Genomic DNA, 113017 nt, shown 5'->3' with positions numbered 1-113017 from the left:
CGGCGAGCAGATACAGCGGGATGGGCGAGAACGAGAACCGTCCGGCGAAGCGGCCCAGCAGCCCCAAGCCGAGGATGATGGCACCGAACTCGATCAGAAAAACCGCGGAGGTGTGCACTGCCGGTTCACTCCCGTCCGAGTATCGCCGCGGCCGCCTCCACGCCCTCACGGGTGCCGATCACGATGAGGATGTCCCCGCCGGCCAGCCGGAAGTCCGGCGCCGGCGACGGGATCGCTTCCGCCCGACGCAGCACGGCGACGATCGAGGCGCCGGTCTCGGTACGCATCTGCGTCTCGCCGAGCAGCCGTCCGTTCCAGTACGAGCTCCCGGACAGTTCGAGGCGTTCGGCCACCAGGCCAAGCTCGGTGGTGGACAGCAGGTTCGGGCTGTGATGCGTGGGCAGCAGGGCGTCCACCAGGGCCGCCGCCTCCTTCGGCGTCAGATGCACGGACAGGGAGCAGGCGTCCGGGTCGTCCGTGCGGTACGCGCTGAACGTCCGGTCGCCGTCGCGGTGCGCGACCACCGAAAGCCGGCGCCGCTCACGTGTCGTCAGGTCGTAGCGCACCCCGATCCCCGGCAACGGTGTACTGCTCAGGCGTGGTGTGCCCATGGCTGGTCCCCTGTCCGATCCCGTACGTACGTGTCCACGGGGCTGTCTACGCCCCACACACGCACCGTACGCAACCCACATGAAGGCCGGCGCCCCTGGGCGGAACGCCGGCCTCCACGGTCAGCCGGTCACTTCGATCTTCCCGTTGGCCGTCTCCGCGGATACGGCCGTCTTGCCCGCCGTGATCCCCTTCAGCAGCTCGGCGAGGTCAACTCCCGTGGTGGAGCTGAGGAGTTCCATGCCCTGCGCGACATTGTCGGCGACCGTACGCGACAACTGGCTGGCGCCGTCCGTCGAGATCACCGTCATCTTGTCCACCGCGGAGAGCGGCTCGGAGGCCTTGGCGACGACCTGCGGCAGCACCTCGACGAGCATCTGGAGCACGGCCGCGTCGCCGTACTGCGCGAACGCGTCCGCCTTCTTCCGCATGGCCTCCGCCTGGGCGGCACCCGTCGCCCCGATCGCGGCGGCCTCCGCCTCACCCTCCAGCCGGACCGCCTCCGCGATCGCCGCACGCCGGGACCGCTCGGCCTCACCCTGCCTGAGGCCCTCGACGGCCTCCGCCTCGGCCAGCGCGGAGCGGCGCTGCTTCTCGCCCTCACCCGACAGCCGCGCCCGCTCGGCCTCCGCCTGCGCGGCCGCGATGGCGGCCAGCCGCTCGGCCTCGGCCTGCTTCACGCGGGCCACCCGCTTGGCCTCCGCCTCCTGCTCGGCCTCGTACCGCCGGGCGTCGGCGGGCTTACGTACCTCGGTGTCGAGCTGACGGTCCTTCAGTGCCGCCTGGCGCTCGGCCACCTTCTCCTGCTGGATCAGGACGTCCTGCTGACGAGCGGCCTCGGCAAGCGGACCTGCGGCGTTGGCCTGCGCCGCCGCCGCATCCGTCTCGGCCTTGATCTCGGCCTGCTTCAGGGCGAAGGTCCGCTGTGCGATCGCGATCTCCTCCTCCGCCTTCAGCCGCGCCTGCTCGGCGGCCCGGCGGGCCACGGCCTCCGCGATGTCGGCCTCCTGCTTGGCCCGCGCGGCCTCCGGACGGCCCAGGTCCTCCAGGTAGGAGCCCTCGGTGGTGATGTCCTGGATCTGGAAGGCGTCGAGCACCAGGCCCTGCCCGGACAGGCTCGCCTCGGCCTCCTCCGCCACCTGACCGGCGAACGCGGCCCGGTCCCGGATGATGTCCTCCACCGACATCCGGCCCACGATGGACCGCAGCGCGCCGGAGAGCACCTCCTGGGTGAAGCCGACGATCCCGTTCTGCTGCATCAGGAACCGCTGGGCCGCGGCCCGGATCGAGTCCTCGGAACCGCCGACCTTGACGATGGCGACGCCTTCGAGGTTCGCCTTGACACCGCGCAGCGTGACCGCGCCGCGCACCGAGATGGGGATGTGCCGCGAGGACAGGTCGAGGGTGAACTTCTGCTGCACGAACGGCACGACGAACACGCCGCCGCCGACCACGACCTTCTGGCCGCTGTTGTCGGTGAAGATGCGGCCGGTCTCCGGGTCGGTGGACTTCTTGCCGCGCCGCCCGGTGACGATGAACGCCTGGCTCGGCCCGGCCACCTTGTAGCGGGTGACGACGACGAGCGCGAGCAGCACGAGGAGTACGACGACTCCGACGACGGCTATGAGGACTGGACTCATGATGAATTCCCCCCTGCCGGCCCCGTGGACGGCAGATCGGTGCGTACGAATGATGTGCGGGGTGTGGGGTGTGCTGCGTGGAGTGTGGTGTGCGGGTCAGCGCTCGACCGGGCGGACCTTCACCGACGTCGTCGACAAGGTCGCCTCGACCCAGATCTCGGCGCCCCGCGCGATGGGAACGGCGCTCTTGGCCGCGTACTTCACCGGCTGGCCCGCGAGATACACCAGCACCTCGCCATAGCCGTCGGCCGGGATCGCGGTGACCACGGAGCCCGAGGAACCCACCAGGTCTTCACTGCGCGGGGTGACGTCGGGATCGTCCCGCATCAGGGCCCGGCTGAACCTCCAGGTCAGCCAGCCCGCCCCGGCACCCGCGCCGACGCCCACGGCAGTCGCAGGCCCGGCGCCGAGCCCGGTTGTCCCCAGGACGATCGCCCCCGTGAAGCCGAGCATCGACACGAACCCGGCGATCACCGGCAGCGACAGCAGCCCGTCGAACAGCCCGTCCAGCACCCCGACCCCGTCGAAGATCCCTTCCAGCACCCCGTCGAAGACGAGCGCCAGGACGAGCAGAACGATCCCCGCGATGCCGAGACCGAGAAAGAAGGTCATGCGGTACGCCCCCCGTGTCCCCCGCGTACGCCGACCACCTCGGCGTACGGAAATCATCTCAGGCATGTGCCCCATCGCACACTGCCGTACTCCGGCAATCTTTACGCCGTCTTGATGCCGGTTCCGGCCCATGTGCAGGGGGCCGGCCGCGGGCCAGGATGACGGGGCAGGAAACAAGGGGAGCACGGGGGAGCTACGGGGGACGGATACGGGCCCCGGTGCCGGGTGTCGAGGGGGAAGACACCAGCACCGGGGCCCAGCCCTGTGCCCTGTTCCGGCAGCGAACCACTCCCTGGCGGTTCACCCCAGCCGCGTATGCGTTAGAAATTAGAAAGGCGTCAAGGGCTGATGACGTATCCGGGGGTGCTGATGGCGGGGCGGGACGTGCCCGAGGAGTATCTGGACGGGCTCGCCGCCATCCTCGCGGACGCCTCCGCGACCGGCCGCCGGCTGACCCGCGACGAACTCGACTCCCGCCGGGCGCTGGGCGAACGGGCCGCCGAGGCCGGGTACGGGCTCCGCGCCCTCGTCGGCGCGCATCTCGCCGCCGCCCGCGCCCACTGGCCGGCCGCGAACCTCGCGTCCACGGACAGTGTGCTGGCCGCCGTCGAGCAGACCGTCGACGCCTTCGCGGAGGGTTACGAGCGGGCCCAGCGTCAGGCCGTACGCCAGGAGGAGGCGGCGCGGCGGGAGTTCATCGACGACCTGCTGTACGGACGCAGCGACCTGGGCCGGATCGCCGAGCGCGCCGAACGCTTCGGGCTGCGTCTCTCGCACGCCCACGCCGTCGCCGTGGCGCAGGGCAGGGCCGGGTACGACGAGGGGGACGCCGTCTCCCGCGAGGTGGAGCTCGCGCTGATCGGCCGGTTCGGCGACCGCAGCATCCTCGTGACCACCAAGGACGGGCGGCTCGTCTGTATCGCCCCCGGCGACCAGGACGAGGTCCTCGCCTTCTTCGCCAAGCAGGCGTACGCGGCGACCGACGGCGGTCAGGTCGCCATCGGCCGCCCCCAGCCCGGGCCCGGCGGGGTCGTCCAGTCGTACGAGGAGGCCCTGAACGCCCTCGACCTGGCCGAGCGCCTGGAACTCGACGCCCCCGTACTCCGCGCCGCCGACCTCCTCGTCTACCCCGTCCTCACCCGCGACCGCCAGGCCATGGCGGACCTGGTGCTCAATGCTCTGGGCCCGCTGCAGCAGGCCCGCGGCGGTGCCCGGCCCCTCCTTGACACCCTCACCGAGTACTTCGCCTCGGGCTGCGTCGCCGCGGAGGCGGCCCGTCGGCTGTCGCTGAGCGTGCGGGCCCTCACCTACCGGCTGGACCGGATCCACCGGCTGACCGGCGCGAATCCCGCGGACCCGGTGCACCGGTACACGCTGCAGACGGCGGTGATCGGGGCGCGGCTGCTGGACTGGCCGGAGAAGGAGTTCTGAGTCGGCGTTTCCGAGCGGGGTTCGGGGGGAGTCGTCGCCCCTCGGCCCCGTACGGCAGGATTCGGCCATGACCGAGCGAGCCACGACCGAGCGCGACCGCCCCATCCGCGTCCTGATCGCCGACGACCAGGACATGGTGCGTACCGGCTTCCGTTTCTTCCTGGACGCGCAGCCGGACATCACGGTGGTCGCCGAGGCGGCGGACGGGGAGCAGGCCGTCGCACTGGCCCGCGAGACCCGGCCGGACGTGTGCCTGCTCGACATCCGCATGCCGAAGATGGACGGTCTGGAGGCGACGCGGCTGCTGGCGGGACCGGAGGTCCCGGACCCGATGCGGGTCGTCGTGGTGACCACCTTCGACCTCGACGAGTACGTCTACGGGGCCCTCCGCGGCGGAGCCTGCGGCTTCCTCCTCAAGGACTCCGGCCCCACTCTGCTCGCCGAGGCGGTACGCGCGGCCGCGGCGGGCGACTCCCTGGTGTCCCCGTCCGTCACGGTCCGCCTCCTCAAGCACGTCACGGCCGCCACGGCGACGCCCGCCCCGGCCGCACCGCCCCCGGCGAAGCCCCAAGAACCGCTCACCGACCGCGAGTTGGACGTCGTACGCCTGGTCGCCCTGGGCCGCACCAACGCTGAGATCGCCGCCGACCTGTACGTCTCCCTCTCCACGGTGAAGACCCACTTGGCCAGCGTCCAACTCAAGCTGGTTGCTCGGAACCGTGTCGAGATCGCGGCGTGGGCCTGGCAGACGGGGGTGGCCTCCGCCGGTTGAACGGGTGCCTCCAGGGGTGGTGGGTTCGGTCCGTTGGCGACTGCGGGTTGAGTGTGGCTGGTCGCGCAGTTCCCCGCGCCCCTGGGTGGGTGGGGGGTGCGGGGTCGTGGGCCGGTGCGTCAGCCCGTCGCCAACAGGGCATACGGCCCTGGCCTGGTACACGGTGCGGGTTCTCCGAGACCGAAGCTACGCGACGGGCATACGACGCACCGGCCCACGACCCCTCCCGCCGGGGGGAGGGTGCCGGTTCGTTGGGGTGCGGGCTTTTCCGGGGTCCGGGAAAGCCTGGGTCTACTGGTGCGCCGCCGCAAGTCTGTGGGCTGATCGGAGCCCTGGTGAATTCGCCCTGAATTTCGGTAAGTTGACCGTACTTGACCCCGCCCCGCCAAGGGAGCCCCAGTCGTGCCCCAGCAGCAGAAGACCTTTCGTGCCATCGATGTCGGTGACGGCAGCGATGGGGTCTGGGTCGCTCATACGCAGGCCCTGTGGCCGGCCGCGGACGGGTGGCTGACCGAGGAGAGCAAGACCCCGGAGGGAGCGGCCCGCGCGCGGGAGTTGTTCGAGGTCCATATGCCGGAACTGGTACCGGTACTCGACCGGCTCGCGGCCGGGCTCGACCGCCCCAGGGGCGAAACCTTCCTCACTCTCGCCGGCATACGACCGTTCTTCGCGGGCTGCAGCCAGATCGGAGTCGGCGGCACCCTCATGCGCAACTACGACTTCGACCCCGCCGACTGCGAAGGCACCATCGTCGCCTCCCACTTCCTCCGCCCCGTGATCGGGATGCAGGACGCCGGCTGGGGTCTCCTGGACGGCATGAACGACGCCGGGCTCGCCGTCTCGCTCACCTTCGGCGGACGTTTCGTGCACGGCCCCGGCTTCGCCATCCTCATCGTGCTGCGCTACCTCCTGGAGACCTGCGAGACGGTCGACGAGGCCGTCGACAAGCTGCGTACGATCCCGATCGCCATCCCCCAGAACGTCACCCTCGTCGACGCCGACCGCGCCATGACCGTGTACGTCGGCCCCGACATCCCCCTCACCGAGGCTCCGGACGCCTGCGCCACCAACCACCAGCACCTGCCGGTCTCGGACGAGCAGGAAGAGCAGAGCCGAACCCAGGAACGCCTGGCCACGGTCCGGGCGGCGGGTCCGGACCTCCCGGCACTGCTGAAGCCACCGCTGTACAACTCCGCGTACGACACGGGCATGGGCACCGTCTACACCGCCCACTACCGCCCCACCGAGGGCCAGGTCACCTACCACTGGCCCACCGAAAGCTGGGACCAGTCCTTCACCGACTTCACTCCGGGGACGCGGACGGTGACCATGGGACGGGCGGAATGACGCCGTCCGGCTCATGCCCCACGGGCACGGGAACTGGCATACGTACAGACACGGCCGTTCGTACGGACATAGGCGTACGTACCGACACAGCGGTACGTCACGACGCCGTGCCGCTCGGCATCGTCCGCGCCGGAGCAGGCGGCGCATCTGTCGTCGGCGTAGGCGCGGCTCCCACCACCGCGACCACCGCCCCCGGCTCGATCCGCCTGTACAGCCACTCCGCGTCGCCGCGGCGCAGCCCGATCCAGCCCGCCGTGCTGTCGTAGTTGCCGGGCGCCTTCTCGTCCAGGGTGAAGGCGACGATGTAGTTCGTACGGTTCTGGGGGGTACGCAGCTGGATCACCCAGGGCGTCTTCGTCTCGTACCCCCGCCCGAACCCGAGCGTGTCGGCGGGCAGGACGGCGACCTTGTACTTGCCGGTGACCGTCATACGGCCCGTCGGCGTGGGCGTCTTGGCCGCCCCCGCGGAGATGGGCAGGACGCGTCCCCCGACGACCAGTTCACGCCGCGAGAGGTTGACGGTCGCGGCGGGCACCGAGCCGGCGACGGACGAGGGGCCCGGTGCCTTCAGCGTGGCGGCGGGCGGCGCGGGCGGCCTGGAGTGGCCGTCCTTTCCGCCGCCGTCCTTTCCGCCGACGAACGCCATGCTCAGGACCAGGGACACGGCCGCCACCGCGCCGGCACCGACCGTGGCGAGGGAGGCGTGACGGCGCCGTCGGCGGCGTACGGCACGGCGGCGGATCTCAGCGCCCGGGACAGGCAGCGGGGTCTCGTGGTCCTCGGCCAACTCATGGAGGGTGCGGGCCAGTTCGCGGTGGGGCTCGGCGGGCGGCCGGGGCTCATCGGACACGATCGTCCTCCCTCTCAGCCAGTTCGTCGGCCTCGCTCAGCCACCGCGCCAGCGCCGCGCGGCCACGGGACAGCCGGGCCTTGACGGTGCCCACGGGCGCACCGGTTTCGGAGGCTACCTGCTCGACGGTGAGGTCGCACAGATGGTGCAGTACGACGGCCCTGCGCTGCGCCTCGGGCAGCGCCCTGAGCGCCTCGACCAGCGCGGTGCGCTCGGGCCCCGGCCCCGGCATGTGCTCCGGCGGCGGATTGCGGCGCACGAGTTCCAGCCAACGCCGCGCCCGCCGCCAGCGGCTCACCGCGAGTCGCATCGCGACGGTACGGATCCACGCCTCGGGAGCCCCTTCGGCCAGGAACTCCCGCCGCCGGTCCCAGGCACGTACGAACGCCTCCTGGACGACGTCCTGCGCCTCACTGTGGTCCCCGGTGAAGGCGTAGAGCTGGCCGGTCAGCCGCGGGAACGCGGCGGCGTAGAACGCGTCGAACTCTTCCTCGGTCATGCCCCCCGCCGGAGTCTGCGGGACGCCGTGCGACCCGGTCGTCCCTGCCGCGTGTACGGGTCCCTGGGTCGGGTGTACGGGTCCCTGGGTCGCGTACATCGAAGCACAACACGGGAGTCGGCCGAGGGGTCAGCCGGGGGTCGGCCGGTTTCAGCGCTTCTCGTACGGGTTCGAGGGCTGGTCGACGCGTTGCACGGAGGTGGCGTTCAGGACCGGGCGGGCCTCGTCCGAGCCGGGTGTGCCGGTGCGGTGCCAGGTGCCGGTGACCGTGACCCAGGTGTCGCGGGCGGGGGCTTTCGCGCCGCGGACCTGGACCTTCAGGGGCGCGGCGTCGGCGGCGCAGCAGTTGACGAAGAGGCGGGCGACGTACCACCTGCCGTCGTCGTCCTTCGTCACGAAGCCCGTCAGCCGGAGGGTGCGCCCCTTCATGGACGCGCCGCTGTCCCACTGCGCGCGCGACGCGAACGAGTTCAGGGTGAGCTCGACCGGGTCCCCCGCCGGGAGCTTCGGGAAGGTACCGACGCCCTGTGCCGCGACCTTCGCCTCCTCGCGCTCGGCGCTGTACGAGCCGAGGGCGGGCGGCGGGTAGAGGAGGAGGGCGAGGGCGGGGGCGGCGAGGAGCCAGGCGATACGGGGGCTGCGGCTGTGGTCGTGACCGTGATGGTCCTCGTGCCCGTCCTCACCCTCATGGCCATGGTCGTCGTCGCCGTGATCACGACTGTCGCCGTCACCGTTCTCACGCCTGACGAGGCCCAGCACGCCGAGCACGACCAGCAGCACCCCGGAAATGATCAGATACGGCCGCAGCCCCTCCTTCACATACCGCAGATACAGCTCGCTGAAGAGGGACACCCTCAGCAACGCCGCCCCGCACAGAAGCAGCAGCACCCCCTGCGTACGGAACCTCATAGCAGCCACCACCCCACACCCACACTGCTCGCCACGGCCACGACCCACGTCACGGACGAGAACCGGATGGCGAAGGCCCGCCCGAAGGTACCCGCCTGGAGGGCGAACAGTTTCAGATCGACCATCGGCCCGACCACCATGAACGCGAGCCGCGCGGTCGGCGAGAACCCGGTCAGCGAGGCCGCGACGAAGGCGTCGGCCTCGGAGCAGACGCACAGCACGACGGCGAGTACGGCGAGCAGCAGCACCGACAGCCAGGGCGAGTCGGTGAAGAGGTCGAGCACGGAGCGCGGGACGAGGATGTTGAAGGTCGCCGCGGCCGCCGCGCCCAGTACGAGGAAACCGCCCGCGTGCAGAAAGTCGTGCTGCAGCCCGTCCCGGAACCCGCGCCACCCGGTAGGGGACGTGCCCTTGCCGGTCGTACGCCGCCGGGGCAGCCACTCCTCCTTCCCGAACCGGACCCACAGCCACCCCATCACCACGGCGGTGCCGAGCGAGGCGACGAGCCGGGCGCCGACCATGGCCGGGTTGCCCGGGAAGGCGATGGAGGTGGCGACGAGCACGACCGGATTGATGGCGGGCGCGGACAGCAGAAAGGCCAGCGCGGCGGCGGGCGCGACACCGCGCCGCATCAGACTGTCGGCCACGGGCACGGAAGCGCACTCGCACCCGGGAAGCACTACCCCGGCCGCCCCCGCGACGGGCACGGCGAACGCCGGTTTCTTCGGCAGTACGCGGCTGAAGACCCGCTCCGGCACGAACGCCCCGATCGCCGCCGACACCGTCGTACCCAGCAGCAGAAACGGCATCCCCTGCACGGCGATGGCCGTGAAGACGGTCCACCAGGCCCCCATGGCGGGCGTCGCGAGATCGAGCGCGAACATCGGCCCGAGCACGGACCCGACGGTGACGATCGCAACGAGGGCTACGCCCCCGACGACGACATACACGAACCCCCGCACGGCCAACCGCACCCCGTCGGCCAGACTCCCTCGCTCCTCCACGCCCCTTGCTTCCCGCCTCGCCCAGTCGTACGTCCGTACCTCCGTACGTCCGGGCAGATTAACCGGTGCCGCTGTGCGGACACCTCGGTGCCTTGGTGTCAGGCGCGCGCCAGTGTGCCCGCGATCAGCGTGGCGACGGCGTTTTCCAGGGTGGCGCGCAGGTCCAGGCGGAGCGCGATCAAGGTGGGGTCGGCTTCGTAGGCGGCGAGCGCGCTGGCGGAGGGCCGGCAGTAGCTCGAGAGGGTGCCGGCCAGGACCAACGTCATCATGGCCACCGTCCGGGCGCCGTCGCCGAGTTCCGGCACGTACTGGCGGATGAGGTCTGCCGTGGCCGTGATGCCGGCGACGGCGGACCGCTTGTGCCGCACCACGACGTCGACGGACACGTTGTGCTCCAGCACATTGCTCTGGGCGTTGACGAGATCGAGCAGCACCGTCTGGCGTGCGAGGGACGCGCTGAGTACCGCGGCCACCTGGTCGCCGCGCTCACGCGCCGACAGGCGTGGGTCGACACCCTTGGCCAGTTCGTCCGGCACCTCCGCCAGCGCTCTCGCCATGGCGCGCTCCAGCAGTTCGAACAGCACCTCCTCACGGGACTCGAAGTAACGCAGCACGTTCGACTTGGCCAGCCCGACCCGCCGGCTCAGCTCGTTCAGGCTCAGGTCGGCCACCGGCATCTCGTCGAGCATCGCCGCCGCCGTGTCCAGGATCGTCTGGCGCCGGATCTCGCGCTGCTCCTTGCTGCGTGCGCGCTGGAATGTCATGCGTCCCAGTTTACAAACCAGCGGTCTCTTGACAGCAGACCGTTGGTCTCTTACTGTCGAGGCCATAAGAGACCGACGGTCTACAAGGAGACTGACATGAAGTGGACCGAGCGTGACATCCCCGAGCAGAAGGGCCGGGTGGCGGTCGTGACCGGCGCCAACACCGGCCTCGGCTTCGAGACCGCCCGTGCTCTGGCGGACCACGGGGCAACGGTGGTGCTGGCCGTGCGGGACGTCGACAAGGGCAGGCAGGCGGCCGCCCGCATGTCCGGTGACGTCACCGTGCAGGAGCTGGACCTGACGTCACTGGAGTCGATCCGCGCCGCCGCGGCCGACCTGCACGGCACGCACACGGGGATCGACCTGCTGATCAACAACGCCGGTGTGATGAACCCGCCGAAGCAGATCACGCGCGACGGGTTCGAGCTGCAGTTCGGCACCAACCACCTCGGCCACTTCGCGTTCACCGGACTGCTGCTGGACCTGCTGCTGCCCGTGCCGGGCTCGCGGGTGGTGACGGTCAGCAGCGTCGCCCACCGCATCCGGGCCGCCATCCACTTCGACGACCTGCAGTCGGAGCGGTCCTACAGCCGAGTCGCGGCCTACGGGCAGTCGAAGCTGGCGAACCTGATGTTCACCTACGAGCTGCAACGCCGCCTCGCCTTGCACGGCACCACGATCTCGGTGGCCGCACACCCGGGTCTGGCCAACACCGACCTCATGCGCAACTCCCCCGCCGTGCTGCGGGTGATCGCCCCCGTGATCGCGCCCTTGATAAGCCACAAGCCGGACATGGGCGCACTGCCGACCCTGCGCGCGGCCACCGACCCCGACGTCCGCGGCGGCCAGTACTACGGCCCGGACGGGATGGGCGAGTACCGAGGACACCCGAAGGCCGTCGAGTCCAGCCCGGAGTCCCACGACCGGACCGTCCAGCAACGCCTGTGGACCGTCTCCGAAGACCTCACCGGCGTGAAGTTCCCGGTCTAGGCCTTGGGGAGGGCCGGCGTCTCGCTCATCAGGTTGGCGTGGCTTTGTCGTCACACGGGCCGGTGACGGCAAAGCCGGGGCCACCGGAAATCCAAACCGGCCAGCAGTGCCGGATCCCACACCTGCGGAGCCGGCGCGAGGGCGAATCCGCGGCCCGGGCGGCGCGCGCGTGGGCACGCCATGTCCATGTTCTCCCTGGGGTCACCTGTGACCGTTGCGGGGCAGTTCGGCGTGCCGTACCGCGTCAGAGGCCAGGGCGATGGCCACGCCCAGGCCGGCGAAGATGCCGCAGCCGACGAACACCGGGGCGGCGCCCCAGGCTCCGATGGCGGCGCCGACCAGCGGGTAGCTGAGGGGCGCGAGACCGACCATGGTGAGCATGACGACGGAGGTGACCCGGCCGAGATAGGCCGGGTCCGCCGCGGTCTGGATGAGGGCGTTGTCCAGGCTGCCGAAGACGCCGGCGTTCAGCCCGATGACCGCGGCCAGCACCACGGCGAGCCACAGGGTCGGCACCAGTGCGATCGTGGCGGCGCCCGCGCAGGCCATGAGCAGCGTCCCGGCCAGCATCAGGCCGGCGCGCGGCAGCCAACCGGCGATGGCGAGCAGTGCGGCGCTGGCCGCTGCTCCTGCACCGAAGCCGCTGACGATCCAGCCGTAGCCGGAAGGGCCCCAGCCGCGTTCGGCGTTGAGGAGCACCATGCCGACGTTGAGGGTGCCGATGAGCCCGAGTTCGCAGACAGCGCCGACGGCGACGAGCGGGCCGATGAGGCGGTGGCGGCGGATGTAACGCAGCCCGTCGAGCAGGTCCTGTCGCGCGGTGCCGGGCTCCGGCTGCTTCTCGTCGCGCGGCCCGAGGGGCCGTATCCGTATCGTCAGCAGGAGCGGCAGGGACAGTGCGATGAGCAGGCCCGCGACGGTGAAGGCGGCTGCAGGTCCACCGAGTCCCATGGCCAGACCGCCGATCGGCGGGCCCGCGATCTGGCTGAGGCGCATCGACAGCGAGCGCATGCCGGTGACCCGGGCCAGCTGATCCGGGCTGGTGATCCGCGGCGGGAGGGCACCGACAGCGGGTACGAACAGTGCGTCCACGGCGCCGAAGACGAGCGCCACCGCGACCAGGATCCACAGAGCCGGCGCCGTCAGTGCGATGCCGGCGGCCACCGACAGGATGAGGAGACAGCGCAGCGCGTCACTGCCGAGAATCACCCGACGAGGGTCGAACCGGTCGGCCACCACGCCACCGCCGAGCATGAGTAACGCCCGTGGTAACGCCCCTGCGGCCATGACGAGACCGACTTCGGTGGGACCGGCGGCCTTGTGGGCGGACCAGCCCAGGGCGACGAAGTACACGCTGTCGCCGACGAGGGAAGCGGTGTATGCGGTGAGCCAGCGCAGCACGTTGCCGTCGCGGTAGGCCGGTGTGGTGGCGCGTTCGGACAGGGCTGTCTCTGCGGTGGCCATGGAAGGCTCCAGTGAGTCGGGGATACGGCCGGGTCAGGGCCGGAAGGGGAAGCCGTAGAGGTGCACGGACACGTGCTCGCGGTCCTCGGTGTCACCGGTCGCCTTGGCGGCCTTGCCGCGCTCCCGCCAGCGCCGGGCCAGCGCCTCGAGCTCGTCGCTCATCTCGGCGAGTTCAGCCGGAGTGAGGTCGAGCAGCCACTCGGAGCTGAAGGACGCGTCAGTCCACGCCTTACCCCAGGCGGACTTCTGATCGAGATACGCGCGGTACTGGGCGACGCGGGTGTCGAAGATGCCGCGGGTCACCGCGCCGACCGCGGCGGCCCCCTCGGGCGTGTCCGCGAAATCCGAGTCGCGGAAGCCCCAGCCCTCCTCGGACGCCACCTTCCACCACCGCTCGCGGCCGTCGGCGCCCTGGCCGCTCGCCTGGGTCACGAAGCCGTGCTCGGCCAGCTTGCGCAGGTGGTAACTGACCAGCGACGGCGTCTCGTCGACATGCTCGGCGAGCTGAGAGGCGGTTGCGGTGCCCGCGGCGTACAGCATCCGGTACAGCTGCATCCGCAGCGGGTTCATGAACGCCCTCAACCGCGACAGCTCGGTGATCTGCTCAGGCTCGTGCTTCGGTCGCATGCTCGCACCGTAGATGTGAAGCGAAAACTTCGCAATAATGCCTTCAGGTTTCCGCTCGATGAGCTCGACGAGAAGGACCGGCTCCGCACAGAGGCCCGCGACGACCGTCGTCGCCTTACGAGAGCCCAGTCAGGGCGAGGAACCTGCCGCCAACGGTCTTGAGGACCAGGCGCGATCGGTCATGGGGTCTACGCGTCGGCGCCGTACGTCCCGTACTCCGGAAGCCCCGTCGACTCGTAGACGAGGATCGTCAGGCCGCCCGGTGTCGTCTCGTTGCTCAGGAGTCGTAGGCCCGCCGGGGCGCCGCCGTCCGGGAACAGGCGGCGGCCGGTGCCTACGACGACCGGGGCGATCGCGAGGCGTAGTTCGTCGATCAGGCCGGCGGCCAGCAGGGACTGGCCGAGTCGGGCGCTGCCGTGGATCTGGAGTTCGCGGCCGGGCTGCAGCTTCAGTTCGGCTACCTGGGCGGGGATGTCGCCGGAGAGGATCGTGGTCGGGTTCCAGTCGGCCTTGGTGAGGCTGTGGGAGGCCACGTACTTCGGCAGGCCGTTCAGGATGGCGGCGGACGGGTGCTCGGTCATCTTCGGCCAGTCCCGCGCGAAGTTCAGGTACGTACGGCGGCCGAACAGGAACGCGTCCGCCTGCCCGAGCCATGTGCCGGCCAGTCGCTCGAACTCCTCGTCCAGATGCGGCACGAACCAGCCGCCCTGCGTGAATCCGTCACTCGTGTCCTCATCCGGGGCACCGGGCCCCTGGGAGACGCCGTCCAGCGACAGGAACTCCTGCAGTACCAGCTTCATCGCGCACCACTCTCTTTAGGCAGGGGGCCGCCAACCGCCCCCTCTCCCTTATTGACCTGGTGCCGCGCGGAAACTCATCGGTCCGGGAACCGGAGCCCTCACTGATGCGGCCCCGCCGCCCCCGCGCTGATCAGGGCCGCGCAGGCGACGACCGCGGCGCACAGGGCTGTGAGGTAGCGGACCGAGACATGGCGGGCCGTGACGTGGAGCGCCGAGACATAGCGTGTGGACATGCGTCGGAACACGGCGACAACCTCGCATCGTCAGTGCGTTAAGTGAGGGCAATCGTAGGTTTAACGCGCAACTTAACGTAGGGCGGAACGGACTCCGGGGCAAGAGGGGTCGTCAGTCTCCTGCCCGCTTCCCGCGAGCACTAACTGGCTTGCCACAAGCGGAAGTTGACTTGTCAGTAGCGGTAAGCCGACGCCGGCTCCGGCGCACCCGTCGCTTTGACGCATCCGCTGCCTTGGCGCATCCGCTGCTTTGAGGGGTGGGGTGGGGTAGGTGTGCGCGCGGAAATGTGACAGGTGGGGGTGGGAGTGTCACATTTCCGCGACTACATGCCGGGGGGCTAGAGGGAGGTTACGAAGGCGGAGAAGGCGTCGGGGGTGACGGTGAAGGCTCCGCCTTCGGGGTTCTTGGAGTCGCGGACGGCGATGTGGGGGGTTAGGCCGGCGACCTCCACGCATTCGCCGCCGCTCGTTCCGCTGTACGTCGACTTGCGCCACTCGGCGTTGCCGAGCGGGGCGCACTCGACGCAGTCACCTCCGGTGTCGCCGCTGTAGCTGGACTTACGCCACCGCACGCCCGTCAGGTTCCGGTTGGTGCCCATAACGTTCCTCCATTACGCGCGCGATCAGCGCCGCCGAGTCCTTCACGGAGAGGGCAGCGGCCTTCAGATGATCGTAACGGAGCGCCCCCTCTTTGAAAGCACGCGAGTCGGCTGTCATGTGCCCTTGGACGAAGTCCTCGGTGTAGACGAGATCCGGGTCGTCGTCGAAGCGCAGGAGGTTGAACGAGCCCATCTGTCCCGGGTGTTGGCCCACCTCGAAGGGCAGTACCTGGAGCTGCGTCCAGCCGTCCTTCGTGAAGTCCAACAAGCGCGCAAGTTGGTTCCGCATGACTTCACGGCCACCGACCTCCTGGTGCAGCACCGCCTCGCTCAGCACCACCCACAGCAGCGGAGGCTCATCCCGCGCCAGGATCCGCTGCCGATCCAGCCGAGCCGCGACCTTCGCATCAAGGTCCCCTTCACTCCGTACACCCAACACGGCTCGCGCGTACTCCTCCGTCTGCAGAAGCCCGTACACCAACTGGCACTGATACGTGGAGAGGAAAGTCGCCCTCGCCTCCATGTCCGCGTACGGCTGGAACCAACTCGGCAGCTGTGATCGCAGCACCAGCCCAATCAACCGCGAAAAGGCGCCCTCCGTCTCCAGCGCCACATCCACCCGCTCGCTGAACTCCCGCGTCGGAACCTTGTGCGCCGTCTCGATCTGCCCGATCAGGGACCCGGTGCAGAACACCGCGGCACCCAACTGCTTCTGGTTGAGCCCCGCCGCTTCGCGGAAGCGGCGCAGTTCCGCGCCGTAGTAGTCCAGCGGACTCGCGCTGGGATCGAGGTTGCGGATATTGACCATGGGGCGCCAACTCCCAAGTGCACACGGCACATCGTTTCGTTCCGGGTGTAGCCGAGCGTAATCGGATCACTCCACTCTGGTGGCGTGAATCATGCAACTGACCTTCCAGAGGCGGGGCTTGGCGCCAGGTATGGCGGCAGCTTCACCGTCGGTGACCATTCGGCCCGGCACTTGCGCCGCGTTCTCCGGGCGTACCTGATGGCATGGCAGATGCCCGAACTGATCGACGCGGCGGGCCTCGCGCTCACGGAGCTGGTCGCGAACGTCGTACGGCACGTACCGGGGCGACGCTGCTCACTGCTGATGCTGCGGCAGCCGGAGGGGGTGCGGGTGGAGCTGACGGACGCCTGTCCCTCGCCGCCGTTGTCCACAGCTGTGGACGAACTGGCGGAGGGTGGCCGGGGGTTGCTGATCACCGAGGCGGTGACGGACCGGTGGGGCTGGCAACCGTTGGCGGACGGGCGCCCCGGCAAGACCGTGTGGTTCGAGTGCGACGCCAAGGCACGGACATGAAGACATGACCGTACGCTGCAACTTGTGACCTCTCCCGCCGCCCGTACCGCGCTGGACCTCACCGGGGATCTTCCGCTCCCCGCCCTTGAGGACTTCTACCGCGACCTGCACCGCAACCCGGAGCTGTCCCTCGCCGAACACCGCACGGCGGCGAAGCTCGCGGAGCGGTTGCGGGCGGCCGGGTACGAGACGGCCGAGGGCGTCGGCGGTACGGGGGTGGTGGGGCTGCTGCGCAACGGCGACGGGCCGACCGTTCTGCTGCGCGGCGACATGGACGCGTTGCCGGTCGCCGAGGAGACGGGGCTGCCGTACGCCTCCGAGACGCCCGGCGTCATGCATGCCTGCGGGCACGACCTGCACGTCACCTGGCTCGCGGGCGCCGCGTCCGCGCTCGCCGACGGGCGCGACACCTGGTCCGGCACGCTGCTCGTGGTGGGCCAGCCCGCCGAGGAGACCGGCATGGGGGCGGCGGCGATGGTCGGGGACGGGCTGTACGAACGTTTCCCGCGCCCCGACGTCCTGCTCGCCCAGCACGCGACGCCCGGGCCGACCGGGCTGTACGCGCACTCGCCCGGCCTGATCATGTCCGCCGCGACGGACGTCGACATCGTCGTGCACGGGGTGGGCGGGCACGGGTCCCGGCCCGAGGCGACGGTCGACCCGGTGGTGACGGCGGCGTACATCGTGACGCGTCTGCAGACCGTCGTATCAAGGGAGTTGGCGGCCCGCGAGTCCGCCGTCCTGACGGTCGGACGGATCGAGGCGGGCACCCGCCACAACATCATCCCGACCGAGGCGCACATCGCCCTCAACCTCCGTACGCAGTCCGCCGACGTACGCGACCGGATGCTCGCCGCGATCCGCCGCATCGCGGCGGGCGAGTGCGCGGCGGCGGGCTGCCCTCGCGAACCCACGGTCACCGTCGGCAGCAGCTTCCCGGTCACCGTCAACGACATGGACACCGACCGCCGCATCGCCGCCGTCCACGGCGAGGTCTTCGGCGCGGGCACGGTCCTCGACTTCGGCCCCGTGATGGGCAGCGAGGACTTCCCCTTCCTCGCCGAGGGCGGCCTCCCGTACGCGTACTGGTTCGTGACGAGCACCCCCACCGACGTATGGAACGCGGCGGCCACGGCCGGCGACCTGATGCAACAGCTCGCGGCGGTACCGAGCAACCACAGCCCGCACTTCGCGCCCGACCTGGGGACGGTGGGGCCGGGGGTGCGGACGTTGGTGTCGGGGGCGCTGGAGATGCTGGCGGGGCGGTGACCTCGCGGGACGGTGACCCGGAAGGCTTCACCGCCTTCGCTCAGTCAGCGATGTCGACTCCGTAACCGCGTGCCAGGGCACCGAGCCCATGGTCATAGCCCTGGCCGACAGCGCGCAGGCGCCACAGCGGACCTCTGCGGTAGATCTCCGCGAGCAACATGGTGCGTTCGGTTGTCGCGGCGTCCAGGGTGGCCCGGGCGAGTGGCGCCCCGCTGCTGCCGGGGGCCGCACCGATCTGGATCGCGCCGGCCGTCCCGAAGGTGGTGGCGCTGTCGATGGCCGCGGCGACGACGACCTTGCGGGTCGCGGGCGGCAGGGATGCCAGGTCGAGGGCGATGGTCTGTTCGGCCGGACCGCCGGTGAGGAGCCGCACGGTGCCGGCGGTGCTCTCCGGGGCGCCGTAGAAGATGAAGTCCTCGTCGACGGTGACCTGTTCGTCCTCGTCGAGGATGAAGGCGACGACGTCGATCTCGCAGTCGACCTGCGGAGCCCAGCTCGCGGTGACGTACCAGTCGGGTGCGGGTGTGCCGTGCGGCATGGGCAGGTCGATGACGCCGCCTCTTGGCATCACCTGTGGGTCTTGTGCCCGGCGGACGGCCGCCGTGCCCTGGTCGGCGGCTGTCGGTGCGGTGAGCCAGTGTGCGTCGTGTACGGGGAGTTCAAGGGCGGTGATGCGGTTCATGCGGCGGTCCTTCGGGCCGCCGACGAGAAGGACGACGTCGGTGACGCTGGCCGACAGGTTGATGGCCGCGGATCCGCCCAGCTCGACGACACGGGTACGGGCCGCGACGGCGTCGGCATGGACACCGCCGAGCACCAGTACTCGGCGGCCCCTCAGCGGCTCGTTCGAGGTGGTGACCGGGTTCTCGTTCGCGGGCAGGCGGGGAGCGGGATCGGATACGCCGGGGGAGAGCGCTGGGAGGACGGGCACGGCCGGGACGGGTGCGGCCGGGACGGGTGCGGCCGGGACGGGTGCGGCCGGGACCGGTGTGGCCGGGACCGGTGTGGCAGAGCCTGTGGTGGATACGGGTGCCTCGGCCGGGACTTGTGTCGTGGCCGACGTGGCCGACGTGGCCGGCTCCCTCACCGGTGCGAGCACGGCGGCAGTGGCAGCCGTCGCCTCATGAGCTGTCCCGGTCCGTACGTCGGTCAGTAGCCGCAGGAAGGTGTGCTCATCGATGACGGGCACGCCTTCGGCGATGGCACGTCGGGCCTTTGCCGAATCGGACGCCGGCTCGTTGGTGACGAGAGCGCTGGTGTGCCGGCTGACGGTCGTCATCATGTTCAGCCCGGCGGCAACAGCCCGCCCGACCAACTCCGCCCGGGCGTGGGCGGTCTCACCGGTGATCGCGATCTTCATCCCCTGCTGGAGCGGCCCGCCGGGAACCAGCCGTCCCGGGTTCCGGTACGCGCAGGGCGTCTTGGACGGCTTCGGCGTGAACTGGGATTCCGCCCGTGGTGGGCAGGCCACCAGCGGCAACGGCAGATCGAGCCGTGCCGCCTCGCGCAGCGATGCCCGCAGGATCCCTGCCAGCACGCGGGTGTCGTCCAGTGCGTCATGCGCCTTGACCTGCGGTACGCCGTAGTGCGCGGCGAGGGTGCCCAGTTTCATGTCGTTCGTCGGCGGATCCACCTGGCGGTTGAGGGCCAGGGTGCACAGCCGCTGCGACACCGGCAGCCACATCCGCGCACGGGCGAACTCGTGGGCCAGGAAGTCGTAGTCGAACTGGGCGTTGTGGGCGACCAGGACCCGGTCCTGGAGCATCGCGCCGATCCGCCCGGCGACCTGGTCGAAGGTCGGTGCGCCCCGCAACCGCTCGGGCGTCAGCCCGTGCACGTCCACCGGTCCCGGGTCGCATCCGGGGTTGAGCAGCGTCGAGAACTCCCCGGTCTGCTCGCCGTCCGGACCGATGGTCACCACCGCGACGGACAGCACCCGGTCCCGCCTGGCAACGAGCCCGGAGGTCTCGACATCGACCAAGGCCCAGTCGTGGGCGTAGTCACTCATAGCGGATACGCCGAACGAGGCGGAAGCGAGAGTCATGGCGCCAAGGATGATGCGCTATTCACCATTCCTTCAACCCGTATGCCGTTTTGCCCCGCTCTGGAGGGACGTTGTGCCATGCCGGCCACGAAGAGACCGCACGCAGGGCCAGGACCCCTGTCGCAAAAAGCGCGAACACACAGGGAGAGGATGTCCTCCACGCGCTCAAACGAGCGATGACTGAACACCGCAGGGAGAACTGCTCACGCCGTACGCACAACACCCTGGGCGGACCACAGGCCCGCCGACCGACTGCCACGATCGTTCTGTGACTTGGTGCGGGCCAGGCGACAGGACTCCGTTCCCTGCCCGCCGGATGGGACGAAGTGGACCATTACGGCGCGACGGAGTAGCTGAGGTCCTTCGCGGTGAGCGAGGCAGGCGCCAAACGCAGCCACATCGTGCCGCGTTCGCCCGGATCGTCGTGCAAGTAGTGCACGAAGCGCGCGTCCCACTGAGTTTCGTCTGCTCCCAAGTAGCGGGCGAGCTTACGCCGCCCCCTCGGCACGTCGAAGGGCACGAGCTCGGCCTGACCCCGAGCGATCACCTGCAGGACGCGCCCCGTCGCGAGATCGCATTCGTCCACCACGAGAGCGACGCTCGGATCCTCCTTCACGCGGTCGAACAACCGCGCCCATGGCCCTGTCAAGGTCCAGAAGGCGCCCTGTTCCCAGAGAAACCAGACAGGGCGCACCGTCGGCCCGCTCGTCGCGATGCGAGCGGTGAGCGGCTGCTGCAGGAAAGAGTCCACATCAAAGTCACGAGGTGCCACAGCTCCAATCTTCTGATGCCGCCAGTCACTTGACCACCGACTTCCGACCTACGACCAGGGCCCCGTGCACACGACGCACGCGGAGGCGGCGCGATGGATGAGCAGTGGAGGAAAGGCCCCTTCGACGAGAAGTTGCTCGACTGAGCCATCGGCTGAGCCTGAGCTCTTGGCCCGCTTCTTACGGAGCCGTGACGTGCCGGGCGCGGAAGCGTCGTTCGGCGGGGTGCGGGCCTAGCGTTCCCGTTATGCGAGTACTGGTCACCGGCGGAGCCGGGTTCATCGGGTCGGCGGTTGTGGCGGCGCTTCGGGCGCGGGGGCATGAGGGGGTCGTCTACGACCTCGTGTCCGGGGGCGATGTGCGGGACCGGGACGCCGTGGGGCGGGCTCTCGACGGGGTGGATGCCGTGTGTCATCAGGCGGCGATGGTGGGACTGGGGAAGGGGTTCGAGGACGCGGCCGCGTATGTGAGCAGCAATGATCTCGGGACCGCTGTGCTGTTGTCCGCGATGGCGGACGCGGGGGTGCGGGAGCTGGTGCTCGCCGGGTCGATGGTGGTTTACGGGGAGGGGCGGTACGAGTGTGCGCGGCACGGGGTCGTACGGCCGGGGCCTCGGGATGTCGCCGATCTCGACGCCGGGCGCTTCGAGCCCAACTGCCCTGTCTGCGCTGCAGAGTTGGCGCCGGGGCTCGTGGGTGAGGACGCTCCCGTCGATCCCCGGAACGTGTACGCCACGACCAAGCTCGCCCAGGAGCATCTGGCCGCCTCCTGGGCCCGTGCGGTGGGCGGGCGGACGGTTTCGCTTCGGTACCACAACGTGTATGGGCCGGGGATGCCGCGTGACACTCCGTACGCCGGGGTCGCCTCCTTCTTCCGGTCCGCGCTGGCGCGTGGTCAGTCGCCTCGGGTCTTCGAGGACGGGGGGCAGCGGCGGGACTTCGTGCATGTGCGTGATGTGGCCTCCGCCAATGTGCTGGCTCTGGAGGCCCTTTCGGACGCGGCCCCGTTCAGGGCGTACAACGTGGGCAGCGGGGATCCGCACACCGTGGGCGAGCTGGCCGCTGCGCTGGCCGCCGCCCATGGAGGGCCTGCGCCCGTCGTCACCGGGGAGTACCGGCTCGGCGACGTACGGCACATCACGGCGGATTCGGCGCGGGTGCGCGGGGAGTTGGGGTGGAAGCCCGAGGTGGGGTTCGAGGAGGGGATACGGGAGTTCGCCACGGCGGCGGGGCTGAGGGATCCCGGCTGACGAGGTAACGACCGGGTCGACCGGGTACTTCGTCAGCCCACCTGCTGCCCCACCTGCTGCGTCGTCCCGAGTTGCTCCAGACGCTGGTGTACGTGCTGGAGCGCGCCCTCGCGACGGCCCGGTACGCGTGCGCGCAACTCGGCGAGGGCGGCGCCCAGTTCGCGGGCCGGGCCCGCATCGGCGATACGGCCCCACTGGTGGTGGGCCCGGTCGACGGCCGCCTCGACGCCGGGTGCGTCCGAGGGCTGGCCCGCGCCGAGCCGTACGTCGGCCACGGCCAGCCAGGTCCGGCAGCTGCGCACGGCGTCCCCGGCGAACATGGCCAGGTCGGCCCGCACTTCCATCCAGTGCACGACCTCGTCCGAACCGGGCCCGTACGTACGCAGCGCGTCCTGCTCCCAGTGTGCGGCCAACCCGTCGGCGTCATCGTGCTGTCCGGCCTCCACGGCGGAGGCGATCTCGGCGTGAGGGTCGGAGGAGTCGGAGGGGGCGGATGCCTCCGGCGGCGGGGCAGGCGTCTCCGGCGGCGCGGCGGCGGGGACGAAAGGCGCGGGCGCCTCCGGCGGGGAAGCAGCGGGGAGGAAGGGCGCGGGAACGGCGGGGGCAGGCATGAAGGGTGCGGGCTCCGCGGCAGCGCCCGCATCCCGCGCCGCAGCCGGCTCCGGCACCGCAGGCGCGGAGGACATTGCAGCCGCGGCCGTGCCCGGCATCCCGCCGGGCTCCGGCACCGCGAGCGCGCCCGGCATCGCGCCCGACCCTGGCACCGTAGCCGCGCCCGGCATCACACCCGCCCCTGTCGCCCAAGACTCCCGCATCGCCCCCGACTCCACAGCCAGCACGAGGTCCCGCCGGACGGCATCCGGCTCCTCCCCCGACACCCGTGTCAGTGCCTGCTGGTGCAACTGGGACGGCGCCGGGCGGTGCCCGCTGCGCAGGATCGTCGCGACGGACTTCATGTACGTCGGGACCGCGAGCGTCCGCCGGGGCGGGGGCGGGGCGATCCGTCCGTACAGCCGGGCTCCCGGGCCGACGGCGAGCGGCTGCGTGATCAGGTGCTGCCAGGTCTCCGCGTCGGTGTGGAGGTCGACGAACACCGTTGTGCTGCCGGGGGCGCGCAGCCGCAGCTCCTCGCGGATCCAGTGCCAGGGGAAGCCGGTGTAGCGGACGGTCGACGGGGTCGTACGGGCCAGGGCCAGGTGCGGAAGCCGTTGGCGGCGGTCGAGTTGGAGCTGGCCGGTGAGGAAGACCGTCAGCGGGCCGGGAGCCGTCGCGGCGGCGCGCAGGCGGGTCAGGACGGCCTGGGGCTCCAAGGGGTCGGCCAGTTCGACGACGTTCGCGGTGTCCGCGCCGGAGAGCACCGCGGGCGCCACCGCCGCGAGCACGGGAAGCACCGACGCCGCGTCCACCAGACACCCCTTGCCCGCCGGCGAAGCCGCGAGCAGCAGCACCGTTCCAGGCATCGTTCCCGCCCCCTCCCCATCGATCAGCACGTCAGCACCGTAACCGCTGCGCGTGCAAAGCGGGGACAGAGGGAGCCATGGGAACCCGAAGACGGTGGATTCGAGCAAGCGGACGAAGTCCCTCACCCTACCTGCGGGTACGTGTGACCATGGGTGCGCCTGTGAAGCTTTGAGGTCTCAAAAGTCAGCAAAGGAACAGGACATGACCAAGCCTGTCCCCAACTCCCCCACAACCGCTGTCTCCTCGCCCTCCGCCCCCTCGGGCGCCGCCCCCGCCACCCATCTCCTCGTGGTGGAGGACGACGTCGGCGTCCGCGACGTGCTCACCATGGCCCTGGAATTCCTCGGCTTCGAGGTGACCTGCGCAGCCACCGGCCACCAGGCCCTGCGTCTCGTCACACGGCGCATCCCCGACCTCGTCCTGCTCGACGTCAACCTCCCCGACCTCGACGGCTTCGAGGTCTGCCGGACCCTGCGCGAACGGGACCTCACCATGCCCGTGCTGTTCCTCTCCGGACGCAGCGGGGTCGACGACCGGGTGCACGGACTGGACGTGGGCGGCGACGACTTCGTCACCAAGCCGTTCGAGCTGAAGGAGGTGGCGGCCCGTATCCGCGCCCTGCTGCGCCGCACTGCCGAACGGCCCACGCGGCGCCGCTGTCTGAGCGTCGGTCATGTGCAACTCGATCCCGACGCACACCAGGTGTGGGCGGCCGGGCGCCCGGTCCGGCTCACTCCCACCGAATTCGCCCTGCTGCGCTATCTGCTGGAGAACTCCGACCGGGTGCTGACCCGCTCCCAGATACAGGAGCGCGTCTGGAACCACCGCGACGAGAGCTCCGGCATCGTGGACACCTGCGTCTACTACCTGCGCCGCAAGCTGGGCGACCAGGACCAGTCACTCATCCGTACCGTCCGCGGTGTGGGCTACCGGCTGTCCGCGGCCTGACCGTCGAAGTCCACGTCGCGCCGCAACCTTCATCAAATCCTTATCCCGTACGGAGCGGTTCCGGATCCGCGCTCGCTTCACTGGGGCCGCGGCCTCCGCTCGGGGCTGCCTCCTTTGTTTCCCACCCCCACAGGGAGCACAGCAGCATGTCCTCCGTACGGAAAAAAGTCGCGGCCGCCCTGGGCTCCGCGATCGCCCTGGCCGCCCTCGTCGTGGCCACCCCCGGCACCGCCATGGCCGACCACGAGGAGCAGCCGACCGTCGCGCAGCTCCTCGAGCAGTGCAACAACGGCACGGACCGGTGCGAGTTCCATGTCGAGTCGGTCGAGAAGTACCTCGGCCCGGAGCAGCGGGTCACCTCCGACGCGTACAACTGCACGAGCGTCAACCAGAACCTGTCCAAGACGTGGTCGGACACCACGACGACCGGCACCTCGACGACCCAGACCATAGAGTTCGGCGGGGCCTTCGAGGCCTTCACCGCCGGGTTCAGCAGCGCCACCGGGAAGACCTGGGAGAAGTCCCACACCGAGACGCACACCGAGAGCCTGTGGGTCGGCCCGCACAAGAAGGGCTGGCTCACCCACCGGGCGCACATGGTCAGGTCGCACGGCTACTACCAGCTCAACTTCGGCGACCGCTACTACGGCCACTACATCTGGTACGTCAACGACGTGACGATGACCGGCATCGACCCCGACAACACGTACGGCGAGAGCCCTGTGTTCCGCGAGGCGGAGACAGGCCCCGGCGACTGCTGAGCACGCGGGCGAGATGACAGTTCCCCGCGCCCTGTGAGGGGCGCGGGGCTGTATCGATGTGCGGCTCCGCCGCGATGCACGACGGGGGAGCGGCCAGCCACGACGCAACGGGCCCGCAGCCTGCGAACGACCCGCATTCCTACGCCTCGACGGTCGGCAACGTCACCTCGAAACGACAGCCCCCCGACACATTTCGTACGATCGCCCGGCCCTGGTGGGCCTCCACGATCCCGCGCACGATCGCGAGCCCAAGCCCCGCCCCCGCCGGAGGCGTACGCGCATGGGTCCCCCGCCACCCCGTATCGAAGACGCGGGGAAGGTCCTCCTCGGGAATCCCCCCGCAACCATCCGTCACCGACAGCACAACCCCCTCCGGCGACCGGTGCGCGGAAACGGCCACCGTCCCATCAGACGGCGTCCGCCGAATCGCGTTGACCAGCAGATTCCCCAGTACGCGACTCATCTCCTTGCCGTCGACCTCCACCGGCACCGGATCGATCCCGGCCCCCACCAGCCGCACACCGTGCTCACGGGCAAGCGCGTCCGCCCCCGCGAGGGCGTCTCCGACGAGGTCGTACACCGACATCCGTGAAGGGCTGAGCGCCAGCGCGCCGGCGTGGATGCGGGACAGTTCGAAGAGATCGCCGACCATGTCGTTGAGCCGCTCGACCTCGGTGCGGATCTGCCGCAGATAGCGTTCCGGCTCCGCCGCGACCCCGTCCTCCAGCGCCTCCGACATGGCGCGCAGTCCGGCCAGCGGGGTGCGCAGGTCGTGGGAGATCCAGGCGACGAGTTCGCGCCGGGAGGTCTCCAGGGCGCGTTCGCGGTCCCGGGACTCGTGGAGCTTCGCGCTGGTGGCCGCCAACTCCCGGCTCAGTGCGTCGAGTTCGGCGGTCGCGTGCCCTGTTGGCGCGGCGAAGTCACCGCCGTCGCCGAAGGAGCGGGCGGCGAGCGTGAGCGCCCGACTGCGGGCGACCACCCAGCGGCCCAGGAGCATCGCCGTCGCCAGGGAGACCACGGCCGCCATCGCGACGACCGTCGTCACGACGGTGAGGTCGTGATCGTTCAGGAACATCGCCTGCGCCACCGCCAGTGTTCCGGCGAGCATCGCGGTCACGGCGACGGCGGTGACCACGGACAGCGAGACGGTCAGGGACCGCCGTCGGACGAGCCACAGCATGAGCGCCCCGAACAGCCCGGCGGCCGCCGCTCCGAGGAAGGCGAAGAAGGCGATGAGGAGTATGTCCTGCATGGGGGGTATTTCCTCCATGGCGATCATCAGCCCTCCCCTCCGTCGGAAGCACCGGCCGCGTCGGCACCAGTCGCGTCAGCACCGGCCGTGTCGAAGCGGTACCCCACCCCCCACACCGTCTGGATCAGCGCGGGCCGCGCCGGATCCGTCTCGATCTTGGCGCGCAGTCTGCGGACATGGACGGTGACCGTGGAGAGGTCGCCGAAGTCCCAGCCCCAGACCTCGCGCATCAGCTCCTCACGGCTGTACGCGTGTCCGGGGTTCCGCAGGAAGAAGGCGAGGAGGTCGAACTCGCGGACGGTGAGGGCGAGTTCCGTACCGTCCTTGGTGGCGCGGCGACCCTCCGGGTCCACACTGAGTCCGGCCGCGCGCAGCAGCCCGCGCGGCTCGGCGGAGGGCCGGCTGCGGCGCAGTACGGACTCGACGCGCAGGACCAGCTCGCGGGGGCTGAACGGCTTGGTGACGTAGTCGTCGGCGCCCACCTCCAGGCCGAGGATCCGGTCGTCCTCGTCGCCGCGGGCGGTCAGCATGATCACGGGTACGGGCCCCCGCCCGCGCATCCGGCGGCACACCTCAAGGCCGTCCATGCCGGGCAGCATCAGGTCCAGTACGACCAGGTCGGGCCAGTGCGCGGTGGCCTGCGCGAGCGCGGCGGGGCCGTCGACGGCACGGTCCACGACGTATCCGGCGCGGTCGAGGTAGCCCGAGACGATCTCGGCGACGGTGGGGTCGTCGTCGACGACGAGGACGCGGGTCCCGGAGTGGCCGTGGTTGTCGTGCGGCTGCGGCTGCGGCTGGTGCATGTCGTCAGGGTCGCACCAGGGGTGCGCGGATGTCCTGCCCCGCTTCGTCCGTCCTTGATTCGTAAGGAGATGCGGGCGGATTGCGAGGCGGCGGACCGACGTCCGTGTTTCGTAAGGAGCCACTGTCTGTTATGTCCGCTTCACGTTCGTACTGTGAAAGCCGTGTATCCCAACCCCACCACGAAACCCGACGTCGATGTCGTCCTCCCGTGCCTGAACGAAGCCGCCGCGCTCCCCTGGGTGCTGGCCCTCATCCCCGAGGGCTGGCGCGCGCTCGTCGTGGACAACGGTTCCACCGACGGCTCCGCCGACGTGGCCCGCGACCTCGGTGCGAGAGTCGTCCACGAGGAGCGGCGCGGTTTCGGGGCGGCCTGCCACGCGGGGCTCGTCGCCGCCACCGCGGACATCGTCTGCTTCTGCGACTGCGACGCCTCGCTCGATCCGTCCCTGCTCGTGCCCTTCGTACGCGAGATCCGTGACGGCGAGGCCGACCTGGTGCTCGGGCGACGGCGCCCGCAGGGCCGTGGCGCCTGGCCGGCACACGCCCGCGCGGGCAATCTCGCACTGTCCCGGATGCTCCGCCGCCGCACCGGCGTACACCTGCACGACCTCGGCCCCCTGCGCGCCGCCCGCCGCGAGGGCCTCCTCGGCCTCGGCCTCACGGACCGCCGCAGCGGCTATCCCCTGCAGATGGTCGTCCGCGCCGCCGACGCCGGCTGGCGCATCGCCGAGCACGACGTCCCGTATCTGCCGCGCACCGGCACCTCCAAGGTCACCGGCACCTGGCGCGGGACCTGGCACGCGGTACGGGACATGCGCCGGGTGCTGACGGAGCCGGCGTACGCCATCAGCCAAGGCCCCGGCCAAGGAACCGCCCATGGACCCTTCCAAGGAGGAGCCCACCGATGACCACCCTGCTCGTCATCGCCAAGGAACCGCGACCCGGACGCGTGAAGACCCGGCTCACCCCGCCGTACACGCCCGAGGAGGCGGCGGCGCTCGCCGAGGCCGCGCTGGCCGACACCCTGAGCGCGGTGCTCGCGACGCCCGCGGACCGGCGGGTCCTGGTGCTCGACGGGAAGCCGGGGCCATGGCTGCCGCCCGGCGTCGAGGTGGTCCCGCAGTGCGCGGGCGGGCTCGACGAACGGCTGGCCGCGGCGTTCGCGGACTGCGCCGGACCGACGCTGCTCATCGGCATGGACACCCCGCAGGTGACCGCCGAACTCCTCACGTTCGGGACCGACTTCACGGACTGCGACGCCTGGTTCGGGCCCGCGGAGGACGGCGGCTTCTGGGCGCTGGGGCTCGCCTCGCCCGACCCCGCGCTGCTGCGGGGCGTACCGATGTCGACGCCCACGACAGGAGCCGTGCAGCGGGCCCGGCTCACCGCCGCCGGACTGCGCGTACGGGATCTGCCGCGGCTGCGGGACGTCGACACGGCGTACGACGCCTGGCTGGTCGCCGAACAGGTCATGGTCCAGAGGCAGGGCAGCCGGTTCGCGGCGGAGTACGAGCGGGTGGGGGCGGGCGTGCGGCGAGCAGGCGTGGAGCGACCGGACGTCGAGCGATCGGTCGTGGGGCGATGAGCACGGTGAGCGCGACGAGTACGAGTACGAGTACGGCGACCGCGTGGTGCGTCGACCCGTACGCGGACGCCCTCCGCGACGGGCGCGGCCCGCTCTTCCTGCGCCGTACCGACGGCTGGCTGCTCCCGCTGGAGGTCGAGCGGTGGTGTGCGCGGGCCGACGCCGCCGATCTGTCGGCGTTGCGGCGGTGCGAAGGAGCCGTACTGGATGTGGGCTGCGGACCCGGGCGGCTGGTCGCGGCACTCGCATTGCGGGGGCGGACCGTGCTCGGGATCGACGTCAGCGAGGCGGCCGTCGCACACACCGTCCGGCTCGGCGGGCAGGCGTTGCGCCGGTCGGTGTTCGAGCCGTTGCCGGGGGAGGGGCGCTGGGACACGGCGCTGCTCATCGACGGGAACATCGGGATCGGCGGCGACCCGGACGCCCTGCTGCGCCGGACCGCCCAACTCCTCGCTCCGGGCGGTCTGTTGATCGCCGAGACGGCGCCCGTGGACATCGACGAGCAGGTACAGGTTCATGTCACCGACGCCCAGGGAGCCGCAGGAACCCCGTTCCCCTGGGCCCGGCTCGGCAGCCGCGCCCTGCTGAGGCGCGCACGCCGGCTCGGCTGGCGTACAGACGGTACGGCCGGTCAGTGGACGGCGGACGGCCGCTGCTTCGTGGCCCTGCGCCGCGCCCGCACCGAACGGATCAGCATCCACAGTGCCGACACCCCGAACAGCGCGGCCGTCATCAGCAGCCAGCGGGCCAGGAACACATCACCGGACGAGCCGGTGGACGCCTCGTAACGCCGCTCCACCCGCCCGCTGATCAGCGGGAACCACACCAGCAGCAGAAGTCCGGACAGGGCCGCCGGGACGCGCACGAACATCAGCCACTCCCGGCGCCCGACCACCCCGAGCGCCGCCCCGACGACCCGGTCGGCAACGGCGTACAACGGCAGCAGCACCAGGTCGTGCAGCAGCGCCGCCCCGACCATCCACATCAGTACACCCCACCAGTCCCCCGCGAGCAGCTGTACGCCGGCATACGCCACGAGCGCGAACGAGCAGGCGAGGAGCAGGAGTTGGAGAGGGCTCTCGCCGTACCAGCGGCGCCACCGGTTCCGTGCGCTCGTCATTCGTCCGTGCATTCGTACGCGCATCGCAGGGCTCCTCACAGGTCTCCGAACGTCAGCCGGGCCACCCACTTGGTGTTCAGCACTCCGGGCGCGGCGGGGACGATGATGCGCGCCGGGTAGCCGTGGTCAGGGGTCAGCGGCTCGCCGTTGACGTACAGGGCGAGCAGCGAGCGTGGGTCGCGTACCTGGTTGTCGCGCAGGGCGGCCCGCCGGAAGGAACCCGCACGCTGGAGCGACTCCACGAACAGATCGGGCGCCTGGCCCCGGTCGTACCCCGCCAACTCCGCCAGATCCCGCAGCCGTACGCCCCGCCACCACTGGTCGCCCGTCGACCAGCCCTCCACACAGGCGATGGGCAAGGCGGCGCTGTACAGGGGCAGTTCATGGAGCTGAGCCCGGCTGAGACGGACCGTACGTCGCCCCTCGACGACGAGCCGCCACGCCTCCTCACTCGTCTCGGTCGCCCGGATCCCCACGGCCGCGGCCGTCTTGTTGATCTGGAAGCCGCCGGGTCCCGGGCCCGGCTCCGGCCCGCCGTGCGGCGCGAGAATCGCCGTCCGGCGCAGCGGCCCGTCGAAGTTCTGCCCCGCGGTCGTGGCGAGCAGGAACAGCGAGGAGCCACCGACGAGTTGGAGCGCTCCGCGCCGGGAGACGGTCGGCGCGGCGGGCCGGGTCGATACCAACTCCCCCTGTTCTTCCCTCTGTTGGATCTGTTGGCTCTGTTGGTCCCCTTCGCGTTGCCGGATGTTACGCAGCACCGTCGGCGTCTTCAGCACCGTGTGCGCGACGAAGGCGGCGAAGAACACCCAGGCGCCGTAGAAGTGCAGGGGGTAGAAGGAGCCGGGGAAGAGGTAGTCCAGCTGGACGTTCAGCACACCCGTCACGAACTCGAACAGCGCGCTTGCGACCAGTACGAGCAGCGAGAGCCGTTCCAGCGCGTGGCCGAGCGAGCGCGCGGGCGGCAGCTCGAAGAGCTTCGGAATGACCGACCACAGCTTGGCGAGGAGTACGGGGATCAGCGCGATGCCGAGCGTGACGTGCGTGCCCTGGTTGAGGCGGTACAGCCAGGGCGGGTCGGTGGGCCAGGCGAAGAGGTAGAAGCCGAGGAGGCCCTTGTCCGGGGTCTTGTCGTTGACCGGCGAGAGGTTCGGGTTGTACGCGGCGTACGACACGAGGCCCGTCACGAACAGGACGGTGAGCCCGGCGAGCAGCACGACACCGAGCAGCGAGGTGAGCCGAGGGCCGCGCAGAGGGCTGCGCCAGAAGGCGGGGGAGGTGGGGAGCCGTTCGCTCATGCCCCGACGGTAGGCCGGTACGGGCGGGCCGAGAGGGGCTGGACTCATGACGAAACGCTGACGTCCTTGCTGGCCGGGACGCTACGAGGTGGCTTCCGCCCTAGCGTTTCCGCTGTGAACCGTGACCTTCGCCGTGACCTGTACGCCGCCGGGGCCGCGGTGCTCCTCTTCGCCACGGCCGCCGTCGTAGGCCACGCCATCGAGAACTCCGCCGGCTCCCTACACCTCGCCTGGGCGCCGCTGTACGCCTGGTGGTCGCCGCAGGTGGGGCCCGGCACTCCGGCCGCGATCACGCTGGCCGCGGCGGTGATCGCGTACGGCCCCGGTCTCGCGGCCCGCCTGCCGTGGCGGGCGCTCGTGCCGGTGACCTGGTTCGTCGCGATGGCCTGGACGTGGTCGCTCGCGCTGATCGACGGCTGGCACTACGGCATCGAGCGACGGCTCACCACGCGCTACGAGTATCTGACGGTCATCGACCGCTTCGACGACATCGGGGCCACCCTGCGCGGCTTCACCCAGCACATCCTGATCGACTCGCCCGACCACTGGCCCCCGCACATCGCCGGCCATCCCCCGGCCGCGACGCTCACCTTCGTCTGGCTGGACCGTATCGGCCTCGGCGGCGGGGGCTGGGCGGGCGTCTTCTGCATCACAGTCGGCGCTTCCGCCGCCGCGGCGGTCATCGTCGCCGTACGCGCCCTCGCCGACGAGACGCTGGCCCGCCGGGCCGCCCCGTTCGTCGCCCTGGCCCCGGCGGCGATCTGGGTGGGGGCGTCGGCGGACGGCTACTTCGCGGCGGTGGCGGCGTGGGCGGTGGCACTGCTGGCACTGGCGGCGACCGGCGCGAACAGCGCGCTCGCCTTCGGCTCCGGACTACTGCTGGGCCTCACCGTCTATCTCTCGTACGGCCTGACCCTGTTCGCGATCATCGCCGCAGCCGTGCTCCTGCTGACCTGGCGGCAGTGGCCGCTCACCCTCCTCATCCCGCTACTGGCAGGCGCGGCCGTCGTCCCCGCCGCCTTCACCCTCGCGGGCTTCAACTGGTGGGAGGCGTACCACCTGTTGGTCGAGCGCTACTACCAGGGCGCGGCCGCCATCCGTCCGTACTGGTACTTCGTCTGGGCCAACCTCGCGTGCACGGTGCTCCTCGTGGGGCTGGCGGGGGTGGCGGGCCTGCGCCGCACGTTCGCGACCGTGTCGGCCGCTGTCCGCCGCCTGCGCGCCGGCACCCCGACCACCACCGACCGGCTTCTCGGCCTGGTCCTCGCCGGCCTCCTCATGGTCCTCATCGCCGACCTCTCCGGCATGAGCAAGGCCGAAACGGAACGCATCTGGCTCCCCTTCGCCTTCTGGCTGCTGCCCGCTACGGCGCTGCTGCCGCGGGGCGGGCAGCGGGGGTGGCTCGCCGCCCAGGCGACGGTGGCGCTGGCGGTGAACCACCTGTTCCACACGGGGTGGTGAGCGCTGGGGTTTTCGTTCCCCAAGCCCATCCTTTCCCGAAAATGATGGCCCGCCGGTTGCCGTGGCACAGCGCGAGCAGTGCCCCAGGCACTTTGATGCGGCCGTCCCGCTGCGGACAGTTCGCTTCATTGCTGCATTAGCGATGTCGTTAATTAGAGCAGGGGGTTCCAATGGCACGCGTCTGTGTTTATCGGTACGACGAAGTCGACGGCGTACCGCTCCGTGAGGTTGACGGATGGTTCGATACCGACCAGGCCAAGGCCGCATATCCGGAGGCGGTGCGCGAGGAGCGACCGACCGTACGCCGCTGGAGGGGCGGGAGGGAGAGCGTCACGCGGGCGGTGCAGGAGAGGCTGTTGCGTACGGCCGGGGATCGCTGGGTGCTGGAGACGGCCCCGATCCGCAGGGAACAGGCGGTCCGTCAGTGGCTGTCTGGCCGCCGGCGCCCTGCGCCCGCTGAGCTACGCGGACGCGCTCGAGCTGGACGAGGACGACGAAGGCGCGGACTGAACGCCCACATCGGGTGACGCGGGCATATCAGGTGGCCGGGTGCTCGGAAATCGCAAGCGCCGGTAGGGGAGCTGATGTCAGGCTGCCTGATATGTCCGACTAAGCCTTGATTGATGCGGCCGACCTGGCGGCCTGCTCGATCTTCGCGCGGTAGGCGGCACGGGCTTCCTCGTCGATCTGCTTCTCGTGTTCGGCGCGCAACCCGGTCCGGCCGTCGAGGCCCTCGCGCAGGATATCGGCGTGCCCGGCATGCCGGATGGACTCGCCGAGGACGTGGACCATGACGGCGAACAGGTTCGTGTTGGAATAAGGCTCCGGCCACCACGGCACGTGGCCGGGGGCATCGAGGGGAAGCTCGTTGATCGTCGCGTCCGAGTGTTCCCACGTGCGCCGGTAGAACCCGACGATCTGATCGCGGGTCTCGTCCTCGGTCGCCCACTGATCGCTGCCGTCGGAGTCCTGCCACCGGGACAGCGGTTCCGGGGAAGGGCGGTCGAAGACCTCGCCGAAGTACCTGGCCTCGACGGTGGCCACGTGTTTGACCAGGCCGAGGAGGTTGGTCCCGGTCGCCGTCAAAGGTCTGCGGGCGTCGTATTCGGACAAGCCGTCGAGTTTCCAGAGCAGTGCCTCGCGGTCCCGCCGCAGTCTCCCGTGCAGGTTGTCCTTCGCGAATTCATCGATCATGCGGCATGAGCCTTCCATGGGCTGTTCGTGGTCTCAAGATCCCGTACGTGGTCCGCAACGGCTGGCAGAGCCGAGGCTTGGGACTCCTTACACAATGAGCTACCGGGAATGACTGTCTGTCAGAGAGGCGTGGGGGTGGGGGTGGGGTGCGTGACGGCACGCGGCCGACCCGACCTGCGACGGTTACGACGGTTACTGCGCAGGAGAACTACACGCATGCTGTTCGGTGCCGTTCTCTGATCCCGTTGAGTAGCTCGGGACGGGGACCGGGGAGGTGGGCGGGTGCCAGGTGAGAATCCAGCCGGCGGTAAGCACCGCCGCGCCGCCTGCCAGGGCGATTGCGCCGCCTGTTCCGATGCCTGCGGCCACCGAGCCGAAGCAGGCCGGCCCGACGCCCTGCAGCGTCATGCTGCCGGAGCCGAGCAGACCGAAGGCCTGACCCTGGCCTTCTTGCGGCAGGGCGTCCAGGAACGGCCGTTGCAGGCCGAGACCGTAGGCGAATCCGAAGCCGCAGAGCAGCAGCAGACAGGACGAGACACCCACTCCGGGCTCGGCGGCGAAGCCGACCAGCGGCAGTCCCATCAGCGCAATCAACGGGACCACCAGTCGCTCCCGGGTGGGTGGCCGCAGCAGTCGACCCACCAGCAGATCACCGGCCAGCATGCCGACCGGCAGACAGCCCATCAGCACCGCGTACCAGCCGGGCGCGAAGTGGCGTCCTCCCGCGTAGGCGACGATCAGGCCTTCCGCGCCCGCTATGAACGCGACGGGTAGCCACTGGGCCAGCATCAGTCGTCGCACCGTGTGTTTGCGCAGCAGCAGGCCTGCACCGTGCAGGCTTGCCCGGACGGCCCCGCCATCGCCCCGAGCGCTGCCAGGTGTGCCGCCGAACTCTCCCGGCTCCAGCCGGGGTAGCCCGATGCGGATAGCGAGCGCGCAGCCGAGGTAGAGGGCGGCGCTGACCGCGAGCGCCCGGCGCGGGCCGAGTACCGCGACGACCGCACCTCCCAGCGCCAGACCGAACAATTGCGCGCCGGAGGCAGCGATGTTGTTCAGTGAACGGCCCAGCACATAGGCGTCGCCCTCCAGCCACTGCGCGACCAGTCGACTCGACGCGCCGCTGAACACCGGTGTGGCGAGGGCGACCAGCGCCACGACACCGAGGCTTGCCGCGATCGGCATCCGCACCAGGGCGAGCAGCAGGGCGGCGGCGCACGTCAAGGCGTAGCCGCCGGTGATGAGCGCGCGGGGCGGCAGTCGGTCGGCCAGTGAGCCCAGCAGCAGCGAGCCGAACAGCTGCGGAATGAAGCCGATGCCGAAGGCCAGTGCGCTCAGCAGCGCGGAGCCGGTGGCCGAGAAGACCAGAACCGAGAACGTGGTGATCCGCAGCGCGTCCGCAGTGATCGCGACGGTGCGGGTCGAGAAGAGCAGCCGGAATCGTGGCTCGGCCAGCACCTCCCGGTAGGTGGCACGGTGGTTGCCCTGCGCGGGTCCGGCGGTCGGGGTCATGACGCGCAGCCTCGCCGTGCGCCCACGCCACTCACCAATGATTCGTCGCTGGACGAATCGGAACAGACGTCCCGCGGTAGCCTCGCAGGGTGCTGCGCTTCGAAGTCTCCGTCGATGACCTGCTGCGCAGCCGCTTCGCGCTGTCGCCCGCGATGGACCTCTGCTTCCTGCTGCGCTCGCTCGCCGGCCAAGACAGGCCGCTGCCGCGAGCCTGGGCCACCCGACTCATGCCGGCCTTCGAACGGCTTCGCCGCGAGACCGAACTGAACGCCGCCCTCGCCCTGCACACCACGCAATCCGGACCGAACTTCGTCGCCCCGCCCCCGCGCCGCCTCAACCAGACCTGGGCAGACGACCTGGCCATGATCCGGGCCACACCATTGGAAGCGGCCCGCCACGAAATCGCCACCAACGCGACCGGCCCGTCCGCCCGTGATCCCCGCGTACGCGCAGTGCTGGACTCCACGGACGCCGTCTCCAGGATCGCCGAGGCGATGGACCAGGCGTGGCACGAACTGCTCGCCCCGGACTGGCCGCAACTGCGCGCGATCTGTGAGCGCGACGTCGTGCACCGGGTGGGTATGATCGGCGAACACGGATGGGTCACGACCATCGAGAGCCTGCACCCGAGCATCGCCTGGCGCGCCGGCGGTATCGAGATCGGCCACTTCCCCCAAGTCGGAACAGTCCTCCTCGCCGGCGACGGGCTCCTGCTGATCCCTTCGGTCTTCGTCGGGAATATCGCCGCCCACCTGGAAGACCCCTGGCCCAGAACCTTGATCTACCGTGCCCGCGGCACCGCCGCCCTGTGGGGCGAACAGGAGACCGTCCCCCAACCGGACGCGCTGACCGCTCTGGTCGGCCGGGCCCGAGCCCGGCTGCTGTTGGCGCTGGACGCCCCGGCCAGTACCAGCCACCTCGCCCGAAGTCTCGCCATGGCACCCGGCGCGGTAGGAGACCACCTCGCCATCCTGCGAGGCGCGGGGCTGCTCGTCCGCGCCCGGTCCGGACGGTCGGTGCTCTACCGGCGCACCCCGCTCGGCGAGGCACTGGTCGCCGGTTCGGGCTGAGGGCTCAGATCAGCACTGCTTTTTGAGGCGCCGCCAGCAGATGATTGCGCAGCCGAGGGTGAGGAAGGCCTGGTGGATGCCGGCGCGGATTTCCCATCAGACGAGCCTCATCCGAGTGCAGAAGCTGGACGATCGGCAGCTCGCCATCGTGCTGTGCGCACTGATCGCCCTGTCTGGCCGTGACGCGATCGCGGTCGGGACCCGAGTATGAGCGCCATCCGATGGCAACACTGCGACGCAGGCAGCGGGAGCGGACACATGCAACTGGCTGCCGACAACCGCACGTACCACCGTGAACAGGCCGCACAGCGCACCTACCTCGAGCACCTCAGCACCTGCCGCAACCAACGAGTACGGCTGGCCGCCGGGCTCAAGGGCGGACTGGTGAGACCGTGACGGCCGGCCTTCTACTCGTCGGCCTGCGGGATCCGGACGACCGCGGTCCCTCCCTCCAGGTCCACTGTTGTGCGGTTCGGCGGCGCCCCGTCTTCCTCGTCGTCCCGCATCACCAGTGCCGACTGCCGCTCCTTGAGTTCGTTCTGCTTCCCGGGCGAAAAGCTCGCATGGAGCTGCTCGAACCCGGTCGCCGATATCTGGCCCTGCCGGGCGCTGTTCCGCCATGGCAGCAGTCCGGCCCGCCCGGCATGGAGAAGCAGCTGATCCACGAAAGCCACAACGGTCAGCAGGATGACCAGTCCGGGCAAGGTCACGAAAACGACGAATTCCATGCCCCGAGTATCCGGGCCAGGGGCCAATGCCGACAGATCCCGCACCCCCGCACTTCGGGGGCGCGGGGCTGGGACATATACGGCGACGAGTCCGCAGTCGACAACGAACCCGACCCGCACAACCAGCGGAGCGCCACCGCTCCGACTTGCCCGCCCCGTCCCCCAGGTGTGCTCTGGAGGCAGGGGCGAGGAGAGAGGAGTGGGGTCATGGCTCACGCAGCGTCACGCACCGCGCGGTGGCACGGCAGCCCCATACAGCTCGCGACGAAGCTCACCGCCCCCGTGCTCGGCGGGATCGTCTACGGCCTGTGGGCCGCCGCGATCGGGCGGGACGCGGGGCCGATCACCGGCTGGAACGTCCTGCTCGGCGTCGTGGCCGCGGTCGCCTTCGTGGCCACGTACCTCGGGCTGCGTCTGCTCGGCACGCACCTGCCGCGCGAGCTGCGCGCCGCCGCGTGGGCGGGCTTCGCGGGTGTCGCAGTCGGGTTCCTGCACGGCCTCACCGGCTCGAGCGTGCTGCGGTCGGCGGCCGTGGCGTTCGCGGTGGCGGCGGGCGCGTTCGTGGTGGTGTTCTACCGCTTCTACACGACGGAGGGCTGACCGGAGACCGAGGGCGACCAAGGCAAGGAGGACATGATCTGACCTATACGCCCTCTACCTTCACGGCATGACTTCTTCCAGCGACCGAGGGCCGGAGGACCACCCGGGGACGGCCCTGGGACTAGGACAAAAAGCCCACGACGGATCCAGTGCCGAAATCTACGATGAGTTTGCTGCCCGGTGGGGGTCTACATCTCAACGACAGCTCAGCACTCGTAGAGGACTGGATGGGGCGGACATGAAAAGCGATCACCTTGCCGGAGGTGGGCCGGCCATCGAGACCGCCGGCCTGGTGAAGACCTTCGGCGACAACCGCGCCGTGGACGGCGTCGACCTGCGCATCGAGAGGGGCACGGTGTACGGCCTGCTCGGTCCGAACGGCGCGGGCAAGACGACCACGGTACGGATGCTGGCGACCCTGCTCCGCCCCGACGGCGGCGAGGCCCACGTCTTCGGCCACGACGTCGTACGGGAGGCGGACGCGGTCCGCAGCCGGGTCAGCCTCACCGGGCAGTACGCCTCGGTCGACGAGGACCTCACCGGCACGGAGAACCTCGTACTGCTGGCCCGCCTGACGGGCCACAGCAAGAAGGCCTCGTACGACCGAGCGGCCCAACTCCTCGCCGCCTTCGGTCTGTCGGAGGCGGCCGGCCGCCAGGTGAAGCACTACTCCGGCGGTATGCGGCGCCGTATCGACATCGCCGCGTCGATCCTCAACACCCCGGACCTGCTGTTCCTGGACGAACCGACGACGGGCCTCGACCCGCGCAGCCGCAACCAGGTCTGGGAGATCGTCCGGGCGGTCGTCGCCCAGGGCACGACGGTGCTGCTGACCACGCAGTACCTCGACGAGGCCGACCAGCTGGCGTCCCGGATCGCCGTCATCGACAAGGGCAAGGTCATCGCCGAGGGCACCAAGGGCGAGCTGAAGGCCTCGGTCGGCGCGGGCGCCGTGCACGTACGGCTGCGGGACGCAGAGAAGCGTCCCGACGCCGAGCTCCTGCTCAGGCAGGCCCTCGACGCGGACGTACAACTGGAACCCGACCCGGTGGCTCTGACCGCCCGGGTCGGCGGCAACGGCGGGGCGAACGGCGTCGGCCCCTCCGAGAAGGCCTCCCGGGCCCTCGCCGAACTCGCCCGCGCGGGCATCATCGTCGACAACTTCTCGCTGGGACAGCCGAGCCTGGACGAGGTGTTCCTGGCCCTCACCGGCAGCCCGACCGACCACGACCGGACGACCGACGAGGCACAGACGAAGGAGGCCACGGCATGAGCACCGCGACCCAGACCACCGAGAGCACGGAACTCGCCCCGGTCCGCACCGAAAGCCTGGCCGAACTGCTCGTCGCCCGGGAGCGGCCGCCGCGGCCGAACGCGCTGCAGACCTCGCTGACGTTCGGCTGGCGGGCGATGCTCAAGATCAAGCACGTACCGGAGCAGCTGTTCGACGTGACGGCGTTCCCGATCATGATGGTGCTGATGTACACGTACCTGTTCGGTGGTGCCCTGGCCGGCTCCCCCAGCGAGTACATCCAGTATCTGCTGCCCGGCATCCTCGTGATGTCCGTGACCATGATCACGATGTATACGGGCCTCGCGATCAACATCGACATCGAGAAGGGCGTCTTCGACCGCTTCCGTTCCCTGCCGATCTGGCGGCCGTCGACGATGGTCGGCTATCTGCTCGGTGACGCCCTGCGCTACACGCTCGCGTCGATCGTGATGCTGACGGTCGGCCTGATCATGGGCTTCCGCCCGGACGGCGGTTTCCCCGGCGTGGTGGCGGGCGTGGTGCTGCTGATCGTCTTCTGCTTCGCCTTCTCGTGGGTGTGGACGATGGTCGGTCTGCTGATGCGCACGGAGAAGGGCGTGATGAGCGTCAGCATGATGGTGCTGTTCCCGCTGACGTTCCTCAGTGACATCTTCGTCAAGCCCGAGACGATGCCGGGCTGGCTGCAGGCCTTCGTCAACAACAACCCGATCACGCACGTCGCCTCGGCGGTCCGCGATCTGATGGGCGGCTCCTGGCCGACCGAGGAGATCGCGTGGACGCTGGGCTGGGCGGCGGTGTTCGTGGCGGTGCTCGGACCGGTGACGATGCGGCTCTACAACCGAAAGTGACAGCCGGCCGGGGTGTCCCCCGGAAGAACGCAATCCACGTCCGGATGCAGTCACCCCGGCCGTGCCCCGATGGCTACGGGGCACGGCCGGGGTTCTTTCTTGAGCTGTGGATAGAGTCGGTGTTCGGAAAGTCCTCTCGGCGGTACTGATCGTCCTCGGTTGCCTCCTCGTGCCGCTCGGCGGGCTCTCGGCGTGGGCGAAGTACGAGATCGGCGACACCCGGCGGTACGTCGCCACGATGGGGCCGCTCGCCACCGGGCCCGATGTGCGCGGGGCGGTCACGGACACCGTCACCGACAGGATCATGGCCAAGGTCGAGGCCGGGCCGCTCGAGGACGAGTTCCGGCGGTTCGTGCACGAGGCGGTGCTGTCCTTCACCGGTACGCCGGCCTTCCGCACCGCCTGGGACACCGCGAACCGGGCCGCGCACGACGCCGTTCTACGGGCCCTGCGCGGCGAGCACGACAACACGGTCACGCTCGATCTCGCGCCCGTCACACAGCAGCTCAAGGACCGACTGGCCGCCGACCGCGTGCCGCTGGCACACCGCATCCCCGTCACACACACCGAGATCACGGTCCTCGAGGGCCAGGAAGTGGCCACGCTCCGGCGGGGTTTCCGCATGCTGGAGTTCGCGGGTTTCTGGCTGCCGCTCGCGGCGGTGGCGCTGGCCGTCGGCGGCATCCTCCTTGCCGTACGCCGCCGCCGCGCGATCATGGCGACGGCACTGGGTACGGCGCTGGGCGCCGCCCTCCTCACCCTGGCGACCGCGGTGGGCCGCGCCGTGACCCTCGCCGACCTGCCGCCCCACGTCTCCCGCGACGCGGCGGCCACGGTCTACGACGCCCTCACGTCCACGCTCCGCACGGCGGCGTGGACCATCCTCGTCCTCGGCCTCGCGGTGGCGGCGGCGACCTGGCTCACGGACCGTGTCGCGCGACGTCGCGCACGATCCGCAGAGCCTCCTCCAGCACCGGCACGGAAACAGACGCGAGCCCGAGCCTGACGGCGTCCGCCGGGGAGCCCGGCATGGTGGTCGGACGTGCGGTTCGGGCGCGCTGGGCCTGCGTGCGCTGGGGCTCCACAGCGAACGCCCGCCCCGACGTGAGCGCCACCCCGCGTGCCGCCACCGCAGCCGTGAACGTGTCCGCGCGCCAGGGCGGCGGCAGCTCCCACCAGGTGTAGTACGCGTACGGATCGGCCCGTACCGCGAACTCCCCCAGCCACTCCTCGACGAGCCGCTGCCGCGCCCGTGCGTCCGCCCGCTTGGCCGCGACGAGCCGCTCGACCGTCCCGTCGCCGATCCACCGCACTGCGGCCTCCAGCGCGAACCGCCCAGCCGTCCACCCGCCCGACCGCAGCGCCTCGGCGACCGTGCCCACCCGTCCCGGAGGCACGACGAGGAAACCGACCGTGAGGCCGGGGGCGACGCGCTTGGACAGCCCGTCGACGAGGTATGTGCGCTCGGGGGCGTACGAGGCCAGGGGAGTGGGGCCCGCCTGGCCGTCCTGGAGGAAGGACCAGATCCGGTCCTCGACGACAGGAAGGTTCAACTCCCTCAGGGTTCCGGCCAGTTCACGCCTCCTTCCGTCCCCCATCGTCACGGAGGTGGGATTGTGGAGCGTCGGCTGGACGTACACGGCGGAGAGCGGCGCGGCGCGATGGGCGGAGGCAAGGCCGTCGGCCCGCATTCCTTCCTCGTCCATGGGGAGCGGTACGAGCGTGATGCCGATCCGTGCGGCGATCTCCTTGACCAGCGGATACGTCAGCGCCTCCACGCCGACGCGTCCTCCGGGCCGTACGAGTGAGGCGAGGGCGCCCGCGATGGCCTGGCGGGCGTTCCCGGCGAAGAGGACCCTCTCCCGGTCGGGCCGCCACCCCGGACCGCCCAGCAACCCGGCTACGGCCTCGCGCGCGGCGAGCGTGCCGGTGGCGGGCACCGTACGCGTGGCCTCGGCCAGCACGTCGGCCCGCAACAGGGGCGCGAGCCCGACGGCGAGCAGCTCCGACTGCCCTTCCGCGAACGGGTAGTTGAGCTCCAGATTGATACGGGGCCCGGCGGCCTTGTCCTGTTCTTCCCCCTCCTCCTCGGCCAGCGCCCGCCCCGACGGCACCGGCCCCGCCCGTACGAACGTCCCCCGCCCCACCTCGCCGACCACAAGGCCTCGCCGCACCAACTCCGCGTACACGCGCCCGGCCGTGGACCCCGCGATACGGCGCCGCCGCGCGAACACCCGCTGCGGCGGCAGCCGTTCACCGGGCTTGAGCCGCCCGGTGAGGATCTCCTCGGCCAGCCGGTCGGCGATCCGCCGGTAGTCCTCCACGCGCGCTCATCTCCCATCACCCTCGGGATTGCACCGAGGGCAAAGTTCTCATTGCACCGAGTAGTCGATGCCGCCTAGGGTCCACTCATGGCTCCCTTCCTCGCATACGAGGACAAAGGCGCGAAACTCTCAACCCCCCTGCCCCTTGTCCTGATCCACGGCCACCCCTTCGACCACACGATGTGGACACCGCAGGTGAGCGCCTTCTCCCCGACGCGCCGGGTGATCGCCCCGGACCTGCGCGGTTACGGCGCCTCGCCGGTCGTCCCCGGCCTCACGCCGCTCTCCACGTTCGCCGAGGACATAGCGGCCCTCCTGGACGAACTGCACGTGGAGCACTTCGTCCTCGGCGGCCTGTCGATGGGCGGCCAGATCGCCATGGAGTGCTACGCCCAGTACCCGGACCGCATCCGGGGCCTGATCCTGGCCGACACCTTCGCCTCCCCGGAGACTCCGTCCGGCAAGAAGTCCCGCAACGAGATGGCTGACCGACTCCTGAAGGAGGGCATGCGCGGCTACGCGGACGAGGTCCTGCACAAGATGGTCGCGCCGTACGCCGACGCGTCCGTGGCCGCTCACGTCCACGGCATGATGACCGCCACGGCCCCGGCGGGCGCGGCAGCGGCCCTGCGGGGGCGGGCGGAACGGCCCGACTACCGCGACCTGTTGACCCGGGTCACGGTCCCGTCCCTGGTGGTGGTGGGCGAGGACGACGAATACACCCCCGTCTCGGACGCGAAGACGATGGCCGAAGCGCTCCCCTACTCCACGCTCCACGTCATTGCTCGGGCGGCACATATGCCGAACCTGGAACGTCCGGGGGAGTTCAACGGGGCGCTGGCGACGTTCTTGGGTCACGTCGACGGCTCTGCTTGAGCGGGGCGGCTGGCGGCTCCGGGAGCGCCCCTTCAGGGGCGCGGGGAACTGCGCGACCAGCCACAACGAACCCGCACCCGCGCACGATTCCAACCCCCCACCCCGCTAGGCGCCCCACCCGCCGGAGGCAGCGGGGCCTGGGGCGCAGCCCTCAGTTTCGGGAAGGGGCGGGCCCGGGGAAAGGAACCCTCCCCCCACCCACCCCGTCTTTGAGGGAGGATCCAGGCAGAACGGAAGGTGCGGACTTTGGGTACTGCTACGGCTGAGGCGGACGAGTGGGCCGATGCCCCGGTGGCGCGACGGCCCGGGCGTGCGGCAGGCGCCTGGATCGCCGCCCTGCTGCTCCTCGGCGTGAGCATCGTCGTAGGGTGCCGGATCGCCGACACGGACGGCATCACCCCCGTACCGCAGGTCATCGCGTTCCTGCCCTGGCTGCTCGCCCCCACCGGCCTCGCCCTTCTCCTCGCCGGCCTCGCCCGCTGGCGCGTCGGCCTCGTGTGGGGCGTGCTCGCGGCCGCGGCGATCGCCTGGTTCATCGAGCCGTACGGGAAGACGAGCGAGCCGAAGGGCACCCCGGTCGCGGAGCTGCGCGTGCTGACGTCGAACGTCGAGTTCGGTCAGGCCACCGACGAACTGATCGAGATCGTACGGAGCGAAAAGCCGGACCTCGTCTTCGTCGAGGAGTGCGAGGTCACCTGCGACGAGAAGCTGACGCGGGCCTTCCGGGCGGAGGGGGCCAGGGAGACGTACCCCTACCGCCAGGCCGTGGAGGGCTACGGCTCAGACGGCTCCGTCATCCTCAGCCGGTACCCCCTCAAGCCGGCCCCCGGCGTCAAGGGCACCATGGGCATGCCCGGCGCGATCGCCGATGTGAAGGGCCGCGAGGTGAGGGTCCAGCTCGCCCACCCCATGCCCCCGCTCCCGGCCCACGTGGACGACTGGCAGAGGGAACTGGACGCGCTGCGCGACTACGCCGCCGCGGACAGGACCCGCCCCACCATCCTCGCGGGCGACTTCAACGCCTCCCAGGACCACGCCGCGTTCCGCCGCATCCTGGACACGGGCCTGCGCGACGGCGCCCGCCTCACCGGCGAGGCCCGCACCCCGACCTGGCCGGCCCGTACGCTCCCGGCCTTCGGCACCCAGATCGACCACATCCTGGTCTCCGAGGACTTCGCGGCGGACAGATCCCGCTTCCTGGACCTGAAGAACTCGGACCACCGCTCCCTCCTCCTGGACCTGACCCTCCACGAGCAGGACTGAACGCGGTGTGGGCCGCCCCTCTGCAGGAAGGGCGGCCCACACACGTACACGTCAGAAGTTGACGTTGAGCTCAGACGCCGATGTCGCGGCCGTCCTTGCGGTACACCGCGACCACCGACGGGCGGACGTACGTGCCCGGGCCGTCGGGCCAGGTGCTCGCGGGGTTCTCGACGGTGGCGTCGTCGATCTCGCCCGGGTGCTGGACCGAGACCAGGACGCGGCGGTCCTGGACGATCGGGCCGCAGGTCTCGGCACCGTTCGGCATGGTGAGGAACTGCTTCAGCTCACCGCGCCGGTCACCGCGCGTAGCTACGCCGAACAGACCGTCGTGGTAGCCGAGTTGGGCGCCGTCCGTGGAGATCCACAGGTTGCCGTACCGGTCGAAGGCCACGTTGTCCGGGCAGGAGATCGGGCTGACCTTGTCCTTCGGGAAGCCCGCGAAGTAGGTCGCCGGGTCCTTCGGGTCGCCCGCGACGAGGAACAGCGACCAGGCGAAGCTCGTGCTCTCGGGGCGGTTCCAACGCTCGGTGAGCTCGAGGACGTGGCCGTGCTTGTTGGCGTTGCGCGGGTTGGCCTCGTCGGCCTTGGCGTTCGTACCGACACCGCGGTTGGAGTTGTTGGTGAGGGCGACGTACACCTTGCCGGTGTGCGGGTTCGGCTCGATGTCCTCGGGCCGGTCCATCTTGGTCGCACCGACCTTGTCACCGGCGAGGCGCGTGAAGACGAAGACCTCCTCGGCGGTCATGCCCTCGACGTGCGAGACGGCACCCTTCGCGGTGGCGGTGGCCAGCGGTATCCACGTACCGCTGCCGTCGAACTCGCCGTCGTTCGGCAGCTTGCCCGTGCCGTCGATCTCGATCGCCGGGGAGTCTCCGGTGAGCTTGGCGACGTACAGCGTGCCCTCGTCGAGGAGCGTCAGGTTGTGCTCGCGGGCCCGGCGGCTGTGGCCGTGGGCCATCCGCTTGCTGCCGACGAACTTGTAGAAGTAGTCGAAGCGCTCGTCGTCGCCGGTGTAGACGACCGGGCGGCCGTCGTGCGTGAGGCGGACGGTCGCGCCCTCGTGCTTGAAGCGGCCGAGCGCGGTGCGCTTGCGGGGCGTGGAGGTGGGGTCGTACGGGTCGAGCTCGACGACGTAGCCGAAGCGGTGGACCTCGTTCGGCTCCTTGGCCACGTCGAACCGCTTGTCGAACAGCTCCCACTTGCGCTCGGAGGCGGCGGTGCCGATGCCGTAGCGCTTGTCCGTCGCCCGGCTGCTGTTGGCGAAGTACTGGTTGAAGTTCTCCTCGCCGTGCAGCGTCGTGCCCCAGGGGGTCTCGCCGCCCGCGCAGTTGTTGAGCGTGCCGAGGACCTTCGTGCCGGTCGGGTCGGCGGAGGTCTTGAGGAGGTCGGAGCCGGCGGCCGGACCGGTGACCTTGAACTCGGTGGTCGCGGTGACGCGACGGTTGAGGTGGTGGCGGGGTACGGGGGTGAGCTTGCCGCTCTTGCGGTCCTCCTCCACCACGACCACGGACAGACCGTGCGCCGCCCAGGCGATCTCGACCTGCTCGCGGGTGGGCGCGGCGTCGTCGTAGCCCTTGAACATCAGGATCTCGTCGGTGTACTCGTGGTTCGCCACGAGCACCTGCCGGCCGCGCTCGCCCGGCAGCGGGAGCAGGCCGAGGTAGTCGCAGTTGTAGCCGAACTGGCCCGACTGCGCCTTGGCGCTCTGCTTGTCCGGGTCGAAGGCGGGGGCGCCGCGGAGGATGGGCTCGCCCCAGCGGATGACCACGTTCTGGGCGTAGCCCTCGGGGATGGTCACGGTGTCGGCGGTGTTCGGCGCGACGGGCGTGAACCTCAGGCCGCGTGCTCCCTTACCGCCCTTGTTGTACGAAGCCGGGGTCGCGCCCTCGGCGGTCTGCGCGACGGCTTCCGGGGCGCCGGCGCCGACGACCGCACCCCCGGCTGCCGACGCGACCGTCACCACGGCGGCGGCGCGCATCATGGAGCGGCGGCTGAGCGCACCGGCGATGACATCGCCGACGTACTCGTTGGTGGTGGTGTTGGGCACCTCGTGGAAGCAGGCGTCACCACACCGGAATCTACAGGTCATCGCCGAACGGCCACCGGGGTGTGAGCCGGTCGAGCCGATCAGTGGCAGCAGGTTGCGCACGGTCCCTCCCAATATTTCCTGGGTCGGGCGTGACGCTAGGGGCACGCGCGTTCGGCCACACTGCCTTCAGGTGAACGAGGAGTGAACGTGGGGGAGTTGATGCGGCTTTGATACGGCGTTGACGTCTGCGGTCCGGCTCAAGGTGGGGTCGAGGCCCGTTTGAAGGTCCGACCCTGAAGTAGATCTTCCAACCTGGCGGCTAACCTTACGTGTCCGTCCTGGCCAGGGATTGACGGAAAGACCTCATGCGAAGGGTTGCGCACATGGGCATTCTCAACCTCCTGCGAAACGCATTCGGAAAGTCACGCAAGGGGCGCACCTCCGAGGGTGCCGACGTGCCTGCGGCAGCTGAGCAGACGCCTCCGGTGGCTGAACGGGCGACTTCGGCTCCGGCAGCGGAAGCGGAGCGGTCGGCTTCGGTCCCGGCTCCGGCGCCGGAGCGGGCGTCCGAACCGGTGTCGGTGTCGGTGCCTGCGGCGGCTGAACGGTCGGCTTCCGCGCCGGAGACTTCGGTGCCGGCATCGGCGGCTGAGCCCAAGGGGTCGGCGGTGGACGACCTGGTGTCGGCGGCGTTCGACAACGTGACTGTGCCGGTGCCTGCGGCGCGGGAGCAGGAACGTGAGGCTGAGCCGACGCCTGCGGCGGCTGAGCCGGAGGCGGAGCCTGCCGCGGAGAAGGCCCCGGTGACAGAGGCGGAGCCCGAGGTTGAGGCTGTCGCCGAGGAGCCGGTCGTCGAGCCGGAGGTCGAGGCGGAGCAGACGCCTGCGGCGGCCGAGGTCGAGCCGGAGCCTGTGGCGGAGAAGGCCCCGGTGACAGAGGCGGAGCCCGAGGTTGAGGCTGTCGCCGAGGAGCCGGTGCCCGAGGCGGCTCCTGAGCCGGAGCCTGCGGCGACTGAGGCGGAGCCCGAGGTTGTCGCCGAAGAGCCGGAGCCGGTCGTCGAGCCGGAGCCCGAGCCCGTCGCGGCCGAGGTGACTCCGGAACCCGAGCCGGAGGCCGAAGCCGAGCCCGCGCCTGCGCCCGCCGCTGAGGCGACACCGGCACCCGCTCCCGAGCCGGAGGCTGAAACCGAGCCCGCTCCCGAGCCGAAGCCGGTCGTCGAGCCGGAGCCCGCCGCGGCCAAGGCGGCTCCGGAACCCGAGCCGGAGGCCGAGCCCGAGCCGGTCGCCGCTGAGGTGACTTCGGAAGCCGTCCCCGAGCCCGAGCCGGTCGCCGCTGCGGCGACACCGGCACCCGCGCCGGAGGCAGAGCCGGTCGCCGCCGAGGCGGCACCGGAAGTCCTGCCCGCACCCGAGCCGGAGGCGGTCGTCGCAGACGTCAGCCCGGGGCCCGAGCCGGAGCCTGCCGCCGCCGAGGTGGCACCCGAAGCCGAGCCGACCCCTGTCGCCGCCCAGGCGGACGAGCCCGCGGCCGCCGACGGCGATCAGGCCCCACAGGGGCCACCCGCACCCGACAACGAATCCGCCACGGGTGGTGCGGGTGGGAACGACAAGGCCGAAGGCGAAGCCGAGGCCGTCAAGACCGACGAACCCGCAGCCGGAGGCGAAACCGTTCCGGCCACCCTCCTCACCGCCTACAACGCCGCCCGCGAAACCCTCACCACCCGCAACCTCACCGGCACGACCGCCAAGGTCTACCTCGTCCTGGACCGCTCCGCGTCCATGCGCCCGTACTACAAGGACGGCTCCGCCCAGGCCCTCGGCGAGCAGGCCCTCGCCCTCGCCGCCCACCTCGACCCCGAGGCCAAGGTCCACGTCGTCTTCTTCTCCACGGAACTCGACGGCACAGGCGAACTCACCCTCACCGACCACGAGAACAAGATCGACGACCTGCACGCAGGGCTCGGCCGCATGGGCCGTACCAGCTACCACACGGCCGTCGAAGAGGTCATCAGCCACTACGAGAAGTCCGCCACCACGGACCCCGCACTCGTGATCTTCCAGACGGACGGTGCCCCGGACGCCAGAACCCCCGCCACCCAGTCCCTCACGGACGCGGCGAAGAAGCACCCCGCCGTCTTCTTCTCCTTCGTCGCCTTCGGTGACCCGGAGAACAAGGCCTTCGACTACCTCCGCAAGCTCAAGTCGGACAACACGGCCCACTTCCTGGCCGGCGAAACCCCACGCGAGCTGACCGACCAGGAGCTCTACGAGGGCGTACTGGCGAACTGGCGCCCGTAACCACCCCACCCCGCACCACCCGGGCCGTCCGCTTCCCACCCCGAAAAACGGGAGGCGGGCGGCCCACCCATGTCGGCTACGATTTCAAAGTTCCATAGACGACCCCACATTCGCCGTCGTCACCCTCTGTAGCGACCCGGGAGCAACCCGCAATGGCTCGACACCTCATCACCAGCGCCCTTCCGTACATCAACGGGATCAAGCACCTGGGCAACATGGTGGGGTCCATGCTCCCGGCGGACGTCTACTCCCGGTACCTGCGCCAGCGCGGCCACGACGTCCTCTACATCTGCGCGACCGACGAACACGGCACCCCGGCCGAACTGGCGGCCAAGGAGCAGGGCATCCCGGTCGACGAGTTCTGCGCGCAGGCGCACGACGCGCAGAAGGCGGTGTACGACGGCTTCGAGCTGGCCTTCGACTACTTCGGCCGCAGCTCCTCCCCGCAGAACCGCGACATCACGCAGGAGATCGCCCGCGAGCTGAAGGCGAACGGCTTCATCGAGGAGCGGGCCATCCGCCAGGTGTACTCGAACGCCGACGGCCGCTTCCTTCCCGACCGCTACATCATCGGCACCTGCCCGCACTGCGGCTACGACAAGGCCCGCGGCGACCAGTGCGAGAACTGCACGCGCGTACTGGACCCGACCGACCTCATCGAGCCGCGTTCGGCGATCAGCGGCAGCAGCGACCTGGAGATCCGCGAGACGAAGCACCTCTTCCTCCTCCAGTCGGCGCTGGCCGGCGAGGTCGAGGCCTGGGTCGACGAGCGCGCCGACAACTGGCCGGTGCTGGCTTCCTCGATCGCCCGCAAGTGGCTGACGGAAGGGCTGCACGACCGCGCGATCACCCGCGACCTGGACTGGGGTGTCCCGGTTCCCGCCGACACATGGCCGGAGCTGGCCGCCGACGGCAAGGTCTTCTACGTCTGGTTCGACGCCCCGATCGAGTACATCGGCTCGACGAAAGAGTGGGCGGACGAGGACCCGGAGAACCGCGACTGGCGTTCCTGGTGGTGGGAGTCGGAGACGGACGTCCGCTACACGCAGTTCATGGGCAAGGACAACGTCCCCTTCCACAGCGTGATGTTCCCGGCGACCCTGCTGGGCACCCGCGCCCCGTGGAAGAAGGTCGACGTCATCAAGGCCTTCAACTGGCTGAACTACTACGGCGGCAAGTTCTCCACCTCGCAGCAGCGCGGCGTCTTCACCCACGACGCCCTCGACATCCTCCCCGCCGACTACTGGCGCTACTTCATGATGGCGAACGCCCCCGAGTCGGACGACGCGTCGTTCACCTGGGAGCACTTCACGGCCACGGTGAACAAGGACCTGGCGGACACGCTGGGCAACTTCGTCAACCGCGTGCTGTCCTTCTCCCGCAAGCGCTTCGGCGACGACGTCCCGGCGGGCGGCGAGCCCGGCGAGGCGGAGGCCAGGCTGGGCGAGCAGATCGCCCGCCTCCTCGCGGAGTACGAGGAGCAGATGGAGGCCATCCAGTTCCGCAAGGCGACGGCCGCACTGCGCGCGCTCTGGTCGGCCGGCAACTCGTACCTCGAGGAGAAGGCCCCCTGGCTGGAGATCAAGACCAACCCGGAGGGCGCGGCCCTGACCCTCCGTACGGCCATGAACCTCATCCACCTCTACGCGGTCATCTCCGAGCCCTTCATCCCGTCCTCGGCGAAGGCGATGCGCTCGGCGTTCACACTGCCGGACGACACGGCGGCCTGGGTCACGCCGGAGGAGGCCCACGCCCTGACCTCCGTCCCGGTCGGAACTCCCTTCACGGTCCCCCCGGTCCTCTTCGCCAAGATCACGGACGAGGACCTGGAGACGTACAAGGAGCGCTTCGGCGGCGCAGCGGAGTAACCAGCGCAAGGGCCCGGTCACGTCGTACGACGTGACCGGGCCCTTGCGTTTGAAGGATCAGCTTCCTGAGGCGTAGGTGACGAAGTCCGCCCACGCGTCCGGGGCCAGCGCCAGCTGAGGGCCTTCGAGGTTCTTGGAGTCGCGGACGTGGATGGTGCCGGGGGTGGTGGCGACCTCGACGCAGTCATTCGGGTTGCTGGTGTCGCTGTAGCTGCTCTTGAACCAGCCCAGCGCCACTTCGACGCAGGAGTCGCCCTCGTTGCCGCTGCTGTAGCTGCTCTTGAACCACTTCAGCTCGGAAGCGTCTCCGATGGAGACCTTGCGGATCATGTTTCTCCCAGCAGTTGCTCGATGAAGGCCAGCGATTCCCTCGGCGGAAGGGCCTGAGCTCGGATGGTGCCATACCGCAACTCAAGGATGCGGAGCTGTTTCGGATCGGAGGTCGGCCGACCGTTGAACGCGCCATCGGACCGCCCCACCGCCTCCCGCCGCAGCTTCAGCTGCCGTCCCACGGTCGCGATGACCGCCACACCCCAGTCGTCGTCCGGGTCGACCTCCCAACCCGGCTCGTCCTCCTCGCTCTTGAGCCGTCGTACCTCGCCATCCACCGACATACCGCGCCCCTCCGTCGTACTTCCGTGCCGCAACGCCCATACCCGTACGGCCGGTTCCGACGGCCCGGACAGCAGTGGACAAGCTCCGGACAGTCACCGTACGTACCGGCTTCGTCACTGTTCACGGTAAACATGCACCGCCACGCTCGGTGATGTGAACAAGGAAAACGCCACCCAACTCCACGCCCCCGCCCGCCACTTCAGCGTCCTGCTGTCGCCCACCCCACGCGGCGCCCGCCTCGCCCGCCTCCTCGCCACCGAGTGGCTGCGCACCTGGGACCTGCCGTACGGAGTCGCCGACCGGGCCGCGCACGTGGTCGCCGAACTCGGCGCGAACGCCGCCACCCACGGCCGCGTCACCGGCCGGGCCTTCCGCCTCGCGCTCCTGGCCCGCAGCGACATGCTCCGCATCGAGGTGACCGACACACGCGGTGACGACCTCCCCCGCCGCCAACCACCCACCCCCGACACCGAGTCCGGACGCGGCCTGCTCCTCGTCGAAGCCCTCGCGGACCGCTGGGGCGTCGAACTGGGCCCCGCCCCCCGCAAAACCGTCTGGGCCGAACTCGACCTGACACCGGCACCGCACTCACCGGAACCTGGCGCCGTGTGCTCCGGTGGGCCTGGCGCTCTTCCCAAAGAACCACGAGAGGGAAAGAAACCCCACCAAACCCCACCCCTCCCTCCCACAGCCCCCGCTCACTCGCACGAGTGAACATCGCCAACTCAGCTGGCTTTGGGACGGGTTGCCTGCTCTACGCTCAGCGCGACAACAGCAGACATGCGACGGCCCCCGCCGGGACTGGCATCCCAGTGCGAGGGCCTGACCACCGAGGAAGAAGACCCCTTCCTGATGGATACGCAGAACCCTAGCGTGCAGCCGCACGCCCAGACCCGTACCACGGGCAAAAACCACCCACACCGCAACGTCCCCGCGGGCGGCGTGATCCACGACAACTCCCGCCACACCACTCGCTTCACGGTGATCGGCAACCACCTCGCCCAGCACCCGCAACTGTCCGGGCTGGCCATCGGACTCGCCGTCCACATCCAGTCGCTCCCCACCGGTGCCCGTGCCGACATCAAGACCCTCGCCGCCCGCTTCCCCGAGGGCCCCACCCGCATCGCCGCCGCCCTACGCGAACTGGAAACCCACGGCTACCTGCGCCGCACCCGCGAACGCACCGCGACCGGCCGCATCGTCACCCGCACCGTCTCCTGCAACCAGCCCGGCCGGCACGCGAACGCATCCGAACACCGGGACGCGACCGAACCCGGGGACGCATCCGACGACGCACCCGACTCCGACGACGCCCCCCAACCCCCGGCCGCCCGCCGGGCCGGACCCCCGGCCAAGCCCCCGGCCCGACGGGCGGCCGAACAGCGCAAGAAACCCCCACGCCGCGCCCTGCCCGCCGTACCCCAGCCCGCGTACACCTCCCCAGCCCTCCTCCAGACAGCCATCGATCTCCTCGCCGGCCTCCGCCGCGAAGACCCCCGCCTCCTCCTCTCCGCCACCGACGCCGAACACCTCGCCCCCGGCGTCGCCGCCTGGCTGGAACGCGACCTCACCCCCACCGCCGTACGCCACGCCCTGACCACCGACCTGCCACCCGAACCCCTCTACCGCCCGGCCGCCCTCCTGGCCCACCGCCTCACCGCCCAACTCCCGCCCCTGCCTCCGTACCGCGCCCCCGAATCACCCCCGTCCGTCAAGCACCCCCTCCGCAACTGCGACGGCTGCGACACCGCCTTCCGCTCCCCCGAACCCGGCACCCGCTGCCGCAACTGCACCGAGCGCCAGGCCCGGCCACCCGCCCTCACAGCCGTCTGACGGAACGCCACAGGCTCACCCCTGCGGGTGAATATCACCAACTAGGCCTCTTTCAGGGCGTGTTACTGCCCTACGCTCGCCACAGAACTTGCCTATGGCATGTGCCACGAACGACTTCCATCAGCTTTCCGTCCGCCCGTTCACAGGGAACCCTCATGGTCAACTCGCCCCACGAGGCGATGCACCGCATCTTCCAAGACCACCCGGGCCTCTTCTCCGGGGTGTCCAAGGTGCTCGGCGTCCACTTCACCCCTCCCACCTCGGTCACGATCCTGCCGACCGATCTCACCGAGACCCAACCGCTCGAACGCCGCGTCGACACGTTGCTGCGGCTGGAGGCGGAGGATGAGGAGCCGCTTCTCCTCGCCGTCGAGGCCCAGGGCAACAAGGATCCGCACAAGCCCGCGAGCTGGGCGTACTACGCCTCGTACCTGCTCACGAAATACCGGCTGCAGCCGATGCTCCTGGTCGTCTGCCAGGACCGGGCGACCGCCGAGTGGGCAGCGCGCCCGGTCACCTTCGGGCCTCCCCAGTGGCCCCTGCTCACCCTGCGCCCGCTCGTCGCGGGCCCGCACAACATGCCGGTGATCACCGACCCTGACGAGGTCCACAAAGACCTCGCCCTCGCCACACTCTCGGCCATCACCCACGGCAAGAACCCGGACATCGAAGCCATACTCAAAGCAGTGACGGCCGTTCTGCAGGACACTCCGGACGCCGTCAAGAACCCCGTAATCGAAATCATCTTTCAAGGCCTGGGCAAGCTGCCCGCCGCAGCACTTTGGAGGAAACTGGTGGCCGTGGACCTTTCTTTCTACAAGTCGCCCATCTTTGAAGAAGCCCGCGACGAAGGCCGGAAGCAGGGCCGGGCCCAGGGCCAAGCCGACGACATCCTGGACGTCTTTGAGGTGCGCGGCCTCGACGTCCCCGAAGCAGTCCGCGAGCGCATCACCAACTGCGACGACCCCGAGACCCTGCGCCAGTGGCTCCGGCGGGCCGTCATCGTCAGCTCCGCCGACGAGATCTTCACGGACGAGTAGCCACGGAGGTCGGTGGAGACCCCTGCCCGACAGCGGTACTCGCGGTCGGGCAGGGCCGGGCGCAGAATCCGGCCGAGGACTCTGGCCAGGGCACCCTCTGGAGGACAGACACCATGAGCACCCAGGCCGATCACGAACATGAGTTGATCCCCCGCCCCGAACCAACTCCTGATGCCTTGCGCGCCGCTCTCGCCGTCGTCGACCCCGGTCGCCTGAAGGAGATGCAGAACACGAAGGACGAAGCCTTCGCCAAGGCCGTCGAGTGGCAGTCCCTGAGTCCTGTACGGAGCTGGGTCCTCGCCTGGGCCAGGGACGTCGAGATCGCCCGCCGTCCCGAGCTGTCCACCCGCCATGCTCGTGCGAAGAGCAACCTGGAACACGACGATCCCGTCGTCGCACAGGAAGCCCTGCGGGAGCTGAGCACCGTTCTGGACGAGGCCATGAAGGCAGTACGCGAGTGAGCTGGAAGTGGGAGTATGCCTTCGACGCGGAGGAAGCCGCCCGCACCGCTGCTTCCCCTCCTACTCCGTCGAAGTCAGCACGCCGATCTTGTCTATGCGGTGTTCGGGGTTGCCCTTGTCGTCGCGCCAGAAATTTCCGGCCGCGTCGTCCTCGGGTGTTGCGCAGGTGGAAATGGTGATCATGGCTTCGGTGGGCTGGCGGCCCGGGTGGCCCGGGACGGCGGCTCGTTGTTCGGCCAGGGAGCGCTCGGAGCGGAAGGATGTGCTTCTGGTGTCGGTGATCTCGTACTCGTAGACCGTGCCGCCCGATGTGACGGTCACCGAGTCGCCTTTGTCGAGGGCTGGGAGGTCGCGCAAGGGGCCGCCTGCGGAGAGGCGGTGGGCCGTGACGAGGTAGTTTCCGATCTCGCCTGGGCCGACGCCGCCGCGGCTGCCGTACGGGCTGGCGGCGACGCCCTCGTTCTGGATCCTTGTGCCCGGCCAGTCGTCCGTCGTGCCCTCGTAGGGGACGACGCGCAGGTTCTTGAGGCCGATCTCCGGGATGGTGAGCGACGCCGTCTGGGTCCGGGTGCTGGGCTTGGAGGGGGTCGGTGTGGGAGAAGGGCTGTCCCGTGAGGGCTCGGCGGGGGTGGTCGTCGGCTCTGCGGTGGTGGACGGCGGGCTCGGGGCACGCGCATCGGCGCCCGCCTCCGCGCCGCCGGTGGAACAGCCGACGAGCACGACGATGACAGCGCTGGAGAGCGCGACGGAAAAGACTCGGGAACGGGACATGGCACTCGGACCGATAGCCGGGACTCAACACAGAGAACAACGCCCAGAACGGAACAGGCGTTCCCCTGGAGTCGAAGCTCACGGCCTCCGCTGCAGAAGGCCAGCGTGAAAAGCGTGAACACCCGGAGGGAGCATGCCCTCCAAGAGCTCAAACGAGCGAAGCGTGAGCACTCTCCGGGAGAGTGCTCACGCTTTTCGCAACCGGTGCCCTCGCAGAGGCGATCAGCACGAGGTCAGTTACGAGGTCAGTGAAGAACCCCCGCGCCCGTCGTCTTCAGCAGCTCCGTCGGCAGGCTCTTCGCCGAGGTCTGGAGCCCGGCGGTGAGCGTCGGCTTCCAGTTCACCGTCGTCTTGATCTTCTTCGACGACGCGGAGTTGTACGCGGCGACGATATCGGTCGTCTTGCCGTTGACGAGGTTGCCGGTGCCGGCGATCGAGCCGGTGCCGTCGCCGCTCAGGAGCTTGGCGACCTTGGCGCCGGACGGCAGCTTCCAGGCGTTGTGCTCAGCGACGACCTGGGCCTTGGCGCGGGAGTCGATGCTGTACTTCGGCTGGTAGCCGTTCAGCGTGCCCGTGTCGTAGAGGTTGTTGTAGAGGTGGATCTGGCCGATACGGGCCAGGGGGGCGCGCTGGACGACGCCGTTCCAGACGTTGTGGTGGATCGTCACGCGCAGCTTGCCCTTGGTGTCGGAGTCGCTGCTGCCGATCAGCATCGTCTTGTCGTGGCAGGTGAAGACGTTGCGCTCGACGGTCACCAGGTCGGAGCCGTTGGTGATGTCGAGGGCGCCGTCGTGGATCTGGTACTTGCGGCCGAAGTACGTCTTCAGCGACTTGTCGAAGTTCGGCGCGTCCGTGAACGTGTTGTGGTCGGCCCAGACGTTCGTCGCGCCGCGCAGGGTCACCGAGTCGTAGTTCGAGTTCCACTCACCCGACGAACCATCCGTCGGGTCCCACTGCGGGAAGCAGTCCTCGGTGGCGGAGAAGGTGAGATTGCGGATGATGACGTTCTTCACGTCCTGCACCTGGAGGCTGCCGCCCTTGATGCCGGCATTCGTGCCCGGGACGCCCACGATGGTGGTGTTGGCGGGCACCTTGAAGACGATGTTCTTCTTCTGCTTGGCCTCGGCGGCCTCGCGGGCGTTCTCCTGGGTGCCGGACGGCATCTTCTTGCCGTACGTCTTCGGGTCGTACGCCTTGAGGTAAGCGGCCAGCGAGTAACCCGTACCGGCGGCGTAGTCGGCGCAGCTGCTGCCGCCGTTCGCGTCGATCGTGCCCTTCACCTTGATGATCTTCGGCGTGGAGTCGGTGCCCTTGCCCAGCACCTTCGCCAGCTGGGCGCGGGTGCTGACGGTGTAGACGTGCGCGGAGTCGGCCTTCGAGCCGCCCGTCGTACCGGAACCGCTCGCCGCCCAGCCGTCCTTGGCGGGCAGCGACTGGCGGGCCAGCTCGACGGGGGTCGCGTTCGCGTTCATCACGAAGGGGATGGCGCCGAGACCGGCGGCCGCCACGGCAGCGGCCGAGACCAGCGCGGTACGTCTCCGGCCGAGGGACCGGCGGTGGGAGGGGGATGCCACGAATGAGTCCTTACGGATGGTTCGGGTGCACGCGATGCGGAACGTGCACATGGTCCGTGGAGGCCCGGTGAAGGGCTTCCGACTCATCTGTGGTCACGGGCGACGGAAAGGTTGCCGCCAAGCAGAGGCAAGTAGGGGAAGACAGGCGGGGGTTGACGGTCATTCACACGCGTGCTCCCTCGCCTCTCGCCTCACCGCCGGCCGAAGCCGCCCTCCGGAGCCTCGCCCGCCGTCACCGTCGCGATCTCCTCAGCCGAGCCCAGTTCGCCCGAGGCCGCCAGGCCTCCCGTACTGGCGCCCGAGGTCTTGCCGCCCGCGTGGATCGCGTACTCCTGACCGCTCTCGATCCCGTCTCCGGAGTAGACGACGTTCTGGATCGACTTCGAGGTGACGTACGAGGCCACGACCTTGCCGTCCGCGTCGACGACGTGCAGGGTCGTGCCCGCCTCCACCGTCGAGTCGAGCGTGGCCGAGACCCAGCCCTGCTCGGACTCGCTGTCGGGGGCGACCGCCATGCCCGCGCTGCCGGCGGCGAGGAGGGTGCCGCCGCTGATGGTGAAGCTGCCGTTGACGTCGAGGGCGCCGTTGCCGCCCTGTTCCGGGCCGTTGACGACGACCGTGCCGCCGGTGATCTCGGCGGTGCCGTTGGAGTCGAAGCCGTCGCCGTCGGCGTTGATGACGAGAGTGCCGCCGGTGACCTTCGCGGTGTAGTCGCCCGCCGACTCACCACCGCCGCCACCTCCCCGGCCGCCCTGCCCACCGCCGCTGTCCGACGTGGTCGTACCGCCCGACGCGTTGATGCCGTCGTCGCTTGACGTGACGGTCGCCGTGCCTCCGCTGACCGTGATGTCCTTCCCCTCGAGTCCCTCGGTCGACCCGGTGACCTTCAACTCGCCCTTGCTGACGACCAGATCGCCCTCCGCGTGTACGCCGTCGTCCCCGGCCGAGACGGTGACGTCGGCGCCGCTGATGTGCACGGCCGCGTCGCTGTGGACGGCGTCGGCGGACGAGTCCACGTCGACGGTGCCGCCCTCGAGAACGGTGATGACTCCCGACTTCAGCCCGTGCGCGGAGGTGTCGTCGGCGGCCTCGCTCGTGACGTCCTGCTTCCCGCCGGTGATCACGAGGTCGGAGGCCGCGTCGACACCGTCACCCTCGGCGGTCACGGTGACCGTGCCGCCGTCGACGGCGATGTAACCGGCGTCCGCGTCCTCGGAGTTGTCGGCCTTGAGCCCGTCGCCCTTCGCGGTGACGGTGACCTTGCCGCCGCCCACGACGAGGTAGTCCTTGCCCCGGATTCCGTCGTCCACGGCGTCGACCGTGACCGTCCCGGAGGCGATGACCAGGCCGTCCGCGCTCGCGATCCCGTCGTTGCCGTTGCCGTGCACGGTGAGCGTTCCGCCGCCCGCGACGGTGAGATCGCCGGCGCTGTAGAGGGCGGCGTTGGCCTCGGCGTCCTCGGCGTACGAGTCGGTGTCGCCGAGCGTGTTCTCGCTGCCGTCGGCCAGGACGACCACGACCTTCTCCGCCGCGGTGGCGGCGATCGCCGCGCCGGAGGAGCTGGAGATGTCGACGCCGTCGAGGACCAGCTTCACGGTCGCGTCGGGGGCGTTGACGACGATCTGCCCGTCGCCGAGACTTCCGCCGATCCGGTACGTACCGCCGGCGGTGATGGTCACCGTGGCCCCGTCGACCGTGACCCCGTCCCCCTCGGCGGAGGCGGAGTCGCCGTTCAGCTCGACGTCCACGGCCTCGGACTCGTCCCAGTCCGTGTCACCGTCCTCGGCGTGGTCCGCCTTGTTGTCGGCGAGGACGGCGGCGGCGGTCTGCGTCCCGTCCGCCGCGGCGCCCGACGACTCGGCCGAGCTCGAACCCGAGCCGGAGCCGGAGGAGGAGCTGTCGCTGTCACCGGACGAGCACCCGGCCAGCACCGCCGTGGCCAGCGCCATCGAGGCGAGGGCGCCCGCCGCCTTCGTACGAAACAGCCGTGCCGTTCTCATCTTCGTGCTTATGCGAGTCTTCTTGTTCATACGCGTCTTCTTGCTCATACGAGGCTCCCGTGGAGTGCGGTGGGAAAGTGGCGCCGCAGGACGGGCAGCCAGCGGTTGGCGGGGAGTTCGGGGCGCAGGGCGGCGAGCCCGGTGCCGTACTTCGACACGGGACACGGCCGGTGCCCCAGCGACCAGAGCAGCCGGTCGGCGCCCGAGCCCGCCCGGCCCGACTTGGTCTCGACGATGGCCCGGTCATCGGTCCTGAGGGCGGTGCCGTCGGGCAGGGTCCAGGTCAGCCCGGTGTCGACGGTGAGCCGGCTCCCGGTGGCCGGGAAGAACAGCGTCGTACGCCGGTAGAACGTGGTGAGCGTGGGGACGAACAGGAAACCCCCGGAGTTGATCCCGGCCTCGGCGAGCACCGTGTCGGCATACGCCCGTGCCTCGCCCCCGAGCCGCCGGAAGTCCCCTTCGTACGGAATGCGCTGCTTGACGGTGGTGCCGCGCGGCCCGCGCGTCTTGATCTCGAAGAAGTGCTGACCGGAATCGAGATACGTACGGATGCGGAGCTTGAACCGTCGCCTGCGGCGACGCGCGGCTGCCAGATATCCGTCCATCCCGGGGGTGTCGAAGTAGACGGACCGGTATCCGAACTCCCGCTGTCCGCCGCCCATTTGGAGCACCCGGACGTCATCGTCCAATCCCGCGAGCACGAACGGCAGATCGGCGACGGGCAGCATGTACTTGCGGTCGAAGCGGGTGAGCAGCCCGGCCCGCTCGACGAGTTCGTCCAGCCCGATCGGCGGCAGCGCGGCCACGACGGGATCGACGGAGGTCATGACCGAACCTCTTGCGCGGAAGGCGACTTGAGCTCCTCGGGAAGCCGCGTACCGGTGCCGGACACGACGTACCGGACCTCGACGCGGGTCGTGTCGTTGACGAGATCGAGGTCCTTCACCGACAGGTTCACCACCCGCCCGCCGAGCAGCACTTCGAGGTGCGAGCGGAGGGCGTCCTCATCGGTGTACGCGGAGTCCAGGCGCAGGCTCTGCTGCCGGTGCCGCGGGAACAGCCGGGGGTGGTCGCCGACGTACAGGGTGAGGACGATGAGCGCCATCAGCGCGGTGTTCAGCACGTTCACCGTCTCCGGCAGCCCGGCAAGCAGGCCGATGGCGAGTGCGGAGAAGTAGTACGCGATCTCGTGCTGCGCGATCTCGTACGACCGCAGCCGGATGATCGACAGAACCCCGAACAGCCCCATCCCCAGGCCGATCCCCACCGAGGCAGAGCTGAGCGTCATCGCCACGGCGAGCACGCCGACGTTCACGCCGAGGAAGGCGGTGACCAGGTCCCGGCGGTGGTGACGCGGGAAGTACACGGCGAAGGTGAGGACGGCTATGGCAACCAGGTCGGCCCCGACAAGTACCAGCTGCTTCATGGCCGTTGCCTCTTCCCGGGTCTCTCGTCGTATGCGGTGGGTTCGCTCATGGACACGACGATCCGGGGGCCGGCTGTGAAGTTCCTTTGGGTTGCCTTAAGGCGGCTTGAGAAGTACCGGCGAGCGCGGCGAGCGCGGCGAGCGCGGCGAGCGCGGCGAGCGCGGCGAGCGCGGCGAGCGCGGCGAGCGCGGCGAGCGCGGCGAGCGCGGAAAACCGTTCGCTCGCGGAGCCGTGGGCAGGAATCATGCGCCCATGCCCTCCTACGCCGGACCACCGACCTCCACCGTGCACGTGCCCGCGCCGATCGCCGAACTGGCCGGAGACCGGCCGCTGTTGCCCGTGTGGCAGAACCAGCTGGGCGGGCTGACCTTCCGGATCGGCGACGACCACGGTCAGGGGCGGCTGTTCGCCAAGTGGGCGCCGGCGGGGTCCGGCCTGGACCTGGGCGCCGAGGTGGAGCGGCTGCGCTGGGCCGGGGACTTCACGCCCGTACCTCGGGTCCGGGAGCACGGAGCCGACGAGGAGGGAGCCTGGCTCGTCACGTACGCACTGGCCGGCGAGAGTGCCGTCAGTCCCCGGTGGCAGGCGGATCCCGCCACGGCGGTACGTGCCCTGGGAGCGGGGCTACGGGCCCTGCACGACCAACTGCCCGTGTCCGACTGTCCGTTCAGCTGGTCGGTCGACCACCGTCTGGAACATGCCCGGCGAGCAGGCATCAAGACACCCACGGCCCTGCCCGACCCGCCGCCGGTCGACCGCCTCGTCGTCTGCCACGGCGACCCCTGCGCCCCGAACACCCTGCTGCACGAGGACGGCTCCTGGTCCGCTCACGTGGACATGGGCGCTCTCGGCCTCGCCGACCGCTGGGCCGACCTGGCCGTCGCCACCTGGAGCACCGAGTGGAACTACGGCCCGGGCTGGGACGACACCCTCCTCGACGCGTACGGCATCGCTCCGGACCCGGCACGGACCGACTTCTACCGGCTTCTTTGGAGCGTTACGTGAGCTCGAACGGGCCCGGAACCAGGGGAGGGTTCCGGGCCCGTGGTGAGTGGGCCGTACGTCCGTCAGCTCGCCGGAGAGGAGACCGGCGTCAGCTCGCCGAAGCGGACGCCGAGGCTCCCGGCTGGACGGAGTCGCCCGTGCCCGTGTTCGTCGCTTCCGGGTCCACGCCCACCGTGATGGTGCCGATGACGCCCTTGGCGATGTCGCCCTTCTTGTACTTCAGCTTGAGCAGACCGCCCGTCGTGCCGCTCTGGTCGTAGATCGTGTCCTCTTCGAGCGTCGTGCGTTCCGTCGTCGACGTCGAGTACGGCTCGACCTCGGCGGAGGCGAGCACGGACTCCTCGTCGAAGAAGAACTGGCCGGTGTGGCAGGTGTTGCCGCCCTCGTAACCGGCGTCGGTCCACTCGCCGCCCACGTGCACCTTGGTGTGGATGTGGACACAGCGACCCCGGTACCAGCCCGGGAAGATCGTCTTGAAGGTGACGAAGCCCTGCTTGTCCGTCCGCCAGGTGCCGCGCAGATAGCGCTCGTCGTCGGTGGGCTCCTCGTGCACGCCACCGCCGCCGCCCTCCGGCGGGGAGCCCGTCGGCGTACCGGACGGGGCGTCGGAGGGGGTGCCGCTGGGCGGCGTACCGCCGCCACCGCCACCGGTGGAGACGTCCTCGTAACCGGAGTAGATGCCCAGCGCGTCGCAGTGCCAGATGTCGACGGCCGCGTTCCGGATCGGCTTGCAGCTCTCGGAGTCGATCACCTTGATGCGGAGGGTCATCGGGATGCCCTCCTTGTCCTCGGTGATGTCGCGGCGGATCTTGTCCGCGTCGATGTAGTACGGACCCTCGGTGGTCTCGGAGGTGAGCTTGTAGCACTCCTCCGCGGCGCTGCCGACGGCCTTCGCGGTGGCACCCTTGCCCGTGCCGGTCGTCTGGCCCGCGTTCGCGTTCGCGGCGATACCACCGCCGACGCCCACCGCGGCCACCGCCGCGCCACCCGCCACGATGACCTTGCGTCGCGTCAAGTTCCGTTTGTGCTTTGGCTGTTGAGTCTTGTGAGGCTCGGTCCCAGTCATGGGCAGGACGTTAGGGACGGCACCTGTCAGCAACATGGGTACGGACTGTGCAATTCCACGGGACTCTCACAGGTTGCCCGCACACGCGAAAGCGGCTCGGAACCGACGTCGGTTCCGAGCCACACCGCGCCCCTAAGGAGGCCGCAGGCCTCTTAGGGGCGCGGGGAACTGCGCGACCAGCCACAATGAACCCGCAGCTTCGAACTGCCCTCCCAGCGGAGCTACTTCGGCTGCGGCTTGCGCACCGAAAGGTGCAACTCCCGCAGCCGCGCCTCCTCCAGCTCCGTCGGCGCGCCCATCATCAGGTCCTGGGCGTTGCCGTTGAGCGGGAAGGCGATCGTCTCGCGGATGTTGGGCTCGTCGGCCAGGAGCATCACGATCCGGTCGACGCCCGGCGCGATGCCGCCGTGCGGAGGGGCGCCGAAGCGGAACGCGCGGAGCATGCCCGCGAACTCACGCTCGACGGTCTCCGCCTCGTAGCCCGCGATACCGAAGGCCTTCAGCATGATGTCCGGCTCGTGGTTCCGGATCGCGCCGGAGGACAGCTCGACGCCGTTGCAGACGATGTCGTACTGCCAGGCCAGGATGTCGAGGGGGTCCTGCGTCTCCAGGGCTTCCATTCCGCCCTGCGGCATCGAGAAGGGGTTGTGGGAGAAGTCGATCTTCCCCGTCTCCTCGTCCTTCTCGAACATCGGGAAGTCCACGACCCAGCAGAAACGGAAGACGTCCTCCTCGAAGTGACCCGCGCGACGAGCGGCCTCCACCCGCACCGCGCCCATGATCTTCGAGACCTCGTCGAACTCGCCCGCGCCGAAGAACACCGCGTGACCGGCGGCGAGAGACAGCCGCTTCGTCAGCTCCGCGACGTTCTCCTCCGTCAGGAACTTCGCGATCGGGCCGGTCAGCGAGCCGTCCTCGGCGACCCGCACCCACGCCAAGCCCTTCGCACCCTGCGAGACGGCGTAGTCACCGAGCTGGTCGAAGAACTTACGGGGCTGCGAGGACACGTCCGGCACCGGCAGCGCCCGTACGTGCTTGCCCGCGAAGGCCTTGAACTCCGAGCCCTCGAAGATGTCGGTGATGTCGGCCAGCTCCAGCTGGGCCCGCAGGTCCGGCTTGTCGGAGCCGTACTTCAGCATCGCCTCACGGAACGGGATCCGCGGGAAGGGGGAAGTGACATGGCGGCCGTTGCCGAACTCCTCGAACAGCTCCGTCATCAGCTGCTCGATCGGCTGGAACACGTCCTCCTGCTCGACGAAGGACATCTCCACGTCGAGCTGGTAGAACTCGCCCGGCGAACGGTCCGCGCGCGCGTCCTCGTCGCGGAAACAGGGCGCGATCTGGAAGTAGCGGTCGAAGCCGGAGATCATCAGCAGCTGCTTGAACTGCTGCGGGGCCTGCGGAAGGGCGTAGAACCTGCCCGGGTGCAGACGGGACGGGACGACGAAGTCGCGGGCGCCCTCCGGCGAGGTGGCCGTCAGAATCGGGGTCGCCAGCTCGTTGAAGCCGAGGGTCGTCATCTTGTTGCGGATCGCGGAGATGACCGCCGTACGCAGCATGATGTTGCGGTGCATGCGCTCGCGGCGCAGGTCCAGGAAGCGGTACTCCAGGCGCCGCTCCTCGTTCACACCGTCCTCGGTGTTGATCGTGAAGGGCAGCGGGGCGGCGGCACCGAGCAGCTCGACCTCGCTCACCTCGACCTCGACCTCACCGGTCGGCAGGTCCGGGTTGATGTTCTCCGCCCCGCGCGAGACGACCTTGCCGTCGACGCGGACGGTCGACTCCTTGGAGAGCTTGTCCAGCGCCTCGTACGCGGCCGTGCCGGGGCGAGCGACCAGCTGCGTGATGCCGTAGTGATCGCGCAGATCGATGAAGAGGATGCCGCCCAGGTCGCGCCGATTGTGCAGCCAGCCGCTCAGCCGGACGTCGCTGCCGACGTCAGAGGCGCGGAGCTCGCCGCAGGTGTGGGACCTGTACCGATGCATCGTCGTTCATCCAGTCTTCGCGGATCGGGGTCTGTGTGTCACGGCCTGTATGTCACGGCCCGTGTTGTCACGGTCTGTGTTTCACGTGAAACACAGACCCAAGCGTACCGGGGAGCCCAAGCCCGCCTCCCCACCATTACGAGCGGGTCACGACCATCACGGGCCGGTCACGGTCCACCTCTCTGAGGGGTGGCCTTTCTCCCTTTGGTGGCTTCTCACGATCACCTCTTCCTACAGTGTCCCAATGCGCACTGGTGAGCCCCTGCCCGCCGTGGGGGACGTCCTGGCCACCCTCGCGACCGGCCTGTGGCGTTGGGACAACGCGGCCGAACTGGTCACTCTGGATGCCGAGGCCGCACGGCTGCTCGGACTTCCCGCCGAGCCGATGACGCTCACGGAAGCCGGCGCCCGCGCCCGCTTCCACCCCGTCGACTGGAACGAGGTCAAACCCGTCGTCCAGCTCGCCGCCTCCGAGGGCACCATCGCCGAACTCCGGATGCGGGTCATGGACGACCAGGGCCGCGTACTGCGTACGGTGCGCAGCCGCTCCAAGCCGTCGTACGACACCGAATCGCGCTCCTACCAGCTGGTCGGCACCCTCCAGGAGGTCTCCGAGCCACCGCCGGGCGCCGCCGCCCGCACGGCCGTCACCGGCGACTGGCGCCGCTCGCGCGAGGCGTTCCTGCTGGACGCCGGGCGCGCACTGGCCGAGGCGCGGTCCACGGCGGAAGTGCTGCGGGTCGCGGCCGGCCTGTCGATGCCCGGGTTCTCACCGGACGGACTGGCCGTCTACGGCACGCAGGGCGACCGGCTGACGCTCATCGGCCACCACGGGCACCACTCCGACGACGAGGGCCCGTTCTCCGCGATGTCCATGGAGACGGACCATCCGGCCGCGGAGGTCGTACGCACCGGCCGTGCCGTCTATCTCTCCTCCCCGAGGGACTACCGGAAACGCTTCCCCGCCTCCTGGCCGTTCGCCCAGGGCTTCGGGCGGCAGTCGTGGGCGTTCCTGCCGCTCGTCGTCGCGGGCCGCACGATGGGCGCCTGGATGGCGGCCTTCACCTACCCCGTCTCCTTCACGCCCGACGAACGCTCCGTCCTCACCACCGTGGCCCGCATGCTCGCGCAGGCCCTCTCGCGCGCCGGTACCGCCGAGTCGGAGCGCGAGCTGACCGACGGCCTCCAGCGCTCGATGCTGCCCAACCTAGGGCCGCAGATCCCGGGCATGAGCGTGGCCGCGCGGTACGTGCCCACCGGCGGCGGGCTCCAGGTCGGCGGCGACTGGTACGACATGATCCCGCTCCCCGGAGGCACCTCCCCGGCCAAGCCCGGGGGAGGCAGATTCGCCCTCGTCATCGGCGACGTCCAGGGCCATGACGTACGCGCCGCCGGATTGATGGGCCAGCTGCGGATCGCGCTCAGGGCGTACGCCTCCGAAGGGCACCGCCCCGACGCCGTACTGTCGCGCGCCTCGCGGTTCCTGTACGGGATGACGTCCGACGAGGAGGCCGCCGACCTGCGCTTCGCGACCTGCCTGTACGTGGAGGTCGACCCCGCGACCGGCGTACTGGACATCGCCCGTGCCGGGCACCCGGACCCGGCGATCCGGATGGCCGACGGGACCGTGCTGACCCGGCCGACCGCGGGCGGACTGCCGCTCGGCATCGACCCGGACGCGGACTATCCGACGACCCGGCTCGCCCTGGAACCCGGCGAGACCATGCTGATCTGCACGGACGGGCTCATCGAGACCGGCGGGCACGACCTCGACACCGGCTGGCTCAGGATCCGCAAGATCCTGGAGAGCCACGACGGCGAGCAGAGCGACCTGGAGGCGCTGGCCGACGCACTGGTCCAGGCCGTGCACGGGCCTTCCTCGCACCACACGACCGGGCCGCTCGTGGACCGCCGCGAGGACGACATCGCCGTCCTGCTGCTGTGCCGGCAGGGGGAGGGCTGCGGCTGCGGCGACCAGCCGGCGGCACGGACGTCCGTACGCCGCACCGTGCTGACCGTCGCACAGGACGAGCCCGAGCGGGTCGCGGACACCCGCCAGCAGCTGAGAGAGCTGCTGCACGACTGGGCCTCCGAGGACCAGGTCGACTCGGCGGTGCTGCTGGCCTCGGAGATGGTCACGAACGTACTCGTACACACGGACGCCGACGCGCTGCTCGTCGCCGAGATGACGGGCGAGGCGGGCTCCCGCCGGATCCGGGTCGAGGTCACCGACCGCAGCGACGCCCTGCCCCACAAGCGCCAGCCCGGAGAACTGGCGTCCTCCGGGCGGGGCCTGATGCTCATGGAGCTGCTCTCGGACGCCTGGGGAGTGGACCCGCGGGGCGAGGGCAAGAGCATCTGGTTCGAGCTCTACGAACCGGACGGCGCCGGGAAGCCCGAGACGATCACCGGTACGTGATCACAGGTACTGGCCGTCGTCGGCGCCTGTCGCCGACACCGGCCGCACCTTGACCGCGACGACGTTGGAACAGTTGACCAGCACGGTCCCACTGTCGACGCCGTCACGGCCGTTCTGCTCGAAGCGCAGGGTGTGCCCCTGCTCCAGCGCCATGGTCACGCTGTCCACCGCCGACTCCAGCGACTCGAAGTCACGGCTCCTGACGGCCAGCGGCTCCCCGACGACGGGATGGAACACGAGGTGGAACTCCGGATTCTCCTGCGCCATGCCCGTCGTCCTTCCGTTCCGTACTGTCAGAGACCGCCCTCGGCCATCCCGTGCACGGCCGGAATCGTACCCAGCCGTCCCTTCTGGAAGTCCTCGAAGGCCTGCTGAAGCTCCTCGCGGGTGTTCATCACGAAGGGCCCGTAGTGCGCCATCGGCTCACGGATCGGCTGCCCGCCCAGGAGCGCGACCTCCAGGTCCGGGGTGTGGGAGTCCTGCGTCTCGTCCGCGCGGATGGTCAGCGAGGAGCCGGTGCCGAAGACCGCGGTCTGGCCGCTGTGGATGGGCCGACGGTCCGTACCGACACTGCCGCGCCCGGCGAGGACGTACGCCAGACCGTTGAAGTCCTCGCGCCAGGGCAGCGTGAGCTCGGCGCCGGGCGCCACCGTCGCGTGGATCATCGTGATCGGCGTGTGCGTGATGCCGGGCCCCTGGTGACCGTCCAGCTCACCGGCGATGACACGCAGCAGCGCGCCGCCGTCGGGGGTGGTGAGGAGCTGCACCTGGCCACCGCGGATGTCCTGGTAGCGCGGGGCCATCATCTTGTCCTTGGCAGGCAGGTTCACCCACAGCTGCAAGCCGTGGAACAGCCCGCCGGACATGACCAGCGACTCCGGCGGAGCCTCGATGTGCAGGAGCCCCGAGCCGGCCGTCATCCACTGGGTGTCACCGTTGGTGATGGTGCCGCCACCACCGTTGGAGTCCTGGTGGTCGAAGATCCCGTCGATGATGTACGTGACGGTCTCGAAGCCTCTGTGCGGGTGCCACGGGGTCCCTTTCGGCTCCCCTGGCGCGTACTCCACCTCGCCCATCTGGTCCATCATGATGAACGGGTCGAGGTACTTGTAGTTGATCCCGGCGAACGCACGGCGGACCGGGAAGCCCTCGCCCTCGAAACCGCTCGGCGCGGTGGTCACGGCGAGTACGGGACGCGCCACGGCCTCGGCCGGCGCCACCACACGGGGCAGCGTCAGCGGGTTCTCGACGGTCACTGCAGGCATGTCGGTACCTCCTTGTGTTCCGAGATTAGTTGATTCTTGAACTTCCTGCTACCCAGAACAGAGAACGCCCGGAGGGAATTCCCTCCGGGCGCGCACGGTGTCGGGGCACGTCAGCCGTACATTCGGCGCATCGCGAAGTCGACCATCTGCTCGACCGCCTTCGCGTCGAAGACCATGCGGTGCTCGCCCTCCATGTCGAGGACGAAGCCATAGCCGGTGGGGAGCAGGTCGATCACCTCGGCACCGGTGATCACGAAGTACTTGGACTCCTTGCCGGCGTACCGGCGCAGCTCCTTGAGCGAGGTGAACATCGGGATCACGGGCTGCTGGGTGTTGTGCAGCGCCAGGAAGCCGGGGTTGTCACCGCGCGGGCAGTAGACCTTGGACGTGGCGAAGACCTGCTGGAAGTCCTCGGCGGAGATCGCCCCCGTGGTGAACGCGCGCACCGCGTCCGCGAGCGAGGGCGGCGACGGCTCGGGGTACAGCGGCCCGCTCTGCTGGCCATACCCACCGGGCTGGGGCGGCGGCTGAGGCTGCGCGTACTGCTGCTGGCCGGGGCCCGCGGTCTGGTCGTAGCCGTACATGGGGGTCAGAGTAGCCGGTTGCCTCCGGCGGTTGGGCGGGGTGCCTCCGGCGGTTGGGCGGGTGGGTTCGTTGTTGAGTGCGGGTTGAGTGTGGCTGGTCGCGCCGTTCCCCGCGCCCCTAGGTGGGTGGGGGTGCGGGGTCGTGGGCCGGTGCGTCAGCCCGTCGCAGGGCGGGCATACGGCCCTTAGCTGGTACAGGGTGCGGGTTCTCCGAGACCGGAGCTAAGCGACGGGCATAGGACGCACCGGCCCACGACCCCTCCCGCCGGAGGGAAGCTGCGGGTGGTTGGGGGTGCGGGCTTCCCCGGGGAGCTGCAGGCTTTTGCTTTTAGGGGCGCGGGGCTGTGACGTATGCGGCTCCGCCGCGGGGCGCGACCAGCCACGACGTGCCCGCACTCGCTCACGAACCGAACCCACCACAAACCCACCCGCCCGAACCCGGAGGGTTACCTCACACTTGAGCCGCTAGGGGTTGATTCTTATTACCCACGGGTAGCATCATCGTGGCTGTTTGCTGTACACGAACCTAGGTCTGAGGAATCACCAACCTCACCCGATCCCTTAACGGAGCCGTCGCCATGGGGCACTACAAGTCGAATCTCCGCGACATCGAGTTCAACCTCTTCGAGGTGCTCGGGCGCGACAAGCTGTACGGCACCGGCCCGTTCGCGGAGATGGACACCGAGACCGCCAAGAGCATCCTCGAAGAGCTGACCCGACTTTCGGAGAACGAGCTGGCGGAGTCCTTCGCGGACGCGGACCGCAACCCGCCGGTCTTCGACCCGGAGACCAACACCGCGCCCGTACCGGACAGCTTCAAGAAGAGCTACAAGGCCTTCATGGACTCCGAGTACTGGCGGCTCGGCCTGCCCGAGGAGATCGGCGGCACGACCGCCCCGCCGTCCCTGATCTGGTCGTACGCGGAGCTGGTTCTGGGCGCCAACCCGGCGGTGTGGATGTACTCCTCCGGCCCGGCGTTCGCCCGCATCCTCTTCGACGAGGGCACCGAGCAGCAGAAGCACATCGCCCAGATAGCCGTGGACAGGACCTGGGGCTCGACGATGGTGCTCACCGAGCCCGACGCGGGCTCGGACGTGGGCGCCGGGCGCACCAAGGCGGTTCAGCAGGAGGACGGCTCCTGGCACATCGAGGGCGTCAAGCGCTTCATCACGTCCGGTGAGCACGACATGGAGGAGAACATCCTTCACTACGTGCTCGCGCGGCCGGAAGGTGCCGGTCCCGGCACCAAGGGCCTGTCCCTCTTCCTCGTACCGAAGTACCTCTTCGACTTCGAGACCGGCGAGCTGGGCGAGCGCAACGGCGTGTACGCGACGAACGTCGAGCACAAGATGGGGCTCAAGGCCTCCAACACCTGCGAGATGACCTTCGGCGACCGCCACCCCGCCAAGGGGTGGCTGATCGGCGACAAGCACGACGGCATCCGCCAGATGTTCCGGATCATCGAGTTCGCCCGGATGATGGTCGGCACGAAGGCGATCTCGACGCTGTCGACGGGTTACCTGAACGCCCTCGAGTACGCCAAGGAGCGCGTCCAGGGCCCGGACCTCGCGAACTTCATGGACAAGACCGCCCCCAAGGTCACCATCACGCACCACCCGGACGTGCGCCGCTCGCTGATGACGCAGAAGGCGTACGCGGAGGGCATGCGCTCCCTCGTCATGTACACCGCGTCGATCCAGGACGAGATCATGGTCAAGGAGGCCGCGGGCGAGGACACCGCCGCCCTCGAGGCCCTGAACGACCTGCTTCTGCCGATCGTGAAGGGCTACGGCTCCGAGAAGGGGTACGAGCAGCTCGCGCAGTCCCTGCAGACCTTCGGCGGCTCCGGCTTCCTGCAGGAGTACCCGATCGAGCAGTACATCCGGGACGCCAAGATCGACACTCTCTACGAGGGCACCACCGCGATCCAGGGCCAGGACTTCTTCTTCCGGAAGATCGTCCGCAACCAGGGCGCGGCGCTGAACTCGCTCGCCGAGGACATCAAGAAGTTCCTGGCGCTCGGTACGGGTGGCGAGGAGCTGTCGGCCGCCCGCGAGCAGCTCGCCAAGGCCGCCGTCGAGCTGGAGGCCATCGTCGGCCTGATGCTCACGGACCTCGCGGCCACCGAGCAGGACGTCAAGAACATCTACAAGGTCGGGCTCAACACCACCCGCCTGCTGATGGCCTCCGGTGACGTGGTCGTCGGCTACCTGCTGCTGAAGGGTGCCGCGGTCGCGGCCGAGAAGCTGGAGACGGCGCCGGCCAAGGACAAGGCCTTCTACACCGGCAAGATCGCCGCGGCCAAGTTCTTCGCGGCGAACGTCCTGCCGGGCGTCACCGGTGCGCGCAAGCTCGCCGAGGGCACCGACCTGGAGCTGATGGAGCTCGACGAAGCGGCCTTCTAGGAACGCTTCCGTACATACGAGGCGGCCTTTCCAGGAGCGTTTACGCCCATACCGGAGCCGTACCGGAAAGTGACCTTCCGGTCGGCGGTCCCCTCCACATACCCCTTACGAGGGCCCGTTCCCCATCGCCGGGAGCGGGCCCTCGTACGTCGTTAAGGTGAACCCATGCGCACACCCCCACGCTTCGATCGCGGCCATACCGACGACCTCATGTCCTTCCTGACGGCCAGCCCGTCGCCGTATCACGCGGTGGCGAACGCGGCCGAGCGGCTGGAGAAGGCCGGCTTCCGGCAGGTCGCCGAGACGGACGCGTGGGAGGGGGCGCACGGCGGGAAGTACGTGGTGCGCGGGGGCGCGATCGTGGCCTGGTACGTGCCCGAGGGCGCCGAACCGCACACGCCCTTCCGGATCGTCGGGGCGCACACCGACTCCCCCAACCTGCGTGTGAAGCCGCGGCCGGACAGCGGTGCGCACGGCTGGCGCCAGGTCGCGGTCGAGATCTACGGCGGCCCGCTGCTCAACTCCTGGCTGGACCGGGACCTGGGCCTCGCCGGCCGGCTCTCGCTGCGCGACGGCACGACCCGCCTGGTGAACATCGACCGCGCCCTGCTGCGAGTCCCCCAACTCGCCATCCACCTGGACCGATCGGTCACCTCCGAGGGCCTCAAGCTCGACAAGCAGCGGCATCTCCAGCCGATCTGGGGCCTCGGCAACGACGTACGCGACGGGGATCTGATCCGTTTCCTGGAGCAGGAGTCAGGGCTGGCCGAGGGCGAGGTCACCGGCTGGGACCTGATGACGCACTCCATCGAGCCGCCGTCGTACCTGGGCCGGGACAAGGAGCTGGTCGCCGGCCCGCGTATGGACAACCTCCTGTCCGTGCACGCCGGTACGGCCGCGTTGGCGGCCGTCGCGACCTGCGATTCGGCCCTCCCGTACATCCCGGTGCTCGCGGCGTTCGACCACGAGGAGAACGGCTCGCAGTCGGACACGGGGGCGGACGGTCCGCTGCTCGGGAATGTGCTGGAGCGTTCGGTGTTCGCGCGCGGCGGTACGTACGAGGACCGGGCGCGCGCCTTCGCCGGCACGGTCTGCCTGTCCTCCGACACGGGCCACGCGGTCCACCCGAACTACGCCGAGCGCCACGACCCGACGCACCACCCGCGCGCGGGCAGCGGCCCCATCCTCAAGGTCAACGTCAACAACCGCTACGCCACGGACGGTTCGGGCCGCGCGGTCTTCTCCGCCGCCTGCGAGAAGGCCGCCGTACCCTTCCAGTCCTTCGTCTCCAACAACTCGATGCCCTGCGGCACGACCATCGGCCCCATCACCGCCGCCCGCCACGGCATCAAGACGGTCGACATCGGCGTGGCCATCCTCTCCATGCACAGCGCCCGCGAACTGTGCGCCACGGAGGACCCGTTCCTGCTGGCGAACGCGTTGGTGGCGTTCCTGGAGGGTTAGTTGGGACAGTTCTCCCCGAGCTTCCGCATGAAGTGAGTGCTCGCCTCCGCATGGCCGGTCCGGCGGAGGGTACCCGGCCCGGGTCCGCAACAGCCGTTGAAGACGGACAGCACAGGGAGGCCGGACTCATGGGTCTTGGTGGTTGCATCATTCTGATCGCGGTGGGGGCCATCCTCACGTTCGCGACCGACTGGGACATGCAGGGAGTCAACCTCGACCTGGTCGGAATCATCCTGATCGTCGTCGGCCTGATCGGCGTCGCGACGTTCAGCAGTGTCGCCAAGCGCCGGCGTGTGGTGGTGCCGCCCACGACACCGGTGATCGACGAGGAACGGCACCACAGCCGCCGGGACGGATACAGCGACGGTTACGGCATCTGATCGCCACTCCCTCGACCGCCGGCCACGGCACCGTTCGGTGACGGGTCAGGCCAGCGCGTGCCCCGTAGTCGCGTCCACATGGTCCGGTACCTCGTCGTGGCGGTCGCCGACGGTGGAGGTGCCGGTCGGTTCGAGGACGAGGATCTCGGTGGGGACGGGAGCGTACGGCTTGTGCTCGGTGCCGCGCGGGACTGTGAAGACGGCGCCCCGGGGCAGGACGACCGTGCGCTCGCCGGCCGGTTCGCGCAGGGCGATGTGCAGTTCGCCGTTCAGGACCAGGAAGAACTCGTCGGTGTGGTCGTGGACGTGCCAGAGGTGCTCGCCCTCGACCTTGGCCACGCGGACGTCGTAGTCGTTGACGGCCGTCACGATTCGGGGGCTCCACGTTTCCGTGAAGGAGGAGAGGGCCGTTTCCAGCGAGATGGGTTCCATGGGCTCATCGTGCGGGGTGGTCCCGGCGTCGCACGAGTGCTAGGAATCGCATATGCCGCAAGGATCCTCGCACTGTCCGCACAAGGTCGCCGTGATCGTGGACGAGGGCACCAACCCGTTCGAGGTCGGTGTCGCCACCGAGCTGTTCGGGCTGCCGCGGCCCGAACTGGGCCTCCCCGGACCGCTGTACGAGGTCATGCTGTGCACACCCGCGCCCGAGGTGCGGATGAACCACGGATTCTTCACGGTGACCGGTGTGCACGGCCTGGACGTCGTCGACACGGTGGACACCCTCGTCGTACCGGGCCGGCCCGACAACGTCGTACCGCGCGGGCCTGCCGTCCTGGACGCCATCCGGCGCACCCACGCCCGCGGGGCACGCATCATGAGCTTCTGCACGGGCACCTTCGCGCTGGCCGAGGCCGGTCTGCTCGACGGCCGCCGGGCCACCACTCACTGGATGTGGGCCGCCGCCTTCCAGGAACTGCACCCGAAGGTGCTGCTGGAGCCGGACGTGCTCTTCGTCGACGAGGGCGACGTCCTGACCGCCGCGGGCAGCGCGGCCGCGCTCGACCTCGGGCTGTACGTCATACGGCGCGACCACGGCGCCGAAATCGCCAACATGGTGTCCCGCCGGCTGGTGTTCGCCGCTCACCGGGACGGCGGACAGCGGCAGTTCGTAGAGCGCCCGGTGCCGGACGTGCCCGACGAGTCGCTGGGGCCCCTGCTGGCGTGGGCTCAGGAGCGGCTGGGCGAGCCGCTGACGGTGGCGGACTTGGCGGCGCGTGCGGCGGTCAGCCCCGCGACGCTGCACCGGCGCTTCCGCACCCAGCTCGGTACGACTCCGCTGGCCTGGCTGACAGGGGAGAGGGTGGCGCTGGCCTGCCGACTGATCGAGCGGGGGGAGGAGCGGCTGGACGTGGTGGCCGCCCGGAGCGGGCTGGGGACGGCCGCGAACCTACGCGCGCGCGTGCGACGCGAGACCGGGCTCAGCCCATCGGCCTACCGGCGGCGTTTCGGACCGGCCGCCGGGGAACCGCTGCATACATGAAATTCCTCGTACGCGACCGGCTCCTCGGCATCGGTGACGACTACTGGATCGAGGACGACCGCGGCAACAAGGTCTTCCTCGTCGACGGCAAAGCCATGCGGCTGCGGGACACCTTCGAGCTGAAGGACACCCAGGGGCGCGTCCTGATCGACATCCGCCAGAAGATGTTCGCCCTGCGGGACACGATGGTGATCGAGCGGGACGGCGGGCCGCTCGCGCGGATCAGACGCAAACGGCTGTCGTTGCTGCGCAACCACTACCGGGTGGCCCTGGCGGACGGCAGCACGGAACTGGACGTCAGCGGCAAGATCCTCGACCGCGAATTCGCCATCGAGTACGACGGTGAGCTGCTCGCCGTCATCTCCCGGCGCCGGCTTCACGTGCGGGAGACGTACGGCGTCGACATCGTACGGGAGGACGCGGACCCGGCGCTGCTGATCGCGGTGGCGGTGTGCGTGATCCATCTGGCCGAGAAGGAACGGGAGGACTGAGAGCCAACGGGAGGACTGAGAGCTAACGGCCAGGGGGCTCCAGCCCCAGCATCCGGTCCTTCAGCGCCGGGAACTGATCCCTCGTCACGCCCACCTTCCCCGGGTCGAACTCCACCGTGAGCACCTCCTCGTCCGCGCCCGCCTCCGCCAGTACCTCGCCCCACGGATCCACCACGATCGAGTGACCGGCCTGCGGAACTCCCGCATGCGTACCGGCCGTTCCACACGCGAGGACGTAGGACTGGTTCTCCACCGCGCGGGCCTGGGCCAGCAGCGTCCAGTGGGAGCGGCGGCGTTCGGGCCAGCCGGCGGGGATGACGAGGGTTTCGGCGCCGGCGTCGACGAGGCGGCGGAAGAGCTCGGGGAAGCGGAGGTCGTAGCAGGTCGCCAGGCCGAGCGTGGTCGACGGCAGTCGTACGGTGACGACATCGGCGCCCGCGCTCATCAGCACCGCCTCGCCCTTGTCGAAGCCGAAGCGGTGGATCTTTCGGTACGAGGCGGCCAGTTCGCCGGAGGGGGAGAAGACGAGTGAGGTGTTGTAGAGGAGGCCGTCGGGGTCCCGCTCGGGGATGGAGCCCGCGTGCAGCCATACGCCCGCGTCGCTCGCCGCCTTGGCCATCACCTCGTACGTCGGCCCGTGCAGCGGCTCGGCCTGAGTCCCGAAGGACTCGTAGGCGAACGCCCCCGTTGTCCACAGTTCGGGCAGCACGACCAGATCGGCACCGGCCTGCTCGCGGACGAGGGCGGCCACACGCTGTCGGCGCGCGTCGATCGATTCGCCCCCTTTGCCGTCGTATACACCGATCTGGATGAGGGAGGCGCGCACACTACCACCGTCCTGGCATTCGACCCGCGAAACGGGCCTACGATCGTCACACGAAAGCACTGCCGGGGTGCCTTGCAGCAGCGTAACTTAGCGGTCCAAGACACCTATGCCCGCGCACGAACCGCCCGAGGGGTCCCGTGAGTCTCCATCCCAGTCTTCAGAACTATGCCGACGCCTGGACCCACTCAGTGGAAGCGATATCCGAGCTGGTGCAGCCGCTCGTGGAGGGTGAGTGGAACCGGCGGACCCCCTGCCCGGGCTGGTCGGTCCGCGATGTGGTCTCGCATGTGATCGGTATGGACTGCGAGATGCTCGGCGACCCGCGCCCGATCCACACGCTGCCGCGCGATCTGTACCACGTGTCGAACGAGCACCAGCGGTACATGGAGATGCAGGTCGACGTACGCCGTCACCACACGGCACCGGAGATGACGTCCGAGCTGGAGTACACGATCATCCGCCGCAACCGGCAGCTGCGGAACGAGTCGCGCGAGCCGCACGCCAAGGTGCGCGGTCCGCTGGGCTCGGAGATCACCCTCGAACAGTCCATGCGGTACCGCGCGTTCGACGTCTGGGTGCACGAGCAGGACCTGCGCGCCGCGCTCGGCCGGCCGGGCAATCTGGACTCGCCGGGTGCGTACATCGTGCGGGACGATCTGCTCGCCGTGCTGCCGAAGGTCGTCGCCAAGGAGGCGGGCGCGCCCGCGAACTCCGCGGTCGTCTTCGACGTGCACGGACCGGTCGACTTCCTGCGCACGGTCCGCGTCGACTCCGAGGGCCACGGCACGATAGACGGCGCCGTCTCGCTCGGTCCGGCGGCCACCCTCACGCTCGACTGGGAGACGTACTTCCGGCTGGCCTGCGGCCGGGTCACCGTCGACTCGGTGGCGGACCGCATCAAGACGGAGGGCGATCCGGAGCTGGCGGCGGCGATCCTGCGGCACTTCGTGGTCACGCAGTAGCGCACGCATCGGCGAGGGCCGCGGGTGCGCCGGACGCCTGAGCGGGGATCGGGCCCCGGCGGGCGCGGGGGTGTTCGCCTCGTGGCCCGCCGTCAGGCTGTCGCACACCTGGCCCGCGCCGTACCGCGAAGGGCAGTTACGAAGAACCGCCACGCGTCACGCGGGCACGTGCACCGTCTCCACCCGGCTCGCGACCAGCCGTTCGCGCTCGCGGCGGGCGGCCTGGCGGCGCAGGCGGAGGATCTGGCCGAGGCCGAGCGCCTGGAGCACGAACACCGTGGAGAAGGCGACGCCGTAGTCGTCACCGGTGGCGTCCAGCAGCGCACCGATCGCGAACAGCGTCGTCATCGAGGCGACGAAACCGCCCATGTTCGTGATTCCGGAGGCCGTGCCCTGACGCTCGGGCGGGTTCGCGGGGCGAGCGAAGTCGAAGCCGATCATCGAGGCGGGGCCGCAGGCGCCGAGCACCGTGCAGAGCACGATCAGCAGCCACATCGGGGCATGGTCGGCGGGGTATGCGAGCGTGGCGGCCCAGACGGCCGCCGTCGACAGCACCGTGCCGAGCGCCAGCGGAAGCCGTGCCGCGTGGTGCCGGGCGACGATCTGCCCGTACACCAGGCCGATGGCCATGTTGGAGAGCACGACCAGTGTCAGCAGCTCACCGGCCGTCGCCCGCGAAAGACCCTGCGCCTCGACGAGGAAGGGCAGGCCCCACAGCAGCAGGAACACCATCGCCGGGAACTGCGTGGTGAAGTGCACCCACAGCCCCAGCCGCGTCCCGGGCTCCCGCCAGGACGCGGCGATCTGCCGGCGCACATACGCGGCGCCGTAGTGCGGGAACGGCTCCGGCTCGTGTCCCTCGGGGTGGTCCTTGAGGAACAGCAGCATGAGTACGAGGACGAGGACGCCCGCGAGCGAGCTGCCCGCGAAGGCCGCGGTCCAGCCGACGCCGTGCAGCAGCCGGGCCAGGACGAGCGTCGAGACGAGGTTGCCCGCCATGCCCACCAGGCCCGCCATCTGCGCGACCATCGGGCCGCGCCGGGCCGGGAACCAGCGCGCGCCGAGCCGCAGCACGCTGATGAACGTCATCGCGTCACCGCAGCCGAGCAGCGCGCGAGCGGCCAGCGCCATCCCGTACGAGGGCGAGAAGGCGAAGCCCAGCTGACCTGCCGTGAACAGGACCACGCCGATGGTCAGCACCTTCTTGGTGCCGAGCCGGTCCACCAGCAGGCCGACGGGTATCTGCATGCCCGCGTAGACGAGGAGCTGGAGGATCGAGAAGGTGGACAGCGCGGAGGCGCCCACGTCGAAGCGGTCGGCGGCGTCGAGTCCGGCCACCCCCAGGGACGTACGGAAGATGACCGCGACGAAGTAGACGGCGACGCCGACGGACCAGACGAGGACGGCCCGGCGGCCGCCGGGCGGATCGCCGGGGAGGGCAGCGGTCGTGGAGCGTCCCCCAACGGTCATCGGACCTCACCCCGGGCGAGGTTGGAGAACCAGCTGACGTGCCGGTGGACCAGGTCGACGGCCGCCTCCGCGTCGCCGGAGCGCAGCGCTTCGAGGATCTCGCGGTGCTCGGTGAGCGTCTTGGTGACGCGGTCGGGGTGGGCGTGCATGACGGCGACGCCCATACGCAACTGCCGGTCGCGGAGCTGGTCGTAGAGCCGCGAGAGGATCGCGTTCCCTCCACTGCGGACGATCTCGGCGTGGAAGCAGCGGTCGGTGACGGCGGCTGCCGCCAGGTCGCCGGCCTCGGCCTGCTCCCGCTGCTTCTCCAGGAGCTGCGTGAGGCGCTCGATGAGCGCGGGCGAGGCCGGCACCGCCTTGCGGATCGCGTGCTCCTCGACGAGCTGCCGGGTCTCCACGACATCGGCGATCTCCTGCGCGGAGACGGGCAGGACCAGCGCGCCCTTCTTCGGGTAGAGCTTGATCAGCCCCTCGACCTCGAGCTTCAGCAGCGCCTCGCGCACGGGGGTTCGTGACACCCCGACCGCCTCGGCCAGCTCGCCCTCGGTGAGCAGCGTTCCGCCCTCGTACCGGCGCTCCAGGACGCCCTGCTTGACGTGGGCGTAGACGCGTTCGGCGGCGGGAGGTTGTTTGGCGGGCGGCTGCTTGGCTGGTCCGGACACGGTGTCGGTCGATGTCGGGGAGGGCGCTGCAGGCATGCGCACAGCATAGATACAACACGTACGCATCGTCGCGGGCCGTCCAGGATGCGGACGTGTGGCGTCAATGTGGACCCCGCCCTACGAGCGGTACATCCATCTGTGCTACTTACGTGTCATACGTGTCGCAGGAGACGGCGACTCGCTCAAGCGACCGCCCATTCAGGGCATTTGAGGCACTCAACGCAATCGGGGTACTCGACTTGAAAACCGGCATCAAGGGCGTACGGTTCCGCAGAGCTGCCGCCGTGGTCATGACCACCGGAGCCATGTTCGCGACCGGAGCCCTCACCGCGGCGCCCGCAACGGCCCTCACCGCGCCCACGATCGCCGCCAAGGGCGGCTACGTGATGAACAACGGCACGGCCAGGACGCTCTACACGAAGGCCGCGGACACCCGCCGCTCCACCGGCTCGACCACGAAGATCATGACCGCGAAGGTCGTACTGTCGCAGCCGAACCTCAACCTGGACGCCAAGGTCACGGTCCAGAAGGCGTACAGCGACTACATCGTCCAGAACAACTGGGCCTCGAACGCCAAGCTGATCGTCGGCGACAAGGTAACGGTCCGTCAGCTGCTGTACGGGCTGATGCTGCCGTCCGGCTGCGACGCCGCGTACGCGCTCGCCGACAAGTTCGGCTCCGGCACGACGCGGGCCGCCCGCGTGAAGTCGTTCATCGGCAAGATGAACAAGCAGGCCAGGGACCTCGGCCTGGCGAACACTCACTTCGACTCGTTCGACGGCATCGGCAGGGGCGCGAACTACTCCACGCCGCGCGACCTGACGAAGATCGCCAGCAGTGCGATGAAGAACTCCACGTTCCGCTCGATCGTCAAGACGAAGTCGTACACAGCGAAGACGACGACGAGGACCGGCGGCACCCGCACGATGGCGCCGTGGACGAACACGAACCCCCTCCTCGGCACCTACACCGGCGCCATCGGCGTCAAGACCGGCTCCGGCCCGGAGGCTGGGTACTGCCTGGTCTTCGCCGCCACCCGCAACGGCAAGACGGTCATCGGCACGGTGCTCGCGTCGACTTCGTCGACGAGCCGCGCATCGGACGCGAAGAAGATGATGAATTACGCCTTCGCGCGGTAGAGCGCTCGCTCTTGGAGGCTGACGTCAGAGCGTCGGCTCCAGAGGTACGACGGAGAAGGCCCGCCGGCGCCTACACGGCATGCTGCGGGCCCTCTCCGAACCCCGGCGCCGGCCAGCGGCGCCGGGGCCACCCGTTTCTGAACGCAGGCACTCACGCAGGGCGCGGCGGAACGGCGTGAAGCTCCACCGGGATTCACGGACTCACCGCCCGGGCCAGGGGACACGTAGATCCGAGCGGCGATCTCCACCGCCCGTTCCAGGCTGTCGACCCCGGTCACCCGGTATCCGACCAGGAACTGTTCGTCCGGTCGGTACGGCCCCTGGCAAAAGGGGCGCCGCAATCCGAACTTGCGGCGCCCCCTTCATCGTTGGACCTACCCGGTCGACAGCCTCACGCCCAAGTGATCAGCCGCTTCGGCTGCTCCAGGATCGCCGCCACATCCGCCAGCACCTTGGAGCCCAGTTCGCCGTCCACCAGACGGTGGTCGAAGCTGAGCGCCAGCGTGGTGACCTGGCGGGGCTTCACCTTGCCCTTGTGGACCCAGGGCTGGAGCTTGATGGTGCCGACGGCGAGGATCGCGGACTCGCCAGGGTTGAGGAGCGGCGTACCCGTGTCGACGCCGAAGACTCCGACGTTCGTGATCGTGACCGTACCACCCTGCATGGCAGCGGGGGATGTCCTGCCCTCGCGGGCTGTTGACACCAACTCGCCGAGTGCCTGCGCCAGTTCGGGCAGGGTCTTGGTGTGGGCGTCCTTGATGTTCGGGACGATCAGGCCGCGGGGGGTGGCCGCCGCGATGCCCAGGTTCACGTAGTGCTTGAGCACGATCTCCTGGTTCGCCTCGTCCCAGGACGCGTTCACCTCGGGGTTTCGCTTGATTGCCACCAGGAGGGCCTTGGCGATGAGCAGGAGGGGGTTCACGCGCAGGCCCGCGAGGTCCTTGTCCTGCTTGAGCTCCTCGATGAGCTTCATCGTGCGGGTCACGTCGACCGTCACGAACTCCGTGACATGCGGTGCCGTGAACGCCGAGTCGATCATCGCGGTCGCCGTGGCCTTGCGGACGCCCTTGATGGGGATACGGGTCTCACGGGCGCCTTCGTGCGACACCGCCGCCGGTGCCTGCGCCGGTGATGGAGCGGCTACAGGGGTCTGCACCGGCTCGGGAGCCGGGGGCGCCGACGCCGCGTACACGTCCTCGCGCGTGATGACCCCGTCCGGACCGGACGGGGTGACCGTCGCCAGGTCCACACCCAGGTCCTTGGCCAGCTTGCGCACCGGCGGCTTCGCCAGAGGACGGCCCACCGGAGACGGGCGGTCCACAGGACTCGTGTGCCCGTTCAGCTCACCCTGGACCGCAGCCGCCGCCTCGGGCTGCTGGGCCCGTGCCTGGGCCTGGGCCTGTTGAACCGGAACCCCCTTACGGGGACGCCGCTTCGTCGACGCCTCGGCCACGCCGTACCCGACCAGGACCGGCTTGCGCCCCTCGGGCTTCGGCGCCTGTGGTGCGGGCGGAGCCGGAGCCTGAGCCGGAGTCTCGGCAGACGTCTCGGACTCCGCGACCGAAGGAGCACCACCGGCCCCACCGGCCCCGGCATCCCCACCGCCCTCGTCGACCGTGATGATCGCCGTGCCCACGTCGACCGTCGTCCCCTCGGGGAAGCGAAGCTCCCGCACCACCCCGTTGTACGGAATCGGCAGCTCGACGGCCGCCTTCGCCGTCTCGACCTCGCAGACCACCTGCCCGTCCGTGACGGTGTCACCGGGCTGGACGTACCACTTGAGGATCTCGGCTTCGGTGAGTCCCTCGCCCACGTCGGGCATCTTGAACTCCCGCACGGACGCTTCCGTCATCGTCGTCACGACCCTCTCCTCAGTACGCCAGCGAGCGGTCGACGGCATCGAGCACCCGGTCCAGGCCCGGCAGGTACTCGTCCTCCAGGCGTGCCGGCGGATACGGGGCGTGGTAGCCGCCGACCCTCAGGACGGGTGCCTCCAGGTGGTAGAAGCACCGCTCCGTGATACGCGCGGCGATCTCCGCTCCGGAGCCGAAGAACACCGGGGCCTCGTGGACCACGACCAGGCGGCCGGTCTTCTGGACCGAGGCCTGGACGGTGTCGAAGTCGATCGGCGAGACCGAGCGCAGGTCCAGGACCTCCAGCGACTTGCCCTCCTCCTGGGCGGCGTTCGCGACCTCCTGGCAGACCTTCACCATCGGGCCGTACGCGGCCAGCGTCAGGTCGCTGCCCTCACGCACCACACGAGCCTTGTGCAGCGGCCCGGGGATCGCCTCGGGGTCGACCTCGGCCTTGTCCCAGTAGCGCCGCTTGGGCTCGAAGAAGATCACCGGGTCGTCGCTGTGGATGGCCTGCTGCATCATCCAGTAGGCATCGCTCGCGTTCGACGGCGAGACCACCTTCAGGCCCGCCACATGCGCGAACAGCGCCTCCGGGGACTCGGAGTGGTGCTCGACGGCGCCGATTCCGCCGCCGTACGGAATACGGATGACGACCGGCAGCTTGATCTTACCGAGCGCTCGCGCGTGCATCTTCGCGAGCTGCGTGACGATCTGGTCGTACGCCGGGAAGACGAAGCCGTCGAACTGGATCTCCACCACCGGGCGGTAGCCGCGCAGCGCCAGGCCGATCGCCGTGCCGACGATGCCCGACTCGGCGAGCGGGGTGTCGATGACCCGGTCCTCGCCGAAGTCCTTCTGCAGACCGTCGGTGACACGGAAGACACCGCCGAGCTTGCCGACGTCCTCGCCCATGATCAGGACCTTGGGGTCGGTGTCGAGGGCCGTACGCAGCGATTCGTTGATCGCCTTGGCCAGCGCCATCTTTTCTGCCGCCATCGCTACTCGCCCTCCCCTTCCGCAACGAACGACGCCTGGTAGGCGGCGAACTGGGCCCGCTCCTCGTCGACGAGCGCGTGCCCGTCCGCGTACACGTTCTCGAAGATGGCGAAGTGGTCCGGGTCCGGCATGGCACGTACCACTTCGCGCACTCGCCTGCCCAACGCCTCGCTCTCGGCTTCGAGTTCCCCGAAAAACCCCTCATCCGTGTCAGTTTCGGACGCGAGATAGCTGCGCAGGCGCTGGATCGGGTCCTTCGCCTCCCACGAAATCCGCTCGTCGTCGTGCCGATAGCGGCTCGGGTCATCGGAGGTGGTGTGCGCGCCCATGCGGTACGTGAACGCCTCGACGAGGGTGGGTCCCTCGCCCCTGCGGGCCCGCTCCAGGGCCCATTTGGTGACGGCCAGGCAGGCCAGTACGTCATTGCCGTCGACGCGTACGCCCGGGAAGCCGTAGCCCTGCGCGCGCTGGTAGAGCGGGACGCGGGTCTGCTTCTCGGTGGGCTCGGAGATCGCCCACTGGTTGTTCTGGCAGAAGAACACCACGGGGGCGTTGTAGACCGCGGAGAAGGTGAACGATTCGGCAACATCGCCCTGACTGGAGGCGCCGTCTCCGAAGTACGCGATCACGGCCGAGTCCGCGCCGTCCTTGGCCACGCCCATCGCGTAGCCGGTGGCGTGCAGGGTCTGCGAGCCGATGACGATCGTGTAGAGGTGGAAGTTGTTGCTGTTGGGGTCCCAGCCGCCGTTGTTCACGCCGCGGAACATGCCGAGCAGATTGGTCGGGTCGACGCCGCGGCACCAGGCGACGCCGTGCTCGCGGTAGGTCGGAAAGACGTAGTCGTCGTCGCGCAGGGCCCGCCCGGAGCCGATCTGGGCGGCCTCCTGGCCGAGCAGTGAGGCCCACAGGCCCAGCTCGCCCTGGCGCTGCAGTGAGGTCGCCTCGGCGTCGAAGCGGCGGGTGAGCACCATGTCTCGGTACAGACCGCGCAGCTCTTCGGGGGTGATGTCGGCGACGTACGGGTCGTACTCGGCGTGCTTGACGCGCTTGCCCTCCGGCGTCAGCAGCTGCACGAGCTCGGTGCTCGGGCTCGGTGGCTTCTTGGCGCTGGTGCGTTTCGTACCGGCGCTGCGTCGCGGCTTGCGCGCGGCAGTGCTCTCCACGGTCACGTGTGCTCCTCCGTCGGTCCGGCCCCCCGGGATTGCCGGGTGACCAGTGCGGCTCGCCTGTTCCGGTACCCGTGCACGGGTAGGTGCCCTCGGCCGGGAACAGGCGTGACAGGTGCCCCGGCGAGCGCCCTGCAACAGGCACGTTACCCAGTGCCCCACACCTGTGGGAAACCCCTCCTGACCTGCATTTTTGCTTGGATATCCAAGTAACCTCTAGTTCGGATTTCCTAACAGTTCGCGCAGGTCGGGAACAGCCGCTGGTCACAGCCTTGCAGGGGGCCGGAACACCGGCACGTTATCCCGGTCACCCTGGGGACGGGAAGAGTTCGCCTCGGTGGAGCAATGAGCGCACTTGTGGCCGAGCGGGGACGCCATCCAGCACCATCCAGAACCACATGGACACCGTCTGTGACAAACGCAAGGTCAACGGCATGTCCCGTGCCCTAACATCTGGCGCGTGCCGCGCTCATCTGTACTCCCCGCTCCCTCCCCCGCGCCCCCACTGGGCGCCCTGCTGCGGCGCTACGCCGCCGGGAGCCCCCTGGCCTGCGAACCCGTCGACCAGGGGCTGCTCAACCGCGGCTACCGGCTCGCCACGACCCGCGGCCGGTACTTCCTCAAGCACCACTTCGACCCCGAGACCGCCGACCCGGCCGCGATCGCCCGTCAGCACCGCGCGACCCGGCGCCTAGCCGACCTCGGCGTCCCGGTGGCCCCGCCGCTGGCCGGCACCGACGGCCGTACGGTCGCCGTCATCGGCGGCCACGCCTACGCACTGCACCCCTGGATCGACGGCCGCCACCGCGACGGCGCCCAGCTGACCGAGGAGCAGTGCCGGCGCCTCGGGGCGCTCCTGGGTGTCGTACACGCCTCCCTGGAGCGGGTGATGCCACGGCGGCGGGCCGAGGCCCGGGCAGAGAGCGCCGATCCCGCCGACGCCTTCGCGCTCATCGACGACCTGCTCGCCCGGGTGCGCCGCCACCGCCCGCCGGACGCCTTCGACGAGCTGGCCCGCCACCGGCTCCTGGAACGGCGGGCTCTCCTGGAGCGGCACGCCGACCGGCGCCCGCCGCAGGGCGGTTCGGTCGGCTGGGTGCACGGGGACTTCCATCCCTTCAACGTGCTCTACAAGGGCGATGCTCCCGCCGCGATCGTCGACTGGGACCGCCTCGGCGTCCAGCCGCGGGCCGAGGAGGCCGTACGCGCTGCGGTGATCTTCTTCGTACGTCCCGACGGTGCTCTCGATCTGGCGAAAGTGCGGGCCTACGCGCGCGCGTACCGGCGTTCCGCGCATGCCGGCCCGGTCGAACTCTCGGCTGCCGTGCACCGCGTGTGGTGGGAGCGGCTCAACGACTTCTGGATACTGCGCTGGCACTACGAGCGCGGGGACACCCGCGCCGACCCGCAGTTCCCGGCGGTTTCCGCGCTCGCCGTGTGGTGGACGAAGGAGTACGCGGCGGTCTGCGAGGCGTTCGTGGGGTGAGGCGCGGCCACAGGGCACGCGCGCGTGGAGCCTGCCGAACGGCACGCGCGCGTGGAGCCCGTTTTCGGGCCGCACGCGCGCGTGGAGGGTGCTTCGGGATCGGTTACTGCTCGCCCGGGTCGCCGACACCACCGACGGCGGCATCCGACGGATCATCCGTCGGCTCGACAGACGGATCATCCGTCGGCTCGACAGACGGATCATCCGTCGGCTCTGTCGGCGTGGACTCCGAGGGCGTGGGCTCGCCCGTGGGTTCGGTCGGCTTCTGCGTCGGCTCCTGAGTCGGGTCGTCCGTCGGCTCGAACGTCGGCGGCGTGTAGTCCTGGTCACCGCCAGTGCCGGCGCCGTCGTCCTGCGTTTCCTCTTCCGTCGCCTCGGACGAAGGGCTCTCGCTCGGCGTCGGGTCCTTCTCGGTCTGCGAGGTCGTCGGCGACTGCGTGGTGCCGCCGTCCCCGTCATCGTCGCCGCCCTTGTTCTGGAGGGCCAGCGCGACGCCCGCCGTGATGGCGACCACCGCGAGTACAGCCAGGATCCACAGCTTGCCGCGCCCGCTGCCCCGGTTGCCGTTGCCCGCGAAACCCCCGTCGTCGCCGCCCGAGCCGCGGTTCGGCAGGATCGGGGAGGGGATCTGCGTGGTGCCCGAGTCGCTGTGGTGCGGCATGACGTTCGTACCCGCCATGCCGATCGCCGGGGTGCTGCCGCTCTCGTGCATCATCACGGGACCGGTGTTCCAGTTGCCGCCGGTGTGGCTGCCCTGGTCGTACAGCATCTGCAGCGCGTACTGGACAAGCCCGCGCATCTCCTCGGCGGTCTGGAACCGGTCGTCCGGGTCCTTCGCGAGGGAGCGCATGACCAGGCCGTCCAGCTCCGGCGGCGCCACGTCCGAGGCTTCGGAAGGGGGCACCGGAATGTCCTGGACGTGCTGGTAGACCACCGACAACGGGGTCTCACCCGTGAACGGCGGCCGCAGCGAGAGAAGTTCGTACAGCAGACAGCCCGTCGCATACAGGTCGCTGCGGTGGTCGACGGCCTTGCCGAGCGCCTGCTCGGGCGAGAGGTACTGGGGCGTGCCCATGACCATGCCGGTCTGGGTCATCGTCGACTGCGCGCCGTGCAGGGCGCGCGCGATGCCGAAGTCCATCACCTTCACCGCGCCCGCGTTGGTGATGATCACGTTCGCGGGCTTGATGTCACGGTGCACGATGCCGTGCTGGTGCGAGTACGCCAGCGCCTCAAGAACACCGGAGACGATGATCAGTGCCTGCTCGGGCCCGGGTGCCTCGGCGTTGAGCAGCAGATCGCGGATCGTACGGCCCTCGACGAGCTCCATGACGATGTACGGCACGGTGTTGCCGGCGATCACGTCCTCGCCGGAGTCGTAGACCGCCACCACCGCATGGTGGTTGAGGCCCGCCACCGACTGGGCCTCGCGCGTGAAGCGGGCCTTGGACACCGGGTCCTCGGCCAGGTCGGAACGGAGCAGCTTGACCGCGACCGTACGCCCCAGGCGTACGTCCTCGGCGGCGAACACCTCGGCCATGCCGCCCCGGCCGAGTCTGCTGGTCAGCCGATACCGGCCGTCCCCGACAAGCCCGCCGTTACCCCACATGTCCGGCGCATCTGACATACCGCCGCCAGTCGCCTCGGGGTCGGACGGGCCCTGAGCGCGCTGCTGCTGTGCCATCAGTCCTCGCCGTCGTTTCACCCGCGTCCGCGCGGTGGTTGTTACCGTCTCCAACGGGCCACGCTACAGCCTCCACACGAGGCTCCGGTCCGAGATGGACGGGTCATGAAACCCGTAGCGGGTCTCCGGGTGCAAATTCTGTGTACCGGCCGCACGTCACCTGTAACGCTTCCGCGACTCTTCTTTCGCGTACGGTCACGGATCGGGCACCGCGCTTGACGTGTCAGTGCCCTCGGGCAGACTTGGCCGGGAATGGACAAAGGATCACCGGCCGCGGGAGCACGCCAGCAGCTTTGGTCCGCGCGACGGCGCACGCCGATGGGGGACGCAGAACATGAGCCAGGACGGCGCACAGGGCCGGTACGCGGGGCGTGCGGTCGCCGGCGGCCGCTATCAGCTGCGTGATCTGCTCGGCGAAGGCGGCATGGCCTCGGTCCATCTCGCATACGACTCGGTACTCGACCGACAAGTAGCGATCAAGACACTTCACACCGAACTGGGACGCGAACAGGCCTTCCGCGAGCGCTTCCGCCGCGAGGCCCAGGCAGTGGCCAAACTCACGCACACGAACATCGTCTCGGTCTTCGACACCGGCGAGGACGATCTTGGTGGCGTGATCACTCCGTACATCGTCATGGAGTACATCGAGGGCAAGCCGCTCGGCTCCGTCCTCGAGGCGGACATCGCGCAGTACGGCGCGATGCCCGCCGACAAGGCCCTGAAGATCACCGCGGACGTGCTGGCGGCGCTGGAGATCAGCCACGAGATGGGCCTGGTCCACCGCGACATCAAGCCGGGCAACGTCATGATGACGAAGCGGAACGTCGTCAAGGTGATGGACTTCGGCATCGCCCGCGCCATGCAGTCCGGTGTCACCTCCATGACCCAGACCGGCATGGTGGTCGGCACCCCGCAGTACCTCTCCCCGGAACAGGCGCTCGGCCGGGCCGTGGACGCCCGCTCCGACCTGTACTCCGTCGGCATCATGCTCTTCCAGCTGGTCACCGGACGACTGCCGTTCGACGCGGACATACCGATCGCGATCGTGTACGCGCACGTCCAGGAGGAGCCCGTCGTGCCCTCCTCGATCAACCGCTCGCTGCCACCGGCCGTGGACGCGCTGATCGCCCGCGCCCTGAAGAAGAACCCGAACGAGCGTTTCCCGAGCGCCGAGTCGATGCGTGACGAGTGCCAGCGCGTGGCCCAGTCGCTGCACACGGCCGCGCCCAGCATCGTCCCGGGCGCGCAGACGTCGAGCGGCGCCGGTGTCGGCTCCGCGGTCTTCCCGCCGGTCGACCCCGCGGCACCGGGCCCGGCGGGGAACGTCCAGACGCCGTACACACCCGGTCCGTATGGCCCGCCGACCCCCTCGCCCGCGCCCGCGCCGTACTCCCCGGCCTACGGCTATCCGCAGCAGGGTGGCTACGCCACGCCTCCGCAGACCGCGGCGTACTCCCCGCAGCAGGGCCTGTCGACCCCGCCGCCGTACACGATCTCCCCGCAGCAGCCCTCGGCCCCCTCCCCGGGCGGCGGCGGCCGCAAGAGCAACCTGCCGGTGATCATCGGCTCGGCCGTCGTCGCGCTGGCCGCTGTCGTCGGCCTGATCGTGGCACTGAACCTGGACGGGGACGGCAGCAACGAGGGCGGTGGCGACGACGCCGGCGCCACCGTCAGCGCGTCGGCGACGCAGGAGCAGAAGGCCGAGTACAAGGCTCCGGATCCCTCGAAGACGATCGAGGCGGAGGAGTGCACGGAGCCGGACGAGTCGTACAACGACCCCAACAAGATCAAACTGCCCGACTTCTCCTTCAAGAACATCGATTCGGTGAAGAAGTGCCTGCAGCAAGCGGGCTGGCAGTACGAAGAGAGGCCGGTCGACGAGAACACCTTCGGCGACGGCACGGTCATGAAGCAGTTCCCCGCGAAGGACACGGACGTCGACCCCAAGAACATGCCGAAGATCCAGCTCGATGTCTCGACGGGCAATCCCGCCTGATCCTCGGGCCGCCAGATCCTCCGGACATCGATCCTCAATGCCACGCGAAGGGGCCCGGCATCCGTGCCGGGCCCCTTGTCTCTGCGCGCTGCCGCTCTACACGTACGGCTCTACAGATACGGCACTCACAGGTACGGCCCGCCCGAGCGGCCGCCCTTGTGCGGCTCGTCGTCGCCCTCGCCGCCGACGCCCGGCGGCAGAGCGCGGCGCATCTGCTCCAGCTGAGCACGGGCTGCCATCTGCTGGGCGAACAAGGTCGTCTGGATTCCGTGGAAGAGGCCCTCCAGCCAGCCCACCAACTGGGCCTGCGCGATACGCAGCTCCGCGTCGGAGGGGACCGACTGTTCCGTGAACGGCAGGGACAGCCGCTCCAGTTCCTCGACGAGGTCGGGAGCGAGACCGTCCTCCAGCTCCTTCACCGAGCTGGCGTGGATCTCCTTGAGGCGGACCCGGCTCGCCTCGTCCAGAGGTGCCGCGCGCACCTCCTCCAGCAACTGCTTGATCATGCTCCCGATGCGCATGACCTTGGCGGGCTGCTCCACCATCTCCGTCACCGGGACCTCGCGGGAGTCGTCGTCTCCTCCGCCGCCGAGAGCCATCCCGTCCTGGCCAACGACCAGGATCTGTGGGTTCTCCGGCGACCTTTCGTTCCTCGGCATCTCCATGCCGCCATTCTCTCGCACCCGTACACCTCACCACCTTGGTGCCCCCTCGCGAAAGTGATCCACCGTGTACGGAGCCGGTGTTCGCGTCGGGCGGACAGTGAGTTCGCTGCGTGACCGAGATGCCGGGGCGCGGGGCCCGTGTGACGCTTGATGCGTCTTGGCGCCCGAGCACCGGGAGGGGGTCATCGACGTGACTCCGTGGCTTCGCACGCTGAGCTCAGTCGGCCTGCTACTGCTCCTGACGACGGCCCCCGCCCACGCCTCGTACGCCTCGTCCGTCGCGCCGCCCGCCGCTTCGTACGCCGTCGAGCCCGACCCCGGCGAGTCGCGCGCCGGCAGCCATGCGGGCGTGGGGCGGGAGAGGCCGGGCCGGGAGCCTGCGCCGGGGGAGGACGCCCTACGCCCGGAGATCGACCCCGGCGTCCCGGAGGTGCCGGACATCCCGGTCGGTCCATTGACCACCGTCGGCCCCGCCGTGGGCTTCGAGCCGTCACCGCACGCCGCGCCGCCGCCCTCCCCGGAACCCGTGCCGCACGTCCTCCCCCTGGGCAGCGGACTGGTCCTCATCGGCCTCGGCCTGGGGCTCGCGTTCCTCGGCCTGCGCGTACGGCGCGGCTGAGACGCGTACGAGAGCGTGCACGGTGCCGTACGGGGGCGTGCTGGGCGCCTTGCGGGCACCCGCGAAGAGCCGGGTGCCCGCCGCGAGCGTGCTGAAGGGGCCTTACGGGAGCGTCAGCAGCACCTTCCCGATGTTCCCGCTCTCCTCCAGCACGCGGTGCGCCGCGGCTGCCTCGCTCATCGGCAGCTCACGGTCGACGACCGGGCGTACATGGCCGCCGGCGATCAGCGGCCAGACGTGCTCGCGTACGGCCGCGACGATCGCCGCCTTCTCGGCGACGGGCCGGCCACGCAAGGAGGTCGCGGTGATGGCGGCCCGCTTGCCCAGGAGTGTGGCGATGTTCAGCTCGCCCTTGACGCCGCCCTGCATGCCGATGATCGCGAGGCGGCCGTTGGTGGCGAGGGCCTTGACGTTCCGGTCCAGGTACTTGGCGCCCATGATGTCGAGGATGACGTCCGCGCCCGCACCGTCCGTGGCGGCCTTGATCTCCTCGACGAAGTCCTGCTCGCGGTAGTCGATGAGCACGTCCGCGCCGAGTTCCGCGCAGTACGCCAGCTTCTCCTTGCTGCCCGCCGTGACGGCGACCTTCGCGCCGACCGCCTTCGCCAGCTGGATCGCCATGGTGCCGATGCCGCTCGCGCCACCGTGCACGAGGAGGGTCTCGCCGGGGCGGAGGTGGGCGATCATGAAGACGTTGGACCAGACCGTACAGCTCACCTCGGGCAGCGCGGCCGACTGCTGAAGCTCGATGCCCTCGGGCACGGGCAGCAGCTGTCCGGCCGGTACGGCGACCTTCTCGGCGTACCCGCCGCCCGCGAGCAGCGCGCACACCTCGTCGCCGACGGACCATCCCGAGACGCCGGGGCCGAGCTCGGCGATCCGTCCGGAGCATTCGAGGCCCGGGTACGGGGAGGTGCCGGGCGGCGGGTCGTAGAAGCCCTGCCGCTGGAGCAGATCGGCGCGGTTGACCGCCCCGGCCACCACCTCGACCAGCACTTCGCCCTCCCCTGGCACCGGATCCGGGACCTCGTCCCACACCAGCGCCTCGGGCCCACCAGGTTCAGGAATCGTGATCGCACGCATGCGGCGAGGCTACTCCCGGGGGTCCGGCGGACCGATGGCCCCTCCTGCCGCTCAGGCCTCGGGCAGACGCTTGATGTCGGGCGCGACCTGCGTGTGCGGCGACTTCCGCACGATGGTGATCAGACGGTCCGTCAACTGGAGCTTCCCGATGGCCGGTTCGTCGTATCCGAGCACGCGATGCCCTCGTACGACACTGACGACCAGGTCGTCCACATCCCGCGGCCCGCGCCCCACCTCGGCCTTCACAACGGGCCGTTCGACGATGTCGAGCCCACTGCCCTGCTGGATGAGGTCCTCCAGGACCATGCCCGCACTGGGGCTGAGCACCGAGAGTCCGAGCAGCCGTCCGGCCGCGCTCGCGCTGGTGATGACGACATCGGCGCCGGACTGACGCAGCAGCGGCGCGTTCTCCTCCTCGCGGACCGCGGCCACGATCTTCGCCCCGCGATTGAGCTGCCGGGCCGTCAGCGCCACGAGTACGGCGGTGTCGTCGCGCTGGGTCGCGATGATGATCTGCCGCGCCTTCTGCACCTCGGCCCTCAGGAGTACGTCGCTGCGCGTGGCGTCGCCGACCACGCCCGCGAACCCGTCCGCCGTCGCCGCGTCGACCACCTTCGAGCTGGGGTCGACGACCACGACCTGCTCCTTCTTCAGGCCCGTCGCACACACGGTCTGAATCGCCGAGCGGCCCTTCGTCCCGAAGCCGATGACAACGGTGTGCTCTCTCAAAGCGGTCCTCCAGCGGTTCAGTCGCCATTCCTCCCGGGTGCGTTCGGTGAGGACCTCGAGAGTGGTGCCGACCAGGATGATCAGGAAGAGCACGCGCAGTGGCGTGATCACGAAGATATTGGTGAACCGGGCGGCGTCACTGACCGGGGTGATGTCGCCGTACCCGGTGGTGGAGAGGGTGACGGTCGCGTAGTAGAACGCGTCGAGCAGGTCGACCGAGCCGTCGGAGTTGTCGTTGTAGCCGTCGCGGTCGAAATAGACGATGAAGGCGGTGCCGACCAGCAACAGCAGCGCCATCACGACCCGTTTGGCGACCTGCCGCAGCGGGCGTTCCACCGTTCTGCGGGGAAGCGACACCCGATGGGTCACAAGTCGTTCGTCCGCCTGGCGGGCGATCGCGTCATGGCCCGGAAGTTTCACGTGAAACACTCCCCGATCCGGTTCATATGAGAGTCCCCCCGACCCGATTCATGCGATGCCTGCCCCAATCCCGGCCGTCGCCCACGGCAGCTCGAGAATCTCCAGCTCCTGGCCGGGGTGGCCACCGCCGGGCGGGACGACCGCGAGCGCGTCGGCCACGGCGATGCCGCGCAGCATGGCCGGGCCGTTGTAGTGCAGCGGCACGGCCCGGTCCTCGCGCAGCACGACGGGGATCAGCCGGGTGTCGTACGGATGCCCGTGCGCCGCGTCCCCCAGGGGCAGCGTGTACGGCTCCGGGGCCGGGCGTCCCGCGAGGGTACGCAGCAGGGGTTCGGCGAGCGTGAGCAGGCCGGAGACGGCGGCGAGGGGGTTGCCGGGTAGGCCGACGAGGTGCTGGTTCTCCTTGGTACGGGCCAGCAGCATGGGGTGGCCGGGGCGCACCTTGACGCCATTCACCAGGAGCTGGGCGCCGAGGCGGCGCAGGGTGGGGTGGACGTGGTCGACCGGGCCCGCGGCGGTGCCGCCGGTGGTGACGATGAGGTCGGCTTCGGAGTGCTGCAGCGCCTTGTGCAACGCCTCGGCATCGTCACCGAGCCTGCGCACCGCGATGACGTCCGCGCCGAGCGCGCGCAGCCAGGGTGGCAGCATCGGGCCGAGCGCGTCGCGGATCAGGCCCTCGTGGGGCAGACCCTCGGTGAGCAACTCGTCGCCCAGGACGAGGACTTCGGCGCGTGGGCGCGGGACGGCGGAGACGGTGTCGTATCCGGCGGCGGCGGCGAGCCCGAGCACGGGCGGGGTGATCAGCGTCCCGGAAAGCAGGAGGGCGTCCCCGGAGCGGCATTCCTGGCCGCGCGGGCGGATGTCCTGGCCGTGCACGACGTCCCGGGTCGCGTGCAGCCGGTCGTTGTCGTCGGTGCGGCCGTGCTCGCTGCGCAGGACGGCGGTGGCGTCCTGCGGGATGCGTGCGCCGGTTGCGATCCGGACCGCCTCGCCGTCGGTGAGCGGCGCCGGCTCGGCGTGCCCGGCAAGCACCCCTTCCGGCCGGACGTGCCAGGGGCCGGGTCCGGCGACCGCCCAGCCGTCCATCGCGGACGTGTCGAACGACGGGAGGTCCGTGAGGGCGGTGAGGGAGGCGGCGAGAACGAGGCCCGGTGCGGCGTCGAGCGGGACGGACACGGGGGCGGCCGGGGCGCGAGGGGCTCGCTCGGCGGTGGCGCGCGCTTCTGGCCAGGGGGTGGCCTCGCCGGGCCGGTGGGCATCGCTTGACCGGTGGGCATCGCTGTCCTTGACCAAGGCGAGGGCCTCCTCCACGTCGAGGTCGGCGTCCTCGTACTGCCCGTGGGCGGTCATCCGGCGTCCGGGCGCGCATCGGTGGCGGTCCCGGGGTCGGACGGGGCGGCTGTGGTGGTCCCGGGGTCGGACGGGGCCGCGGTGGCGTCCTCCTCCGCCCAGCGCAGCGCGAGCGCTGTCGCCTTGCGGGCGGCCTCGGCCACCGCCTCGGGTCCTCCCTTGGCCTGCGCCGCCGCGTATCCGACGAGGAACGTCGTCAGCGGTGCCGCTGGCCTGGCCACACCGTGCGCGGCGTCGCGGGCGAGATCGAGCAGGATGCCGATGTCGACATCGAGGTCGATGCCCAACTCTTCCTTGACTGCGGAAATCCATTCATCCAACACGTGCCCATGCTCCCTGATACGTGCCCGGGCGGTAGCAATGTCGTCCCAGGTGTCGCAGTCGAAGGACGCGACGGGATCGGTGATACGGGTGAGGTCGAGCGCACCGGTGAACAGACGCAGCGGCAGCCCGGCCAGACCACCGTGCTCGGCGTCGAGCGCCGCCAGCTCACGACGCAGCGCCGAACTCCGGTACGCGGCCACGAGCGGCTGGTCGCGGCCGTCGGGGTCGGTGAGCAGCACGCCTTCGGTGTCGGTCGACCGAAGGGCCGCCAGCAGCCGTCGTACCGTCCCCTCGCCGAGGAACGGCAGATCGGCGGAGAGCACCACGACGTACGCCGCCGAGGTCCGCCGGAGCCCCGCGTCGAGCGCGGCCAACGGCCCCGCGCCGGGCGGGTCCTCGCGCGCCCACAGCACCGGGCGCGCGGTGGCCCTGCGGTCGGCCACGACCACGGTGGTCGCGGCAGTGGAGCAGGCGGCCAGGACCCGGTCGAGCAGCGGGCGTCCGCCCACGCGCACACCGGGCTTGTCGGCGCCGCCGAGCCGCCGGGCGGCACCTCCGGCGAGCACGACGGCGTCGTGTACGTCTACCTCGGGATCGCCGGGGGGCTGGTACGCGGTCACCCCACGAGTATGCGTGCCACGGCGATCACAGGGAACGCAGGAGTACCGCCGGCTCCTCCACGCAGTCCGCGACATACCGCAGGAATCCTCCGGCCGTGCCGCCGTCGCACACCCGGTGGTCGAAGGTGAGCGAAAGCTGTACGACCTGCCGCACCGCCAACTCGCCCTGGTACACCCAGGGCTTGGGGGCGATCCGGCCGACGCCGAGCATGGCCGCCTCGGGGTGGTTGATGATCGGCGTGGAGCCGTCGACGCCGAACACGCCGTAGTTGTTCAACGTGAAGGTCCCGCCGGTGAGTTCCCCGGGCGTGAGCTTCCCCGTACGCGCCGCTTCGGTGAGCCGCGCGAACTCCGCGCTCAGCGACTCGGCGTCCCGCGTGTGCGCGTCCTTCACGACCGGCACGACGAGCCCCCGGTCGGTCTGTGCCGCGAACCCGAGGTGCACCTCGTCGAGTTGTACGACCTCCCGGGCGTCCATGTCGACCGTGGAGTTGAGCTCGGGGTAGCGGGCGAGGGCCGCGGTGCAGATGCGGGCGAGCAGCGCGAGGAGGGAGATCTTCGGTCCTCCGGCCGCGTTCATGGCCACGCGCGCGTGCATCAGTTCCGTCGCGTCGGCGTCCACCCAGCAGGTCGCGTCGGGGATCTCGCGACGGCTGCGGGTGAGCTTGTCGGCGGCGGCACCGCGTACGCCTCGCAGAGGGATGCGGGTGCCTGCGGCTGCGGGAACGCTTCCCGCGCGCGCAGGAGTCTCGCCGGCGAGCGCGGCAGGTACGCGCGCGTGGGGGGCGGCCGAGGGCTCCGGCGCCACCGGCGCGTACGGCACAGCCCCGGTCTCCGTCGCCCGGACGCCTGCACCGGCGGCGCGCGCCGCGTGCGCCGCTTGTTCCACGTCTGCCCGCAGAATCAGTCCTTCGGGTCCGGATCCCGCCAACTCCCGCAGATCCAGGCCGTATTCCCGGGCCAGCCGCCGCACGAGCGGAGAGATCACCGGCACGGGACCGTCGACGCGGCTTTCTCCGCCGCCCGGCCGGCTCTCGGTGGCCGCCACGTCCTGCGCGAGACGGCGGGCGGCGGTGTCGTGCGCCGCCGTTCCCACAGCAGCGCTGTTCGCACCGCGGTCGGCTGCCGACGTGTCCGCACCGCGACCGGGAGACGCCACATCCGCACCGCCGGGCCCCTCCGTGGGCCCACCACGCGGCTGCCGCCCGGCAGCCGCCGGGCCGGTCGGCCGCACCCTTCCGCGCCGCGCGGGCGGCGTTCCCGTGCCGTACCCCACGAGTACGTTGCCGGACCCCTCGTCCGCGTCACCGGAGGCGGGTGCTCCGACCGCCACCGTCAACAGCGGTGCTCCGACGGGCAGTTCCGTGCCCTCCTCGCCGAAGCGGGACGTGACCACGCCGCCGTACGGGCAGGGCACCTCGACCATCGCCTTGGCCGTCTCGACCTCGACGACCGGCTGGTCGACGGCGACGACGTCGCCGACCTGGACGAGCCAGCGGACGATCTCCGCCTCGGTGAGCCCTTCGCCGAGGTCGGGCAGCCTGAATTCGAGGACCTGGGGCATCAGTTCTCCGCCTCCCACTGCAGCCGCGCGACCGCGTCCAGGATGCGGTCGACGCCGGGCAGATGGTGCCGCTCCAGCATCGGCGGCGGATACGGGATGTCGAACCCGGCCACCCGCAGCACCGGCGCCTCCAGGTAGTGGAAGCACCGCTCGGTGACCCGAGCGGCGATCTCCCCGCCCGGTCCGCCGAAGCCCCCGGACTCGTGCACCACGACGGCCCGTCCCGTGCGCCGTACGGACGCCGTCACCGTCTCGTCGTCGAACGGCACCAGGGAGCGCAGATCGACGACTTCGAGGTTCCAGCCTTCGGCCCGCGCCGCCTCGGCCGTCTCCAGGCAGACGGGCAGGGACGGCCCGTACGTGATCAGCGTGGCGCTCCGGCCCGAGCGCCGCACCACCGCGCGGCCTATCGGTTCAACGGCCGGTGGCTCGTCGGGGTTCCAGGAATCCTTCGACCAGTACAGGCGCTTGGGTTCGAGGAAGACCACCGGGTCGTCGGAGGCGATGGCGGCGCGCAGCAGCCCGTATGCGTCGGCGACCGTCGCGGGCGTGACGACATGGAGCCCCGGAGTCGCCATGTAGTACGCCTCGGAGGAGTCGCTGTGGTGCTCGACGCCGCCGATGCCTCCCCCGTAGGGGACACGGATCGTGATCGGCAGCGGCATCGCCCCGCGCGTTCGGTTGCGCATCCGCGACACGTGCGAGATCAGCTGTTCGAAGGCCGGGTACGCGAAGGCGTCGAACTGCATCTCCACGACCGGCCGCAGCCCGTACATGGCCATGCCGACGGCCGTCCCGAGGATGCCCGCCTCGGCCAGCGGAGTGTCCGTACAGCGGTCCTCGCCGAACTCCTTGGCGAGCCCGTCGGTGACCCGGAAGACACCGCCGAGGGTGCCGACGTCCTCACCCATGACGTGGACGGTCGGATCGGCGGCCATCGCGTCGCGCAGCGCGCGGCCGAGGGCCTGCGCCATGGTGGCCGGTTTCACGGCGACCGTGGTCATCGCGGCGCTCCCTCCGACTCGTGGTGACGCTCCTGGGCGGCCAGTTCGGCCCGCAACTGTGCCTCCTGCTCCAGGAGCTGGGTCGTGGGCCGGTCATAGACGTGCCCGAAGAGGTCCATCGGGTCGAGCGCCGGGTCCTGGTTCATGCGCTCGCGCAGGTCCGCGGCCATCTCTTCGGCCTCCTCGCGCGCGGCCTGCATGCCGGCCTCGTCGAGGAGCCCGCGCTCGGTCAGCGCATGCTCCAGGAGGGCGATCGGGTCGTGTGCGCGCCAGGCCTCGACCTCTGCGTCGCCGCGGTAGCGCTTGTCGTCGTCGGCGTTCGTGTGGGCGTCCATGCGGTACGTCACCGCCTCCACGAGCGTCGGTCCGCCTCCCGCGCGCGCGTGGGCCACGGCTTCGCCGAGGACCTGGTGCACCGCAACCGCGTCGTTGCCGTCGACCAGGCGGCCCGGCATGCCGTAACCGACCGCCTTGTGGGCGAGGGAGGGGGCGGCGGTCTGCTTCGCGAGCGGTACGGAGATCGCGAAGCCGTTGTTCTGGACGAGGAAGACGACCGGGGCCTGCCAGACGGCGGCGAAGTTCAGCGCCTCGTGGAAGTCGCCCTCACTGGTGCCGCCGTCGCCCACCAGGGCGAGCGCGACCACGTCGTCGCCCTGGAGACGCGCGGCGTGCGCGAGGCCCACGGCGTGCGGGAGTTGAGTCGCGAGGGGAGTGCACAGGGGCGCGATACGGCGCTCGCGGGGGTCGTATCCGCTGTGCCAGTCGCCGCGCAGGAGGCCAAGAGCCTGGACGGGGTCGAGGCCTCGGGCGACGGCGGCGAGCGTGTCGCGGTAGCTGGGGAAGAGCCAGTCGCGCTCTTCGAGGACGAGCGCGGCGGCGACCTGGCAGGCCTCCTGGCCGGTGGAGGAGGGATAGACCGCGAGCCGGCCCTGCTTGGTGAGGGCGGTGGCCTGCGCGTTGTAGCGACGGCCGCGCACCAGCTCCCCGTACAGACGGCGCAGCAGCCCCGGGTCGGCCTCGGCCGCCGCGTCCGTGCCGAGGACGCGGTACGGAGCCTCGTCCGGCAACAGGGGGGCGGGGTCGGTGCGGGGTTGCCAGGCAGGCGGCGGGGTGGGCCGATAGGCGCCCCGCTGCTCCATGACCGTCATGACGGCACCTCCTCATGGGAGTGGTCCGGCGGCACACCGGATGTGATGCGCCTCACCTACCGATTGTTCGGTCGTCGGCACATTTTGGCTACAGGCGGCTCCAGGCTGTGGACAAACGGTTCTCCACAGCCTGGGATGGACGCAGTACGTCCATGGTATGGAGGCGGGGGGACATGGCACCTGAACAAATGGCCGAGGGACCGGAGGGCGGCCGTGCCGACACTCCTCCGCGTCCGCTGGACGCCATCGATCAGGACATCCTCCAGATGCTGCGCTCCGACGGCCGCGCCTCGATACGGTCCGTCGCCGAACGCGTCCATGTGTCCCGGGCCAACGCCTACGCGCGCATCAACCGGCTCATCGAGGACGGCGTGATCCTCGGCTTCGGCGCCCGCATCAACCATGAACGGGCAGGGAAGGGCGCCGCCGCCTACATCACCCTGAAGATCGTGCAGAACTCCTGGCGAACCGTGCGCGAACAGCTGCGCGCGCTCCCCGAGGTGGCCCATATCGCCCTGGTCAGCGGGGACTTCGACGTACTGCTCCTGGTGCACACACCGGACAACAGGAATCTGCGCGACCTGGTGCTGACCCGCCTCCAGTCCATCCCGGAGGTGCTCAGCACCCGGACCCTGCTCGTCTTCGAGGAGGAGGACGTGGAGCCGGAGGGCTGACCGCCACTGCCCTTTCGCGGCCTGCGTCCCGGCTTCTTCGGAGCATGTGACCCGGCTTCTTCGGAGCATGCGGCCCGGATCTCACTCCTCCTTGCGGAGCCCCTCGAAGACCAACCGCACGACGGCGTCGGCGACTTCACGCTCGCTCACGCCCCGGCCGTCGGGCCGGTACCACTCGACGAGCGAGTTGATCATCCCGAAGACCAGCCTGGTGGCAAGCCCGAACTCCACGTCCGCGCGGACGTCGCCGTCGGCCGCCGCTTCCTTCATGAGCTCGGCCACCCGGTGGTCGAACTCCCGGCGTCGCTCCAGGGCCCAGCGCTCGGTGCCGGTGTTGCCACGCACCCGCAGCAGGAGCGTCACGTACGGCAGTTCGGCGGTGAGCACCTCGACCATGCGCCGGGTGACGTACTCCAGTCGCCGCACGGCACGCCCCACGCGCGCGTGCTCCTCGTCAAGGATCCCGAAGAGGCCGTCAAGCGCCCGGCTGACGGCCCGGCGCAGCAGCTCCTCCTTGCCCGCGACGTGGTGGTATATCGACGACTTGGAGATTCCGGCCGCCTTGGAGAGGTGCTCCATGGACGTGCCGTCGTAGCCGCGCTCGTTGAAGACCCGCACGGCGACGGAGAGCAGCGTCTCCGGCGTGTACGTGTCGCGCTTGGCGGTGGTCATGGGGTGCCCTCCCGCTTGTCGGATGCGTACGCATGTCGGTAGAGCGCGAGGGACGGCGCGTACCGCCCGGAGGGGTCGCGCAGATGCAGTTCCTCCAAGAGGTCGTGCGCCCAGGTCTTGCCGAGCTTGCGGCTCCATTCGAAGGGCCCCAGCGGATAGTTGACGCCCAGGCGCATCGCCGTGTCGATGTCCTCCTCGGTGGCCACTCCCTTGGTGACCGCGTCGTGCGCCAGGTCGATGATGCGGGCCACGGTACGGGCGACGATCGACCCGGGTACGTCCCCGATGACGCTGACGTCCTTGCCGAGCGCCTGGAAGAGCCCGGTGGCCTCGGCGAGGGTCCCCGGCTGGGTGTCCTGCGAGGCGGACAGGGCGATCCGGGTCGCCTTCCGGTAGTCGAGCGCCAGATCGAAGTAGACGACGTCACGGAACTCGACGGAGGTCTGTCCGTCCGCGAGGGCCAGCTGCCCTCCGCTGGGCAGCACCAGGCGGGTGCCGTTGTCCTCCTCGTCCTCGCGGACCTGGATGCCCGCCTCGCGGATCAGCGGGAGCAGTTCGGCCGCGGGGCCCAGGTCGCCCTCGGCGACGACGTACGCGGGCGGCTGGGCCTTCTCCGCGGTGTGCGGCTCGGGCCGCTCGGCGTCGTCCCCGTACGCATACCAGCCGCGTCCCGTCTTTCGGCCGTGCCGGCCCGACTCGACGAGCCGCCGCTGGGCGAGCGAGGGCGTGAACCGCACGTCCTGGAAGAAGGCCTCCCACACGGAGCGGGTGACCGATTCGTTGACGTCCTGCCCGATGAGGTCGGTCAGCTCGAAGGCGCCCATCTTGAAGCCGCCGGATTCGCGCAGGACGGCGTCGATCGTGGCGGGGTCGGCGGCCTGGGCCTCGTACACCGCGAAGGCCTCGGCGTAGAAGGGCCGCGCGATGCGGTTGACGATGAAGCCGGGGGTGTCGGCGCAGGCGACCGGCGTCTTCCCCCAGGTGCGTGCCGTCTCGTACGCGCGCGTGGCCGACGTGACGTCCGTCGCGAACCCGGAGACGACCTCCACGAGCGGCAGCAGCGGCGCGGGGTTGAAGAAGTGCAGGCCGACGAAGCGGCCGGGGTTTCGCAGGGCGCCGCCGATGGCGGTCACCGACAGGGAGGAGGTGTTGGTGGCGAGCAGGCAGTCGTCCGTGACGATCTCCTCGAGCTCGCGCAGCAGTTGCTGCTTGACGTCGAGCCGCTCCAGGACGGCCTCGACGACGAGATGCGAGTCGGCCAGTTCGGCCAGGCTCTCGGCGGGGCTGAGGCGGATGCGCGCGGCGTCCCGGTCGGCGCCGGTCAGCCGGTCCTTCTCGACCAGCCGGTCGAGGCGGGCGCCGATGGCCTCGGCCGCGGCCTGGGCCCGGCCGGGGACGGCGTCGTACAGCCGTACGGGGTGGCCCGCGACCAGTGCGACCTGGGCGATGCCCTGGCCCATGGTGCCCGTGCCGACGACGGCCACCGGGTCGGCGAGGTCGAGTGCTGTCATGCTCGCGATCCTCCCGCACAGGGTTTTCCACAGGTTCAGCGGACCCTCTTGTCCCGACCGATCGTTCGGTTACTCTAGCCCTGACTGCCCATTTGTGCCCAGGTCGCGAGCTCAAAGAAGAGCTCCAGAGACGAGGAGTTGGTCCCCGATGGCCGCCGCCGAACTCACCGCGCACCAGCTGATCGCCCAGCACCGGCCCACCCTCGATCAGGCGCTGGAAACGATCCGCACGCGCGCGTACTGGTCCCCGCACCCCGAGCACCCCAAGGCGTACGGCGAGAACGGCAGCCTGGGCATGGCGGAGGGCAAGGCCGCCTTCGATGCCCTCCTGGGCACCCGCCTCGACCTGGGCCAGCCCGGCACCGACGACTGGGTGGGCGGCGAAGTCTCCCCGTACGGCATCGAGCTGGGTGTCACGTATCCGCACGCGGACATCGACGTGCTGCTGCCCGCCATGCGCGCGGGTCAGCGGGCCTGGCGTGACGCGGGCGCGGAGATGCGCGCGGTGGTGTGTCTGGAGATCCTCAAGCGGATCAGCGACCGCACGCATGAGTTCGCGCACGCCGTCATGCACACCAGCGGCCAGGCCTTCATGATGGCGTTCCAGGCGGGCGGCCCTCATGCCCAGGACCGCGGCCTGGAGGCGGTGGCGTACGCGTATGTGGAGCAGGTCCGCACCCCTGACACCGCGGAGTGGACCAAACCCCAGGGCAAGCGTGAGCCCCTCGCACTGAACAAGCAGTTCACGCCGGTGCCGCGCGGAATCGCCCTGCTGATCGGCTGCAACACCTTCCCGACATGGAATGGCTATCCGGGTCTGTTCGCCTCCCTGGCCACGGGCAACGCGGTCCTGGTGAAGCCCCACCCGCGCGCGGTGCTCCCGTTCGCCCTCACCGTCCAGGTGGCGCGCGAGGTGCTCGCCGAGGCGGGCTTCGACCCGAACCTGGTGGCCCTGACCGCCGAGCGCCCCGGCGAGGGCATCGCCAAGACCCTGGCCACCCGCCCCGAGATCCGGATCATCGACTACACGGGCTCGACGGCGTTCGGCGACTGGCTGGAGGCCAACGCCCGGCAGGCGCAGGTCTACACGGAGAAGGCCGGCGTCAACACGGTGATCGTGGAGTCGACCGACAACTACAAGGGGATGCTGTCGAACCTCGCCTTCTCCTTGTCTCTCTACAGCGGCCAGATGTGCACGACCCCGCAGAACCTGTTGATCCCCCGCGACGGCATCCGTACGGAGGAGGGCCCCAAGTCGTACGACGAGGTGGTCGCCGATCTCGCGAAGTCGGTCGGCGGACTCCTCGGGGACGACGCCCGCGCGAACGCCCTGCTCGGCGCGATCGTGAACCCGGACGTGAAGGCCCGCCTGGAGGCCGCGTCGGGCCTCGGCGAAGTCGCCCTGGCTTCACGGGAGATCCGCAACCCGGAGTTCCCGGACGCGGTCGTCCGTACGCCCGTGATCGTGAAGCTGGACGGCGCCAAGCCCGACGCCGAGGCGGCCTACATGAGCGAGTGCTTCGGGCCGGTCTCGTTCGCGGTCGCGGTCGACTCGGCGGAGGAGGCCGTGGGGCTGCTGCGGCGGACGATCAGGGACAAGGGCGCGATGACGGTCGGCGCGTACACGACCTCCCAGGAGGTCGAGCAGACCGTGCAGGAGGCCTGCCTGGAGGAGTGCGCCCAGCTCTCGCTGAACCTGACCGGCGGGGTGTACGTCAACCAGACGGCGGCCTTCTCGGACTTCCACGGCTCGGGCGGCAACCCGGCGGCGAACGCGGCGCTGTGCGACGGGGCGTTCGTGGCGAACCGCTTCCGGGTGGTGGAGGTTCGCCGGCAGGCGTGAGCCGTCGACTTCCGGACGGTCAGGCCGGGCGGACGTCAGGGCCGCCCGGCACCGGCCCGCTTCCGGCTCCGCCCCCGGCCGCGCTCCAGTGGAACAGCGTCATGGCCACACTGGTGGCGAGGTTGTAGCTGGAGACCTGGGGGCGCATCGGCAGGGACACCAAGTGGTCGGCGCGGGCGCGTAGTTCGGGCGACAGTCCGCTGCGTTCGGAGCCGAAGGCGAGCAGGGCGTCGTCCGGGAGCTTGAGGCCACGGATGTCCTCGCCCTCCGGGTCGAGGGCGAACACCGGGCCCGGAGGCAGTTCGTGCACGGCGAGCGGCTCCACGACCGTGGCGAAGTGCAGCCCCGCACCGCCGCGTACGACCGTGGGATGCCAGGGGTCGAGGGTGCCCGTGGTGATCACACCGGTCGCCCCGAAGCCGGCGGCGAGACGGATCACGGCTCCGGCGTTGCCCAGGTTGCGCGGATTGTCGAGGACTACGACGGGGGCGGGACGGGGGACGCGGGCCAGCGTCTCCAGGTTGGCCGCACGGGAGGGACGTACCGCCAAAGCGGCCACCGCGGTGGGGTGCGGCCGGGGTACGAGGGCTTTGAAGACGTCCTCCGGGACCTCCGCCAGAAGCCCGTCGAGCGTGTCCCGTACGTCCGGGGCCAGTTCCTCGGCCAGCGTCAGGGCGGCCCGCCGGTCGGGGGTGACGGCCACCGGGACCTCGGCATGGAAGCGTACGGCGTGCTTGAGGGCGTGGAAGCCGTCGAGCAGCACGGAGGTGCCGGCGAGCCGGTGCCAGGCGCGTACGGGGTCGTGGGGGGCCGTCATGCGGTGAAGCCTACGTGCGGGGGCTCGGCCTCCTCCGGGGTGCGCTGATCACCCTTGCGCGGCCCCGGCAGCGTAGGGCGGCCGCGGGAAAACAGCCGCACGCGCGCGCGTGCCGCCCGTCCGCCGAGGCGTCGCAGGAAGGACGTCGGCAGGAAGACCGCGTCCGCCGCGATCATGGCAAGTGAGAAGAACGGCAGGCCGAGGACCACGGCGATCACGGCGTGCTCGGTGATCATGGCTGCCAGCAGGACGTTCTTCACCCGCCGGTTGAACAGCGTGAAGGGGAAGGCGACCTGCACGACGACCGTCCCGTACGTCACCAGCATCACCAGCGTGCCGTTCGCGGTCAGCAGGCCGGAGAGGGCGGGCCAGGGCGAGAAGTAGTCGAGGTGGAGCGGGTAGTAGACGGCGGTGCCGTCCTGCCAGCGCGAGCCCTGGATCTTGTACCAGCCGGCGGTCGCATAGATCAGGCACGCCTCGGCCATGATCACGAACAGGGCGGTGTTGTGGACGAGATTGGCGACGACGTCCAGGAAGATCCGCGGCTCGGCGGTCCGCGCACGGCGTGAGACGACCCACCACAGGCCCTGCACCGCCCACAGCCCCCAGAAGACCGTCAGCCAACCGCCCAGGAAGCCGCCGTCGATCTTCCCCGCGAGCGTGGCCGCGGCCAGCAGGAATCCGAGCACGCCCCACAGGGCGGGACCCACCCTGTCCGGGCCGCAGCGTTCTCCACGCGCGCGTGCCTCACGCGTGCGGCGTTCCCGCCGCTCGTCCAGGGACCACACCTGGCCGCAGCGCGTGAACACCAGGTAGATCGCCATCAGGTGGATGACGTTGTCACCGCCGTCGCCCATGAAGACGCTGCGGTTCTGCAGCGAGAGCACGCCGATCATGAAGAGCACGGACATGGCGCGGGTGCGCCAGCCCAGCATCAATAGGGCGCTCGACAGCACGGCCAGTGCGTAGACGATCTCGAACCAGGTCTGGCTGTCGGACCACATCAGGGCCGTGAAGGCGTGGTTGTCCGCGATGAGCTGCTGGGCGAGGTCCCAGCTCCAGAGGCCGTCGGGCCCGTACAGGTCCCGGCGGTGCGGGAACTCCCGCAGCAGGAACAGCAGCCAGGTGGCGGCGAAGCCGATGCGTATCACGGCGGTCTGGTACGGGCCGAGCGCCGAGCCTGTGATCCAGGCGATGCCGCGCGCGAGTTTCCGGTCGAGGCGGGGATTGTTCTCGAGGGTGCCGATGCGGTCGTCGCTGCTCACTGGGTCCCCGCCTCTGTGCCGATGTCGCGCGTGCCCGCCGCCCGGTCGGTCTCGGTCACCGGCCACCAGGACAGTTCTCGGAAGACAGGCTTGTCGGACACCTGCTCCGTGCTCCACTCCGGAGGCGGCACATTGGTCGTACGGGAGCGGACCTGGACCTGCTGGACGACCGCGCCCCTGCCGCCCGCCTGCTCACGGTCCAGACGCAGCACCACGAGGCGGCGCAGATAGCGCTCGGCGAGGGCGCCGCGCAGTCCGTCGGGACGGTTCTCGTCGTCGTGCGTAGCCACATAGAAGTCCCAGGCGCGGCGCAGTGCGTTCTGCTGGGTGTGGCTGGGCAGCAGATTGCCGTCGATGGCCGCACCGTCCAGCGCGGAGAGGTCGTACCAGCGGGTCGTCCGGATGCCGCCGTCCGCGGCCCGCACTTCGGCGCGGACCTGGACCGCGATGTTCTGCTGGAGCGGGTTGGGGGCGAAGAGCTTCCAGTTCTGCTCGAACTCGGGATAGACCCATTCGTCGATCGCCTGTCCGTGCTGCTTGGTGACCGTGTTCGAGGGCGCGACGTGCAGAAACATCGTGCCGAGGTGCACACAGGCGGCGACCGTGACGACGGCGAGGGCCAGGGCGACGGCGATCTGGTAGCGAATGGAGAGGACGGCTGTGCCGGTGAGGGGAGGGGGCGCGGGGGCGTTCGGCGGGAGAGCCGGGTGGTTCGGTGGAGGCGCGGCGGGAGCTGCGCGGTCGTTCGGCGGGTGAGAGTCGGCAGCGGCGGGCTCGGGCTCGTCCGGCGGCTCGTGCCGGGGGTTCGAGCCCTGGTCGTACGCGTCCATTCCGCCCCGTTTCCCGATGTCCGCCAGATACCTGTCGCCGGCCGGCGAGGTGCCGTACCGCCCGCGGGGTGCCGCGCCGCGACGTTCGCACCGGCACGGTACTTAAGGCCGCCCGCCCGGCACAGCCCCAGCGAACACAGCGGCCACGACCGTGACGTTGTCCACAGCGGGTTATCCACAGCGGTTGACACCTTAGAGCCCTCGTCCCACCATTGAATCGGACGAACCGAACGATCGGTCGGTAGCTTGATCGAGGTCGAGGGGGACCACATGGCGACAGCAGCCGAGCACCGCACCGCCCGCGCACCGGCGGACGGGACGGCGGACGAGGCCGCGCGGACAGCGGCGTACGAGGCTGTCTTCGACGCCGCCGTGGCCGCCGACGAGCGCATCGAGCCGCGCGACTGGATGCCCGACGCCTACCGCTCGACACTGGTCAGGCAGATCGCGCAGCACGCCCACTCCGAGATCATCGGCATGCAGCCGGAGGCCAACTGGATCACGCGCGCGCCCTCCCTGCGTCGCAAGGCGATCCTGATGGCCAAGGTCCAGGACGAGGCCGGACACGGGCTCTACCTCTACAGCGCGGCGGAAACGCTCGGCACCAGCCGCGACGAACTGCTCGACAAGCTGCACACCGGCCGCCAGAAGTACTCATCGATCTTCAACTACCCGACGCTGACATGGGCGGACGTGGGCGCCATCGGCTGGCTGGTGGACGGCGCCGCGATCACCAACCAAGTGCCCCTGTGCCGCTGCTCCTACGGTCCGTACGCGCGCGCGATGGTCCGCGTCTGCAAGGAGGAGTCCTTCCACCAGCGCCAGGGATACGAGCTGCTGCTGGCCCTCAGCCGCGGCACGCCGGAGCAGCACGAGATGGCGCAGGACGCGGTGAACCGCTGGTGGTGGCCCTCGCTGATGATGTTCGGCCCGCCCGACGACGAGTCCGCGCACTCCGCGCAGTCGATGGCCTGGAAGATCAAGCGACACTCGAACGACGAACTGCGCCAGCGCTTCGTGGACATCTGCGTCCCCCAGGCCGAATCCCTCGGGCTCACGCTCCCCGACCCGGAGTTGAAGTGGAACGAGGAGCGGGGACACCACGACTTCGGAGCGATCGACTGGACGGAGTTCCGGGAGGTCCTCAAGGGCAACGGCCCGTGCAACGAACAGCGGATAACGCAGCGCAGGCGGGCGCACGAAGAAGGCGCGTGGGTACGGGACGCGGCCGCGGCGTACGCCGGCAAACACGCCTCGGGCAACAGGGAGGCGCGAGCATGACCACCAACGACTGGCCCCTGTGGGAGGTCTTCGTGCGCTCGCGCCGCGGACTCTCGCACACCCACGCCGGCAGCCTGCACGCGCCGGACGCCGAACTGGCGCTGCGCAACGCCCGCGATCTGTACACCCGGCGCGGCGAAGGCGTCTCCATCTGGGTCGTCCCGTCCGCCGCGATCACGGCGTCCTCACCGGACGAGAAGGACCCCTTCTTCGAACCGGCCGCCGACAAGCCGTACCGCCACCCGACGTTCTACGACATCCCGGAAGGAGTGAAGCACCTGTGACGGTCACCGCCGGTTCCGCAGCCGCCCTCGCCCTCGGCGACGACGCCCTGGTGCTCTCGCACCGACTGGGGGAGTGGGCGGGCAAGGCGCCCGTCCTCGAAGAGGAAGTGGCCCTCGCCAACATCGCCCTCGACCTGCTGGGCCAGGCGCGGGTCCTCCTGTCGATGGCAGGCGACGAGGACGAGCTGGCGTACCTCCGCGAGGAGCGCGCCTTCCGCAACCTCCAGTTGGTCGAGCAGCCGAACGGCGACTTCGCCCACACGATCGCCCGCCAGCTGTACTTCTCCACCTACCAGCGACTGCTGTACGCGGAACTGGCCGCCAGAGACGGCGAGTTCGCCCCGCTCGCGGCCAAGGCCGTCAAGGAGGTCGCCTACCACCAGGACCACGCCGAGCAGTGGACTCTGCGACTGGGCGACGGCACGGCCGAGAGCCGTCAGCGGATGCGGCGGGCGTGCGAGGCGCTGTGGCGGTACACCGGTGAGATGTTCCAGCCGGTCGAGGGGGTGGACGTCAACTGGAGCGATCTGGAGACCAGTTGGCTGGAGTCCGTCTCCGCCGTCCTGCGCCGGGCGACCCTCGACGTTCCGGAGGGACCGCGGTCCGGGGCGTGGACCGCGGGCGCCGGACGCCAGGGGCTGCATACGGAACCCTTCGGGCGGATGCTCGCCGAGATGCAGCATCTGCACCGCAGCCACCCGGGGGCGTCATGGTGACCAGGACGACGCCCATCGAAGAGGAGGCGACTCTCCTCGGGGAGGAGACGACCGTCCTCGAAGAGGAGCTGCGCAGGCTCGCCGGTTCCGTGCCCGATCCCGAGCTGCCGGTCCTCAGCCTGGAGGAGCTGGGCGTGCTCCGCGCGGTCCATGTCCGTGAGGGCGGTGCGGTCGAGGTCGAGCTGACGCCCACCTACACCGGCTGCCCGGCCGTCGAGGCCATGTCGGCGGACATCGAGAGGGTGCTGCACGAGCACGGGGTGCCGGAGGTGACCGTCCAGACCGTCCTCTCCCCTGCCTGGACGACGGACGACATCTCGGACGAAGGACGCCGCAAGCTACGGGAGTTCGGGATAGCACCGCCACGTACGCAGCGGACGACGGGGCCGGTCCCGATATCGCTCGGCCCGACACGGGCAGCCGCCCACGCTCCGGACAGGATGACCGACGCCCCACCGGATGCGGGCCTGGAGGCGGACCCCGTGCGCTGTCCGCGCTGCGGCTCCGCCGACACCGAGCTGCTCAGCCGCTTCTCGTCCACCGCGTGCAAGGCGCTGCGGCGCTGTCTGTCCTGCCGTGAACCGTTCGACCACTTCAAGGAGTTGTGATGGCCCGGTTCCACACGCTCCCGGTGGCCGCGGTCGACCGGCTCACCGACGACTCCGTCGCCCTGACCTTCGCGGTGCCGCCGGAGCTGCGCGAGGAGTACCGGTACGCACCTGGCCAGCATCTGGCACTGCGGCACACGGTCGACGGCACGGAGATACGGCGTACGTACTCGATCTGCTCGCCGGCGCCCGCCCCCGCGGAGGGCCCCGGCCCCCGGACGCTGCGGGTCGGGGTGCGGCTGGTGGAGGGCGGGACCTTCTCGACGTACGCGCTCAAGGAGATCGGCGTGGGCGACGAGGTGGAGGTGATGACACCGGCCGGACGCTTCACGCTCGAACCGGCACCCGGGCTGTATGCGGCGGTGGTCGGCGGCAGTGGCATCACACCCGTGCTGTCGATCGTCACGACGCTGCTGGCTCGGGAGCCCGAGGCGCGGTTCTGCCTCATACGCAGCGACCGTACGTCCGCCTCGACGATGTTCCTCGAAGAGGTCGCCGATCTGAAGGACCGCTTTCCGGAGCGGTTCCAGCTGGTGACGGTGCTCTCCCGGGAGGAGCAGCAGGCCGGCCTGCCCTCCGGGCGGCTCGACCGGGAGCGGCTCACGGAGTTGCTGCCGGCACTGCTGCCCCTCGACGCGGTGGCGGGCTGGTTCCTGTGCGGGCCGTTCGGGCTTGTGCAGGGGGCGGAGCGGGCGTTGCGCGATCTCGGGATGTCGCGGAGCCGTATCCACGAGGAGATCTTCCATGTCGACGACGGGGCCGCACCGGCTGCCACCGTGCCGGCTCCCGCGCACAGCACGGTCACCGCGCGGCTAGACGGGCGCGCGGGCACCTGGCCCGTGCGGGACGGCGAGCCGCTCCTGGAGACGGTGCTGCGCAACCGCCCCGACGCGCCGTACGCCTGCCGCGGCGGGGTGTGCGGGACCTGCCGGGCGTTCCTGGTCTCCGGCGAGGTGCGGATGGACCGCAACTTCGCGCTGGAACCGGAGGAGACGGAAGCGGGGTATGTGCTGGCGTGCCAGTCCCATCCGGCCACGGAGAGGGTGGAGTTGGACTTCGACCGGTGAACTTCGTCCCGGCGAGCTTCGGCGGCGGTGAGCTGCGCTCGCCGGTGGCTCCCTTGTTGTCGTGCCGTTCCCTTTTCGTAGAACCTGTTCTACCTTGACGCTCCGTCAGATCCATCGTCGGTCCATCAGCTCCGTCCGATGGACCAGGTACGTGGGAGGACAGGCCGTGGACTTCAGCTTCAGCGAGGAACAGCAGGCGGCCGTGGAGGCGGCCAAGGCGGTGTTCGCCGGGGTCGCACCGGACGAGGTGCCCTCACCCGCGCTCACTGCGGGCGCCGTCGCGGACGACTTCGACCGGGCGCTGTGGGCGAGGCTCGCCGACGCCGACCTGCTGAGCCTGCTGCTCGACGCGCACTACGGCGGGGCAGGCCTGGACTCCATCGCGCTGTGCCTGGTGCTGCGCGAGTCGGCGAAGGTGCTCGCGCGGGTGCCGCTGCTGGAGAGCAGTGCGGCGGCGCTGGCCGTGCAGACGTACGGCGGTGAGGAGTTGAAGGCGGAGCTGCTGGCGCGGGCCGGGCGGGGCGAGGTGGTGCTGACCGTCGCCGCGAACGGCCGCACCGGACACGACGGTGCCGAACTGGCCGTCACCGCACGCCGGGAAGGCGACACGTGGGTGCTGGACGGGGTACAGACAGCGGTGCCCTGGGCGTACAACGCGGACTTCGTCGTGGTGCCCGCGCTGAGCACCGGTTCGGGACGCGCCGTGCTCGCCCTCGTACCTCGCGGCCACGAAGGCGCCGTACTCGCCGAGCAGGTCTCCACGACAGGTGAGCGGCTCGGCGAACTCCGGCTGGACTCCGTACGCCTCGCCGCCCGTGACGTCATCGACGCCGACGGCGCCTGGGAATCTCTGCGGGATCTGCTCGCCACCGGAACGTGTGCGCTGGCGCTCGGCCTCGGCGAGGGCGTCCTGGGGATGACGAGTGAATACACCAGCAAGCGAGAGCAGTTCGGGTTCCCGGTCGCCACGTTCCAGGCGGTGGCCGTGCAGGCCGCCGACCGCTATATCGACCTGCGCGCCATGGAGGCGACCCTCTGGCAGGCCGCGTGGCGGATCAGCTCGGGGGCGGGCGGGGCGCTGCCCGCGTCCGGCGACATCGCCGTGGCCAAGATCTGGGCCTCCGAGGGCGTACGACGCATCGTGCAGACCGCGCAACATCTGCACGGAGGCTTCGGCGCCGACACCGACTACCCACTGCACCGCTACCACGCCTGGGCCAAGCACCTGGAACTCTCCCTCGGCCCGGCAGCAGCCCATGAGGAGACGCTGGGCGATCTGCTGGCGGCGCATGCGCTGGGGTGAGCGGCGGAGGGCGGCGCGTGGCCGCTGGAACCGCTGAGGGCCGGGCACCTCGCGGGACGCCGTGCGTGACGCGTCGCTGAGCGGACTTGCTGAAGCCCGGTGCGCCACCGCCCTAAGGAGGCCGCAGGCCTTCCTTTCAGGGGCGCGGGGAACTGCGCGACCAGCCACAACGCACCCGCAGCTTCAAACCGCCTCACCCAGCGGAGCGCTAAAGCACGAAGCCCGGCTGACCCTTGTCGTCTACGACGGGACGGCCGGTGGCTGCCCAGACCTGCATACCGCCGTCGACGTTCACCGCGTCGATGCCCTGCTGGACGAGGTACATCGCAACCTGCGCGGAACGGCTGCCCGAGCGGCAGATCACATGGATCCTGCCGTCCTGCGGCGCCGCCTCGGTCAACTCGCCGTAGCGCGCCACGAATTCACTGATGGGGATGTGCAGCGCCCCCGCCGCGTGACCGGCCTGCCACTCGTCGTCCTCCCGGACGTCCAGCAGAAAGGCTCCGTCCGCGAGATCCCCGACCTCGACCGTGGGCACACCAGCTCCGAAATGCATACTCCCGACGCTACCCGACCCGCCCACCACCTGCGTCCGGGGTGCCTCACGGGGAGCCGCGCCCCTGTGAAGCCAACCGACAGCCCGGTGAAGCTAGCCGAGCAACTCCGCCAGCTCCGCCTCGCGCTCACTCACCTGCGTCAGCAGCTGCTCGGCGATCTCCTCCAGCAGCCGGTCAGGGTCGTCCGGGGCGAGCTTGAGCATCGCGCCGATCGCGCCCTCCTCCAGATCACGGGCGACGAGGCTGAGCAGTTCCTTGCGCTGGGCGAGCCATTCGAGGCGAACGTAGAGCTCCTCACTGCGGCTCGGACGCCATTCCTCGGGTACGGGCCCGGCGGCCCACTCCTCGGACAGCTCCTGGAGCAGGGCCTCGTCTCCGCGGGCATACGCGGCGTTGACCCGGGCGATGAACTCGTCGCGCCGCCGGCGCTCGGCGTCGTCCTGCGCCAGGTCTGGGTGCGCCTTGCGGACCAGTTCGCGGTAGAGCTTGCGGGCCTCGTCGCTCGGGCGCACACGCTGCGGTGGCCGTACCGGCTGCTCGGTCAGCATGGCAGAGGCCTCCGGGGACAGCCCGTCCGAGTCGAGCCAGCCATGGAACAGCTCCTCGACCCCCGGCATCGGCATGACCCTGGCCCGCGCCTCCTGCGCCTTGCGCATGTCCTCCGGGTCGCCGGTGCGGGCGGCCCGGGCCTCGGCGATCTGCGCGTCCAGTTCGTCGAGCCGCGCGTACATCGGCCCGAGCCTCTGGTGGTGCAACCGGGAGAAATTCTCCACCTCGACGCGGAAGGTCTCCACCGCGATCTCGTACTCGATCAACGCCTGCTCAGCCGCACGCACGGCCCGCTCCAGCCGCTCCTCAGGCCGCGCCTGCTGCTCTCCGGAATCCTCGCTGGTGGAATCCTCGCCGGCCGATGCTTCGTCCCCAGCCGTCACCTCGTCCCCGGCCGACGGGACATCATCCGCCGACGGCTCCGGAGCCGTCTCCTCAACAGGCGGCTCGGGCTGGGACTGCTCAGCTTCCGGGGTCATCACCCACCCAGCCTAGGTCACGAGCCGACCGCCCACCGGAGCACCCGTGCACGGGGTCCTGAGCTGCCCGGCCTGTCAAAGGCCTTGGTCTGCTGTGCAAGTGGGTGTGGGAGCTGTCTCTTATACACATCTCCGAGCCCACGAGACCTCTCTAC

Annotated in this window: 108 protein-coding genes and 1 pseudogene (1 of these 109 cut by a window edge); 47 read left to right on the top strand and 62 right to left on the bottom strand. The window is 70.1% G+C overall.

The window, feature by feature from the left end; genetic code table 11:
* From OP79_RS13830 to OP79_RS13815, 4 genes are all read right to left on the bottom strand, one after another.
* A protein-coding gene (locus tag OP79_RS13830; protein WP_033320450.1) for a cation:proton antiporter crosses the window boundary here: on the bottom strand, window positions 1-118 show its 5' portion. 1121 nt of this gene lie to the left of the window's left edge; 118 of the gene's 1239 nt are visible here — the first part of the coding sequence; the start codon lies at window positions 116-118; the stop codon falls past the left edge of the window.
* Between the two features lie 7 nt (window positions 119-125).
* Window positions 126-611 carry a cation:proton antiporter regulatory subunit gene (locus OP79_RS13825; protein ID WP_033320449.1) on the bottom strand — a complete coding sequence of 162 codons (486 nt, stop codon included), beginning with the start codon at window positions 609-611 and terminating at the stop codon, window positions 126-128.
* Window positions 612-731: 120 nt separating this feature from the next.
* Entirely contained in the window at window positions 732-2249 is a 1518-nt protein-coding gene (locus OP79_RS13820) for a flotillin family protein (protein ID WP_033320448.1), read from the bottom strand.
* A gap of 96 nt (window positions 2250-2345) precedes the next feature.
* A complete protein-coding gene (locus OP79_RS13815) occupies window positions 2346-2861 on the bottom strand; it encodes a hypothetical protein (protein WP_033320447.1) in 516 nt (171 codons plus the stop codon).
* Window positions 2862-3230: 369 nt separating this feature from the next.
* Here OP79_RS13815 and OP79_RS13810 point away from each other — a divergent pair, with 369 nt between their 5' ends.
* The 3 genes from OP79_RS13810 to OP79_RS13800 all read left to right on the top strand — a co-directional run bounded on the left by OP79_RS13810 (window position 3231) and on the right by OP79_RS13800 (window position 6411).
* Window positions 3231-4292: a PucR family transcriptional regulator gene (locus tag OP79_RS13810; protein ID WP_033320580.1), complete on the top strand. Its 1062-nt coding sequence runs from the start codon at window positions 3231-3233 to the stop codon at window positions 4290-4292.
* A 67-nt stretch (window positions 4293-4359) separates the two neighbouring features.
* Window positions 4360-5064 carry a response regulator transcription factor gene (locus tag OP79_RS13805; protein WP_051744631.1) on the top strand — a complete coding sequence of 235 codons (705 nt, stop codon included), beginning with the start codon at window positions 4360-4362 and terminating at the stop codon, window positions 5062-5064.
* Window positions 5065-5466: 402 nt separating this feature from the next.
* On the top strand, window positions 5467-6411 hold the full coding sequence (locus tag OP79_RS13800; RefSeq protein WP_033320446.1) for an acyl-CoA--6-aminopenicillanic acid acyltransferase: 945 nt from the start codon (window positions 5467-5469) through the stop codon (window positions 6409-6411).
* Window positions 6412-6508: 97 nt separating this feature from the next.
* Here the strand turns inward: OP79_RS13800 and OP79_RS13795 are convergent, their stop codons facing one another.
* From OP79_RS13795 to OP79_RS13775, 5 genes are all read right to left on the bottom strand, one after another.
* Entirely contained in the window at window positions 6509-7261 is a 753-nt protein-coding gene (locus tag OP79_RS13795; RefSeq protein WP_033320445.1) for a L,D-transpeptidase, read from the bottom strand.
* Window positions 7251-7760: a SigE family RNA polymerase sigma factor gene (locus OP79_RS13790; RefSeq protein ID WP_033320444.1), complete on the bottom strand. Its 510-nt coding sequence runs from the start codon at window positions 7758-7760 to the stop codon at window positions 7251-7253. Before OP79_RS13790 ends, OP79_RS13795 begins: the two co-directional genes overlap by 11 nt.
* Before the next feature lie 150 nt (window positions 7761-7910).
* Complete coding sequence (locus tag OP79_RS13785; protein WP_033320443.1) at window positions 7911-8669, bottom strand: TIGR03943 family putative permease subunit; 759 nt, start codon at window positions 8667-8669, stop codon at window positions 7911-7913.
* Window positions 8666-9673 carry a permease gene (locus tag OP79_RS13780; protein ID WP_033320442.1) on the bottom strand — a complete coding sequence of 336 codons (1008 nt, stop codon included), beginning with the start codon at window positions 9671-9673 and terminating at the stop codon, window positions 8666-8668. The genes OP79_RS13785 and OP79_RS13780 overlap by 4 nt, the downstream gene beginning before the upstream one ends.
* 98 nt (window positions 9674-9771) lie before the next feature.
* Window positions 9772-10437, bottom strand: a complete 666-nt coding sequence (locus OP79_RS13775; protein WP_033320441.1) for a TetR/AcrR family transcriptional regulator — start codon at window positions 10435-10437, stop codon at window positions 9772-9774.
* Between the two features lie 96 nt (window positions 10438-10533).
* Here OP79_RS13775 and OP79_RS13770 point away from each other — a divergent pair, with 96 nt between their 5' ends.
* On the top strand, window positions 10534-11427 hold the full coding sequence (locus OP79_RS13770; protein ID WP_033320440.1) for an SDR family NAD(P)-dependent oxidoreductase: 894 nt from the start codon (window positions 10534-10536) through the stop codon (window positions 11425-11427).
* 201 nt (window positions 11428-11628) lie between these two features.
* On the opposite strand, the gene OP79_RS13765 is transcribed toward OP79_RS13770, so the two are convergent.
* The 6 genes from OP79_RS13765 to OP79_RS13745 all read right to left on the bottom strand — a co-directional run bounded on the left by OP79_RS13765 (window position 11629) and on the right by OP79_RS13745 (window position 15958).
* Window positions 11629-12891 (bottom strand): MFS transporter, encoded by a 1263-nt coding sequence (locus tag OP79_RS13765; RefSeq protein ID WP_033320439.1) that lies wholly within the window; start codon window positions 12889-12891, stop codon window positions 11629-11631.
* A gap of 33 nt (window positions 12892-12924) precedes the next feature.
* On the bottom strand, window positions 12925-13518 hold the full coding sequence (locus tag OP79_RS13760; protein ID WP_033320438.1) for a winged helix-turn-helix domain-containing protein: 594 nt from the start codon (window positions 13516-13518) through the stop codon (window positions 12925-12927).
* A 188-nt stretch (window positions 13519-13706) separates the two neighbouring features.
* Complete coding sequence (locus OP79_RS13755; RefSeq protein ID WP_033320437.1) at window positions 13707-14318, bottom strand: dihydrofolate reductase family protein; 612 nt, start codon at window positions 14316-14318, stop codon at window positions 13707-13709.
* 98 nt (window positions 14319-14416) lie between these two features.
* The gene (locus tag OP79_RS58025; RefSeq protein WP_281193183.1) at window positions 14417-14551 is read right to left on the bottom strand and encodes a hypothetical protein; all 135 of its coding nucleotides are present in this window, start codon (window positions 14549-14551) and stop codon (window positions 14417-14419) included.
* Window positions 14552-14889: 338 nt separating this feature from the next.
* Window positions 14890-15150, bottom strand: coding sequence for a DUF397 domain-containing protein (locus OP79_RS13750; protein ID WP_033320436.1), 261 nt, complete (start codon window positions 15148-15150; stop codon window positions 14890-14892).
* Window positions 15110-15958 (bottom strand): helix-turn-helix domain-containing protein, encoded by an 849-nt coding sequence (locus tag OP79_RS13745; RefSeq protein ID WP_033320435.1) that lies wholly within the window; start codon window positions 15956-15958, stop codon window positions 15110-15112. Before OP79_RS13745 ends, OP79_RS13750 begins: the two co-directional genes overlap by 41 nt.
* A gap of 84 nt (window positions 15959-16042) precedes the next feature.
* Here OP79_RS13745 and OP79_RS13740 point away from each other — a divergent pair, with 84 nt between their 5' ends.
* Window positions 16043-16471 (top strand): ATP-binding protein, encoded by a 429-nt coding sequence (locus OP79_RS13740; protein WP_033320434.1) that lies wholly within the window; start codon window positions 16043-16045, stop codon window positions 16469-16471.
* Between the two features lie 24 nt (window positions 16472-16495).
* Complete coding sequence (locus OP79_RS13735; protein WP_033320433.1) at window positions 16496-17740, top strand: amidohydrolase; 1245 nt, start codon at window positions 16496-16498, stop codon at window positions 17738-17740.
* Window positions 17741-17780: 40 nt separating this feature from the next.
* On the opposite strand, the gene OP79_RS13730 is transcribed toward OP79_RS13735, so the two are convergent.
* On the bottom strand, window positions 17781-19784 hold the full coding sequence (locus tag OP79_RS13730) for a TerD family protein (protein WP_033320432.1): 2004 nt from the start codon (window positions 19782-19784) through the stop codon (window positions 17781-17783).
* Between the two features lie 334 nt (window positions 19785-20118).
* Window positions 20119-20556, bottom strand: a complete 438-nt coding sequence (locus OP79_RS13725; protein WP_033320431.1) for a pyridoxamine 5'-phosphate oxidase family protein — start codon at window positions 20554-20556, stop codon at window positions 20119-20121.
* Between the two features lie 245 nt (window positions 20557-20801).
* Between OP79_RS13725 and OP79_RS13720 the strand changes: the two genes are divergently transcribed.
* The gene (locus OP79_RS13720; RefSeq protein ID WP_033320430.1) at window positions 20802-21803 is read left to right on the top strand and encodes an NAD-dependent epimerase/dehydratase family protein; all 1002 of its coding nucleotides are present in this window, start codon (window positions 20802-20804) and stop codon (window positions 21801-21803) included.
* 32 nt (window positions 21804-21835) lie between these two features.
* Here the strand turns inward: OP79_RS13720 and OP79_RS13715 are convergent, their stop codons facing one another.
* On the bottom strand, window positions 21836-23263 hold the full coding sequence (locus tag OP79_RS13715) for a hypothetical protein (RefSeq protein ID WP_033320429.1): 1428 nt from the start codon (window positions 23261-23263) through the stop codon (window positions 21836-21838).
* A gap of 202 nt (window positions 23264-23465) precedes the next feature.
* On the opposite strand from OP79_RS13715, the gene OP79_RS13710 reads away from it, so the two are divergent.
* Together OP79_RS13710 and OP79_RS13705 are read left to right on the top strand one after the other, a co-directional pair.
* On the top strand, window positions 23466-24212 hold the full coding sequence (locus OP79_RS13710; protein ID WP_211270785.1) for a response regulator transcription factor: 747 nt from the start codon (window positions 23466-23468) through the stop codon (window positions 24210-24212).
* A 146-nt stretch (window positions 24213-24358) separates the two neighbouring features.
* Window positions 24359-24973, top strand: coding sequence for a hypothetical protein (locus OP79_RS13705; protein WP_051744629.1), 615 nt, complete (start codon window positions 24359-24361; stop codon window positions 24971-24973).
* Between the two features lie 139 nt (window positions 24974-25112).
* On the opposite strand, the gene OP79_RS13700 is transcribed toward OP79_RS13705, so the two are convergent.
* A complete protein-coding gene (locus OP79_RS13700) occupies window positions 25113-26225 on the bottom strand; it encodes a sensor histidine kinase (protein WP_033320576.1) in 1113 nt (370 codons plus the stop codon).
* A gap of 26 nt (window positions 26226-26251) precedes the next feature.
* Window positions 26252-27028: a response regulator transcription factor gene (locus tag OP79_RS13695; RefSeq protein ID WP_051744628.1), complete on the bottom strand. Its 777-nt coding sequence runs from the start codon at window positions 27026-27028 to the stop codon at window positions 26252-26254.
* Window positions 27029-27181: 153 nt separating this feature from the next.
* On the opposite strand from OP79_RS13695, the gene OP79_RS13690 reads away from it, so the two are divergent.
* Genes OP79_RS13690 through OP79_RS58260 form a run of 3 tightly spaced genes read left to right on the top strand, consistent with a single transcriptional unit; the run spans window position 27182 to window position 29402 of the window.
* On the top strand, window positions 27182-27937 hold the full coding sequence (locus OP79_RS13690; protein WP_033320428.1) for a glycosyltransferase family 2 protein: 756 nt from the start codon (window positions 27182-27184) through the stop codon (window positions 27935-27937).
* The gene (locus tag OP79_RS56940; RefSeq protein ID WP_051744627.1) at window positions 27934-28614 is read left to right on the top strand and encodes a TIGR04282 family arsenosugar biosynthesis glycosyltransferase; all 681 of its coding nucleotides are present in this window, start codon (window positions 27934-27936) and stop codon (window positions 28612-28614) included. The genes OP79_RS13690 and OP79_RS56940 overlap by 4 nt, the downstream gene beginning before the upstream one ends.
* The gene (locus OP79_RS58260; protein ID WP_051744626.1) at window positions 28611-29402 is read left to right on the top strand and encodes a methyltransferase domain-containing protein; all 792 of its coding nucleotides are present in this window, start codon (window positions 28611-28613) and stop codon (window positions 29400-29402) included. The genes OP79_RS56940 and OP79_RS58260 overlap by 4 nt, the downstream gene beginning before the upstream one ends.
* A 367-nt stretch (window positions 29403-29769) precedes the next feature.
* Here the strand turns inward: OP79_RS58260 and OP79_RS13675 are convergent, their stop codons facing one another.
* The gene (locus tag OP79_RS13675; protein WP_033320572.1) at window positions 29770-31029 is read right to left on the bottom strand and encodes a molybdopterin-dependent oxidoreductase; all 1260 of its coding nucleotides are present in this window, start codon (window positions 31027-31029) and stop codon (window positions 29770-29772) included.
* A gap of 114 nt (window positions 31030-31143) precedes the next feature.
* Here OP79_RS13675 and OP79_RS13670 point away from each other — a divergent pair, with 114 nt between their 5' ends.
* Window positions 31144-32490: a hypothetical protein gene (locus tag OP79_RS13670; RefSeq protein ID WP_033320427.1), complete on the top strand. Its 1347-nt coding sequence runs from the start codon at window positions 31144-31146 to the stop codon at window positions 32488-32490.
* Window positions 32491-33099: 609 nt separating this feature from the next.
* Here OP79_RS13670 and OP79_RS13665 read toward each other — a convergent pair.
* Both OP79_RS13665 and OP79_RS13660 read right to left on the bottom strand, forming a co-directional pair.
* On the bottom strand, window positions 33100-33684 hold the full coding sequence (locus tag OP79_RS13665) for a DinB family protein (protein WP_033320426.1): 585 nt from the start codon (window positions 33682-33684) through the stop codon (window positions 33100-33102).
* Window positions 33685-33876: 192 nt separating this feature from the next.
* A complete protein-coding gene (locus tag OP79_RS13660; RefSeq protein WP_051744625.1) occupies window positions 33877-35193 on the bottom strand; it encodes an MFS transporter in 1317 nt (438 codons plus the stop codon).
* An 89-nt stretch (window positions 35194-35282) separates the two neighbouring features.
* Between OP79_RS13660 and OP79_RS13655 the strand changes: the two genes are divergently transcribed.
* Together OP79_RS13655 and OP79_RS55240 are read left to right on the top strand one after the other, a co-directional pair.
* Entirely contained in the window at window positions 35283-36263 is a 981-nt protein-coding gene (locus OP79_RS13655; protein ID WP_033320425.1) for a winged helix-turn-helix domain-containing protein, read from the top strand.
* 258 nt (window positions 36264-36521) lie between these two features.
* On the top strand, window positions 36522-36659 hold the full coding sequence (locus OP79_RS55240) for a hypothetical protein (RefSeq protein WP_157857309.1): 138 nt from the start codon (window positions 36522-36524) through the stop codon (window positions 36657-36659).
* An 11-nt stretch (window positions 36660-36670) separates the two neighbouring features.
* On the opposite strand, the gene OP79_RS13650 is transcribed toward OP79_RS55240, so the two are convergent.
* A complete protein-coding gene (locus OP79_RS13650) occupies window positions 36671-36991 on the bottom strand; it encodes a DUF6191 domain-containing protein (RefSeq protein WP_033320424.1) in 321 nt (106 codons plus the stop codon).
* A 207-nt stretch (window positions 36992-37198) separates the two neighbouring features.
* On the opposite strand from OP79_RS13650, the gene OP79_RS13645 reads away from it, so the two are divergent.
* From OP79_RS13645 to OP79_RS13630, 4 genes are all read left to right on the top strand, one after another.
* The gene (locus OP79_RS13645; protein ID WP_033320423.1) at window positions 37199-37591 is read left to right on the top strand and encodes a hypothetical protein; all 393 of its coding nucleotides are present in this window, start codon (window positions 37199-37201) and stop codon (window positions 37589-37591) included.
* A 238-nt stretch (window positions 37592-37829) separates the two neighbouring features.
* Window positions 37830-38864, top strand: coding sequence for a daunorubicin resistance protein DrrA family ABC transporter ATP-binding protein (locus OP79_RS13640; RefSeq protein ID WP_033320422.1), 1035 nt, complete (start codon window positions 37830-37832; stop codon window positions 38862-38864).
* Complete coding sequence (locus OP79_RS13635) at window positions 38861-39712, top strand: ABC transporter permease (protein ID WP_033320421.1); 852 nt, start codon at window positions 38861-38863, stop codon at window positions 39710-39712. The genes OP79_RS13640 and OP79_RS13635 overlap by 4 nt, the downstream gene beginning before the upstream one ends.
* A gap of 106 nt (window positions 39713-39818) precedes the next feature.
* On the top strand, window positions 39819-40718 hold the full coding sequence (locus OP79_RS13630; protein ID WP_033320420.1) for a hypothetical protein: 900 nt from the start codon (window positions 39819-39821) through the stop codon (window positions 40716-40718).
* Here OP79_RS13630 and OP79_RS13625 read toward each other — a convergent pair.
* Window positions 40633-42036 (bottom strand): aminotransferase-like domain-containing protein, encoded by a 1404-nt coding sequence (locus tag OP79_RS13625; protein ID WP_033320419.1) that lies wholly within the window; start codon window positions 42034-42036, stop codon window positions 40633-40635. The two genes, OP79_RS13630 and OP79_RS13625, sit on opposite strands and share 86 nt — an antisense overlap.
* An 87-nt stretch (window positions 42037-42123) precedes the next feature.
* Here OP79_RS13625 and OP79_RS13620 point away from each other — a divergent pair, with 87 nt between their 5' ends.
* Window positions 42124-42912 carry an alpha/beta fold hydrolase gene (locus OP79_RS13620; RefSeq protein WP_033320418.1) on the top strand — a complete coding sequence of 263 codons (789 nt, stop codon included), beginning with the start codon at window positions 42124-42126 and terminating at the stop codon, window positions 42910-42912.
* 246 nt (window positions 42913-43158) lie between these two features.
* Window positions 43159-44175: an endonuclease/exonuclease/phosphatase family protein gene (locus OP79_RS13615; protein WP_033320417.1), complete on the top strand. Its 1017-nt coding sequence runs from the start codon at window positions 43159-43161 to the stop codon at window positions 44173-44175.
* A 70-nt stretch (window positions 44176-44245) separates the two neighbouring features.
* Here OP79_RS13615 and OP79_RS13610 read toward each other — a convergent pair whose 3' ends face one another.
* Complete coding sequence (locus tag OP79_RS13610; protein ID WP_033320416.1) at window positions 44246-46324, bottom strand: PhoX family protein; 2079 nt, start codon at window positions 46322-46324, stop codon at window positions 44246-44248.
* A 263-nt stretch (window positions 46325-46587) separates the two neighbouring features.
* Between OP79_RS13610 and OP79_RS13605 the strand changes: the two genes are divergently transcribed.
* Window positions 46588-48501, top strand: coding sequence for a VWA domain-containing protein (locus OP79_RS13605; protein ID WP_033320415.1), 1914 nt, complete (start codon window positions 46588-46590; stop codon window positions 48499-48501).
* Window positions 48502-48653: 152 nt separating this feature from the next.
* Window positions 48654-50369, top strand: coding sequence for a methionine--tRNA ligase (metG, locus tag OP79_RS13600; RefSeq protein WP_033320414.1), 1716 nt, complete (start codon window positions 48654-48656; stop codon window positions 50367-50369).
* A gap of 57 nt (window positions 50370-50426) precedes the next feature.
* Here metG and OP79_RS13595 read toward each other — a convergent pair whose 3' ends face one another.
* The gene (locus tag OP79_RS13595) at window positions 50427-50699 is read right to left on the bottom strand and encodes a DUF397 domain-containing protein (protein ID WP_033320413.1); all 273 of its coding nucleotides are present in this window, start codon (window positions 50697-50699) and stop codon (window positions 50427-50429) included.
* Window positions 50696-50851 (bottom strand): annotated as a pseudogene (locus OP79_RS58510) (transcriptional regulator); the annotation flags it as partial. The gene OP79_RS13595 and the pseudogene OP79_RS58510, both read right to left, overlap by 4 nt.
* 286 nt (window positions 50852-51137) lie before the next feature.
* On the opposite strand from OP79_RS58510, the gene OP79_RS13585 reads away from it, so the two are divergent.
* From OP79_RS13585 to OP79_RS13570, 4 genes are all read left to right on the top strand, one after another.
* Window positions 51138-51698 carry an ATP-binding protein gene (locus OP79_RS13585; protein WP_033320411.1) on the top strand — a complete coding sequence of 187 codons (561 nt, stop codon included), beginning with the start codon at window positions 51138-51140 and terminating at the stop codon, window positions 51696-51698.
* A gap of 138 nt (window positions 51699-51836) precedes the next feature.
* The gene (locus OP79_RS13580) at window positions 51837-52817 is read left to right on the top strand and encodes a helix-turn-helix domain-containing protein (protein ID WP_078491777.1); all 981 of its coding nucleotides are present in this window, start codon (window positions 51837-51839) and stop codon (window positions 52815-52817) included.
* A gap of 155 nt (window positions 52818-52972) precedes the next feature.
* Complete coding sequence (locus tag OP79_RS13575; RefSeq protein ID WP_033320409.1) at window positions 52973-53857, top strand: RpnC/YadD family protein; 885 nt, start codon at window positions 52973-52975, stop codon at window positions 53855-53857.
* Between the two features lie 113 nt (window positions 53858-53970).
* The gene (locus tag OP79_RS13570; RefSeq protein WP_033320408.1) at window positions 53971-54318 is read left to right on the top strand and encodes a hypothetical protein; all 348 of its coding nucleotides are present in this window, start codon (window positions 53971-53973) and stop codon (window positions 54316-54318) included.
* A 60-nt stretch (window positions 54319-54378) separates the two neighbouring features.
* Here the strand turns inward: OP79_RS13570 and OP79_RS13565 are convergent, their stop codons facing one another.
* From OP79_RS13565 to OP79_RS56925, 6 genes are all read right to left on the bottom strand, one after another.
* Window positions 54379-55089, bottom strand: coding sequence for a class E sortase (locus tag OP79_RS13565; protein ID WP_051744624.1), 711 nt, complete (start codon window positions 55087-55089; stop codon window positions 54379-54381).
* 245 nt (window positions 55090-55334) lie between these two features.
* On the bottom strand, window positions 55335-56663 hold the full coding sequence (locus OP79_RS13560) for a pectate lyase family protein (protein WP_033320569.1): 1329 nt from the start codon (window positions 56661-56663) through the stop codon (window positions 55335-55337).
* Window positions 56664-56854: 191 nt separating this feature from the next.
* On the bottom strand, window positions 56855-58711 hold the full coding sequence (locus tag OP79_RS13555; protein WP_078491775.1) for a carbohydrate-binding domain-containing protein: 1857 nt from the start codon (window positions 58709-58711) through the stop codon (window positions 56855-56857).
* Window positions 58708-59490 (bottom strand): polyphosphate polymerase domain-containing protein, encoded by a 783-nt coding sequence (locus OP79_RS13550; RefSeq protein WP_033320407.1) that lies wholly within the window; start codon window positions 59488-59490, stop codon window positions 58708-58710. The genes OP79_RS13555 and OP79_RS13550 overlap by 4 nt, the downstream gene beginning before the upstream one ends.
* A complete protein-coding gene (locus tag OP79_RS13545; protein ID WP_033320406.1) occupies window positions 59487-60089 on the bottom strand; it encodes a DUF4956 domain-containing protein in 603 nt (200 codons plus the stop codon). Before OP79_RS13545 ends, OP79_RS13550 begins: the two co-directional genes overlap by 4 nt.
* A gap of 46 nt (window positions 60090-60135) precedes the next feature.
* Window positions 60136-60336 carry a hypothetical protein gene (locus OP79_RS56925; RefSeq protein WP_245685313.1) on the bottom strand — a complete coding sequence of 67 codons (201 nt, stop codon included), beginning with the start codon at window positions 60334-60336 and terminating at the stop codon, window positions 60136-60138.
* A 6-nt stretch (window positions 60337-60342) separates the two neighbouring features.
* On the opposite strand from OP79_RS56925, the gene OP79_RS13540 reads away from it, so the two are divergent.
* On the top strand, window positions 60343-61095 hold the full coding sequence (locus OP79_RS13540; RefSeq protein ID WP_033320405.1) for an aminoglycoside 3'-phosphotransferase: 753 nt from the start codon (window positions 60343-60345) through the stop codon (window positions 61093-61095).
* Between the two features lie 88 nt (window positions 61096-61183).
* Here OP79_RS13540 and OP79_RS13535 read toward each other — a convergent pair whose 3' ends face one another.
* Window positions 61184-62161: an intradiol ring-cleavage dioxygenase gene (locus OP79_RS13535; RefSeq protein WP_033320404.1), complete on the bottom strand. Its 978-nt coding sequence runs from the start codon at window positions 62159-62161 to the stop codon at window positions 61184-61186.
* A gap of 221 nt (window positions 62162-62382) precedes the next feature.
* Entirely contained in the window at window positions 62383-64146 is a 1764-nt protein-coding gene (gene aspS, locus OP79_RS13530) for an aspartate--tRNA ligase (protein WP_033320403.1), read from the bottom strand.
* 244 nt (window positions 64147-64390) lie between these two features.
* On the opposite strand from aspS, the gene OP79_RS13525 reads away from it, so the two are divergent.
* A complete protein-coding gene (locus tag OP79_RS13525; protein WP_033320402.1) occupies window positions 64391-66565 on the top strand; it encodes a SpoIIE family protein phosphatase in 2175 nt (724 codons plus the stop codon).
* Here OP79_RS13525 and OP79_RS13520 read toward each other — a convergent pair whose 3' ends face one another.
* From OP79_RS13520 to OP79_RS13510, 3 genes are all read right to left on the bottom strand, one after another.
* On the bottom strand, window positions 66566-66832 hold the full coding sequence (locus OP79_RS13520; protein ID WP_033320401.1) for a hypothetical protein: 267 nt from the start codon (window positions 66830-66832) through the stop codon (window positions 66566-66568).
* Between the two features lie 26 nt (window positions 66833-66858).
* A complete protein-coding gene (locus OP79_RS13515; RefSeq protein ID WP_033320400.1) occupies window positions 66859-67830 on the bottom strand; it encodes a pirin family protein in 972 nt (323 codons plus the stop codon).
* 110 nt (window positions 67831-67940) lie between these two features.
* Complete coding sequence (locus tag OP79_RS13510; protein ID WP_033320399.1) at window positions 67941-68414, bottom strand: SseB family protein; 474 nt, start codon at window positions 68412-68414, stop codon at window positions 67941-67943.
* Between the two features lie 578 nt (window positions 68415-68992).
* On the opposite strand from OP79_RS13510, the gene OP79_RS13505 reads away from it, so the two are divergent.
* From OP79_RS13505 to OP79_RS13495, 3 genes are all read left to right on the top strand, one after another.
* Window positions 68993-70819 carry an acyl-CoA dehydrogenase gene (locus OP79_RS13505; RefSeq protein WP_033320398.1) on the top strand — a complete coding sequence of 609 codons (1827 nt, stop codon included), beginning with the start codon at window positions 68993-68995 and terminating at the stop codon, window positions 70817-70819.
* Window positions 70820-70984: 165 nt separating this feature from the next.
* Window positions 70985-72283: a M18 family aminopeptidase gene (locus OP79_RS13500; protein ID WP_033320397.1), complete on the top strand. Its 1299-nt coding sequence runs from the start codon at window positions 70985-70987 to the stop codon at window positions 72281-72283.
* Between the two features lie 128 nt (window positions 72284-72411).
* A complete protein-coding gene (locus OP79_RS13495; RefSeq protein WP_033320396.1) occupies window positions 72412-72663 on the top strand; it encodes a DUF6458 family protein in 252 nt (83 codons plus the stop codon).
* A gap of 45 nt (window positions 72664-72708) precedes the next feature.
* On the opposite strand, the gene OP79_RS13490 is transcribed toward OP79_RS13495, so the two are convergent.
* Complete coding sequence (locus tag OP79_RS13490; protein WP_033320395.1) at window positions 72709-73095, bottom strand: cupin domain-containing protein; 387 nt, start codon at window positions 73093-73095, stop codon at window positions 72709-72711.
* 52 nt (window positions 73096-73147) lie between these two features.
* Between OP79_RS13490 and OP79_RS13485 the strand changes: the two genes are divergently transcribed.
* Together OP79_RS13485 and OP79_RS13480 are read left to right on the top strand one after the other, a co-directional pair.
* On the top strand, window positions 73148-74146 hold the full coding sequence (locus OP79_RS13485; RefSeq protein ID WP_033320394.1) for a GlxA family transcriptional regulator: 999 nt from the start codon (window positions 73148-73150) through the stop codon (window positions 74144-74146).
* Window positions 74143-74637, top strand: a complete 495-nt coding sequence (locus OP79_RS13480) for an LURP-one-related/scramblase family protein (protein ID WP_033320393.1) — start codon at window positions 74143-74145, stop codon at window positions 74635-74637. Before OP79_RS13485 ends, OP79_RS13480 begins: the two co-directional genes overlap by 4 nt.
* A gap of 22 nt (window positions 74638-74659) precedes the next feature.
* Here the strand turns inward: OP79_RS13480 and OP79_RS13475 are convergent, their stop codons facing one another.
* The gene (locus tag OP79_RS13475) at window positions 74660-75463 is read right to left on the bottom strand and encodes a carbon-nitrogen family hydrolase (RefSeq protein WP_033320392.1); all 804 of its coding nucleotides are present in this window, start codon (window positions 75461-75463) and stop codon (window positions 74660-74662) included.
* A gap of 137 nt (window positions 75464-75600) precedes the next feature.
* Here OP79_RS13475 and OP79_RS13470 point away from each other — a divergent pair, with 137 nt between their 5' ends.
* Window positions 75601-76425, top strand: a complete 825-nt coding sequence (locus tag OP79_RS13470) for a maleylpyruvate isomerase family mycothiol-dependent enzyme (protein WP_033320391.1) — start codon at window positions 75601-75603, stop codon at window positions 76423-76425.
* Between the two features lie 156 nt (window positions 76426-76581).
* Here OP79_RS13470 and OP79_RS13465 read toward each other — a convergent pair whose 3' ends face one another.
* Together OP79_RS13465 and OP79_RS13460 are read right to left on the bottom strand one after the other, a co-directional pair.
* On the bottom strand, window positions 76582-77895 hold the full coding sequence (locus OP79_RS13465) for an MFS transporter (protein WP_033320390.1): 1314 nt from the start codon (window positions 77893-77895) through the stop codon (window positions 76582-76584).
* A complete protein-coding gene (locus OP79_RS13460; protein ID WP_033320389.1) occupies window positions 77892-78593 on the bottom strand; it encodes a GntR family transcriptional regulator in 702 nt (233 codons plus the stop codon). The genes OP79_RS13465 and OP79_RS13460 overlap by 4 nt, the downstream gene beginning before the upstream one ends.
* A gap of 203 nt (window positions 78594-78796) precedes the next feature.
* On the opposite strand from OP79_RS13460, the gene OP79_RS13455 reads away from it, so the two are divergent.
* Window positions 78797-79696, top strand: a complete 900-nt coding sequence (locus OP79_RS13455; protein ID WP_033320388.1) for a D-alanyl-D-alanine carboxypeptidase family protein — start codon at window positions 78797-78799, stop codon at window positions 79694-79696.
* Window positions 79697-80087: 391 nt separating this feature from the next.
* On the opposite strand, the gene OP79_RS13450 is transcribed toward OP79_RS13455, so the two are convergent.
* The 3 genes from OP79_RS13450 to pdhA (OP79_RS13440) are packed head-to-tail and all read right to left on the bottom strand — an operon-like array spanning window position 80088 to window position 83717.
* Complete coding sequence (locus tag OP79_RS13450) at window positions 80088-81557, bottom strand: dihydrolipoamide acetyltransferase family protein (RefSeq protein WP_033320387.1); 1470 nt, start codon at window positions 81555-81557, stop codon at window positions 80088-80090.
* Window positions 81558-81567: 10 nt separating this feature from the next.
* On the bottom strand, window positions 81568-82548 hold the full coding sequence (locus tag OP79_RS13445; protein WP_033320386.1) for an alpha-ketoacid dehydrogenase subunit beta: 981 nt from the start codon (window positions 82546-82548) through the stop codon (window positions 81568-81570).
* 2 nt (window positions 82549-82550) lie between these two features.
* The gene (pdhA, locus tag OP79_RS13440) at window positions 82551-83717 is read right to left on the bottom strand and encodes a pyruvate dehydrogenase (acetyl-transferring) E1 component subunit alpha (protein WP_033320385.1); all 1167 of its coding nucleotides are present in this window, start codon (window positions 83715-83717) and stop codon (window positions 82551-82553) included.
* A 457-nt stretch (window positions 83718-84174) separates the two neighbouring features.
* Between pdhA (OP79_RS13440) and OP79_RS13435 the strand changes: the two genes are divergently transcribed.
* Entirely contained in the window at window positions 84175-85200 is a 1026-nt protein-coding gene (locus OP79_RS13435) for a phosphotransferase (RefSeq protein ID WP_033320384.1), read from the top strand.
* Between the two features lie 103 nt (window positions 85201-85303).
* Here the strand turns inward: OP79_RS13435 and OP79_RS13430 are convergent, their stop codons facing one another.
* Complete coding sequence (locus OP79_RS13430; protein ID WP_033320383.1) at window positions 85304-86884, bottom strand: protein kinase domain-containing protein; 1581 nt, start codon at window positions 86882-86884, stop codon at window positions 85304-85306.
* Window positions 86885-87218: 334 nt separating this feature from the next.
* Here OP79_RS13430 and OP79_RS13425 point away from each other — a divergent pair, with 334 nt between their 5' ends.
* Window positions 87219-88880: a protein kinase domain-containing protein gene (locus OP79_RS13425; RefSeq protein WP_033320382.1), complete on the top strand. Its 1662-nt coding sequence runs from the start codon at window positions 87219-87221 to the stop codon at window positions 88878-88880.
* Window positions 88881-89005: 125 nt separating this feature from the next.
* Here the strand turns inward: OP79_RS13425 and OP79_RS13420 are convergent, their stop codons facing one another.
* A complete protein-coding gene (locus OP79_RS13420; protein ID WP_033320381.1) occupies window positions 89006-89545 on the bottom strand; it encodes a bacterial proteasome activator family protein in 540 nt (179 codons plus the stop codon).
* Between the two features lie 190 nt (window positions 89546-89735).
* Between OP79_RS13420 and OP79_RS13415 the strand changes: the two genes are divergently transcribed.
* Window positions 89736-90164 (top strand): hypothetical protein, encoded by a 429-nt coding sequence (locus tag OP79_RS13415; protein WP_157857308.1) that lies wholly within the window; start codon window positions 89736-89738, stop codon window positions 90162-90164.
* 102 nt (window positions 90165-90266) lie between these two features.
* Here the strand turns inward: OP79_RS13415 and OP79_RS13410 are convergent, their stop codons facing one another.
* Genes OP79_RS13410 through pdhA (OP79_RS13380) form a run of 7 tightly spaced genes read right to left on the bottom strand, consistent with a single transcriptional unit; the run spans window position 90267 to window position 98406 of the window.
* Window positions 90267-91247, bottom strand: a complete 981-nt coding sequence (locus OP79_RS13410; protein ID WP_033320380.1) for an NAD(P)H-quinone oxidoreductase — start codon at window positions 91245-91247, stop codon at window positions 90267-90269.
* A 51-nt stretch (window positions 91248-91298) separates the two neighbouring features.
* Window positions 91299-92405 carry a potassium channel family protein gene (locus OP79_RS13405; protein ID WP_211270783.1) on the bottom strand — a complete coding sequence of 369 codons (1107 nt, stop codon included), beginning with the start codon at window positions 92403-92405 and terminating at the stop codon, window positions 91299-91301.
* 39 nt (window positions 92406-92444) lie between these two features.
* Window positions 92445-93746, bottom strand: a complete 1302-nt coding sequence (locus OP79_RS13400) for a molybdopterin molybdotransferase MoeA (protein ID WP_033320378.1) — start codon at window positions 93744-93746, stop codon at window positions 92445-92447.
* Window positions 93743-94690, bottom strand: a complete 948-nt coding sequence (locus tag OP79_RS13395) for an NTP transferase domain-containing protein (RefSeq protein WP_033320377.1) — start codon at window positions 94688-94690, stop codon at window positions 93743-93745. Before OP79_RS13395 ends, OP79_RS13400 begins: the two co-directional genes overlap by 4 nt.
* 25 nt (window positions 94691-94715) lie before the next feature.
* Complete coding sequence (locus tag OP79_RS13390) at window positions 94716-96254, bottom strand: dihydrolipoamide acetyltransferase family protein (protein ID WP_033320376.1); 1539 nt, start codon at window positions 96252-96254, stop codon at window positions 94716-94718.
* Window positions 96254-97258, bottom strand: a complete 1005-nt coding sequence (locus tag OP79_RS13385) for an alpha-ketoacid dehydrogenase subunit beta (RefSeq protein ID WP_033320375.1) — start codon at window positions 97256-97258, stop codon at window positions 96254-96256. The genes OP79_RS13390 and OP79_RS13385 overlap by 1 nt, the downstream gene beginning before the upstream one ends.
* Window positions 97255-98406, bottom strand: a complete 1152-nt coding sequence (gene pdhA, locus OP79_RS13380) for a pyruvate dehydrogenase (acetyl-transferring) E1 component subunit alpha (protein WP_033320374.1) — start codon at window positions 98404-98406, stop codon at window positions 97255-97257. Before pdhA (OP79_RS13380) ends, OP79_RS13385 begins: the two co-directional genes overlap by 4 nt.
* 188 nt (window positions 98407-98594) lie before the next feature.
* Here pdhA (OP79_RS13380) and OP79_RS13375 point away from each other — a divergent pair, with 188 nt between their 5' ends.
* Window positions 98595-99080, top strand: a complete 486-nt coding sequence (locus OP79_RS13375; RefSeq protein ID WP_033320373.1) for an Lrp/AsnC family transcriptional regulator — start codon at window positions 98595-98597, stop codon at window positions 99078-99080.
* Between the two features lie 81 nt (window positions 99081-99161).
* Here the strand turns inward: OP79_RS13375 and OP79_RS13370 are convergent, their stop codons facing one another.
* On the bottom strand, window positions 99162-99752 hold the full coding sequence (locus tag OP79_RS13370; RefSeq protein WP_033320372.1) for a TetR/AcrR family transcriptional regulator: 591 nt from the start codon (window positions 99750-99752) through the stop codon (window positions 99162-99164).
* The gene (locus OP79_RS13365) at window positions 99749-101263 is read right to left on the bottom strand and encodes a 3-hydroxyacyl-CoA dehydrogenase (protein WP_033320371.1); all 1515 of its coding nucleotides are present in this window, start codon (window positions 101261-101263) and stop codon (window positions 99749-99751) included. The genes OP79_RS13370 and OP79_RS13365 overlap by 4 nt, the downstream gene beginning before the upstream one ends.
* 148 nt (window positions 101264-101411) lie before the next feature.
* On the opposite strand from OP79_RS13365, the gene paaN reads away from it, so the two are divergent.
* Window positions 101412-103106: a phenylacetic acid degradation protein PaaN gene (gene paaN / locus OP79_RS13360; RefSeq protein WP_033320370.1), complete on the top strand. Its 1695-nt coding sequence runs from the start codon at window positions 101412-101414 to the stop codon at window positions 103104-103106.
* Between the two features lie 19 nt (window positions 103107-103125).
* Here the strand turns inward: paaN and OP79_RS13355 are convergent, their stop codons facing one another.
* Genes OP79_RS13355 through OP79_RS13345 form a run of 3 tightly spaced genes read right to left on the bottom strand, consistent with a single transcriptional unit; the run spans window position 103126 to window position 106018 of the window.
* Window positions 103126-103923, bottom strand: a complete 798-nt coding sequence (locus OP79_RS13355) for a TrmH family RNA methyltransferase (RefSeq protein ID WP_033320369.1) — start codon at window positions 103921-103923, stop codon at window positions 103126-103128.
* A complete protein-coding gene (locus tag OP79_RS13350) occupies window positions 103920-105188 on the bottom strand; it encodes an HTTM domain-containing protein (RefSeq protein ID WP_211270782.1) in 1269 nt (422 codons plus the stop codon). Before OP79_RS13350 ends, OP79_RS13355 begins: the two co-directional genes overlap by 4 nt.
* Window positions 105185-106018, bottom strand: a complete 834-nt coding sequence (locus OP79_RS13345; RefSeq protein WP_033320368.1) for a DUF5819 family protein — start codon at window positions 106016-106018, stop codon at window positions 105185-105187. Before OP79_RS13345 ends, OP79_RS13350 begins: the two co-directional genes overlap by 4 nt.
* Window positions 106019-106288: 270 nt before the next feature.
* Between OP79_RS13345 and paaA the strand changes: the two genes are divergently transcribed.
* The 6 genes from paaA (at window position 106289) to OP79_RS13315 (ending at window position 111277) form a co-directional block, all read left to right on the top strand.
* Window positions 106289-107299 carry a 1,2-phenylacetyl-CoA epoxidase subunit PaaA gene (paaA, locus tag OP79_RS13340; RefSeq protein ID WP_033320565.1) on the top strand — a complete coding sequence of 337 codons (1011 nt, stop codon included), beginning with the start codon at window positions 106289-106291 and terminating at the stop codon, window positions 107297-107299.
* Window positions 107296-107583 (top strand): 1,2-phenylacetyl-CoA epoxidase subunit PaaB, encoded by a 288-nt coding sequence (gene paaB, locus OP79_RS13335; protein ID WP_033320367.1) that lies wholly within the window; start codon window positions 107296-107298, stop codon window positions 107581-107583. The genes paaA and paaB overlap by 4 nt, the downstream gene beginning before the upstream one ends.
* On the top strand, window positions 107580-108299 hold the full coding sequence (paaC, locus tag OP79_RS13330; RefSeq protein ID WP_033320366.1) for a 1,2-phenylacetyl-CoA epoxidase subunit PaaC: 720 nt from the start codon (window positions 107580-107582) through the stop codon (window positions 108297-108299). Before paaB ends, paaC begins: the two co-directional genes overlap by 4 nt.
* Window positions 108293-108907, top strand: coding sequence for a 1,2-phenylacetyl-CoA epoxidase subunit PaaD (gene paaD, locus OP79_RS13325; RefSeq protein WP_051744622.1), 615 nt, complete (start codon window positions 108293-108295; stop codon window positions 108905-108907). Before paaC ends, paaD begins: the two co-directional genes overlap by 7 nt.
* A complete protein-coding gene (locus tag OP79_RS13320; protein WP_033320365.1) occupies window positions 108907-109974 on the top strand; it encodes a 2Fe-2S iron-sulfur cluster-binding protein in 1068 nt (355 codons plus the stop codon). The genes paaD and OP79_RS13320 overlap by 1 nt, the downstream gene beginning before the upstream one ends.
* 166 nt (window positions 109975-110140) lie before the next feature.
* Window positions 110141-111277, top strand: a complete 1137-nt coding sequence (locus tag OP79_RS13315) for an acyl-CoA dehydrogenase family protein (protein ID WP_033320364.1) — start codon at window positions 110141-110143, stop codon at window positions 111275-111277.
* 208 nt (window positions 111278-111485) lie between these two features.
* Here OP79_RS13315 and OP79_RS13310 read toward each other — a convergent pair whose 3' ends face one another.
* A complete protein-coding gene (locus OP79_RS13310; RefSeq protein ID WP_033320363.1) occupies window positions 111486-111815 on the bottom strand; it encodes a rhodanese-like domain-containing protein in 330 nt (109 codons plus the stop codon).
* Between the two features lie 111 nt (window positions 111816-111926).
* A complete protein-coding gene (locus OP79_RS13305; protein ID WP_033320362.1) occupies window positions 111927-112865 on the bottom strand; it encodes a J domain-containing protein in 939 nt (312 codons plus the stop codon).
* Window positions 112866-113017: the final 152 nt, after the last annotated feature.

Source organism: Streptomyces yerevanensis, assembly GCF_000716805.1.
Lineage (GTDB): Bacteria > Actinomycetota > Actinomycetes > Streptomycetales > Streptomycetaceae > Streptomyces > Streptomyces flaveus.
The sequence above is the reverse complement of the archived record's forward strand: the minus strand, read 5'-3'. Positions and strand labels throughout refer to the sequence as shown.

Excerpts from the sequence above, each read along its gene's own strand:
- OP79_RS13825 (WP_033320449.1), bottom strand. The coding sequence starts at position 611 with ATGGGCACACCACGCCTGAGCAGTACACCGTTGCCGGGGATCGGGGTG.
- OP79_RS13820 (WP_033320448.1), bottom strand. The coding sequence starts at position 2,249 with ATGAGTCCAGTCCTCATAGCCGTCGTCGGAGTCGTCGTACTCCTCGTG.
- OP79_RS13815 (WP_033320447.1), bottom strand. The coding sequence starts at position 2,861 with ATGACCTTCTTTCTCGGTCTCGGCATCGCGGGGATCGTTCTGCTCGTC.
- OP79_RS13810 (WP_033320580.1), top strand. The coding sequence starts at position 3,231 with ATGGCGGGGCGGGACGTGCCCGAGGAGTATCTGGACGGGCTCGCCGCC.
- OP79_RS13805 (WP_051744631.1), top strand. The coding sequence starts at position 4,360 with ATGACCGAGCGAGCCACGACCGAGCGCGACCGCCCCATCCGCGTCCTG.
- OP79_RS13790 (WP_033320444.1), bottom strand. The coding sequence starts at position 7,760 with ATGACCGAGGAAGAGTTCGACGCGTTCTACGCCGCCGCGTTCCCGCGG.
- OP79_RS13785 (WP_033320443.1), bottom strand. The coding sequence starts at position 8,669 with ATGAGGTTCCGTACGCAGGGGGTGCTGCTGCTTCTGTGCGGGGCGGCG.
- OP79_RS13775 (WP_033320441.1), bottom strand. The coding sequence starts at position 10,437 with ATGACATTCCAGCGCGCACGCAGCAAGGAGCAGCGCGAGATCCGGCGC.
- OP79_RS13770 (WP_033320440.1), top strand. The coding sequence starts at position 10,534 with ATGAAGTGGACCGAGCGTGACATCCCCGAGCAGAAGGGCCGGGTGGCG.
- OP79_RS13765 (WP_033320439.1), bottom strand. The coding sequence starts at position 12,891 with ATGGCCACCGCAGAGACAGCCCTGTCCGAACGCGCCACCACACCGGCC.
- OP79_RS13760 (WP_033320438.1), bottom strand. The coding sequence starts at position 13,518 with ATGCGACCGAAGCACGAGCCTGAGCAGATCACCGAGCTGTCGCGGTTG.
- OP79_RS13755 (WP_033320437.1), bottom strand. The coding sequence starts at position 14,318 with ATGAAGCTGGTACTGCAGGAGTTCCTGTCGCTGGACGGCGTCTCCCAG.
- OP79_RS58025 (WP_281193183.1), bottom strand. The coding sequence starts at position 14,551 with ATGTCCACACGCTATGTCTCGGCGCTCCACGTCACGGCCCGCCATGTC.
- OP79_RS13750 (WP_033320436.1), bottom strand. The coding sequence starts at position 15,150 with ATGGGCACCAACCGGAACCTGACGGGCGTGCGGTGGCGTAAGTCCAGC.
- OP79_RS13745 (WP_033320435.1), bottom strand. The coding sequence starts at position 15,958 with ATGGTCAATATCCGCAACCTCGATCCCAGCGCGAGTCCGCTGGACTAC.
- OP79_RS13730 (WP_033320432.1), bottom strand. The coding sequence starts at position 19,784 with ATGACTCTCGCTTCCGCCTCGTTCGGCGTATCCGCTATGAGTGACTAC.
- OP79_RS13720 (WP_033320430.1), top strand. The coding sequence starts at position 20,802 with ATGCGAGTACTGGTCACCGGCGGAGCCGGGTTCATCGGGTCGGCGGTT.
- OP79_RS13715 (WP_033320429.1), bottom strand. The coding sequence starts at position 23,263 with ATGCCTGGAACGGTGCTGCTGCTCGCGGCTTCGCCGGCGGGCAAGGGG.
- OP79_RS13710 (WP_211270785.1), top strand. The coding sequence starts at position 23,466 with ATGACCAAGCCTGTCCCCAACTCCCCCACAACCGCTGTCTCCTCGCCC.
- OP79_RS13705 (WP_051744629.1), top strand. The coding sequence starts at position 24,359 with ATGTCCTCCGTACGGAAAAAAGTCGCGGCCGCCCTGGGCTCCGCGATC.
- OP79_RS13700 (WP_033320576.1), bottom strand. The coding sequence starts at position 26,225 with ATGCAGGACATACTCCTCATCGCCTTCTTCGCCTTCCTCGGAGCGGCG.
- OP79_RS13695 (WP_051744628.1), bottom strand. The coding sequence starts at position 27,028 with ATGCACCAGCCGCAGCCGCAGCCGCACGACAACCACGGCCACTCCGGG.
- OP79_RS56940 (WP_051744627.1), top strand. The coding sequence starts at position 27,934 with ATGACCACCCTGCTCGTCATCGCCAAGGAACCGCGACCCGGACGCGTG.
- OP79_RS58260 (WP_051744626.1), top strand. The coding sequence starts at position 28,611 with ATGAGCACGGTGAGCGCGACGAGTACGAGTACGAGTACGGCGACCGCG.
- OP79_RS13675 (WP_033320572.1), bottom strand. The coding sequence starts at position 31,029 with ATGAGCGAACGGCTCCCCACCTCCCCCGCCTTCTGGCGCAGCCCTCTG.
- OP79_RS13665 (WP_033320426.1), bottom strand. The coding sequence starts at position 33,684 with ATGATCGATGAATTCGCGAAGGACAACCTGCACGGGAGACTGCGGCGG.
- OP79_RS13660 (WP_051744625.1), bottom strand. The coding sequence starts at position 35,193 with ATGACCCCGACCGCCGGACCCGCGCAGGGCAACCACCGTGCCACCTAC.
- OP79_RS55240 (WP_157857309.1), top strand. The coding sequence starts at position 36,522 with ATGCAACTGGCTGCCGACAACCGCACGTACCACCGTGAACAGGCCGCA.
- OP79_RS13650 (WP_033320424.1), bottom strand. The coding sequence starts at position 36,991 with ATGGAATTCGTCGTTTTCGTGACCTTGCCCGGACTGGTCATCCTGCTG.
- OP79_RS13645 (WP_033320423.1), top strand. The coding sequence starts at position 37,199 with ATGGCTCACGCAGCGTCACGCACCGCGCGGTGGCACGGCAGCCCCATA.
- OP79_RS13640 (WP_033320422.1), top strand. The coding sequence starts at position 37,830 with ATGAAAAGCGATCACCTTGCCGGAGGTGGGCCGGCCATCGAGACCGCC.
- OP79_RS13635 (WP_033320421.1), top strand. The coding sequence starts at position 38,861 with ATGAGCACCGCGACCCAGACCACCGAGAGCACGGAACTCGCCCCGGTC.
- OP79_RS13620 (WP_033320418.1), top strand. The coding sequence starts at position 42,124 with ATGGCTCCCTTCCTCGCATACGAGGACAAAGGCGCGAAACTCTCAACC.
- OP79_RS13605 (WP_033320415.1), top strand. The coding sequence starts at position 46,588 with ATGGGCATTCTCAACCTCCTGCGAAACGCATTCGGAAAGTCACGCAAG.
- metG (WP_033320414.1), top strand. The coding sequence starts at position 48,654 with ATGGCTCGACACCTCATCACCAGCGCCCTTCCGTACATCAACGGGATC.
- OP79_RS13595 (WP_033320413.1), bottom strand. The coding sequence starts at position 50,699 with ATGATCCGCAAGGTCTCCATCGGAGACGCTTCCGAGCTGAAGTGGTTC.
- OP79_RS13580 (WP_078491777.1), top strand. The coding sequence starts at position 51,837 with ATGGATACGCAGAACCCTAGCGTGCAGCCGCACGCCCAGACCCGTACC.
- OP79_RS13575 (WP_033320409.1), top strand. The coding sequence starts at position 52,973 with ATGGTCAACTCGCCCCACGAGGCGATGCACCGCATCTTCCAAGACCAC.
- OP79_RS13570 (WP_033320408.1), top strand. The coding sequence starts at position 53,971 with ATGAGCACCCAGGCCGATCACGAACATGAGTTGATCCCCCGCCCCGAA.
- OP79_RS13565 (WP_051744624.1), bottom strand. The coding sequence starts at position 55,089 with ATGTCCCGTTCCCGAGTCTTTTCCGTCGCGCTCTCCAGCGCTGTCATC.
- OP79_RS13555 (WP_078491775.1), bottom strand. The coding sequence starts at position 58,711 with ATGAGCAAGAAGACGCGTATGAACAAGAAGACTCGCATAAGCACGAAG.
- OP79_RS13550 (WP_033320407.1), bottom strand. The coding sequence starts at position 59,490 with ATGACCTCCGTCGATCCCGTCGTGGCCGCGCTGCCGCCGATCGGGCTG.
- OP79_RS13545 (WP_033320406.1), bottom strand. The coding sequence starts at position 60,089 with ATGAAGCAGCTGGTACTTGTCGGGGCCGACCTGGTTGCCATAGCCGTC.
- OP79_RS56925 (WP_245685313.1), bottom strand. The coding sequence starts at position 60,336 with ATGATTCCTGCCCACGGCTCCGCGAGCGAACGGTTTTCCGCGCTCGCC.
- OP79_RS13540 (WP_033320405.1), top strand. The coding sequence starts at position 60,343 with ATGCCCTCCTACGCCGGACCACCGACCTCCACCGTGCACGTGCCCGCG.
- OP79_RS13535 (WP_033320404.1), bottom strand. The coding sequence starts at position 62,161 with ATGACTGGGACCGAGCCTCACAAGACTCAACAGCCAAAGCACAAACGG.
- aspS (WP_033320403.1), bottom strand. The coding sequence starts at position 64,146 with ATGCATCGGTACAGGTCCCACACCTGCGGCGAGCTCCGCGCCTCTGAC.
- OP79_RS13525 (WP_033320402.1), top strand. The coding sequence starts at position 64,391 with ATGCGCACTGGTGAGCCCCTGCCCGCCGTGGGGGACGTCCTGGCCACC.
- OP79_RS13520 (WP_033320401.1), bottom strand. The coding sequence starts at position 66,832 with ATGGCGCAGGAGAATCCGGAGTTCCACCTCGTGTTCCATCCCGTCGTC.
- OP79_RS13515 (WP_033320400.1), bottom strand. The coding sequence starts at position 67,830 with ATGCCTGCAGTGACCGTCGAGAACCCGCTGACGCTGCCCCGTGTGGTG.
- OP79_RS13510 (WP_033320399.1), bottom strand. The coding sequence starts at position 68,414 with ATGTACGGCTACGACCAGACCGCGGGCCCCGGCCAGCAGCAGTACGCG.
- OP79_RS13505 (WP_033320398.1), top strand. The coding sequence starts at position 68,993 with ATGGGGCACTACAAGTCGAATCTCCGCGACATCGAGTTCAACCTCTTC.
- OP79_RS13500 (WP_033320397.1), top strand. The coding sequence starts at position 70,985 with ATGCGCACACCCCCACGCTTCGATCGCGGCCATACCGACGACCTCATG.
- OP79_RS13495 (WP_033320396.1), top strand. The coding sequence starts at position 72,412 with ATGGGTCTTGGTGGTTGCATCATTCTGATCGCGGTGGGGGCCATCCTC.
- OP79_RS13490 (WP_033320395.1), bottom strand. The coding sequence starts at position 73,095 with ATGGAACCCATCTCGCTGGAAACGGCCCTCTCCTCCTTCACGGAAACG.
- OP79_RS13485 (WP_033320394.1), top strand. The coding sequence starts at position 73,148 with ATGCCGCAAGGATCCTCGCACTGTCCGCACAAGGTCGCCGTGATCGTG.
- OP79_RS13480 (WP_033320393.1), top strand. The coding sequence starts at position 74,143 with ATGAAATTCCTCGTACGCGACCGGCTCCTCGGCATCGGTGACGACTAC.
- OP79_RS13465 (WP_033320390.1), bottom strand. The coding sequence starts at position 77,895 with ATGACCGTTGGGGGACGCTCCACGACCGCTGCCCTCCCCGGCGATCCG.
- OP79_RS13460 (WP_033320389.1), bottom strand. The coding sequence starts at position 78,593 with ATGCCTGCAGCGCCCTCCCCGACATCGACCGACACCGTGTCCGGACCA.
- OP79_RS13445 (WP_033320386.1), bottom strand. The coding sequence starts at position 82,548 with ATGGCGGCAGAAAAGATGGCGCTGGCCAAGGCGATCAACGAATCGCTG.
- OP79_RS13430 (WP_033320383.1), bottom strand. The coding sequence starts at position 86,884 with ATGGCACAGCAGCAGCGCGCTCAGGGCCCGTCCGACCCCGAGGCGACT.
- OP79_RS13425 (WP_033320382.1), top strand. The coding sequence starts at position 87,219 with ATGAGCCAGGACGGCGCACAGGGCCGGTACGCGGGGCGTGCGGTCGCC.
- OP79_RS13420 (WP_033320381.1), bottom strand. The coding sequence starts at position 89,545 with ATGGAGATGCCGAGGAACGAAAGGTCGCCGGAGAACCCACAGATCCTG.
- OP79_RS13410 (WP_033320380.1), bottom strand. The coding sequence starts at position 91,247 with ATGCGTGCGATCACGATTCCTGAACCTGGTGGGCCCGAGGCGCTGGTG.
- OP79_RS13400 (WP_033320378.1), bottom strand. The coding sequence starts at position 93,746 with ATGACCGCCCACGGGCAGTACGAGGACGCCGACCTCGACGTGGAGGAG.
- OP79_RS13390 (WP_033320376.1), bottom strand. The coding sequence starts at position 96,254 with ATGCCCCAGGTCCTCGAATTCAGGCTGCCCGACCTCGGCGAAGGGCTC.
- OP79_RS13385 (WP_033320375.1), bottom strand. The coding sequence starts at position 97,258 with ATGACCACGGTCGCCGTGAAACCGGCCACCATGGCGCAGGCCCTCGGC.
- pdhA (WP_033320374.1), bottom strand. The coding sequence starts at position 98,406 with ATGACGGTCATGGAGCAGCGGGGCGCCTATCGGCCCACCCCGCCGCCT.
- OP79_RS13375 (WP_033320373.1), top strand. The coding sequence starts at position 98,595 with ATGGCCGAGGGACCGGAGGGCGGCCGTGCCGACACTCCTCCGCGTCCG.
- OP79_RS13370 (WP_033320372.1), bottom strand. The coding sequence starts at position 99,752 with ATGACCACCGCCAAGCGCGACACGTACACGCCGGAGACGCTGCTCTCC.
- OP79_RS13365 (WP_033320371.1), bottom strand. The coding sequence starts at position 101,263 with ATGACAGCACTCGACCTCGCCGACCCGGTGGCCGTCGTCGGCACGGGC.
- paaN (WP_033320370.1), top strand. The coding sequence starts at position 101,412 with ATGGCCGCCGCCGAACTCACCGCGCACCAGCTGATCGCCCAGCACCGG.
- OP79_RS13355 (WP_033320369.1), bottom strand. The coding sequence starts at position 103,923 with ATGACGGCCCCCCACGACCCCGTACGCGCCTGGCACCGGCTCGCCGGC.
- OP79_RS13345 (WP_033320368.1), bottom strand. The coding sequence starts at position 106,018 with ATGGACGCGTACGACCAGGGCTCGAACCCCCGGCACGAGCCGCCGGAC.
- paaA (WP_033320565.1), top strand. The coding sequence starts at position 106,289 with ATGGCGACAGCAGCCGAGCACCGCACCGCCCGCGCACCGGCGGACGGG.
- paaB (WP_033320367.1), top strand. The coding sequence starts at position 107,296 with ATGACCACCAACGACTGGCCCCTGTGGGAGGTCTTCGTGCGCTCGCGC.
- paaD (WP_051744622.1), top strand. The coding sequence starts at position 108,293 with ATGGTGACCAGGACGACGCCCATCGAAGAGGAGGCGACTCTCCTCGGG.
- OP79_RS13320 (WP_033320365.1), top strand. The coding sequence starts at position 108,907 with ATGGCCCGGTTCCACACGCTCCCGGTGGCCGCGGTCGACCGGCTCACC.